Source organism: Mammaliicoccus sp. G-M28 (genome assembly GCF_022386595.1).
GTDB lineage: Bacteria > Bacillota > Bacilli > Staphylococcales > Staphylococcaceae > Mammaliicoccus > Mammaliicoccus fleurettii.
In genome coordinates, this window is sequence record NZ_JAJNIF010000010.1 from 1 (window position 1) to 85,075 (window position 85,075).

Annotated in this window: 84 protein-coding genes, 2 pseudogenes and 1 riboswitch; of the genes and pseudogenes, 55 read left to right on the top strand and 31 right to left on the bottom strand. The window is 31.8% G+C overall.

What is annotated here, in order from left to right; translation table 11 throughout:
* Nucleotides 1–449: 449 nt before the first annotated feature.
* Nucleotides 450–1,592, bottom strand: coding sequence for an aminotransferase class I/II-fold pyridoxal phosphate-dependent enzyme (locus tag LQ609_RS09260; protein WP_239734629.1), 1,143 nt, complete (start codon nucleotides 1,590–1,592; stop codon nucleotides 450–452).
* A gap of 1 nt (nucleotide 1,593) precedes the next feature.
* Complete coding sequence (locus LQ609_RS09265; protein ID WP_239734630.1) at nucleotides 1,594–2,490, bottom strand: PLP-dependent cysteine synthase family protein; 897 nt, start codon at nucleotides 2,488–2,490, stop codon at nucleotides 1,594–1,596.
* Nucleotides 2,491–3,306: 816 nt separating this feature from the next.
* On the opposite strand from LQ609_RS09265, the gene LQ609_RS09270 reads away from it, so the two are divergent.
* The 4 genes from LQ609_RS09270 (at nucleotide 3,307) to mhqD (ending at nucleotide 6,025) form a co-directional block, all read left to right on the top strand.
* Nucleotides 3,307–3,738 (top strand): MarR family winged helix-turn-helix transcriptional regulator, encoded by a 432-nt coding sequence (locus LQ609_RS09270; RefSeq protein WP_078358527.1) that lies wholly within the window; start codon nucleotides 3,307–3,309, stop codon nucleotides 3,736–3,738.
* An 84-nt stretch (nucleotides 3,739–3,822) separates the two neighbouring features.
* Entirely contained in the window at nucleotides 3,823–4,782 is a 960-nt protein-coding gene (mhqE, locus tag LQ609_RS09275) for a ring-cleaving dioxygenase MhqE (RefSeq protein ID WP_239734631.1), read from the top strand.
* A gap of 26 nt (nucleotides 4,783–4,808) precedes the next feature.
* Nucleotides 4,809–5,417, top strand: coding sequence for a flavin reductase family protein (locus LQ609_RS09280; protein ID WP_239734632.1), 609 nt, complete (start codon nucleotides 4,809–4,811; stop codon nucleotides 5,415–5,417).
* A 17-nt stretch (nucleotides 5,418–5,434) separates the two neighbouring features.
* The gene (gene mhqD, locus LQ609_RS09285) at nucleotides 5,435–6,025 is read left to right on the top strand and encodes a methylhydroquinone degradation carboxylesterase MhqD (RefSeq protein WP_078358530.1); all 591 of its coding nucleotides are present in this window, start codon (nucleotides 5,435–5,437) and stop codon (nucleotides 6,023–6,025) included.
* A 117-nt stretch (nucleotides 6,026–6,142) separates the two neighbouring features.
* Here the strand turns inward: mhqD and LQ609_RS09290 are convergent, their stop codons facing one another.
* A complete protein-coding gene (locus LQ609_RS09290; protein WP_239734633.1) occupies nucleotides 6,143–7,426 on the bottom strand; it encodes a YhgE/Pip domain-containing protein in 1,284 nt (427 codons plus the stop codon).
* A 156-nt stretch (nucleotides 7,427–7,582) separates the two neighbouring features.
* Here LQ609_RS09290 and LQ609_RS09295 point away from each other — a divergent pair, with 156 nt between their 5' ends.
* Nucleotides 7,583–8,200, top strand: a complete 618-nt coding sequence (locus tag LQ609_RS09295; protein ID WP_208144119.1) for a TetR/AcrR family transcriptional regulator — start codon at nucleotides 7,583–7,585, stop codon at nucleotides 8,198–8,200.
* 305 nt (nucleotides 8,201–8,505) lie between these two features.
* Here LQ609_RS09295 and merA read toward each other — a convergent pair whose 3' ends face one another.
* A complete protein-coding gene (merA, locus tag LQ609_RS09300; RefSeq protein ID WP_239734634.1) occupies nucleotides 8,506–9,828 on the bottom strand; it encodes a hypothiocyanous acid reductase MerA in 1,323 nt (440 codons plus the stop codon).
* Between the two features lie 283 nt (nucleotides 9,829–10,111).
* Here merA and LQ609_RS09305 point away from each other — a divergent pair, with 283 nt between their 5' ends.
* Nucleotides 10,112–11,530 carry an MFS transporter gene (locus tag LQ609_RS09305; protein WP_078358534.1) on the top strand — a complete coding sequence of 473 codons (1,419 nt, stop codon included), beginning with the start codon at nucleotides 10,112–10,114 and terminating at the stop codon, nucleotides 11,528–11,530.
* Nucleotides 11,531–12,211: 681 nt separating this feature from the next.
* Here LQ609_RS09305 and LQ609_RS09310 read toward each other — a convergent pair.
* Nucleotides 12,212–13,621, bottom strand: coding sequence for a DHA2 family efflux MFS transporter permease subunit (locus LQ609_RS09310; RefSeq protein WP_239734635.1), 1,410 nt, complete (start codon nucleotides 13,619–13,621; stop codon nucleotides 12,212–12,214).
* A gap of 382 nt (nucleotides 13,622–14,003) precedes the next feature.
* Here LQ609_RS09310 and LQ609_RS09315 point away from each other — a divergent pair, with 382 nt between their 5' ends.
* Entirely contained in the window at nucleotides 14,004–14,573 is a 570-nt protein-coding gene (locus tag LQ609_RS09315; protein WP_239734636.1) for a TetR/AcrR family transcriptional regulator, read from the top strand.
* A gap of 93 nt (nucleotides 14,574–14,666) precedes the next feature.
* Nucleotides 14,667–16,088, top strand: coding sequence for an aldehyde dehydrogenase (locus LQ609_RS09320; RefSeq protein ID WP_239734637.1), 1,422 nt, complete (start codon nucleotides 14,667–14,669; stop codon nucleotides 16,086–16,088).
* Nucleotides 16,089–16,211: 123 nt separating this feature from the next.
* On the opposite strand, the gene LQ609_RS09325 is transcribed toward LQ609_RS09320, so the two are convergent.
* Nucleotides 16,212–16,655, bottom strand: a complete 444-nt coding sequence (locus tag LQ609_RS09325) for a MarR family winged helix-turn-helix transcriptional regulator (protein ID WP_239734638.1) — start codon at nucleotides 16,653–16,655, stop codon at nucleotides 16,212–16,214.
* Between the two features lie 9 nt (nucleotides 16,656–16,664).
* Nucleotides 16,665–17,450 (bottom strand): arylamine N-acetyltransferase family protein, encoded by a 786-nt coding sequence (locus LQ609_RS09330; protein ID WP_239734639.1) that lies wholly within the window; start codon nucleotides 17,448–17,450, stop codon nucleotides 16,665–16,667.
* A gap of 111 nt (nucleotides 17,451–17,561) precedes the next feature.
* Here LQ609_RS09330 and LQ609_RS09335 point away from each other — a divergent pair, with 111 nt between their 5' ends.
* The 4 genes from LQ609_RS09335 (at nucleotide 17,562) to LQ609_RS09350 (ending at nucleotide 20,841) form a co-directional block, all read left to right on the top strand.
* Nucleotides 17,562–18,377 carry a metallophosphoesterase gene (locus LQ609_RS09335; RefSeq protein ID WP_078358437.1) on the top strand — a complete coding sequence of 272 codons (816 nt, stop codon included), beginning with the start codon at nucleotides 17,562–17,564 and terminating at the stop codon, nucleotides 18,375–18,377.
* Between the two features lie 22 nt (nucleotides 18,378–18,399).
* Nucleotides 18,400–18,870 (top strand): DUF3995 domain-containing protein, encoded by a 471-nt coding sequence (locus tag LQ609_RS09340; protein ID WP_239734640.1) that lies wholly within the window; start codon nucleotides 18,400–18,402, stop codon nucleotides 18,868–18,870.
* 246 nt (nucleotides 18,871–19,116) lie between these two features.
* Complete coding sequence (locus LQ609_RS09345; protein WP_239734641.1) at nucleotides 19,117–20,166, top strand: ABC transporter permease; 1,050 nt, start codon at nucleotides 19,117–19,119, stop codon at nucleotides 20,164–20,166.
* 12 nt (nucleotides 20,167–20,178) lie between these two features.
* A complete protein-coding gene (locus tag LQ609_RS09350; RefSeq protein WP_078358426.1) occupies nucleotides 20,179–20,841 on the top strand; it encodes an ABC transporter ATP-binding protein in 663 nt (220 codons plus the stop codon).
* Between the two features lie 68 nt (nucleotides 20,842–20,909).
* On the opposite strand, the gene LQ609_RS09355 is transcribed toward LQ609_RS09350, so the two are convergent.
* Nucleotides 20,910–21,851 carry a nucleoside hydrolase gene (locus LQ609_RS09355; protein ID WP_078358427.1) on the bottom strand — a complete coding sequence of 314 codons (942 nt, stop codon included), beginning with the start codon at nucleotides 21,849–21,851 and terminating at the stop codon, nucleotides 20,910–20,912.
* Between the two features lie 180 nt (nucleotides 21,852–22,031).
* Here LQ609_RS09355 and adcA point away from each other — a divergent pair, with 180 nt between their 5' ends.
* Nucleotides 22,032–23,573 carry a zinc ABC transporter substrate-binding lipoprotein AdcA gene (gene adcA / locus LQ609_RS09360; protein ID WP_239734642.1) on the top strand — a complete coding sequence of 514 codons (1,542 nt, stop codon included), beginning with the start codon at nucleotides 22,032–22,034 and terminating at the stop codon, nucleotides 23,571–23,573.
* 120 nt (nucleotides 23,574–23,693) lie between these two features.
* Here the strand turns inward: adcA and LQ609_RS09365 are convergent, their stop codons facing one another.
* Nucleotides 23,694–24,623: an ABC transporter substrate-binding protein gene (locus LQ609_RS09365; protein WP_239734643.1), complete on the bottom strand. Its 930-nt coding sequence runs from the start codon at nucleotides 24,621–24,623 to the stop codon at nucleotides 23,694–23,696.
* Between the two features lie 154 nt (nucleotides 24,624–24,777).
* On the opposite strand from LQ609_RS09365, the gene LQ609_RS09370 reads away from it, so the two are divergent.
* The 7 genes from LQ609_RS09370 (at nucleotide 24,778) to celB (ending at nucleotide 32,127) form a co-directional block, all read left to right on the top strand.
* A complete protein-coding gene (locus LQ609_RS09370) occupies nucleotides 24,778–25,692 on the top strand; it encodes a DUF7916 family protein (protein ID WP_078358430.1) in 915 nt (304 codons plus the stop codon).
* A 410-nt stretch (nucleotides 25,693–26,102) separates the two neighbouring features.
* Nucleotides 26,103–27,533: a 6-phospho-beta-glucosidase gene (locus tag LQ609_RS09375; protein WP_239734644.1), complete on the top strand. Its 1,431-nt coding sequence runs from the start codon at nucleotides 26,103–26,105 to the stop codon at nucleotides 27,531–27,533.
* 18 nt (nucleotides 27,534–27,551) lie between these two features.
* Nucleotides 27,552–27,878, top strand: a complete 327-nt coding sequence (locus LQ609_RS09380) for a PTS cellobiose transporter subunit IIB (protein WP_115337762.1) — start codon at nucleotides 27,552–27,554, stop codon at nucleotides 27,876–27,878.
* 27 nt (nucleotides 27,879–27,905) lie between these two features.
* Nucleotides 27,906–29,894, top strand: a complete 1,989-nt coding sequence (locus tag LQ609_RS09385; RefSeq protein ID WP_239734645.1) for a BglG family transcription antiterminator — start codon at nucleotides 27,906–27,908, stop codon at nucleotides 29,892–29,894.
* A gap of 13 nt (nucleotides 29,895–29,907) precedes the next feature.
* Entirely contained in the window at nucleotides 29,908–30,231 is a 324-nt protein-coding gene (locus LQ609_RS09390; protein WP_115337761.1) for a PTS cellobiose transporter subunit IIA, read from the top strand.
* Nucleotides 30,232–30,245: 14 nt separating this feature from the next.
* Nucleotides 30,246–30,749: a hypothetical protein gene (locus LQ609_RS09395; RefSeq protein ID WP_078358435.1), complete on the top strand. Its 504-nt coding sequence runs from the start codon at nucleotides 30,246–30,248 to the stop codon at nucleotides 30,747–30,749.
* Between the two features lie 22 nt (nucleotides 30,750–30,771).
* Entirely contained in the window at nucleotides 30,772–32,127 is a 1,356-nt protein-coding gene (celB, locus tag LQ609_RS09400; protein WP_239734646.1) for a PTS cellobiose transporter subunit IIC, read from the top strand.
* A gap of 167 nt (nucleotides 32,128–32,294) precedes the next feature.
* Here the strand turns inward: celB and phnE (LQ609_RS09405) are convergent, their stop codons facing one another.
* The 4 genes from phnE (LQ609_RS09405) to LQ609_RS09420 form a co-directional block, all read right to left on the bottom strand.
* Nucleotides 32,295–33,104, bottom strand: a complete 810-nt coding sequence (gene phnE / locus LQ609_RS09405; RefSeq protein ID WP_078357255.1) for a phosphonate ABC transporter, permease protein PhnE — start codon at nucleotides 33,102–33,104, stop codon at nucleotides 32,295–32,297.
* Entirely contained in the window at nucleotides 33,101–33,892 is a 792-nt protein-coding gene (phnE, locus tag LQ609_RS09410) for a phosphonate ABC transporter, permease protein PhnE (RefSeq protein ID WP_239734647.1), read from the bottom strand. Before phnE (LQ609_RS09410) ends, phnE (LQ609_RS09405) begins: the two co-directional genes overlap by 4 nt.
* Nucleotides 33,893–34,666: a phosphonate ABC transporter ATP-binding protein gene (gene phnC, locus LQ609_RS09415; RefSeq protein WP_239734648.1), complete on the bottom strand. Its 774-nt coding sequence runs from the start codon at nucleotides 34,664–34,666 to the stop codon at nucleotides 33,893–33,895. It abuts the gene before it with no gap.
* An 84-nt stretch (nucleotides 34,667–34,750) separates the two neighbouring features.
* Nucleotides 34,751–35,707, bottom strand: a complete 957-nt coding sequence (locus LQ609_RS09420; RefSeq protein WP_107510148.1) for a phosphate/phosphite/phosphonate ABC transporter substrate-binding protein — start codon at nucleotides 35,705–35,707, stop codon at nucleotides 34,751–34,753.
* A 221-nt stretch (nucleotides 35,708–35,928) separates the two neighbouring features.
* Here LQ609_RS09420 and LQ609_RS09425 point away from each other — a divergent pair, with 221 nt between their 5' ends.
* Entirely contained in the window at nucleotides 35,929–37,461 is a 1,533-nt protein-coding gene (locus LQ609_RS09425; RefSeq protein WP_239734649.1) for a DNA-binding protein, read from the top strand.
* Nucleotides 37,462–37,585: 124 nt separating this feature from the next.
* Here LQ609_RS09425 and LQ609_RS09430 read toward each other — a convergent pair whose 3' ends face one another.
* Nucleotides 37,586–39,124 carry a bifunctional metallophosphatase/5'-nucleotidase gene (locus LQ609_RS09430; protein ID WP_239734650.1) on the bottom strand — a complete coding sequence of 513 codons (1,539 nt, stop codon included), beginning with the start codon at nucleotides 39,122–39,124 and terminating at the stop codon, nucleotides 37,586–37,588.
* Between the two features lie 205 nt (nucleotides 39,125–39,329).
* Between LQ609_RS09430 and LQ609_RS09435 the strand changes: the two genes are divergently transcribed.
* Both LQ609_RS09435 and LQ609_RS09440 read left to right on the top strand, forming a co-directional pair.
* Nucleotides 39,330–39,710 carry an RrF2 family transcriptional regulator gene (locus LQ609_RS09435; RefSeq protein ID WP_078357261.1) on the top strand — a complete coding sequence of 127 codons (381 nt, stop codon included), beginning with the start codon at nucleotides 39,330–39,332 and terminating at the stop codon, nucleotides 39,708–39,710.
* Nucleotides 39,711–39,782: 72 nt separating this feature from the next.
* Complete coding sequence (locus tag LQ609_RS09440; RefSeq protein WP_239734651.1) at nucleotides 39,783–40,676, top strand: NAD(P)/FAD-dependent oxidoreductase; 894 nt, start codon at nucleotides 39,783–39,785, stop codon at nucleotides 40,674–40,676.
* Between the two features lie 72 nt (nucleotides 40,677–40,748).
* On the opposite strand, the gene LQ609_RS09445 is transcribed toward LQ609_RS09440, so the two are convergent.
* Entirely contained in the window at nucleotides 40,749–40,964 is a 216-nt protein-coding gene (locus tag LQ609_RS09445; RefSeq protein WP_078357263.1) for a hypothetical protein, read from the bottom strand.
* A 74-nt stretch (nucleotides 40,965–41,038) separates the two neighbouring features.
* A riboswitch (SAM riboswitch) is annotated at nucleotides 41,039–41,138 on the bottom strand.
* A gap of 128 nt (nucleotides 41,139–41,266) precedes the next feature.
* Between LQ609_RS09445 and LQ609_RS09450 the strand changes: the two genes are divergently transcribed.
* The 4 genes from LQ609_RS09450 to LQ609_RS09465 all read left to right on the top strand — a co-directional run bounded on the left by LQ609_RS09450 (nucleotide 41,267) and on the right by LQ609_RS09465 (nucleotide 45,911).
* Nucleotides 41,267–41,887 (top strand): PepSY domain-containing protein, encoded by a 621-nt coding sequence (locus tag LQ609_RS09450; RefSeq protein WP_203153841.1) that lies wholly within the window; start codon nucleotides 41,267–41,269, stop codon nucleotides 41,885–41,887.
* A gap of 252 nt (nucleotides 41,888–42,139) precedes the next feature.
* Nucleotides 42,140–42,991, top strand: coding sequence for an iron uptake system protein EfeO (gene efeO / locus LQ609_RS09455; protein ID WP_239734652.1), 852 nt, complete (start codon nucleotides 42,140–42,142; stop codon nucleotides 42,989–42,991).
* Nucleotides 42,992–42,997: 6 nt separating this feature from the next.
* On the top strand, nucleotides 42,998–44,236 hold the full coding sequence (gene efeB, locus LQ609_RS09460) for an iron uptake transporter deferrochelatase/peroxidase subunit (RefSeq protein WP_078357266.1): 1,239 nt from the start codon (nucleotides 42,998–43,000) through the stop codon (nucleotides 44,234–44,236).
* Nucleotides 44,211–45,911, top strand: coding sequence for an FTR1 family iron permease (locus LQ609_RS09465; protein WP_239734653.1), 1,701 nt, complete (start codon nucleotides 44,211–44,213; stop codon nucleotides 45,909–45,911). The genes efeB and LQ609_RS09465 overlap by 26 nt, the downstream gene beginning before the upstream one ends.
* A 45-nt stretch (nucleotides 45,912–45,956) precedes the next feature.
* Here the strand turns inward: LQ609_RS09465 and LQ609_RS09470 are convergent, their stop codons facing one another.
* The gene (locus LQ609_RS09470) at nucleotides 45,957–46,838 is read right to left on the bottom strand and encodes a hypothetical protein (protein WP_208144107.1); all 882 of its coding nucleotides are present in this window, start codon (nucleotides 46,836–46,838) and stop codon (nucleotides 45,957–45,959) included.
* 738 nt (nucleotides 46,839–47,576) lie between these two features.
* Nucleotides 47,577–48,221, bottom strand: a complete 645-nt coding sequence (locus tag LQ609_RS09475; RefSeq protein ID WP_078357269.1) for a FusB/FusC family EF-G-binding protein — start codon at nucleotides 48,219–48,221, stop codon at nucleotides 47,577–47,579.
* 226 nt (nucleotides 48,222–48,447) lie between these two features.
* Here LQ609_RS09475 and LQ609_RS09480 point away from each other — a divergent pair, with 226 nt between their 5' ends.
* Nucleotides 48,448–49,473, top strand: a complete 1,026-nt coding sequence (locus tag LQ609_RS09480; protein WP_208144106.1) for a hemolysin family protein — start codon at nucleotides 48,448–48,450, stop codon at nucleotides 49,471–49,473.
* Between the two features lie 81 nt (nucleotides 49,474–49,554).
* Here the strand turns inward: LQ609_RS09480 and LQ609_RS09485 are convergent.
* Nucleotides 49,555–49,985: pseudogene (locus tag LQ609_RS09485) on the bottom strand (hypothetical protein); the annotation flags it as partial.
* Nucleotides 49,986–50,147: 162 nt separating this feature from the next.
* Here LQ609_RS09485 and glpT point away from each other — a divergent pair.
* Together glpT and LQ609_RS12720 are read left to right on the top strand one after the other, a co-directional pair.
* Entirely contained in the window at nucleotides 50,148–51,509 is a 1,362-nt protein-coding gene (gene glpT, locus LQ609_RS09490) for a glycerol-3-phosphate transporter (protein ID WP_078357271.1), read from the top strand.
* Between the two features lie 241 nt (nucleotides 51,510–51,750).
* A complete protein-coding gene (locus LQ609_RS12720; RefSeq protein WP_239734654.1) occupies nucleotides 51,751–52,572 on the top strand; it encodes a helix-turn-helix transcriptional regulator in 822 nt (273 codons plus the stop codon).
* Between the two features lie 145 nt (nucleotides 52,573–52,717).
* Here the strand turns inward: LQ609_RS12720 and LQ609_RS09500 are convergent, their stop codons facing one another.
* The 4 genes from LQ609_RS09500 to LQ609_RS09515 all read right to left on the bottom strand — a co-directional run bounded on the left by LQ609_RS09500 (nucleotide 52,718) and on the right by LQ609_RS09515 (nucleotide 56,408).
* Complete coding sequence (locus LQ609_RS09500; RefSeq protein ID WP_239734655.1) at nucleotides 52,718–53,935, bottom strand: tyrosine-type recombinase/integrase; 1,218 nt, start codon at nucleotides 53,933–53,935, stop codon at nucleotides 52,718–52,720.
* A gap of 21 nt (nucleotides 53,936–53,956) precedes the next feature.
* Nucleotides 53,957–54,913, bottom strand: a complete 957-nt coding sequence (locus tag LQ609_RS09505) for an Abi family protein (protein WP_239734656.1) — start codon at nucleotides 54,911–54,913, stop codon at nucleotides 53,957–53,959.
* 313 nt (nucleotides 54,914–55,226) lie between these two features.
* On the bottom strand, nucleotides 55,227–55,481 hold the full coding sequence (locus LQ609_RS09510; protein WP_239734657.1) for a hypothetical protein: 255 nt from the start codon (nucleotides 55,479–55,481) through the stop codon (nucleotides 55,227–55,229).
* Between the two features lie 18 nt (nucleotides 55,482–55,499).
* Nucleotides 55,500–56,408: a helix-turn-helix domain-containing protein gene (locus tag LQ609_RS09515; protein ID WP_239734658.1), complete on the bottom strand. Its 909-nt coding sequence runs from the start codon at nucleotides 56,406–56,408 to the stop codon at nucleotides 55,500–55,502.
* A 138-nt stretch (nucleotides 56,409–56,546) separates the two neighbouring features.
* Here LQ609_RS09515 and LQ609_RS09520 point away from each other — a divergent pair, with 138 nt between their 5' ends.
* From LQ609_RS09520 to LQ609_RS09600, 17 genes and pseudogenes are all read left to right on the top strand, one after another.
* Nucleotides 56,547–56,780: a helix-turn-helix transcriptional regulator gene (locus LQ609_RS09520; protein WP_239734659.1), complete on the top strand. Its 234-nt coding sequence runs from the start codon at nucleotides 56,547–56,549 to the stop codon at nucleotides 56,778–56,780.
* Between the two features lie 3 nt (nucleotides 56,781–56,783).
* Nucleotides 56,784–57,050 (top strand): helix-turn-helix domain-containing protein, encoded by a 267-nt coding sequence (locus LQ609_RS09525; RefSeq protein ID WP_239734660.1) that lies wholly within the window; start codon nucleotides 56,784–56,786, stop codon nucleotides 57,048–57,050.
* A 10-nt stretch (nucleotides 57,051–57,060) separates the two neighbouring features.
* Nucleotides 57,061–57,432 carry a hypothetical protein gene (locus LQ609_RS09530; RefSeq protein ID WP_239734661.1) on the top strand — a complete coding sequence of 124 codons (372 nt, stop codon included), beginning with the start codon at nucleotides 57,061–57,063 and terminating at the stop codon, nucleotides 57,430–57,432.
* The gene (locus LQ609_RS09535; protein WP_239734662.1) at nucleotides 57,433–57,624 is read left to right on the top strand and encodes a hypothetical protein; all 192 of its coding nucleotides are present in this window, start codon (nucleotides 57,433–57,435) and stop codon (nucleotides 57,622–57,624) included.
* A complete protein-coding gene (locus tag LQ609_RS09540; RefSeq protein WP_239734663.1) occupies nucleotides 57,617–57,811 on the top strand; it encodes a hypothetical protein in 195 nt (64 codons plus the stop codon). The genes LQ609_RS09535 and LQ609_RS09540 overlap by 8 nt, the downstream gene beginning before the upstream one ends.
* A 78-nt stretch (nucleotides 57,812–57,889) precedes the next feature.
* Nucleotides 57,890–58,714, top strand: a complete 825-nt coding sequence (locus tag LQ609_RS09545) for a DnaD domain-containing protein (protein WP_239734664.1) — start codon at nucleotides 57,890–57,892, stop codon at nucleotides 58,712–58,714.
* A gap of 14 nt (nucleotides 58,715–58,728) precedes the next feature.
* Nucleotides 58,729–59,595, top strand: a complete 867-nt coding sequence (locus LQ609_RS09550; protein WP_239734665.1) for an ATP-binding protein — start codon at nucleotides 58,729–58,731, stop codon at nucleotides 59,593–59,595.
* 144 nt (nucleotides 59,596–59,739) lie between these two features.
* On the top strand, nucleotides 59,740–59,940 hold the full coding sequence (locus tag LQ609_RS09555; protein WP_239734666.1) for a hypothetical protein: 201 nt from the start codon (nucleotides 59,740–59,742) through the stop codon (nucleotides 59,938–59,940).
* A 148-nt stretch (nucleotides 59,941–60,088) separates the two neighbouring features.
* Nucleotides 60,089–60,334: a hypothetical protein gene (locus LQ609_RS09560; protein WP_239734667.1), complete on the top strand. Its 246-nt coding sequence runs from the start codon at nucleotides 60,089–60,091 to the stop codon at nucleotides 60,332–60,334.
* Between the two features lie 674 nt (nucleotides 60,335–61,008).
* Complete coding sequence (locus tag LQ609_RS09565; protein WP_239734668.1) at nucleotides 61,009–61,443, top strand: hypothetical protein; 435 nt, start codon at nucleotides 61,009–61,011, stop codon at nucleotides 61,441–61,443.
* 48 nt (nucleotides 61,444–61,491) lie between these two features.
* Complete coding sequence (locus LQ609_RS09570) at nucleotides 61,492–61,965, top strand: hypothetical protein (protein ID WP_239734669.1); 474 nt, start codon at nucleotides 61,492–61,494, stop codon at nucleotides 61,963–61,965.
* 115 nt (nucleotides 61,966–62,080) lie between these two features.
* Nucleotides 62,081–62,554, top strand: a complete 474-nt coding sequence (locus LQ609_RS09575) for a hypothetical protein (RefSeq protein WP_239734670.1) — start codon at nucleotides 62,081–62,083, stop codon at nucleotides 62,552–62,554.
* Complete coding sequence (locus tag LQ609_RS09580; RefSeq protein ID WP_239734671.1) at nucleotides 62,554–63,009, top strand: hypothetical protein; 456 nt, start codon at nucleotides 62,554–62,556, stop codon at nucleotides 63,007–63,009. Before LQ609_RS09575 ends, LQ609_RS09580 begins: the two co-directional genes overlap by 1 nt.
* Nucleotides 63,010–63,057: 48 nt before the next feature.
* Nucleotides 63,058–67,542, top strand: a complete 4,485-nt coding sequence (locus tag LQ609_RS09585) for a tape measure protein (protein WP_239734672.1) — start codon at nucleotides 63,058–63,060, stop codon at nucleotides 67,540–67,542.
* Between the two features lie 65 nt (nucleotides 67,543–67,607).
* Nucleotides 67,608–67,772: a hypothetical protein gene (locus tag LQ609_RS09590; protein ID WP_239734673.1), complete on the top strand. Its 165-nt coding sequence runs from the start codon at nucleotides 67,608–67,610 to the stop codon at nucleotides 67,770–67,772.
* A gap of 48 nt (nucleotides 67,773–67,820) precedes the next feature.
* Nucleotides 67,821–68,042: pseudogene (locus LQ609_RS12770) on the top strand (phage scaffolding protein); the annotation flags it as partial.
* 772 nt (nucleotides 68,043–68,814) lie between these two features.
* On the top strand, nucleotides 68,815–69,795 hold the full coding sequence (locus LQ609_RS09600; protein WP_239734675.1) for a DUF6731 family protein: 981 nt from the start codon (nucleotides 68,815–68,817) through the stop codon (nucleotides 69,793–69,795).
* 401 nt (nucleotides 69,796–70,196) lie between these two features.
* Here the strand turns inward: LQ609_RS09600 and LQ609_RS09605 are convergent, their stop codons facing one another.
* The 4 genes from LQ609_RS09605 to LQ609_RS09620 form a co-directional block, all read right to left on the bottom strand.
* Nucleotides 70,197–70,697 carry a P-loop nucleotide/nucleoside kinase family protein gene (locus tag LQ609_RS09605; protein WP_239734676.1) on the bottom strand — a complete coding sequence of 167 codons (501 nt, stop codon included), beginning with the start codon at nucleotides 70,695–70,697 and terminating at the stop codon, nucleotides 70,197–70,199.
* Nucleotides 70,698–71,264: 567 nt separating this feature from the next.
* Complete coding sequence (locus LQ609_RS09610; RefSeq protein WP_107510128.1) at nucleotides 71,265–72,305, bottom strand: NAD(P)/FAD-dependent oxidoreductase; 1,041 nt, start codon at nucleotides 72,303–72,305, stop codon at nucleotides 71,265–71,267.
* Nucleotides 72,306–72,475: 170 nt separating this feature from the next.
* Entirely contained in the window at nucleotides 72,476–73,408 is a 933-nt protein-coding gene (locus LQ609_RS09615) for an aldo/keto reductase (RefSeq protein WP_078357273.1), read from the bottom strand.
* Nucleotides 73,409–73,422: 14 nt separating this feature from the next.
* A complete protein-coding gene (locus tag LQ609_RS09620) occupies nucleotides 73,423–74,253 on the bottom strand; it encodes an aldo/keto reductase (RefSeq protein ID WP_239734677.1) in 831 nt (276 codons plus the stop codon).
* A gap of 233 nt (nucleotides 74,254–74,486) precedes the next feature.
* Here LQ609_RS09620 and LQ609_RS09625 point away from each other — a divergent pair, with 233 nt between their 5' ends.
* The 4 genes from LQ609_RS09625 (at nucleotide 74,487) to LQ609_RS09640 (ending at nucleotide 77,405) form a co-directional block, all read left to right on the top strand.
* On the top strand, nucleotides 74,487–74,696 hold the full coding sequence (locus LQ609_RS09625; protein WP_239734678.1) for a hypothetical protein: 210 nt from the start codon (nucleotides 74,487–74,489) through the stop codon (nucleotides 74,694–74,696).
* Nucleotides 74,697–75,056: 360 nt separating this feature from the next.
* Nucleotides 75,057–76,271 carry a NupC/NupG family nucleoside CNT transporter gene (locus LQ609_RS09630; RefSeq protein ID WP_078357276.1) on the top strand — a complete coding sequence of 405 codons (1,215 nt, stop codon included), beginning with the start codon at nucleotides 75,057–75,059 and terminating at the stop codon, nucleotides 76,269–76,271.
* Between the two features lie 85 nt (nucleotides 76,272–76,356).
* Nucleotides 76,357–76,845 carry a DUF1648 domain-containing protein gene (locus LQ609_RS09635; protein ID WP_078357277.1) on the top strand — a complete coding sequence of 163 codons (489 nt, stop codon included), beginning with the start codon at nucleotides 76,357–76,359 and terminating at the stop codon, nucleotides 76,843–76,845.
* A gap of 2 nt (nucleotides 76,846–76,847) precedes the next feature.
* Nucleotides 76,848–77,405 carry a DNA-3-methyladenine glycosylase I gene (locus LQ609_RS09640; RefSeq protein WP_078357278.1) on the top strand — a complete coding sequence of 186 codons (558 nt, stop codon included), beginning with the start codon at nucleotides 76,848–76,850 and terminating at the stop codon, nucleotides 77,403–77,405.
* A gap of 619 nt (nucleotides 77,406–78,024) precedes the next feature.
* On the opposite strand, the gene LQ609_RS09645 is transcribed toward LQ609_RS09640, so the two are convergent.
* On the bottom strand, nucleotides 78,025–78,465 hold the full coding sequence (locus LQ609_RS09645) for a MarR family winged helix-turn-helix transcriptional regulator (protein ID WP_078357279.1): 441 nt from the start codon (nucleotides 78,463–78,465) through the stop codon (nucleotides 78,025–78,027).
* A 226-nt stretch (nucleotides 78,466–78,691) separates the two neighbouring features.
* Here LQ609_RS09645 and LQ609_RS09650 point away from each other — a divergent pair, with 226 nt between their 5' ends.
* Both LQ609_RS09650 and LQ609_RS09655 read left to right on the top strand, forming a co-directional pair.
* A complete protein-coding gene (locus tag LQ609_RS09650; RefSeq protein WP_078357280.1) occupies nucleotides 78,692–79,450 on the top strand; it encodes a threonine/serine exporter family protein in 759 nt (252 codons plus the stop codon).
* Nucleotides 79,451–79,460: 10 nt separating this feature from the next.
* Nucleotides 79,461–79,925 carry a threonine/serine exporter family protein gene (locus LQ609_RS09655; protein WP_078357281.1) on the top strand — a complete coding sequence of 155 codons (465 nt, stop codon included), beginning with the start codon at nucleotides 79,461–79,463 and terminating at the stop codon, nucleotides 79,923–79,925.
* Between the two features lie 71 nt (nucleotides 79,926–79,996).
* On the opposite strand, the gene LQ609_RS09660 is transcribed toward LQ609_RS09655, so the two are convergent.
* From LQ609_RS09660 to LQ609_RS09670, 3 genes are read right to left on the bottom strand one after another with little or no spacing between them, the layout of a single operon-like run.
* The gene (locus tag LQ609_RS09660; protein ID WP_078357282.1) at nucleotides 79,997–80,440 is read right to left on the bottom strand and encodes a YtoQ family protein; all 444 of its coding nucleotides are present in this window, start codon (nucleotides 80,438–80,440) and stop codon (nucleotides 79,997–79,999) included.
* Nucleotides 80,441–80,472: 32 nt separating this feature from the next.
* Nucleotides 80,473–81,696, bottom strand: coding sequence for an Nramp family divalent metal transporter (locus LQ609_RS09665; RefSeq protein ID WP_239734679.1), 1,224 nt, complete (start codon nucleotides 81,694–81,696; stop codon nucleotides 80,473–80,475).
* A gap of 28 nt (nucleotides 81,697–81,724) precedes the next feature.
* Nucleotides 81,725–82,666: an agmatinase family protein gene (locus LQ609_RS09670; RefSeq protein WP_078357284.1), complete on the bottom strand. Its 942-nt coding sequence runs from the start codon at nucleotides 82,664–82,666 to the stop codon at nucleotides 81,725–81,727.
* 153 nt (nucleotides 82,667–82,819) lie between these two features.
* Here LQ609_RS09670 and LQ609_RS09675 point away from each other — a divergent pair, with 153 nt between their 5' ends.
* Complete coding sequence (locus tag LQ609_RS09675; RefSeq protein ID WP_078357285.1) at nucleotides 82,820–83,662, top strand: hypothetical protein; 843 nt, start codon at nucleotides 82,820–82,822, stop codon at nucleotides 83,660–83,662.
* 79 nt (nucleotides 83,663–83,741) lie between these two features.
* On the top strand, nucleotides 83,742–84,071 hold the full coding sequence (locus LQ609_RS09680; protein ID WP_078357286.1) for a hypothetical protein: 330 nt from the start codon (nucleotides 83,742–83,744) through the stop codon (nucleotides 84,069–84,071).
* A 68-nt stretch (nucleotides 84,072–84,139) separates the two neighbouring features.
* Here the strand turns inward: LQ609_RS09680 and LQ609_RS09685 are convergent, their stop codons facing one another.
* Nucleotides 84,140–84,697, bottom strand: a complete 558-nt coding sequence (locus LQ609_RS09685; RefSeq protein WP_078357287.1) for a TetR/AcrR family transcriptional regulator — start codon at nucleotides 84,695–84,697, stop codon at nucleotides 84,140–84,142.
* Nucleotides 84,698–85,075 lie beyond the last annotated feature (378 nt).

Below are 85,075 nucleotides of genomic sequence, written 5' to 3' on the forward strand. Positions count from 1 at the left end.
TTGCAAGACGTGGCAAACATGATAAATAGGATGGCTGAATATTGCAAGACTGGTCCAACATGATAAATAGAGTCCGTGAATTTATCAAGACTGGCACAACATGATAAATAGAGAGGCTGAATATTGCAAGACAGGGTCGACTAGCAACATAGAGAGGCTGAATATTGCAAGACAGGTCCAACATGATAAATAGAGCCCGTGAATTTATCAAGACTGGCACAACATGATAAATAGAGCCCTTGAATTTATCAAGACAGGTCCAACATGATAAATAGAGCCCGTGAATTTATCAAGACAGGTCCAACATGATAAATAGAGCTCGTGAACTTATCAAGACAAGCACAACATGATAAATAGCACGCCAATTGATACCGATTATTCCATTATAATTCCTACAAAAAAACCCTAGAACGCGTATCTTATCTATACGCGTCCTAGGGTTATACATTTTATATTTGATTTAATGCGTTATTTAAGTCTGCTACTAAGTCTTCTGTATCTTCTATTCCTATAGATAGTCTGATCATACCGTCTGCGATGCCTTCTTTATGTCTAATTTCAGCTGGTATGGATGCATGTGTCATTAAACTTGGTACTGAAATCAAGCTTTCTACTGCACCTAAACTTTCTGCTAAAGTGAATAGTTTAGTATATTTTATAACTTCTTTTGCTTTTTCTACGTCTGCTACTTCAAAAGAAATGATACCTGGATATCCTGATGCTTGTTCAAAATGTACATCACGGTTAACATGGTCTTCGTTTAATGGGTGGATAGTTTTAACAACGTTGTCGTGATTTTTCAATAATTCAACAACTTCTTTAACGTTACGGTTAATTTGTTCTAGTCTTAAACCTAGTGTTTTAATACCTCGTGTTAATAAGTAGCTATCTTGTGGTCCAAGTATACCTCCAGTAGAGTTCTGGATGAATCCAATTCTTTCTCCAAGACTTTCATTTGCAGTAACAACGAGTCCTGAAACAACATCACTATGACCACCTAAATATTTTGTTGCAGAATGAAGTACGATATCTGCTCCTAAATCTAAAGGATTTTGATAATAAGGTGTCATAAATGTATTATCAACAACAGTTAAGATGTGATGCTTTTTAGCAACATTGCTTGCTGCTTTAATATCCGTAACTTGTAATAAAGGATTTGAAGGTGTTTCTACGAATAACATTTTAGTTTCTTCTTTAATAGAAGATTCGATATTTTCGATGTTAGTTGTATTGATAAAATCAAAAGTAATGCCAAAGCGTGTGAACACTTTAGTTAAGGCACGGTAAGTACCACCGTAAACATCTGAGTTTATTAAAATGTGGTCACCTTTATCTAATAACATAATAACAGCAGATATAGCTGCCATTCCTGAGCCAAATGCATAACCATTTGTACCATGTTCTAAATCAGCAATTAAAGTTTCTAATGCAGTACGAGTAGGGTTAGCAGTTCTAGAATATTCATATCCTTGTCTCAATTCACCAATAGCATCTTGTTCGTATGTACTCGTTTGATATATTGGTGTTGTTACAGCTCCAGTATATGCGTCAGTTGTTTTTCCACCATGTATAAGTAAAGTTTTTTTATTCATTTTATATTCCTCCGTAGTCAAATATATTTTTAGACATATAACGATCGCTACTATCTGGGAAGACAACAACGATATGTCCTTGTTCTATTTCTTTGGAAACTTGTATTGCTGCTTCCAGTGCTGCACCAGATGAGCTACCAGCAAGAATACCTTCATTTAATGCAAGTCCAGACACATTGTTAAATGCATCTTGATCACTAATGACTTTAATGTCATGAATTAAAGAACGATCTAGAAAAATCGGCCACTTTTCAACACCAATGCCTTCAGTATCATGAGAATGTTCTGCTCCACCAACTAGAATGCTGCCTTCAGGTTCTACAATGATATTACGGACATCATGTTGTTTCATTACTGAAGCGGTTCCTGCAAAAGTACCTCCTGAACCAGCACCAGCAACAAAGTAATTGATGTCAGGACATTGTTCAAGTATTTCTGATGCTAATGTATTTACATAAGCTTGTGGATTTTCTTTGTTTCCAAATTGATTAATGTAATAAGCATTATGATCTTGAGCGAATTTCTTAGCATATTGTTGAGCACCAATCATGCCTTCAGAACGAGGTGTTCTTCTAACATCAGCACCTAAAGTTTTCATTATACTCATTTTTTCTTCAGAAAATCCTTCAGGTGCATAGATAACACAGTTGATATTGTAATGATTAGCTACAATAGAAAGTCCAATACCAGTATTACCAGCAGTAGCTTCTACTATTGTATCCCCAGATTTAAGTTCACCTTGAGCAATTGCTTGTTCAATTAAATGCTTAGCCAATCTATCTTTGATGCTTCCGCCTATGTTATAACTTTCTAGTTTGGCATATATTTTTACTTTGTCAGTACTGTAATGCTCTAATAGTACGAGCGGTGTATTTCCAATTAAATCAAAAGCCTTCATCCCATTACCCCAATATTAATTATTATAAAACATAGTATTTCAATAAGGATTATATGTTATTAGTTTTTAAAAAGCAAATAAATTAAATTTATTAGAATATTGAAAAAATAGAACGCCCGAACTTATCAAGACAGGTCCAACATGATAAATAGGACGGCTGAACTTATCAAGACAGGTCCAACATGATAAATAGGACGGCTGAACTTATCAAGACAGGTCCAACATGATAAATAGGACGGCTGAATATTGCAAGACAGGGCCGACTAGCAACATAGAGTGGCTGAACATTGCAAGACAGGTCCGACTAGCAACATAGAGCGTCTGAACATTGCAAGACAGGGCCGACTAGCAACATAGAGCGTCTGAACATTGCAAGACAGTGTCGACTAGCAACATAGAACGTCTGAATATTGCAAGACTGGTCCAACATGATAAATAGAGCCCGTGAATTTATCAAGACTGGCACAACATGATAAATAGAGTCCGAGAATTTATCAAGACAGGTCCAACATGATAAATAGGACGGCTGAATATTGCAAGACAGGGCCGACTAGCAACATAGAACGGCTGAATATTGCAAGACAGGGCCGACTAGCAACATAGAGTGGCTGAACATTGCAAGACAGAGTCGACTAGCAACATAGAATGTCTGAATATTGCAAGACTGGTCCAACAAGATAAATAGAGCCCCCAAAATATCCCGATATCACCATATTTTCAAATTAGTATAATTTTTATACTCAAAACTGTTGACTTTTATTTTTAGCCACGTTATAATTATCTCGAAATCGAAATAATATACAGATAGGTGATGACATGGACCGAACAGAGGAATCATTAAAAGCTTTAGTAGGTATAAAGCGTACGAATGACACGTTAGACCGTATTGTGAAGCAAGATATGAAGAACTATGGTTTGAATATTACTGAATTTGCTGTGATGGAACTTTTGTATCATAAAGGTGATCAGCCTATTCAAAAGGTTAAACAACGTATTCTAATAGCAAGTAGTAGTACAACTTATGTCATTGACCAATTAGTTAAGAAAGCTTATGTAACACGTCGACAAGATACTGAAGATAAACGTATTACGTATGCTGTACTTACTGAAAAAGGGCATGCGCTCATGGAACAGATTTTTCCACAACATGCTGAAACGATAGAGAAAGCATTCTCTATATTAGATGACGAAGAACTTGCTATATTTCGCAGAGCACTCAAAAAGATAAGCGCATTTTCTACTGAGTAGGATTGGCGCATAATTTTTTACATCAAATTATTTCGAAATCGAAATAAAATCAAATATAAAAATAAAAGAGAGAAGGAATTTATAATGAATAACAATGAACTTTTAGGAATCCACCACGTAACAGCAATGACAAATGATGCAGAAAGAAACTATAAATTTTTCACAGAAATTTTAGGTATGCGTTTAGTTAAGAAAACAGTAAACCAAGATGATATTTATACGTATCATACATTTTTCGCAGATGATCAAGGTTCACCAGGAACAGACATGACATTCTTTGATTTTCCAAACAACCCTCAAGGTAGCAGAGGTACAAACTCAATTAGCCGTGCAGCATTCAGAGTACCTAATGATGCAGCCCTAGAATATTACTTGAATCGTTTTGAAGAATTTGGCGTAAAACATGACGGTACACAAGATTTATTTGGTAAAAAAGTATTACCTTTTGAAGAAGAAGATGGTCAAAGATACCAATTAATTTCTGACGAATTAAATAAAGGTGTTAAACCAGGTATTCCTTGGAAAAATGGTCCAGTACCTGAAGATAAAGCAATCTATGGTTTAGGCCCAATTGAAATTACAGTAAGTTATTATGATGACTTTAAATCTGTAATGAAACAAGTCTTCGGTATGACACCAATTATGGAAGAAGATGATGTAACACTTCTTGAAGTTGGAGAAGGCGGTAACGGTGGTCAAGTGATTTTAAGAAAAGATGACCAAAGTACAGAAGCAAGACAAGGTTACGGAGAAGTTCACCACGTATCATTCAGATTGAAAGACCATGATGCAATTAAAGCATGGGAAGAAAAATATAATGAATTACGTATTGGTAACTCAGGTAATGTTGATCGTTTCTATTTTGAAGCTTTATATGCAAGAATTGGACATATATTAATAGAAGTTTCTACAGATGGACCAGGATTTATGGGAGACGAACCTTATGAAACATTAGGTGAAAGCCTAGCATTACCACCATTCTTAGAAGCAAAACGTGACTTCATTGAATCTGAAGTTAAACCATTTGATACTAGCAGAAAATAATAATGACATTAAAAGGAGAGGTTCTAATGAAGAAGTTACGACCTGAAGAACTCACACAAAAAGAAAATTATAAATTATTAATTGGTTCTGTCATTCCACGACCGATAGCACTTGTTACAACACAATCTGACAGTGGATTGTTGAATATAGCACCATTTAGCTTTTTCAACATTGTATCTTCGAACCCTCCAATATTGTCTATAGCAGTACAAAGAGTGAACGGTGAACCGAAAGATACAGCACGTAATATTTTACAGAATAAAGAAGCGGTTGTGCATATCGTTGATACAGATAATGTAGAAGATGCGAATCAAACGGCAGCGTTATTAGGTCCGGATGAAAGTGAAATGGATCGCACTGAATTTGAAACTGTAAATTCTGTTGAAGTTTCAGTTCTAGGTTTAAAACAAAGTAAAGTACGATTTGAAGCAGTGTTAAAAGAAGATATCGTCATTAAAAATGGTGATCAACCTGTATCAGACTTACTACTTTTAGAAATAAAATATTATCATTTCGATGAAGCGATTTATGATAATGGCTATATTATTAAAGATGAATTAGGCGCAGTAAGCAGACTTGCAGGCAATGATTATGCTGAAATCGGTAAAACATTTACAATCGAAAGACCACAATAAGGATGGAGATGAAAAGAATGAATCATATATTTAAACAAGGTGACCAAGGTAAGCCAGTATTCTTGTTATTACACGGTACAGGTGGAGACGAAAGAGATTTGTTACCATTAGCAGAAATGTTAGACCCTACTTATAGTGTATTAAGTGTTAAAGGTGAAGTATCTGAAAACGGTATGGCAAGATATTTTAGAAGATTAGCTGAAGGTGAATATGACGTAGAAGATTTAGAATATAGAGGGAAAGAACTATATCAATTTATAGAAGAATCTGCAAAAGAATATGAATTTAACTTAGAAGACGTTATACCAGTAGGCTTTTCAAACGGATCGAATATCGCAATCAACATTATTTTAAGAGAAGAAACACCTTTCAAAAAAGCATTACTATTCGCACCATTATATCCAGTAGATTTACAAAATAACAATAAAGATCTATCAGACTTTAATGTCTTTTTATCAATGGGTGAAAGAGACCCAATCGTAACAAAAGAACAAAGCGAACGCGTAATACAAATATTTAAAGAACGTAACGCAACAGTGAGTGAAACGTGGGTAAATAGCCATGAACTTACTCAAGAAGCGGTATTAGCAGCACGCGAAATATTATAGTTAGGAAATTGTAAGACTAACCCTAAGACCTCCCCCTTTAATAAACGATGCAAAATAAAAAAGACCCGCCCATCCGAAAGTAAGTTTATCGGATTGGGAGAGGTCTTTTTATTTTTATTAAGATGGTACTTCCGTTCTTTTTGGATTGTGCTTTCTTATGATTGCTGCCGAGATTGTGGATATGCCTCCGAAGATAATAAATCCGATGTACATCCACATTGTGCTATTAAGTTCTATACTATGATTTAAATACAATAGTTCTCTTAGAGTGTCAGCGTAATGTCTAAATGGATTCCAGCCTATCATATAATCTTGATAGAACTGAGGTAACATTTGTTTTGGTAGCATGATGAGTTGCATACTAAAGAATAACAACACCATAAATAATGGTACTACTTTTATACCTAGCCATGTCATAAATCCAAGTATTAAACTAATGAATGACAATATTGCTATGGATATATATAGTGCGATTCGATTAGGATGATCAATTGTTACGTCTAGTATACCGGTTAAGAAATAAATATATCCGAATCCACCAACTAATGCTGTGGCAATGGCAACGCCTAATTGTCCTAATGAAGCAATTATGCGATTTTTCACTGTAATACTATTACTCGTTCTAAATGAGAAGAATAGTAACACAGATCCAACTAATGATGCTAGCCAAACTGGTGTGAACATGAGGAATGGCATATTTCCATTTCCTTGATGTGATTTTACTTTGTTTATATTATTTTTATCAACTTTTACAGGATTTGTTATCTCTTGAATGTCAGAAGGTGCAACGTCTACGCTCATTTTTTCTAAAGTTTGTATGCTTTGTTTTGAGATTTGCATGTTAAGCTGGTCACCAATTGTTGTAAGCATAGTTGTAGCTAATTGTGATCCTTGCATACTTGCACCTTCGTTCACAATGATTTCAACTTGCCCTTGCTTAACTTTTACAGGCTCAACTTTGTTTTGACTTTGCATTTTTTTAGCTTGTTCTGGTGGGATTTCACCACTTTTGATTTTGTCTGTCATTTCTTTCATTTTTGCATCTTGAACAGTTTTTTGTACTTTACTCATTGAATCTTTTGAAAAATTCTTATCTAAAATTAATGCGCCGTAATATTTATTGTCTTTAAAACCTTGTTCTAAATCTTTTTTATTATCGACTGTTATCCATTTCACTTTTTCAGAAAGATCTTTATTGTCTTTAATTTTTTCAGAAAAAGATTCTCCGATATTCAATTTCTTATCTTGCATGGTTGTCCCTTTATCTTGATTTACAATCGCAATTGGTATGGATTTAGGTTCTGGATTGTATGCTGGAATAAATGCGATTGCTAAAAGTATAAGAATCGTGATTGCAATAATAGGTGTTAGCCAAAATAATTTCTTTTTAAAAATATTCATAATTTATCTCCTTTTAATGAACATGGTGTTGATTATTAATAACATTGTTTATTATAATGGAATTCAACATATACACAATGGTCAATTAAGAACAATACGTCTATTAATGAACAAAACTTTAATATATGTTCATTAAAAAAAGGAGATTTTAAAATTATGGCAGAAGATCGACGAGTTAGAAAAAGTAAAAAAGCTATTAAAAATGCATTTATACAGTTATTAAAAGAAAAAAATATTGAATATATTACAATACAACAAATTTCAGATTTAGCTGATGTAAATAGAGGAACATTTTACTTAAATTATGAAGATAAATATGCGTTGCTTGAAGAAATGGAAGACGAACAAATTGAAAAAATAAAGAGCTTTGTAGATTTTAGAAAATTAGATATAAATAATCAAAATGCTGAAACCTTTATCGAAGACTTTTCAGAAAAAATTATAAAAAATGTCATTAGGCATATAAGTGAAAATCTAGAATTTTATCAAATTATATTTAATTTAGAGAGAAAAAGTAAGATTGAAGAACAAATAGCGGACATAGTGAGAAGTAACTTAATGCATTTAATAGGAAATAAAGAAGATGTCTTTGGTATACCAGTCAATTATTATTTAAGTTATGTAATTGGGTCTATGATGTCGATGATAAAATATTGGGTCTCAGACCATGAACAAGTCTCGATAGATGAATTTGTACAATATATTTCAACAATTGCTTCAACCGGACCATTATCCATAATGAAGCGATTAGTAGATGAAAAAAGGGAGAACTAGAGCGTCTGAATATTGCAAGACAGGTCCGACTAGCAACATAGAGCGGTTGAATATTGCAAGTGGAGGCAGACAAGCAACATAGAACGTCTGAATTTATCAAGACAGGTCCAACATGATAAATAGGGCCCGTGAATTTATCAAGACAGGTCCAACATGATAAATAGGACATCTGAATATTGCAAGACTGGCCTAACATGATAAATAGAGCCCGAACTTATCAAGACTTGCCCAACAACCAACATAGACTTCCAACAAATAAGAAGCTGAGACAAATTAATTTGTCCCAGCCTCTTCTTTCCAATATTCTATATATTAAATAAATCGTTAAATGATTCTACCATTGTAGGGTGTGTGTATATATTATCTCTTAATGTTGTATATGGTACTTCTTGGTCCATCGCAAGTTTAATCAAATTAATAATTTCTTCTGATTCTTTACCATATAAACTAGCACCTAATATCAGATTAGTATCTGCGTCTACTACTACTTTAAATAATCCTCTATCGTCATTATTCACTTTATGGCGTGGAATATTTTTAACTTCAAGTTGTCCTTCTTTAATATTATAGCCTTCTTTTTTAGCTTTACTTGCAGTATATCCAATACGTGAAAGTGGTGGGTCTAAAAATACTGTGTATGGAACGTGTCCTCTATTTTCAGCAGTACGTTGTTTGTCACCTGTTAAATGATCTTTTACAATTCGGTAATCATCTAATGAAATATAAGTGAACTGTGCGCCGCCTTTAACATCACCAACTGCATATATATGGTCTACTGTAGTTTGTAAGTATTTATTTACTTTAATTTCGCCATGATCTCCAAGCTCTATATCAGTATTTTCTAAAGCAAGGTCTGTATTTGGAACACGACCAGTAGCAAGTAATACTGCATCTCCTACAACTTTACCTTGAGATGTGTGCACAACTGGACGATTATCTTCAGTTGAAAATTCTGTAACCTCAGCTTCGTCTATAAATTCAATGCCACTATTTATAAACTCTTCATATATTTTAGATGCTACATCTTTATCTTCAGTAACTAATACGTGTTTATTGTTATTAATCACTTTTACTTTACTACCTAGATTTGTAAAAATAGTCGCGAACTCTAAGGCAATATACCCAGCTCCAACTATTACAAGTTCTTCTGGTAAGTTATCTAGTGACATTATGCCTTTAGAATCATAAATATTTTCAGTAGATTTAATTCCTTTAATGTCTGGTATATTTGAACGATTACCAGTATTAATTATAATATTAGTCGCTTGAATAGTTTCAACAGTTTTATCATTTTTATCTATAAGAATGACTGTTTCATTGTCTTTGAACTGAGCTTTATACGTATATACATCAATGTTGTCACCTGAATCAAGATTATTGAAATTCTTCTTGTTTAAAGCAGATACAACATCTTTTTTACGATTCATCGCTTCTGAAAATGAATGATGCTCAGTACCTTCATGTAATAAAGTTTTACTAGGTATACAACCTACGTTAATACAAGTACCTCCGTACATATTAGAATCTTGTTCAACAACTGCAATTTGTTGACCTTTTCCCGCTAAAAATTTAGCAAGTGTTTTACCAGCTTTCCCAAAACCAATGATTAAAGTATCATAATGTTTCATGAATTTAACCTCCATTTATAGATAAATTGTTATTACCATTATAATCCAATTTTAAGCGTCTGACTATTTTCTTGCACTGTCTGTTGAGGGGAATTTTTTCGAAAAATTCAAGAAAAAAGAGAAATTTTACAAAATTGGTTGACCACTTATGAGACTAATAAGCTTGTATGTTTGTGGTACTTTTCACAAGTGATAACCTTTTACAAAAGTGTATTATTACAGTTGTTTTAATTTTTCAATCTGTTAATATACATAACTATATTGAAAGGGAGTTTACTAACACATGAAATTCAACAAAAATAAAATCAATGTTGTAGATATGAAGCAAACTAAGAAAAGTGTTTATGCAACAGGTATTGGTAATGCTATGGAATGGTTTGACTTTGGTCTTTATTCTTATTTAGCAATTATCATCAGTAAAAATTTCTTCACATCTGTTGAAAATGATGAATTGAAATTAGTATTTACTTTCGCTACATTTGCGATTGCATTTCTAATGAGACCACTCGGTGGTATTATATTTGGTCGAATTGGGGACAAACTCGGTAGAAAAACAGTCCTCACTACAACGATCGTATTAATGGCAGCTTCAACTTTATTAATTGGTCTATTACCAACATACGACCAAATTGGTATTTGGGCGCCAGTACTATTATTAATCGCTAGAATTATTCAAGGCTTCTCAACAGGTGGAGAGTACGCTGGCGCAATGGTATATATTGCTGAATCTTCTCCAGATAACAGAAGAAGCGTTTTAGGTAGTGGCTTAGAAATAGGTACTTTAGCAGGATACATACTCGCATCATTATTAGCTAGTGGTTTATTTATTGGATTATCAGATGCACAAATGCAAGCATGGGGCTGGAGAATTCCATTTATTTTAGGAGCACCACTTGGTTTAGTAGGTTTATACTTAAGAAAAAACTTAGACGAAACACCAATTTTTGAAAATGAAATATCAGATAATGAAGAAAAACCAGAATCATTCGGTTCAATTATTCAAAATCATAAAAAAGATATTTTCGTATGCTTTATCACAGTAGCATTCTTTAATATTACAAATTATATGCTACTTTCATATATGCCATCATATTTAGATGAAGTAATTGGTATTTCTTCTACAGTGAGTACAGTATTAATTACAAGCGTAATGGTCGTAATGGTACCACTAGCATTCTTCTTCGGACGCTTAAGTGACAAAGTAGGCAACAAAAAAGTCGTACTACTCGGTACATTTGGTTTAACAGCATTTTCATTATTGTCATTCTATTTAATGGGACTTAACCAATTAATGTTCGTATCATTAGGTATATTCATACTTGGATTCTTCTTATCAACATATGAAGGCGCAATGCCAAGTTTATTACCAAGCATATTCTATACAGACGTTCGTTACCGTACATTAGCCGTTACATTTAATGTGTCTGTTTCAATATTTGGTGGTACAACACCGTTAGTTTCAACATGGTTAGTACACGCAACACAAAATCCATTAGCACCAGCATATTATTTAACAGCTGTAAGTATAATAGGATTTTTAACAATACTAGTACTATTTGAGACAACTTCAGGAAAAGCATTAAAAGGATCATATCCGACAGTATCATCAGAAAAAGAATTTGACCATGCCGTGAAAAATCCAAAAGATGCATTATGGTGGAACGAGCAAGAATTACAAGACAATAAAGTAAAAGTAGACTAAGATATAGAAGGTCATATATAGAAATAGAACACCAATCCGTTAATTACGATTAACAGATTGGTGTTTTTTAGTGTGGGGATAGAGGAGGTAAGAGATTTATGTAGTGTGATGGTGCTAAGTTGGAAGGGGTGTGTAAGGTGCTAAGGGACATAATTCCGAAAAATGTCCGTAAGAGGTGCTGTAAGGGACAAAATTCTGAGAAATGTCCGTAAGAGGTAGTGTAAGGGACATAATTCTGAGAAATGTCCGTAAGAGGTAGTGTAAGGGACAAAATTCTGAGAAATGTCCGTAAGAGGTGTTGTTAGGGACAAAATTCTGAGAAATGTCCGTAAGAACTAGTATCTAAGGAGCATAATTCGGAATTCTGCCAGTTAGCGCATTCTAAGGAGCACAATTCGGAATTCTGCCAGTAAGAGCTTTCTAAGGAGCATAATTCAGAATTCTGCCAGTAAGAACAATCTAAGGAGCACAATTCAGAATTCTGCCAGTAAGAACAATCTAAGGAGCATAATCCAGAATTCTGCCAGTTAGCGCATGACCTACGCTGACCAAGCCCCGAACCCAACCACCAGCCCAACCCCGAATCCACACCAGCACCCGAACCCAGCACCTAACACCCACCTCCACTTCCTCCATACAAAAAAAGAGCTGGGACAATTTATCTGTCCCAGCTCTTAACCCTTATTTACTGAAATCTGGCTTTTTCACAAATAATGATGTGATAAGTCCTAATGCACCTACGACACTTATAAAGAAAAATACAAATTTTATTCCGTGTGCGATGATTTCTCGTTCGCCTAAATCACTAGATCCTCCAGTGACTTGTTGTTGGCCGATTGTGTATAGTGTAATTGCTAATGCTGTACCGGCTGAACCTGCTACTTGCATTAATGTGTTCATTGCTGCTGATCCATCTGCATATAACTGAGGTGGAAGTTGATTTAAGCCGTTTGTTTGTGCTGGCATCATAACCATTGTTACGCCTATAAATAATACGATGAATAAACATAGAATGATCCAAACGGGTGTTGTTGCTGAAATGACGATTGTAAATCCTACACTTGCAATTAGTATTGCTAAAAATCCAGCTATACCAAAGTATTTTGCACCGTATTTATCGAATAGTGATCCTATTACTGGTGATAATGCGAAGTTTGTAGCATTACCTGGTAATAACACTAGACCTGCTAATGCTGCTGATAATAGTAAACTTCCTTTTAAATAAATAGGTAATAAAATGGCAGTTGATAAAATAACAAGCATTAATAAGAAAATCATAATAATACCTAATGTAAACATCGGGTGTTTAAATACTGTTAAATTTATCATTGGTTCTTTCATTTTCGTTTGTCGTGTACTGAACAGAATTAAAGCTATTATAGCTATAAGTAATGGTAACCATACAATTGGAGAAGTGATAGATATTTCTGCCATTGTACTTAAAGCATATATTAAACCTGCGAAACTGATTGTTGATAAAGCGATTGAGATAAAGTCAATTTTTGGTTTCGTGATTTCCGATACATTGCTTATGTTAATGAATGCAATGATTGCTAAAATAACATAAAATATTGCGCTAAACCAAAAAATGAAATGCCAACTTAATGTTGTAATAATAATACCTGATAAAGTTGGACCAATAGCTGGTGCTAAAGTAATGACTAATCCCATAATTCCCATAACAACACCACGTTTGTTTATTGGAAAAATGTTAAGCATAACTGTCATCATAACAGGTAAGATAATACCCGTTCCTACAGCTTGTATCACACGACCAAGCATTAATACAGCAAATATTGGTGAAAATGCTGCAAATAATGTACCAATAAATGAAATAATAAATCCACCTAATACAAGTTGTCTCGTTGTAAACCAACGTGTTAAATAGGCTGAGATTGGTACGAGTATAGCAAGGACTAATAAATAACCAGTCGTTAACCATTGAGCAGTTGGTGCATTTATATCAAAATCTTGCATTACGTTCGTTAAACCCATGTTTAATGCTGTTTCTCCAAATAAACCAATAAAAGCACCTAACATTAATATTAGGGCCATCGTTTTTGGATTTTTGACTTGTACTTCTGCTATCATAATAAAATCTTTAATCTCCTTTTACTAGTGAATACACAATTGTTGTGTATTAATATTTTGCTGAGAGCATATGCAACTAGCAAAAGCATAGTGATATTAGTATTTGTATATATTTCTGTAACACTTGTTTTCAAAAATAACAACTTACTTACTTTAGCAGAATAACGCGTATATTGTCAACCAAGTTTACGAAAATGAAATACGTTAACAAAATAGGTGAATAATTATTTTTTTGCTTTAATTAATGTAAAATGTAACTTCTCTATAATATCAACAAATTTCAATCTATAACAAGTGTTTTCAACACTAGTTTAAAAAATTATTTAGATTCTGCAATTTTAAATGTTTGACTTTAACTAAATGATTGTTTAGTATTGTGGACATGAAACATAAAGACATAGCCAAAAAGAATAGAATTACTCAAGCAGTATTGAATATTGTAAATGAAGAAGGGATTACATCTTTATCTTTTGGGAAAATCGCTAAACAAGCAAAAGTGAGTTCAGGTACTCCTTATATTTACTATAAAGATAAGACCGATATGCTTTCAAATATTTATGTAGAAATTAAAAAATTGATGGATGATGGTCTAGCTAAAAAGATAGAAAATGTAAGTTCAACTGAAGATAAGTTATTTGAAGCAGTTAAACATTTTGCTGAGAATTTCAAAAAGTATCCAAAAGAAAGACAATTTATGTTTTCGTTACAAAATAATCACCGCTTAATTTCTGAAAGTGCTCGTGCGTTAGGTATGGAATTAGCTAAACCTTTATTTGATTTATATTCTGTTGCAATTGAACAAAATATATTAAAAACCAATGAAGTAGAGATTATTAATGTAATGTTATTTGCTCCAGTAAAATGGTTGATAGAAGATAATCCTGATGTTTCAAATGAAAAAATTCAAGAAGTTATAGTGTATTCTATAAATTCAATTATAAAAGACCGATAAATCCGGTTTTTTATTTACCCTTTAACTAAATAAATATTTAGTTAAAGGGATGGTGATTAATAATTAGACTAAAAAATAAAAAGGAGTTTTAATATGAAAAATTATGAAAAATTATTTATAGGTGGAGAATGGAAAAAACCTACAACAGATAAAAAAATAAAAGTATACTCTCCTCATGATCAATCTTTAACAGGTGTTGCTCCAGAAGCTACAAATGATGATATAGATATTGCGATTAGAGAAGCTAAACAATCATTTGATAGTGGAGCGTGGTCAAATAAATCACCTGAAGAAAGGATTCAAGTCATCAAAAAGTTTAATGAGTTACATTCTGAAAAAGCGAATGAATTTGCAGAGCTTATAACGTCTGAAAATGGTAGTCCTATATGGTTTACTAAAGGTTTACAACAATCATTGAAAGAGCAAACGAATGCTTATATTAGAGCAGCTCAAAATTATAAATGGGAAGACAAAGTAAATGATTATCAAATTATTTTTTCTGAACCAGTTGGTGTTGTAGCAGCTGTAATACCCTGGAATGCTCGACATCAATCTGCATTAGTAAAAATAATTCCTGCATTATTGGCAGGTAATAGCGTTATATTGAAACTTTCACCTGAAACAGCGCTAGATGGTTTAGCTTTGGCAGACTTATTTGTAGAAGCTGGGCTACCTCGTGGTGTATTAAGCATTATCCCGGCTCATCGTGAAGCAAGTGAACATCTAGTATTGCATAAAGATGTAGACAAAATAGCATTTACTGGGTCATCAAATGCAGGTAAAAGCATAGCATCAAATGCTGCTAAACAGATGAAGAGATTTAGTTTAGAACTAGGTGGTAAATCCGCTTCTATTATTTTGGAAAATGCTGATTTTTCTTCAGTAGTACAATCATTAAAATTTCAATCTTATGGAAACAATGCAGAAGCATGTATTGGATTAACACGTATACTAGTTCCGAAAAGTAGATATAGTGAGTTTGAAGCTGAAATGGCAAAAATGGTTAAAGCTATTAGTGTAGGTAATCCAAAAGATGAAAATCATTTTATTGGACCTATGATTCACAAGGACCAATTGGAGAAAGTAAAATCTTATATTAAATTAGGCGAAGAAGAAGGTGCAACATTAGTTGTTGGAGGCTTGGATCCAATAGAAGGTTTAGAACAAGGTAACTATGTAAGACCAACATTGTTTGGAAATGTAAGTAACAACATGAAAATAGCACGTGAAGAAATTTTTGGTCCAGTAATTGTTTTAATTCCATACGATACTGTTGAAGATGCAATTAATATTGCAAATGATTCCGATTACGGTCTTTCTGGTGGCGTTTGGGCTAAATCTCAAGAAGAAGCTATTGAAGTTGCTAGAAAAATCCGCACTGGTATGGTTAATATTAATGAAGCAAGTGCAGGATTTGATGCACCATTTGGCGGTGTTAAAGAAAGTGGTGTAGGAAGAGAATTTGGAAGTATCGGTTTATCTCAATACATTGAGTATAAAACGATTAATATATAAGCAAATTGCTTTTCTCACAATCATTGCTTTAGGATTAATAAACAAAAAATAACCATCTCATCATATAAACTTTAGTTAGTTTAATGAGGTGGTTATTTTTTAAATTTCTGCTTATCTCTAATATTACAGTGTCTCTATATCCCAATCCATCTTCAATATGTCTCTTAATTTATCTACGTTTTCTTTGCCAATTGCTGTGTTGAGCTGCTCTTCTATTATTTTTTTGTGTTGTTTACTTTCTAAGAAGCATGATTCACCGAGCGCTGTTAGTTGGATGGATTTTTCTTTTTTATTACCGTCTACGTCTTGAATATCGATGAGTCCTTTTTGGTTTAATTGTTTCACGAATTTGTGTACGGCTTGTCTTGATATTGTTACATGTTGAGTGATGTAAGCTATGTTTCGTTTATGTTTATATATTTTAGCCATAATATACCATTCTGAACTAGAGATGTGTATGTCGTGTGTGTCATTCCACATTTTTTCGATATGTGTACGGACTATGCCATGGCGTTCACTCAATACATCAAATAAATCTAAGTCTTGTAATTCATTATTAGATATCAAATTTGTTCCTCAACTTTCTAATATAGTGATCTTCTCATCTATTCCAAAATATTTTTTTAATAGAAATTTATAATTATCATGTGTGACGACTTCTTTTTGTTTATCATTTTGGGTTGTGATTGTTAAATGTTCGTTAGACATACTTACTCTACCATATTGTTTAGGAATTGTAATAATTAACTTTTGAACAAATATCGAATTTGGATTATGTTCGTTAAAGTCTAAATGCTCAATGAAAAAGTCCCATTCTCTAGGTATATCATTTGTCTTGTATGAAGTACGCCAATGGTTTTGAGCTATTTGTTTTTGAAGATGTATAACCCCTGAATCATCTAAAATGGCACAATAATTTCCGTTAGTGTCATTAATAATATGCACGTCATCTTGACTTGAAACAGGGATAGCTTCAGTTGGTAAATCTCCAAACCCGACATCTGCTATATAAGCTTTATCTAAATGAACGAGTGTAGTCATATGTGAACCATCTCTACTCCAATTATCGTCTGGTGTATGGACTGTACCTGATATTCGATCTAATTCAAAGCCTTTTTCTGTTAAATAATGTTGAAATAGGGTGTTCATTTCATAACAAAAGCCACCACGATGTTGATGGACAATTTTGTTGAATAAATTATCAATATCTACAGAAATAGGTGTTTCATTCTGTACGCTTATATTTTCAAAGGGCACAGTGTACATAAATCTTTTAATATAATGGTTTAAACTTTCGAGATTTATTTTATTAAACTTATTAGTATCTATTTTTAAATAATTTTCAAATTGTTGAATGTCCAAAGTAGTACCTCCATTAAATTTGTCAATTCTATTATAAAGGATATATGCATAGAATATGTTAATATAAAATTGATATTATACGGTTACATTATAGAAAGCTAGGTAATGCATATGAGAATTGGTGCTATTTCAGATTTGCATATAGATAGAAGTAAAGATTATTATCCGCAAGATTTTGAATACATTTTAACGAACGAAATTAAACGTCTGAATTTGGATATGTTACTCATTGCGGGAGATGTTTCAAATCATTATTTACAAACGGTTCAATTTGTTCAAAATGTAAAACACCATTCAAATATAGATGTCTTGTTTATCCCTGGTAATCATGATTATTGGAAAAGTGAACAAGATGATAAATCTTCTTATGAAATTTTTGAACATTATAAGTCGCAACCTGAGAGTATTATTGGTAATCCATATATTATCAATGATGATTGGGCAATTGTAGGCCATAGTGGTTGGTACGATTATAGCTTTGCAGACCATGAAAAGTTTAGTCTAGAAAGATTAGAACGAAGAAAATATTATGGCTCAACGTGGTTAGATAAAGAACATATAGATTGGGGAAAATCTGATCTAGAAATGTCTAAGTTAGCAGCAACCTCTGTTAAAAATGATTTAGAACAAGTAAAAGATAAAAATATTATTTTGATGACACATATCGTTACACATAAAAGATTTGCAGTACCAATGCCACATAGAATATTTGATTATTTTAATGCGTTTATAGGCACTTCTGACTTTGACCAATTTTATGAAACATATCCAATCAAGTATAGTATTATGGGGCACGTTCATTTTCGAAGTATAATAGAAGAAAGTGGCGTTCAGTATATATGTCCATGTTTAGGATATCAAAGAGAGTGGAGAACACAAGATTTGGAAACAGAGATGAAGCATACTATACAAATTATTGAAATATAAAAACATACTTCAAAGAATTTAAATGATTAAAATAGGTGATAAGATGAAAAAGTATATATCATTATTTGTCATAGCAGGAATTGTACATTCACTGTTCTCGTTATATTGGGGATTTGGTGGAGAAGCAGGGTTAACAACAGTAGGTACTTGGGTATTTACATTAAGTGCAAATTACGGAATTTGGATAAATATAGCGTTATTAATCGTTGCAGTAGTTAAATTTTTAGCAACAATCATGCCACTGACCTTAACAAATCATTTCGATAAAAGAATATATTACGTATCTTTAGTCGGTAGTGTAGTACTTATATTGTATGGCGGTTTAAATACATTAATAGGTTGGCTAAAAATGTTTAAAATAATAGAAATTCATAACTATTACACAGCATTTGGACAAGCATTCGTCTGGGACCCATTGTTCTTATTATGGGGAATAGGGTTGTTTGGATATGTGAAGATGCTAAAAAAGAGCAAAGAGAATAATGTTGTATGAAGCGGTTAGTCAAATAGTTTGAATCAGGAACATATTGGCAAATACTTAGATTAAACGCACGAAGACTTTCGAGATATCGTGCGATTCGGCTCGTAAAACAGCAAACTACAATATCTCAATTATACTTAATAGCACCCTCAATCTGGATTTTTTCGGATTGAGGGTGTTTTATTTATTTTTTTTATAGTGCTATAATTAGCAAGACTAAAATCAGTTGATTATTGTCTTATAGAAAGGAATGGATATATGTTCTTAGCTTGGAATGAAATGAGAAGAAATAAGATAAAGTTCGGGCTTATTATTGGCGTCCTGATTATGATTAGCTACTTGCTGTTCTTATTATCAGGGCTGGCAAATGGCTTGATGAATATGAATAGGGAAGCGATTGATATTTGGAAGGCAGATGCAATTGTCTTAAATAAAGATGCCAATCAAACGGTTGCGCAATCTTCTGTTAATACTGACGATATCAATGGAAAATTCGATAAAAGTGAAGGTTTAAAACAAACAGCTGCTATTGCAACTGATGGGAAATTAAAAGAAAATGCTACTGTATTTGGAATTGATGCGAAAGGTTTCCTTATGCCTAAGCTAGAAGATGGAAAACTTTTCAAGAAAAATAATGAAGTAGTAGCAGATCATACTTTGAAGACAAAAGGTTTCAAAATAGGAGATGAATTATCACTTTCGAATAGTGATGAGAAATTAAAAATAGTAGGATTCTCAGAAAGTTCTAAATTTAATGCATCACCTGTATTGTTTACGAATGATGAAACAATTAGCAAATTAAATCCCATGTTTAAAGGGGATAAAATCAATGCACTTGTAGTTAAAGATAAAAATTGGAAAGATGCGCAATTAAATAAAGATTTAGAAGTGATTGAAATAGAAGATTTTGTTACTAAATTACCTGGTTATCAAGCTCAGAATTTAACGTTAACATTTATGATTGTCTTTCTATTTGCTATATCCGCAATGGTTATAGGTATTTTCTTGTACATAATTACATTACAAAAGAGAAACTTATTTGGCGTATTAAAAGCACAAGGATTAACGAATGGCTTCTTAGCAAAATCGGTTATGAGTCAAACAATTATTATTGCTTTAATAGGTACATTGATAGGCTTTGGCTTAACAGTTTTAACGGGTGCCTTTTTACCTGAAGCAGTGCCGATTAAATTTGATTATTTAACGATGTCTATATACGGAATTGTATTAATATTAGTAGCAATTTTAGGAAGTTTATTCTCGGTATTAAGTATTAGAAAAGTAGAACCACTGAAGGTAATAGGTTAGGAGGAGCTTGTCATGTTAACATTTGAAAATGTAAGTAAATCATTTAAAGACGGTAATAGAACAATTGAAGCTGTAAAAGCGACAAATTTTAATTTAGAAAAAGGCGAGCTCGTAGCTATTATTGGGCCATCAGGTTCTGGAAAGAGTACACTTTTAACGATGGCTGGCGCATTACAATTACCATCAGAAGGCATGATATCGTTAAATGGACAAGAAATTAATCAATTTAATGAAAAACAACTTTCTAAACTGAGATTAAAAGAAATCGGTTTTATATTACAAACTAGCAATTTAATCCCTTTTCTAACTGTACAACAACAATTTGAGTTACTTAAAAAAGTAAAAAAAGATGTGATGAATAAAGAAGAGCATTCAAGGCTATTAAAACAACTTGGACTAGATAACATATTAACGCAATTACCAAATGAAATATCAGGTGGACAAAAACAAAGAGTAGCCATTGCAAAAGCGTTATATACCAATCCTTCAATTATACTCGCAGACGAACCAACAGCTTCATTAGATACGGAAAATGCAATAGAAGTAATGGAAATATTAAAAAAAGAAACTAAAGAACTTAATAAATTATGTATTATTGTGACACATGATCAAAGATTAACAACATATTGTGATAAAGTCTTTAAAATGGTCGATGGAGAATTAAAAGAACAATAATAAAAGCAGTAGAAGAATGTTGGACAAGTTTGTTGTCTTTGCATCTTCTACTGCTTTTAATTTTATGATTATTGATAGCTTCGTAATGCTTGTTCCATAATGTCCCATGCTAAATCAACATCTACTTCTGTAGCGAATTTTGCATTAGGTTCTTTTTGATACGTATTATTCAAATCGACTGACATTGTTCCATATGTTAACGCACTATCTGTTTCGATTTGGATATATGTGTTTTGTAATGTAAATATTTCTGGATTTAATAAATATAATATTGTACAAGCGTCATGAATAGGACCGCCATCCATATCGAATTGTTCTTTATACGTTGATTTGAAGAATTTCAATAATTCCACGACAAAATCTGATACTTTATTATCTATTTTGTTAAAGCGATTGATTACAGCATCGTCTGCTAATAACTGGTGCGTTACATCTAAACCAAAGACTACAACTGGAATGCCACTTTTAAATACTTTTTTAGCGGATTCTGCATCTACCCAAATATTAAATTCTGCAGTTGGTGTCCAATTTCCGAATGTACCACCACCCATAATAACAATTTCTTGTATATTGTCTGCTATTTTAGGTTCTTGAATCAGTGCCATTGCAATATTTGTTAGTGGACCTGTTGCTACTAAAGTAATAGGTTCATTACTTTGCAATACTTGATCAATTATAACGTTTACGCCATGCTCGTTTGTTTCTTTTAAATTTGGCACTTTTGGTAATTGAGGACCATCTAAACCACTTTCTCCATGAATACTTTCTGCAAATGCTGCTTCCTTGATTAAAGGTCTATCAGCTCCTGTTGAAACAGGTATATCTCCTCGATTCATAATATCTAACACATTTAATGCATTTCTTGTATTTTTATCAACTGATTGATTTCCTGCAACAGTTGTAACAGCTAATATATCTAATGAGCTTGACTTGGCACCAGCTATTATTAATGCAATCGCATCGTCGTGACCTGGATCACAATCCATGATGATTTTTCTATTTTGTACCATTCAACCACGTCCTTTTTTAATAATTTCATCTTATTCATTATACTAAAGCGGTTTCATGTTAACAAAATAAACGCGTTATAGAATAATGTAGGCTAATTAAAAATAAGTCTTGTCTTTTAATAAATTAGAGTATATAATTTTAAATCGTAACAGTTACTATTTATAAAAGGAGTGTACAAGATGAAAAAATGGACAGGAATACTATCAATTGTCTTTGTTCTTACAATGGTGTTGGCCGCGTGTAGCCAAACTGGCAACAAAGATAATGATTCAGATAAATTAAAGGTTAAAACGACAGTTTACCCACTAAAATCTTTCATAGAACAGATTGGTGGCAAACACGTAGAAGTTGAATCAATTTATCCAGCAGGTACAGATTTACATAGTTATGAACCAACTCAAAAAGATATTTTAAATGCGAGTAAAGCGGATTTATTTGTATATACTGGTGACGATTTAGATGCTGTAGCTAAGAAAATAGCATCAACTATTAAAAAAGATGATAAAAAACTATCTCTTCAAAATAGTATCGATCAATCAGCATTATTAACTGATCAACATGAACACGGTGATGAAAAAGAACACGACCATGATCACGAACATGAAGGGCATCATCACGGTGGATATGACCCACACGTTTGGTTAGACCCTAAACTTAACCAAGAAATGATTAAAGGTATTAAAGATGAATTAGTTAAAAAAGACCCTGATAATAAAAAATATTATGAGAAAAACTTTAAGAAATTAAATAAAGATTTAACTGATATTGATAAAGAAATGAAAGATATTACGAAAGGTCACCAAGGTCATACAGTATTTATTTCACATGAGTCTATTGGATATTTAGCGAATCGTTATGGATTTGTTCAAAAAGGTGTCCAAAGTATGAATGCAGAAGATCCTTCTCAAAAAGAATTAACTAAAATCGTAAAAGAAATTAAAGATACAGATGCAAAATATATTCTTTATGAAAACAATATTTCATCTAAAATAACTGACACGATTAGAAAAGAAACAGATGCTAAGCCACTTTCATTTAGCAATATGGAATCATTAACGAAAGAACAATTAAATGAAAAAGATCTTTCTTATCAGAAACTGATGAAAGAAAATATTAAAAGCATCGAAAAATCATTAAACGATAAAATTAAAACTAACGATGATAAAAAAGATTCAGCACATGATAAAGCAAGTGAACAAGGTTATTTTAAAGACAAGCAAGTTAAAGACCGTAAACTTTCAGATTATGAAGGAGACTGGCAATCCGTTTATCCATATTTAAAAGACGGCACACTTGATGAAGTATTTGAACATAAAGCTGAAGATGGTGACATGTCAGCAAAAGAATTTAAAGAATATTACGATAAAGGTTATAAAACAGATATAGAAAACATAAAAATAGCAGACAACAAGATCAGTTTCACTAAAAATGGCCATACAACAACTGGAGAATACGAATATGATGGACATGACATTCTAAAGTATGAAAAAGGTAATAGAGGCGTGAGATATAGCTTTAAATTAAAAGGCGAATCAAGCGAGGATTTACCAAAATATGTACAATTTAGCGATCATAACATTTATCCTAAAAAAGCAGTTCATTTCCATATATTTGCAGGCGATGACAAAGATAAAGTACTTAAAGAGCTAGACAACTGGCCGACATATTACCCTTCAAAACTTTCTAAGGATGAAGTAAAAGAAGAAATGTTGGCACATTAAATAAAGAAGAACCTAGACATTAATTTGTCTCAGGTTCTTTTTTAGCATTTATTTCATTTTTTATAATTGATATATTTTCAGCATTTATTTCATTTTTTATAATTGATATATTTTCAGCATTTATTTCATTTTTTTTAATTGTTTCAATATTACTTCTCTTTGTTTTTCAAGAGAAATTGGATCATTATATTGAGTTTGTTGTAAGTCTAATTTTATGACATGATTATTCTTGACTGCATCAAGGTTTTTCCAGTTAGTTGTTTGAGTAAATTGTGGAGTTTCACCCATTGTTGCTAGGATAATGTAATCGCCTGTATAATCAGAAAGTACTTCTTCAGATAATGTTGTCATATAAGCATTTTTAGTTTCTTTTTCTAATTTTTTAGGTTGAGTCATACCATAACCACCGTAAACAATTTCTGTTCCGCGTCCATAGTTTTTACCGAAAGCTGTAAGACCTTTTGGCGTTGATTGAAGGACTGTAATTGTTTTTTCGTCTACTTTATAGCCTAATGTTTTTTTATCTTCTTCTAGTTTATTTTCCCATTCTTTAATCCATTTTTTCGCTTTATCTTGTTCATTCACAATTTCTCCAAGCTCTTTAGTAGCAGATTTGTAATCTGATTTCATTGCGTCCATCTGTTCAGTTGGCGCAATTTTTTTTAATTTATTGATGTTTTTATCTTCTTTAGTTGTGATGATCAAATCTGGCTTTGTTTTAGCAACATCTTCTACATTATTTTGGCCTAACATTTTAGCCCCTTTAGTCGCTTCAGCTAAAGTTTGATTTTGTTTAACAAAATCAATAACTCCTACTGGTTTATGACCAAACTCAACTAAAGCACCGATGTAGGTAGGGTGTAATACAACGATTCTTTTTGGATTTTTAGGTATATTAATTTTTTCACCATCATCTTGTTTAAATACTTTTGTTTTTGATGATGAATCTGATTTTGTTTCTGCTTCTGGCGATTTTTCTTTAGTATCTATACTGTTACAAGCAGCCAAGAATAATAATAAACATAAACAAAATGTTATCAATCTTTTCATAATATAAACCTCCTATTTAATTGATAATGATAATTAATATCAATTAAATTATATCAAGCAATCTTCAAAATTCAATACCTTATTTATATATATTTGACTTTGATTCGATATATCTATATCTTTACCTTGTATATAAATAAAAGGGGTGAAGAATTTGGTTAAACGATTAATTAGTGCAAATGCTTCAGATATTTCGGGATTTTCTACAGAAGAATTAAAACAAAGTATTAAAGCGAGTGAAGGTAGAACAGTATTGAGTGAAAATGTTGTTGTACATATGCCAGCTTTAGTACAAGATATAACAAATGCAGAAATGGCATCTGCTTTCGGAGCAGATATGATACTGTTGAATGCTTTAGATGTTATAGAACCAGATATACAAGGGTTATATAATGAAGAATATAAAGGGACTGGAAATGCTGTTCAAGATTTGAAACATCTTGTAGGTAGACCAATCGGGGTTAACTTGGAACCAGTTGACGATAAAGCAAAAATGGCCGAAGTGAAACTAGATATATCTTCTGGTAGAAAAGCGACAAAAGAAACTTTTGAACAAGCTAAAAAATTAGGCTTTGATTTTGTATGTTTAACTGGTAATCCAGCAACTGGTGTAACAAACGAACATATTTTAGAAGCGGTTAAAATTGGGAAAACACATTTTGATGGATTAATTATTGCAGGAAAAATGCATGGTTCAGGTGTAGATGAGCCAGTTGTTAATTTAGAGGCAATTAAACAATTTGTGGAAGCTGGTGCAGACATTATATTAGTACCTGCTGTAGGAACTGTCTGGGGTGTAAGTGAAGACGAAGTGCGTGAGGCAGTTCAAGTAGCACATCGTAGTGGAGCCCTCGTAATGAGCGCAATCGGAACATCACAAGAAGGATCAGATGAAGCTACAATAAGAGAAATCGCAATTAAAAATAAAACACTCGGTGTGGATATACAACATATCGGTGATGCCGGTTATGGCGGCTTAGCACCAGTAGAAAATATATATGCAATGAGTAAAGCCATAAGAGGTCAGCGACATACAGTATCTAGAATATCAAGATCTATAAATAGATAATATGAAAAATCCAACTGCAGAGGCAGTTGGATTTTTTTCATTTATTGAAAGATATGTATTTTCTGGACCGATAAAAAAAATTACCGGTCCAGAAACGAGAAATGCGGACCGATAAAAATAATTAGCGGTCCAGAAACGAGAAATACGGACCGATAAAAAAATTTAGCGACCCGAAAACGCAAAATACAGGCCGATAAAAAGAATTAGCGACCCGAAAACACGAAATACAGGCCGATAAATAAAATTAGCGACCCGAAAACCCCATAAACCAATATCCAAATTCAAAACAGTTCTACTTAAATATCATGCATTTCCGTAATACTACGGAACTTTTCAAGATGCTACTCTATAATGGAAGCGTTTACAATAAAAGTGTATTAAGAAAAGTTTGGTTAAAGGAGGAATATTGAATGTCAAAACTACCGAATGATTTTCTATGGGGAGGCGCTGTTGCAGCACACCAACTTGAAGGGGCATGGCAAGAAGATGGTAAAGGTATAAGTGTTGCTGATGTAATGACAGCAGCATCTCATGGGAAACATAGAGAAATAACGGATGGGGTTATAGAAGGTAAAAATTATCCGAACCATGAAGCGATTGATTTTTATCATCGATACAATGAAGATATTAAGCTTTTTCATGAGATGGGCTTTAAATGTTTCCGAACTTCAATTGCTTGGTCAAGAATATTTCCAAATGGAGATGATCAAGAACCAAATGAAAAAGGGCTGAAATTCTATGATGACTTATTTGATGAATGTCTTAAATATGGAATTGAACCAGTCGTAACATTGTCACACTTTGAATTACCATATCACTTAGTAACTGAATATGGAGGATTTCGTAATAGAAAGGTCGTTGATTTCTTTGTTCGATTTGCGACTGTCTGTTTTGAAAGATATCAAGACAAAGTAAAGTATTGGATGACTTTTAACGAAATTAACAATCAAGCAAATTATGATGAAGATTTCGCACCATTTACAAATTCAGGTGTGAAATACGAAGCCGGTGAAAATAGAGAACAAATTATGTATCAAGCTGCACACTATGAACTTGTAGCAAGTGCTCAAGCTACTAAAATTGGTCATCAAATTAATTCAAACTTTGAAATTGGTTGCATGATTGCGATGTGTCCAATTTATCCTGCAACTTGTAATCCTAAAGATGTGCTCATGGCTCAAAAAGCGATGCAAAAAAGATATTATTTCACAGATGTTCATGTTCACGGTGAATATCCTGGATATATGAAAAAATACTTTAAGTCTAAAAGTTTTGATTTAGATATTACGGATCAAGATGTAGAAGATTTAAAAAATGGCACAGTTGATTATATAGGATTTAGTTATTATATGTCATTTGCTATTTCACATGATAAATCCAATGAACAATATGATTATGTTGAGACACGTGATTTAGTAAAAAATGATTTTGTAAAAGCTTCTGATTGGGGATGGCAAATCGACCCTGAAGGCTTACGATATGCAATGAATTGGTTTACAGATATGTATCATCTGCCTTTGTTTATTGTTGAAAATGGATTTGGTGCAATTGATGAATTAGGAAAAGATGGTATTGTTCACGATGATTATAGAATCGAATATTTAAAAACACATATCGAACAATTTATAAAAGCAGTTGATGAAGATGGCGTTCAATTAATGGGTTATACACCTTGGGGATGCATTGATTTAGTATCTGCTGGTACAGGTGAAATGAAGAAAAGATACGGATTTATATATGTGGATAAAGATAATGAAGGCAATGGAACGCTTGATCGATCTAAAAAAGATTCATTCCATTGGTATAAAAATGTCATTGCTACTAATGGCGAAAAATTATAAAACACGGAGGTTTTTATTATGAAAAAAGCTTTAATTATATGTGCAGCAGGGATGTCATCATCTTTAATGGCTAAAAAAACAACAAATTATTTAAAAGAACAAGGACATGATATTGAAGTAGATGCAATTTCAGCAAATGAAGGTGCAAGAATGATTGAAAAACAATCTTTCGATTTATATTTAGTTAGTCCACAAACAAAAATGTATTTCAAAAAATTAAAAGAAGCTGGTGATAAAGTGAATAAACCAGTCGTTAATATACCACCACAAGCTTATGTTCCGATTCCAATGGGCATTGAAAAATTGGCGAGTGTAATTTTGCAAGGGATGGAAGAAACGGTATAATACTCTCTATGAAATGAGGGGAAGCTTATGCTAAGTCAAAGAGAAATAGAGATACTCAGTTATTTATCACAACGACGCAACGAATTTGTTAAAAGTTCAGAAATTGCGACTATGCTACAACTCTCAGATAGAACGATTAGAAAATATGTCAAAACATTAAAGCCTGAAGTAGAAAAAAATGGTGCAACGCTCATTGCTAAGCAAGGGTATGGATACCAACTCAAAATAGACTTAATGATAGAATTTGAAAATTTTTTAAAACGTTATTTATCTAAAAATGGTCCAGAGCAAGAAAATATCAATGATTCTAAAGATAGACAGTATTACATTTTAAACTTGTTACTTTTTAATAAGGTAAGTATTACGATTGAGCAACTAAGTGAGCAATTATATATTTCAAGGTCTACAGTTTCTCAAGATATTGCATCTATTAAAAATATTATTGCTCAGTATAATCTAGGGATTGTGAGCAAGCAACAGCATGGTATAGCGATTGAAGGGGATGAAAGAGATAAACGTCATTTTATAATGGATTATTTCTTAGGAAATCATTTCTTTCATTCTATTAATAAATATTTTCAAGAAACACCACTTTTACTACAAATCAATATGGAAGAATTGGTGATCATTGTAGTTGATGAGACGAGAGAATCTAAAGTATACCTTTCAGATTATATACTTCAAAATCTAGTGTTACATCTTGGGCTCATGATTAGACGATTATTAGATGGTTATAGTTTGAAGACAATCACTTCAAATGAAGAAGTGCTAACTGAAAATGAATTATCAGTTGCAAGAAAAATTCTAAATCGTGTTGAACGAATTTATAAAATATCATTTCCAGAAGAAGAAGCTAAATACATCAGCTTGCACATTATGACTAAGGGTTCTCAACTTCAAAATCAAGATGCTCAGAGTGACTTATCACAGAGAGTGTCAAAAATATTAAATAAAATAGAAAAAGATTTAGGGTTTCCGATGTCGTCTGATAGTCAACTTTTATATGGTTTAGTTACACATTTAGAACCATTAATAAAGCGCATTCAGAATAAATTTCATTTAGAAAATCCAATATTACATGATATTAAAGCGCAAAATGAATCATCACTTACTATGACTAAGACATATTTTGGAGAGTTAGAAGAACTGAAAAATCAAGAAGTGAGCGATGGAGAATGGGCATACTTAACTTTACATTTACTAGCAGCAATTGAAAAATATTACCAGCGTGAAAAGTTAAATGTGCTAGTGATTTGTGCGACAGGCTATGGAAGTGCTCAAATGCTCAAAGTCAGAGCTGAAAGAGAATTTAGTTTACAAATGAATATAGTCGATGTAATTAGCTACTATGAAATAACCGATGAAAAATTAGAACATATTGATTTAATTATTTCATCTATTGATCTATCTACAATTGTGTTTAAAGTACCAGTTATTCAAGTGAATGTGTTACTTAACGAACAAGATATTAAAAAAATAAATACATTTATTCATCATCATGATAATAAATTTTCATATAATGATGCATTAGAAGAAAATGTTGCAACAGAACAATATAGCTTGTTCTTTAACCAATATTGTAATGAAAGTTCATTTAATTATATTGAAGAGGCGATAACGAAAGAGGCGCTTTTTGACCTTTTAATTAAACAATTGAGTTTAAAAGAAGAGCAAGATTTTGAAGATAAATTGCGAAGGCAACTCAATTTTAGAGAAGAATTGAGTACGGTTGTATTTAGTGATGATGTAGCTGTTCCTCATACTGCACAACCAGTAGGCGATTATTCAAGCATAGCTGTAGCGCTCGTACCTAATGGTGTGTATTGGGACGAACAACATCAACAAATCAAACTTGTCATTATGTTATCCCCTTCAAAATATAATGACAATGAGCTCAAAACGATTATTGATATTATCGTTAATTTAATTGATTCTGATGAAAAAATAGCAGAAATCATGAATTGCAAAGATTATAACAGCTTTAAAAATTATATGGTCGGTCAATATCATAAATAAAGGGGTTTAGCTTATGGAACAAGAAGAAATTCAAGTTGTTGCGTTTGAAATTATTTTACATAGTGGTACTGCGCGTACAAATATACATGATGCTTTTAAAAATATGCGCGAGGATAACTATGAGCTAGCTGAGCAAATATTAGATGAAGCAAATCAAGAAATAACTTTAGCGCATCAATCTCAAACTGATTTATTACAAAAATATGCATCAGGTGAATCCATTAATATGGAAATTATTATGGTTCATGCTCAGGATCATCTTATGACTACAATGACTTTAAGAGAGGTAGCTATCGAGATGCTTCACTTATATAAAAAAGTAAATGATGCACTTTAAAAGAGGGATAAAAAATGGATAAAAAAACAAAAGTGGAATTTGAAAAAAATAGAAAAGAAACAAGTCTTAAAGCAATGTACTTTAATCGATTTTTATTAATCAGATATATGTCAGCTTTGTTCTTTTTCTCAAATCTATATTGGTTTTTTACACTTGTGATGAGTCGCTCATTAACTTTGGTCATACCACTTGTACTAATGATCATCATTTTAATAAGTGTTGCAGAGCAAGTGCGAATGTATGGTAATCATTCGAACAATGTTAAATATACACAGTCTTGCTTTTTAAGTTTATTCGCGGTCAATGTAGCATTAATACCAATAATATTATTAACACCTTTATTTCAATATTTATATCCATTTATAGTCGACCAAACGAGTTCAAGGTTAATTGTAGCTGGTGTACTTGTCGGAGGATTAGCCGTTAGTGGTTTCATTTTGTTTAGATTATATAATATTCGACATAACAAAGATTGGCATTATAAACGATTACAAAGGTTTGAAAATGCAATGAACTAAACAAAGAAAAGGGGTCTAGGTTATGGAATCAGAAAATAAAGTTTTTGCTTTTTTAGAGAAGTATTTAATGGGTCCAATGGGGAAAATAGCTTCATTTAGAATTGTAAGAGCAATCATGGCTGCTGGTATGGCTTGTATACCATTTACAATTGTTGGTTCGATGTTTTTAGTATTAAATGTTATACCGCAAACCTTTACGTTTTTAGAAGGATTTTGGAATAGTACCTTTTTAAAAATTGGTGACTTATACATGTTAGCCAATAAGGCAACAATGGGCATATTAGCATTGTATTTCTGTTTAGTTATCGGTTATGAATACACAAAAATTTATGCTGATGAAGAAGATTTAGAAGTTAATCCGCTTAACGGTGCATTATTATCTATGTTTGCATTTTTCATGGCAATACCACAATTAATAATGGAAGACGGTAAGATGGTTCTTGTGAACATCATGAAAAAAGATGTCAACATATTTAATGGCTGGGAGATGTCAGGGGATGGTGTAAGTAGGCTTGGCACGACTGGGATATTTACAGCTATTATAATGTCCATCATCGCTGTAAAATTATATAGATTATGTGTGAAACGCCAATGGATTATTAAGATGCCAGAAGCAGTTCCTGAAGGTGTTTCCAGATCCTTCACAGCTTTAATACCAGCATTCTTAGTTGCTTTTGTCATACTAACTTTCACAGGTATTTTAGTAGCATTTAATACGGATATCTTTAAAATAATTGCAGTACCATTTGGATTTGTAGTGTACTTGACGAGTAGTTGGTTAGGAATTTTAGTTATATACTTCTTAATACATGCACTTTGGATAGTAGGTATTCACGGCGCAAATATCATCAGTGCATTTATTACACCAATCGTACTTACAAATATGCAGCTAAATATAGAAGGCGCAAACATCCCATTTGCAGGAGAATTCCAAAATTCATTCGTTGTAATGGGAGGTTCAGGTGCAACATTAGGGTTATGTATCTTTATAGCTTTCTTAGCTAAATCAGAACAATTAAAAGTATTAGGTAAAGCTTCATTAGTACCAGGTTTATTCAATATCAATGAACCACTCGTATTCGGTTTGCCAATCGTTTATAATCCATTCTTAGCAATACCATTCTTCTTAGCACCAATGGTATCAGCTTCAATAGGTTACTGGACAATCAAATTAGAACTTGTACAACCAATCATCGCACAAGTACCATGGCCATCACCTATAGGATTTGGCGCATTTATTGGTACAGCAGGTAGTCTAATGGCCGTATTAGTATCACTTATTTGTGGATTTGTAGCATTCTTAATATGGTTCCCATTCATTAAAATATATGATAAAAAACTAGTAGAACAAGAAAAAGGTAATGACGCTTTAATATAAGGGGAAATAAATGGCTGAGACAAATTTGTCTCAGCCATTTTGTATTTGATGTGGTATTTCGGGTTTCTGGACCGATAAAATAAATTAGCGGTCCAGAAATGAGAAATACAGGCCGATAAAAATAAATATCGACCCGAAAACCAAGAATTTTCGGGTCGCTTCCACTGTTAAACTAATTTTTTTCTAATTTTACCTGAGATGATGTCTATCACAGCTACCATAATGATTAATCCAATAAGTATGATACCAACACGATCCCATGTTCTTGTTTGTAGTGCAAATATTAATGGTGTTCCGATTCCGCCTGCACCTATTAATCCTAAAATTGATGCTGATCGTAAATTGAGTTCAAATCTATATAATACTAATGAGATGTACGATGGTAATATTTGTGGTACTACTGCAAACATTAAAGTCTTAATGGAGTTTGCACCACTTGCTACTAATGATTCTGTTGGACTTAAATCTAAATTTTCTAGATCTTCAGCAAACAGCTTACCCATCATGCCTATTGAATGGATACCTAAGGCTAGTACACCTGAAAATGATCCTGGTCCGACTGCTTTTATAAATATAATGGCCATAACGATCTCTGGAAATACACGTATAACACTTAAAATAAACTTACTGACACTTGATACGGGTTTGAATTTAACCATATTTTTTGCTGCTATAAAAGCGAATGGTATACAGAATATAGCGGATAAAAATGTACTAATTACAGCGATTGCAAATGTTTCTAAAAGTCCGCGTAATAAATCTTCTCCTTCAGGTATGTATACGTAAGACCAATCTGGATGGATTAATCCGTCTAAAATTGAACGCATAATTGTTCCTGATTGTTCTTTTATTTCAAATGCTGGGACACCTACGAATGCCCAAATTAATAAAATCACAACGACGATAGTTGAAATCCATCGATATAATAAATTTTTCTGTTGAGTAGGGGAATGAAGTTGCTCTGTTTTGTTTGTCATACGAGTTTCTCCCTCACTTTCGTGCTAATGAAATCTATAATCACAACGATAACAAGTGTCACGAGAATGATTGTTAATGTCTTTGGATATTGGAATAAGCCTAATGTTTGATCGTAATACAATCCGATACCACCTGCACCGACTAATCCAAGAACGGCAGCTGCACGAATATTGATTTCAAATGCGTATAATACATAAGACATATAAGGTGCAGTGGCTTGTGGAATAACAGCATATGTAATCCATTTTAATTTGTTAGCACCAACGGCTGTCATTGCTTCTAAAGGTCCATCATCAATACTTTCTAACGATTCATACATTAGTTTAGAAATGATGCTGATTGATAAAATAATAATGGCTAAAATACCTGGAATTTGTCCTATTCCAAAAATAGCTACAAACACCGCTGCAAGTAATAAATCAGGTATTGTTCTAACAATGTTTAAAAGAAATCTACACGGAATAGAAATCCAATTTGATTTGATAACATTGCTCGCACATAACATTGAAATAGGTATGGATAATATTGCACCAATGAAAGTACCTACAACTGCCATACGAATTGTATCTAACATGGGCTTGGTAATATTTGATAAATAATTTAAATCTGGTGGAAACATGCTTTTAAACAGTTCCATCATTTGAGGAATACCATACATTAAATCGCCTAAACTAAATTTCGTATACAAAAAACTCCAAATAACTAGGGCAGCTACTACTAATATTGAAAATATTTGTTTTAATGATGATTTTCGCTCTAGATAAGGTGCTAAATGATCATTGTCCATTTATTTCACTCCTAACTTTTCATCACTTTTAATATGACGTCCGTATATTTCTGCAAATGTATCATCATCTGCTTCTGAAGTAGGACCATCAAATACTAATTCTCCGGCACGTAAGCCAATAATGCGTGAGCCATATTCTCTAGCTAAATCTACAAAATGCAAATTGATAATAATTGTAATTCCGAGCTCTTCATTAATGCGTTTTAAATCATCCATGACTTGTTTAGTAGTGAGGGGATCTAAAGAAGCTACTGGTTCATCTGCAAGTATGATTGATGGTTCTTGGCAAAGGGCACGTGCTATAGAGATTCTTTGTTGCTGACCTCCAGATAATTCATCTGAACGGCTATATGCTTTTTCTAAAATATTAACTCTATCTAATGCTTCTAATGCTTTAAGTTTATCTTCTTTAGGAAACATGCCGAGTACCATTTTCCATGTAGGGTGATAGCCTACGCGTCCACTTAGGACATTTCTAATAACTGAAGAACGTTTTACTAAATTAAAATGCTGAAAAATCATACCAATATTACGTCTCATTGCTAATAAATTTTTACCAGAAGCTTTAGATATAGATTTTCCTTCAATAACGATTTCTCCTTCACTGATATCGTGAAGACGATTGATTGAACGGAGTAGTGTGGATTTACCAGCACCAGACAAACCAACGATGACAGCAAAATCACCTTTTTCTATATTTAAATTGATATTATCGAGACCTTTATGTCCATTTTTATATACTTTAGTGACATTGTTGAATTCTATTTGACTCATATGGAATCACCTTTCGTGTAAATAAAGAGCCCAGCTCGCTAAATAGGAGCTGAGCCTTTATATTAGAATATTTATGCTTAAATCTTATTTTTCGTTTTCGTTAACTTTTTTACCGTATTCACGTACAACATCAAACTTAGAGTCTTTACTGTCTACATAACCTTCATGGCTATAAACTTCACTTACAATATCATGACCTTTTTTAGTTTTAGCGATATCTTTAAACGCTTTTTTCAATTTATCGCGCCATTTATTATCCATATCACTACGAACTGAAATTGTGTCATTTGGAATAGGTTCTGTTAATTTTACAATTTCAGTATCTTTGAATACGTTAGGTTGGTCTTTTTTGACAATGTTACGAGCATCTTGGAACGTAACTGCAACGTCAACATCTCCATTTAATAAAGCGATAATTGCTTGGTCGTGACCTTTCACATTCGTAATATCCATATCGTTCATTGGATCGATTCCTGCATCTAATAGTTCTGCTACAGGATATGTGTAACCAGCAGTTGATGAAACATCTTGTAGTGCGATTTTCTTACCTTTCATATCTTTTAAAGATTTAATATCTGAACCTTTTTTAACAATAAATTGTGATTTATATTCATCGACTAATTCATCACTATTTGAACCGTCCTCTTTAACACCGTAACGTTGTGCTTGTAATAGAACATCAGCTGCTTTTTGATCATGTGCTAATGTGTATGCTGTAGGAGGTAAGAAACCAACATCAACTTTTTTTGATTTCATTGCTTCTACAATAGTATTGTAATTTGTTGACACTGATACTTTGACTGGAATATCTAATTCATCTGATAGTAGCTTTTCTAAAGGTTTTGCTTTTGCTTCCAATGTGTCTGCATTTTGAGAAGGAACGAATTGAATCGTTAACTCTTCAGGTTTATAATCTCCACTTTTTTTATTATCCGACTCTTTCGATTGGATACTAGATTCCCCGTTGCCACATGCTGCTAATACTAAAATTGCGCCTAATAAAAAGATGAATAGACGACTAAAATATTTCTTTTCCCTCATAATTTTACGCCTCCGAATATGTATTCTAATGCCCTACATATGAAATCCTATCACACTGAAAATACATATTTTGTTTGAAATTGGTAAACTATGTAAAAGTTTCATTATGTGTGTTAAGTACAATAGAGTTATGTATATTTTTATATAATATATGGTTAATATTCATTTATTTAAATTTTTATAAACTAAAATGAATACATAAAAGATAAAGGAGTGTCACAATGTCTTATTTTAAAAAGTTAGTATTAACAGGTATGGTATCAATTTCAACATTATCAACTGGAGCGGTATATGCAGATGAAGCACCAGTTATAGGTAGCGATAGTGGTAAAGGACAAGTACTAGTAGATAATACGCATGGACAAACAGCTGGTGCTGCTGATTGGGTGATAGATGGCGCATTCTCAGATTATGCAAATTCAATCGCTGAACAAGGTTACCAAGTTAAAGAATTACGAGATAAGACGGGCATTACGACTGAGCGTTTAAATGGTGTTTCGATACTTGTAATACCTGAAGCAAACATTCCATTTAAATCAACTGAACAACAAGCCATTTTAAATTATGTTAAAAATGGTGGCAGTGTCATATTTGTTTCTGATCATTATAATGCTGACCGAAACTATAATAGAATTGATTCTTCAGAAGTGATGAATGGATATCGAAGAGGCGCATATGATGATATGACTAAAAATATGACTGAAGCTGAAAAGAATTCTGAAGCTATGCAAGGTGTTACAAGTTCTGACTGGTTATCAGAGAATTTTGGCGTAAGATTTAGATATAATGCATTAAACAACCTCAATGCAACTGATGTTGTTCAAGGTGAGGAAGGACTTGGTCTTGGAAATGGCATACAGTCTGTATCCATGCATGCAGGTTCAACAATTGCAGTGACAAATCCTAAAATTGCAAAAGGTATAGTATACGTTCCCGATAAATTGAGCGAAGCGGATAAATGGGGTCATGCTGTAGATCAAGGTGTCTACAATGGCGGAGGTAGAGAAGAAGGTGCATACATAGCCGTATCTAAAGTAGGTAAAGGTAAAGCTGCATTTATAGGAGATTCTTCCATGGTTGAAGATATTACACCTAAATACAAAAGAGAAGATGATGGAAATACAAAGAAAACATATGATGGATTTAAAGAAGAAGATAACGGCAAGATGCTGAATAATTTAACAACATGGTTAGGTGAAAAAGAAGACTATACAACATTTGAAGAATTAGGAATTAAATTAGATCAAACAACGCAACTACTAGATTCAGAAAATCCAGAGAACAGTAAAGAAACACAAGCAGAACCTTGGTCACAACCAAAAGCAGGTTACGAATGGTTTAATAGTGAAACATTTGCACCAGGAAGTTATGGCGGTTCAGAAGGTTCTGGTGGGAATGATAACCCAGGAAATACTCAAGGAACAGCTACATTAGAATTTCCTGATTCAGTAACAAACGGTGAAACTTTTACAGTAACAACATCATTAAGTGGATATGCTGCAAATAGTACAATTAAAGATTTGAAGTTAGGTATGTATACTGAAGGTGGTAATCAAATAGGCAAAATAAGCAAAGAAGGCGAGCAAGCTAGTGACTTTGGTTATAGTAAGCCTATTACCGTAAATACAGATAGTAAAGGAAATGCTAAAGTATCATATACAGTCGAAGTGAAATCTGGTGTATCTGGAACAGCTAACTTAAGATTGAAACAAGGTAGTAAAAATATAATTACAAAGCCTGTAAATATTCAATAGAAACGATAGGGTAGAAATAAGAAAGGCTGGGACAAATTAATTTGTCCCAGCCTTTTATTGTTTGGTGTTGAAGTCCGACTCTTAGATTAACTCCAGACTTAATCTACAAGTCATCATTAAATCATCAATAAACTACTTCAAAGTCCATAATGGATGGTAATGTTTCAATCGAATGGTTTTGTAAATATTGAATGATAAGCTCTGCACCTTCTAATTGTATTTCTTTTACTATTTGATTGGCATTAAACATATGGTAGCCACCTCCGCCAACTGATCTATAATTGTTAACGACTATTTTGTACGTTGTGTCTAAGTTCAATGGTTCGTCTTTAATATAAATATCTTGAGCGCGTTCTCCTATAGGGTGTCTTATGTTTAATTTATATGATAATCCACCAAACATATCATAGTTGAAGTGTTGTGGCTTTGGTTCTAAAAATTCAGGATTAATGGTTAATTCGTTATCAATAATTGCAAAGTATGAAGCGGATCGTTCTAATGCTAACTTTAAGGTAGAGCCAGTTACTTCTAATACATTAAAAGTATTTGGAAAGGGATAATTATTAATAACATCTCTCATTGTGACATCTGTTCCAAATCCAGTAGCAGAATCAAATAATGCTGTTGCTGAAATATCTGCACCGCTAGCTTCCATCTGAGCATAATTTAATAAATTAATTAAGGGATGTGGCTTTATTCTTGCGGTAAAAGCATCTTCAATGTACATTGGTTCTGATAAATGCGTTATTTTTTGGTCTAACCATTGATTAACTTCTTCGTTTATTTTTCTCTTAGTACCTTCATCATTAATAGTTGGATTGGCGTCTTTTACATATAAAATTTCACTCTGAGATGAAATGATTTGTTGGGATGTTTCGTCAATATTTAAAGTGATTTTCCCTAAGCAATCTCCCTTTGAACCAGCTTGAATTACTTGAGTATTATTGATCTTTTCAGCAATTTCTCGATGCTGGTGACCAGTAATTAAAACGTCAATTCCATCTACTTCATTGAGTAAATCATAGCCTTCATTCTCTCCAGTTATTAATTCTGTTGGTTCACCAGTTTGAAGGTCTTTCTCAAATCCGCCGTGGTAACATACGACGACAATATCTGATTGCTCACGAACATCTTCAATTAACTTAGCAGCAGTTTCTTTAGCAGAGTAAAAAGACAAATCTTTGATTGTTTCTGGCTGCTCCCAATTAGGTATGTATTGAGTTGTTAATCCAATGATGCCTATTTTTGTATCGTTTTTATCAATATAAATGACGTCGTGACCTGTAAAAGGCTTGTTATGTTTAAAAATATTTGCTGATAGTACAGGGAAATTAAAAGATTTAAGCGTTTCATACAAATAAGGCAAGCCGTAATTAAATTCATGATTACCAATTACTGCAAAATCGAAACCAATTTCATTATATATATCACTTAAATATTTACTAGAATGTAATTGTGAATGTAAATATGAACAAAAAGGCGATCCTTGTAAAAAGTCTCCATTGTCCATCAAAATGACATGTTCATGTTGCGATTTTATATCTGATATCATGGATTTTATTTTTAATAGTCCTTTAGGTAAATCTTGATGACTTGTTTGATAATCAGTCGGGAAAATATAACCATGAATATCACTGACAGTTAATATAACGATTTCATTCATATTTTAAAGCCTCCAATTTTGGATATTACATCAATTATATCGATTAAATGTCATAGCATTGTGAAAATAATAATAAGAAAACGTAAAATACTGGCTGAAAAAATAATCAGTACTACCAAATATCAAATCATAAAAACAAAAGAATAGACAAATTTTAAATAAGTGCTATTATAGAGTTGTAATATCTATGATTAAGAGGTGTGTTATGAAAATTTCAAAAGGAACAGATTATGGTTTGCATGCATTAGCATATTTAATTGCTAAAAAAGAGCAACAACCTATTAATGTTAAACGTTTATCTGAAGTATTAAATATATCTATAACATATTTATCTAAAATTTTAACTCAATTAGTAAAAGCGGGTGTTATTAAATCAGCTTCTGGTGCTAAAGGTGGTTATTATTTAGTGAATAATTGGGAACAAATTTCTGTATATGACATTATAACAGCGATTGATGGACATCAAAGTACATTAGAAGATAGCTTTAATCATGGACCAGAATGTAAAATTCAAGCAATTTTATTATCTGCAGAAGATGAAATGACTAAAGCTTTAAAAAATAAAACTTTAAAAGATTTAATGTGAGTTAAATCTTTTTATTTGGACTAATCATAGATATTAGCACTCTATAATAGATGAGAAAAGGCGGCGTATAAAATGTTTGATTGTATCGTAATAGGTGGAGGACCAGCAGGATTGGCTAGTGCTTTAACTTTAGGTAGAGCTTTGAAGAAAACTTTAGTAATAGATAATAATAATGCAAGAAATAAAGTGACTCGAAAATCACATGCATTTTTAACACAAGATGGTGTAACACCAGAAGAACTGAGAGCTAAAGCAGAACATGATGTAGATCAATATAAAGATGTTTCTCGTGTAAATGACACTGTTGTTAAATTGATAAAAGAAAATGATCATTTCATTGTTGAAACAAAACAACAAAAGTATACTACGAAAAAAGTGATGATATGTACTGGATTGAGAGAAACTTTGCCGGACATTAAAGGTTTAAAAGAAAGCTATGGTAAATCTATATTTTACTGTCCTTGGTGTGATGGTTATGAATTAAAAAATAAATCTTTGCTCATTTCTGTACAACCAGAACAAGTAAAGCATATGGCATTACTTTTAAGTAACTGGTCAGAAGATATAGTTATAAGCAGTAAAGATTTTTCTGTATTAACAGCAGAGGATAAAGCTTTCATGGATAAGAAAAAAATAAAATTAATAGAAAGTGAAGTAACTGAATTTAAACATAGTGATGGAAACATTAATGAAGTTGTCTTTGAAAATGGAGAAAGGATACCTAGAAGTGGTGCGTTAATTGGTGTTAAATGGGATACGGGTTTTGAATTTTTAAATGGTTTAAATATTGAAAGAGAAGAAAATGGAAAAATTAAAATTGAACAATTTGGAGAAACATCAGTTCCAGGATTGTTTGTAGCAGGAGAAAGTAAAGATACAATGGCATCTCAGTTAATCGATGCAGCAGCAAATGGTAATCAAATTGCTAAATTTGTAGCAATGCAGATTATTATGGAATCTAATTAATAAAAGGATATGAAATTATTTACTTAAAAAACGCCTTATCAGCTTAATATAGCCGATAAGGCGTTTTTTTGATTATTTTCTAGTGATACTAATATTAATTTCTAAGTCATCAAATGATAATTTACGATTGTTTGATTCGCTAGAATATTGTTCTTCTGTTTCAATTCTTACAAGTTCTGAAATTAATTCGTTCTTTTTAGCCGTTTTTGCAATTGATCCTGAAAAGCTCTTTGGTGGGTTTGCCTTCAACTCTGCTAATTCTGCTAAAATATCTTCTCTTGTTCTCATTTATATTGCCTCCTAAAGTTTTAGTTACAATAAAACAGCTCATCTTAAGATTAAGAAGAGCTGTTTAGAGAATCTTCTTATCTTTCAAGTTAAACTTGTTGGATTTAGCACAGTACTTACGCCTGTTGCTGAGGTTTCGCAGGGCCAATTCCCTCCACCTACTCTTAATAAGACTACGAGCTATTTTATTGTTTCTTTATCATAACGAATAATATAAATTTTGTCTAATTTTAAAATTATATGTTTGGAAAATTTAGGAAGGTCTATATATAAAGTAAAGAAATATTAAGGAGGAATTAAGTATGAAGTTTAAAATGATTTCACTATTATTAGCGTCAGGCATCGTTTTAGCAGCATGTGGAAATGATAAAAGCGATGATCAAAAAGATGATCAAAAAGAAGAGAAAACTGAACAAACAACTGAACAAACAACAAAGGATGAAAGCAAAGATGATGAAGATACAAATAAAACAACTCAAAATACTATAAAATGGGATGATGTTAAAGTCTCCCCTGAAGATGCTGTTAAGACAGCCCAGAAAGAATCTGAAGGTGAGTTGAAAGATTTATCTTTTGAAAAAGAAACAGGCGATTGGAACTACAAAGTAGAATTAGTAGATGGTCAAAATGAAAACAAAGTATTAGTTAATGCTGATGATAAATCTGTTGCTAATGTTGAGAAAGAAACAGATGACGATGACGATGATAATGAACAAACATTTAAATTATCCGACGTAGCAAAATTTGATGATGTATTAAAAGTTGCTCAAGATGAAGCAAAAGGTGACTTAAAAGAATGGTCATTAAGTGAAGATGATGGCCAACTTGTATATTCTATTGATCTTAAAGAAGGTAATAATGATTCAACAGAATTTAAAATAGATGCTAAATCAAAAGAAATTCTTGAGCAAGAACAAGATTAAATCAAAAAGCATATCATTAAAAACCAACAAAGTTATAAAACTTTGTTGGTTTTTTATATTTAATTAATGATTATCATTCTCAATTATAAATGACGATTATTTTTAATAGAGTTTCTACATTTAAAATCACTTTAGTTAAGGGGTTAAATTTGTATTTTTAATGAATTATATAAAATTTTTATTGACTATTTCACTTTATAGGAATAAATTAAAGATGATAATGATAATCAATTAGATGGGAAGTGTAGAATTATGAAGAAGTTAGCTACAACATTTTTAGCGAGTGCCTTAATTTTAACGGCATGTAGTAATGATGAAGAGAAAAAGACATCTGAGAACAAAAAAGAGACGAAAGAAACAGCCAAAGTTGATTTTTCTAAAGAAACTAAAGCTTATAAAGACTTTACCACTGAGCAATTAGATCATTTTTTAGCGGATACTGAGAAATTTGTTGAAGCAGTAAAAGCTGATGATATGGAAAAAGCTAAAGAAATATATCCTAAAGCACGTATGTATTATGAAAGATCAGAACCAGTGGCCGAGAGCTTTGGAGAATTAGATCCAAAGATTGATGCACGTTTAGCGGATATGAAAGAAGAAAATAAAGAAGACGAGTGGTCAGGTTATCATAAAATTGAAAAAGCATTATGGGAAGACAATACAACGAAAGATATGGGACCTGTTGCTGATCAATTGTTAAAAGATACTAAAGAATTAAGAGCTAAAGTTGATACTGTTGATGTGACGCCTAAATTGATGTTACAAGGCTCAATTGATTTATTGAATGAAGTTTCAAGTTCTAAAATAACAGGTGAAGAAGAAATTTATTCTCATACAGATTTATATGATTTTAAAGCAAATATTGAAGGCGCAGAAAAAATATTCGAAATCTTTAAAGATAAAGTTACGAGCAAAGATAAGAAACTTGCCGATACCACTCAAGAAAGATTTGAAAATGTAAATAAATTATTAGCTCAATATGAAACTGACAATGGTGGATATGAAGATTATACAAAACTTTCTAAAGAAGAAACGAAAAAACTTTCAGAAGCTGTTGATAAATTAGGTGAATCATTAAGTCAAATGGCAGTAATTACGGAGTGATAAAGGATGTCTAATGAGGAGAACTATATAGCTAGAAGAGACTTTCTTAAGCTTGCCGGAGTTGGAGGAGCAGGATTATTAATAGGTTCTACTGGAGTTGGAGGAAGCATACTGGCTTCTCAATACTTCGCAAAAGATAAAAAGAATGTTAAAAATAAAATTAATTTTTATGGTAAATATCAATCTGGTATCACTACTGATGCACAGAAACATATTTATTTTGTAGTTTTAACTATTAACAAAATGTCCGTTTCTGATGTTAAAAAAATGTTTAAACTGTGGACGAATTATAGCGTGCATTTGATGAATGGTGAATTTGTAAAAGAACTTGGAGATAATAAAATGTTGCCGAGTCCTGATACTGGAGAAACAATTGGTTTGGATGCTAATAGACTCTCTCTTACTTTTGGAATTAGTCCTTCATTTTTTGAAAAAGTGGGATTAAATAAACATAAACCAGAGTTATTAAAAGACTTACCTCATTTTCCTAAAGACCAATTAGACGATGCTTATACAGGTGGGGACATTTGTATTCAAGCATGCTCAGATGACCCTCAAGTTAATTTTCATGCAATTAGAAACTTAATTAGAGTTGCTAAGGGTGAAGTTTCAATGAAGTGGAGTCAGGCAGGATTTAATTCATATAAAGAAAAAGATGGAAAAATAGAAACGCCTAGGAATTTATTTTCATTTAAAGATGGAACAGGTAATCCTTCCTTACATAAGCAATCCGAATTAGATAAGTATATCTTTATTCAAGATGGATGGGCTAAAAACGGCTCTTACTTAGTGGCGAGAAGAATTCAAATGTTACTGGAAACTTGGGATCGAACAGCTTTAGAAGAACAAGAAGCAACATTTGGAAGATATCGTCATTCTGGGGCACCAATAGGAAAAGAAAAAGAATTTGATACATTTGATCCGAATGTAAAAGATAAAAATGGTGAGAATTTAATTGAAAAAGAATCACACGTTAGCTTAGCAAAAGCATCAAAGACCAATTTATTAAGAAGATCTTATTCCTATTCAGATGGTATTAATTCACAAACTGGAACATTCGATGCAGGGTTATTATTTTTATCATTTCAAAAGTCACCTGAACAGTTCATTAAAATACAAAATAAAATGGGTGCAGTAGATAAATTAAATGAATACATTACACATAGAGGCTCAGGTATTTTCTTATGTTTACCTGGTGTCCAAGAAGGAGAATATCTAGGTGAAACGCTATTTAATCGTTTTTAGTATAGCAACTTTAATTTGTTTAATTGCACCCTTAACGATAAAAGCAGAAACAAGTTTAAGTGATATTTATATTAGTGTGACTGACGCGAAGTCAGCATTACAAGATAAAGATAACCATGCATTTGATAAACATTTTAAAGAAATTAATGATAACTGGCAAAAAACAAATAAAAAAGAGCATAAACTCGTTCAAAAAATTAATGACGATATAGAAAAAGTTAAAAAAAGTAAGTCATCAAAAGAAAAAGAACAATCGTTAAATGCACTTACTTCAGATTTAATTGATTACGAAAAAGTATTGAATCCTGTCGATAAACAAAAGAAAAGAAATCAATTGCAGAATGAGATGCAGCCACTCATTAAAAATATATCAAAAGCAATATCTGATAAAGACTTTGAAAAAGCAAAGTCTATCAATAATCAATTAAATGCTACTTGGACGAAAAATGAAAAAATTGTACGTGAGGAAGATATAGGAAGATATGGCCAAATTGAAACTGCACTGATGTTTACTAGAATTGAGTTAACTAAAGATAAAGTTGATGCGACAAGTGCACAAATGCAAGTTGATCAGTTAAAAAAAGAGTTAGATGAATATCATGCAGGTAATAAATCAGGTGCTAAATCAGCCAATCAAGATGCAACTATATTAAATAAGCATTTAGATCAAGCTATTAGTAATATCAAAGATGATGATTTAGCTAAAGCTAAACAAGATTTACAACAGTTTATTATTGTATGGCCAAATGTAGAAAGTGAAATTAGCACTAAAAATGGGGCGTTATATACAAAAATAGAACAAAAAATCCCACAATACGTAGGGCAACTTGATCAAGACAATAAAGATGAAATTCAAACTAACTTAGAAACAATTAATCAAGAAGTTAAATCTACCATATCTAAGACGAGCTATACATTTTGGGATGCCACGCTAATACTGTTACGAGAAGGGATAGAAGCATTACTTATTATTATGGCTTTATTAACTGTTACAAGTAAATCAAAACAAACAAAAGCATCAAATTGGATTGTTATAGGTAGTATAGTTGGAATTATGATAAGTATCGCTTTAGCATTTATATTTAAATCTGTATTCGACAACTTAGGATCAACAAGAGAGTTAACTGAAGGTATCGTCGGTATCGCTTCAGTCGTATTAATGATTGTCGTAGGAATTTGGTTGCACTCTAAATCAAGCTTAGCATCATGGCAGAACTTCATTAATAAGAATATAGATAAAGCCATGTCTACAGGTAGTATCATAACATTTGGATTAGTCGCTTTCTTATCAGTATTTAGAGAAGGCGCTGAGACAATTATATTCTACTTAGGAATAGTAGGGAAAATATCAACATGGTCACTTATATTAGGTATTATAGTAGCATTGATAATATTGGCAATCATTGCGACATTCTTTAACCAAATAACAAAATGGATTCCAATACATCGCTTATTCTTAATCATGTCATTATTTATTTTTATATTGGCATTTAAAATATTAGGCGTGAGTATCCATACATTACAAATATTAAACATTGTGCCACAACATACGATAAACAAATTACCATTTATCGATTTAATAGGATTCTATCCAACATATGAAACACTCATACCACAACTTGTACTTGTTATGATTGTCGTGATTTATTATGCGATGCGTAAAAAAATAGCATAATATATAAATGAGCGCTAAGACAAAACTTTGTCTTAGCGTTCATTTTTAGTCGCCAATGTAATTAAGGTAATAAACATGATCTATAAATTTTTGGGTAAGTTTATCTTCATATTTATTTGCTATTTTCTCAAGAGTATTTTCATCTAAAGATATATTGTTACTTATATAATCTTGATAATGTCCAATTTCATGCGCTAATATTCTTAGAGTGTTTAAGTCACTATCAAAAAGTGACATTTCTTTTTTTAATTGTGCATATCTATATGTAGAAACGACAATTTTTGGATAAGTGAATAAAGAAGTTGGATGTTGAAAATAACCTTGAGCATCTTCGAGTTCACTAGATGTAATATGAATATTAACTTTTAAAGGAAAATTCAATTCTTTTTTAATAAAATCTCTAAATTGTAAAAAAGCGTGCTTTAAATGATTATTTATTCCTGAATCGAATTTCATCGTAAGTCCATCTTTATAGGATATAGAACACTTATTATGATTAAATAAATATTTAAATGTTAAATAATTGCTGATGCGCATAATGTTATCTTCATAACAATCAAAATGACTAATTAGATCTTTATATGTAATATGTTCAAAACTTAAAATGTAGAAATGCGCTATATGATAATTTAAATCAAATATAATTTCAGATAATGCATATTCTAAGTCATTTACAATAATGTTATTTCGTTTCTTAGTAACAAGATATTCTTCTATATTATACAAAGAATAGTATATATTTCGATTATCAAAATCTATTTGGCAATCAGATAGTTGACCGTATGAATATACGGGTGAATCATGGATAATAATTTTAATATTTTGGTCTAATAATTTTTTATTACTATTAATCCATTCAATATAACTTGTAATGCTTTTAACTAAATTTACGTAATTACTTTGATTAACTATTATAATTTTATTCATCTCTTTTTCTTATTTGATCCTTTAGTTTTTTTACCAAAGTTTCCATATTACACTCCCTCCTTTTATATTTTATTATCTTTAAATTACAAATATTGTCAAATGAAATTCGGAATAATCATGACATTTTTCGCATCGCACTTGTAACACTTTGTAGTTGTATAATATATGTTAAGTAGTAGAAAGTTAATTTACAGCCGATAAAAGTAATTACCGGTCCAAAAATGAGATGAGTTGTAGATTAATTCGGTAGTTAAGCGAAGAGATAGTCTAAGTTGTAGATTAATTCGGAAGTTAATCGAAGAGATCGACCAAGTTGTAGATTAATTCGGAAGTTAATCGAAGAGATAGTCTAAGTTGTAGATTAATTCGGAAGTTAATCGAAGAGATTGTCTAAGTTGTAGATTAAGTCAGGAGTTAATCGAAGAGATCGGGTAAGTTGTAGATTAAGTCTGAAGTTAATCGAAGAGAATGACCAAGTTGTAGATTAATTCGGTAGTTAATCGAAGAGATCGACTAAGTTGTAGATTAATTCGGTAGTTAATCGAAGAGAATGACCAAGTTGTAGATTAAGTCTGGAGTTAATCGAAGAGATCGACTAAGTTGTAGATTAATTCGGGAGTTAATCGAAGAGATTGTCTAAGTTGTAGATTAATTCGGGAGTTAATCTACGACATCCTAAAATATCAACAATATACAATAAGAGGCAGGGACAAATTAATTTGTCCCTGCCTCTTATTATTATTTTGTTTTTACTGTGTGTATAAATTCATACAATCCGTCAAGTTGATCGAGTTGTTGGTTACATCTTTCGCTATCATGACAAATATAGTTGCCGTTTTTCGTATATGTTCCATCACCTTTTGATTTAGTCGTAGATAAGAACATAGAAACATTTGATTCTTTCTTACATATGCTACAAATTCCAGGTTTAATGGTAGGTGATAATTCTCCTGACACGCCTGTCAATTTATCATTTTCATACATAATAATAAATTTCTTTTGTTTTCCTGAATCATTCCATCCTATATAAGATGACTCTTTCAAATCAATGTTATCCCAGTCTGGTTGTTTTAACTTCTTAGTTTTTATAAAAAGTTTTTCCAATTGTTTACTTGATGGTTGTTCAAATGGGATGACATAGTTTTTAAGTCCGAATAACAATTTCTCAATTTGAGCTCGAGAAATTCTTTTATTCATGATTATATTTGTGAATTCTTCTATTTCAGTATGCTTTTCACTAAAAAGTTGTGAAATATGGTCATACGTAATTGCTTGGAAAGTATCGATTGTTTTGAAATCATTGACTGATTTATAGACATTAAATAATTGTTCTGATTTTTCTTTTATACTTACGAATTGATATGGTTTTATATAATTATTCATAAAAAATCCCTTCTTTAGTTAATTTGCTCGATGGGTATGAATAATTGTAGAGAACATGACACATTTAGTAGCATCTTAAGATCCCTCCTTATCAAAAACTAGTATAGTCCTTTATCTCAATTATTTCAAATGTGTAATATTATAAAATTTATTCGAAATAGTGTAAAATTTAAAGACAACCAAATATGGTTGTAATTTTTTATTATATGGAGGAATTAAATAATAATTGGGAACTACAATTAGTTTAATCACGTTTATTGTATTACTCGCTTTAACTGGATTCTTTGTTGCGACTGAATTTGCAATTGTAAAGGTTAGGTCATCTAGAATTAACTATTTAGCAGAACAGAATTATAAGAACGCTCAACAAGCTAAAAAGGTAGTTGACCATCTTGATGAATATTTAGCGGCATGTCAGCTAGGTATTACCATTACAGCACTTGGAATTGGTATGGTTGGTGAATCAACATTTGAGTTTATTCTGCATCCACTATATAGTAGCTTTGGATTATCAGAAACTGTTATTCATGTCTTAACATTAGTCAGCGCTTTTATTATCGCAACATATTTACATGTTGTAGTAGGTGAAATGGCGCCAAAGACTATCGCAATTCAAAAAGCTGAACAAGTTACATTGTTCTTTGCAAGACCGATTATACTGTTTTACAAATTATTATATCCTTTTATTTTTATTTTAAATGGGTCTGCAAGAATGATATTGAGCTTATTTGGTATGAAACCTGCGAAAGAGTCTGAATTATATCACTCTGAAGAAGAACTGAAGATGCTGATTAAAGAAAGTCATCAAGGTGGAGAAATTTCATCAACAGAACTAGAACAAATTAATAAAGTATTTATTTATGATGAACTTGTTGTCAAAGATTGTATGATTTCCAAAGAAAATGTGACAATGATCAATAGTAATTCTAGTCAGCAAGAAGCTATTCAATTTGTGAAAAATGGATATTATACGAGATATCCAGTGTATCAAAATCACAAAGCGAACATTATTGGTTATTTACATGCGAAAGACTTATTGAAAGACAACATACAAGATATAACTGAATTGATTCATGAAATTATATTTGTCAAAGAGGCAGACGCCATTCAAAACGTATTAGATAAAATGAAAAAACAACGTGCGCATATCTCAATAGTTCACAATGATTATGGTGAATTAGTAGGTATGATTACAATGGAAGACATACTTGAAAATATTGTCGGCAATATTGAAGATGAACATGATAAATAAACGTAAAGAAGAGGCAGAGGCAAATTAATTGTCCCTGCCTCTTATCATTGTATTGGCAGTAGATGACTGGATTGAAAGTACGCTTATATCATGAATTAAATAAATGATTAAATGTAGAATACCTATCCCTATAATGTAAGAGAGTAAATGTTTGATCCAACTTTTCGCATATAGTTTAGCATTGCGAATCCACTGGGTTTCTCAGGTTTGCTACCTTCTTTCATAGCATAATATTTGAACCTATCATCTGCACACTTTATCATACTTTTTCCAAATACAAGGGATACAGAAATATAGACTGCTGCAATTGCATGTGGCGTTTCAGCTGTTGCACCATTCATTAAATCTACACTTGTTGTTATAAGTAAAATTAAATCTATAACAGGTGTAAGTGCTAGACAGAATAATCCGAGTGCTTTCTGCTTTAATATATATCTACTGACTAAGCCGAGTAATATAACTACCCAAAAAGCTACTTCACAAAATATAATAAGCCATATTATAAAATTCATGATTGTTCCTCCTGTTTAAGTTAGCTTAATTATCCTTTATTTTGTAAAATGTTACAAATTTCATTGACTTTAATGTATACAATATCTATGATGAAAATACAATTAATAAATTTACAAAAAGTTTACAATCCTTACAAATAATTAACATTAGGAGGGGTAACTATGGCAAATTTCTTGAAACCAGCCAAGCATATTGATCCACTACCAGAAGAACAGGTGGATGATACATACAAGAAATTAAGACTACAAGTCTTTATAGGGATATTTCTTGGTTATGCTGGTTATTATTTATTAAGAAAGAACTTTTCACTTGCTATGCCTGCTTTAATTGATGAAGGCTTCACTAAGACAGAATTAGGGTTTGCTTTATCAGCAATTTCAATAGCATACGGATTCAGTAAATTTATCATGGGTACAGTGAGCGATAGGAGTAATGCAAGAATATTTTTAACGTTAGGTTTAGTATTAACCGCTATCGTTAATTTATTAATGGGGTTTATTCCTGTATTAACTTCAAGTGTATTTATTATGTTTATCATGCTGTTCTTAAATGGGTGGTTCCAAGGTATGGGATGGCCGCCATCAGGAAGAGTACTCGTACATTGGTATAGTGTAAGTGAACGTGGTGGCAAAACAGCTATATGGAACGTTGCGCATAATGTTGGTGGAGGATTAATGGCACCAATCGCATTGCTCGGTATTTCTATAACTGGAACACTATCGTTTGGTTATTTAAAAGGATTTGAAGGTGCATTTATTTATCCAGCTATTATCGCATTAATTATTGCAGTAGTGTCATACATTCTTGTTAGAGACACACCTCAATCAATGGGTTTACCACCTATAGAGGAGTATAGAAATGATTATCCTAATAAATCACAACAAACATTAGAAGTTGAACTTACAACGAAGGATATTCTGTTTAAATACGTATTAAATAATAAATGGGTTTGGATGATTGCAATTGCCAATATTTTTGTTTATTTCGTACGTTACGGTGTACTTGACTGGGCACCAACTTATTTAAATGAAGAAAAAGGGTTCGATTTAAATGCTTCCGGTTGGGCATACTTCTTATATGAATGGGCTGGTATTCCTGGTACTTTATTATGTGGATATATATCAGATAAAGTGTTTAAAGGTAGAAGGGGACCAGCAGGATTTATCTTTATGCTAGGTGTCACAATAGCAGTTATCATATATTGGTTAAACCCTCCTGGAAATCCGTTAGTTGATAATATTGCATTAATTGCTATTGGATTCTTAATTTACGGTCCAGTTATGCTTATTGGATTACAAGCTCTGGATTATGTCCCTAAAAAAGCAGCAGGAACAGCTGCAGGATTAACGGGATTATTTGGTTATCTAGGTGGAGCAGTAATGGCTAATATTATTATGGGGTTAATAGTTGATAAATTAGGATGGGATTCAGGATTCTTATTATTAACGATTGTTAGTATACTAGCTATGTTGAGTTTCATATTTACTTGGAATAAACGTGGACAAGAAGTAGTTAAATCTTAAAAAAATATATAGCACGCCCTAAAAGGTAGACTTTATGGTCTATCTTTTAGGGCGTTTTTATTATGTGTATATCGTCATACAATATATAAAATTAAAAATCTGATAATTTTGGTTTTATATATTTACTCATTAAAGTTTTCCAATTATAATATTATTGTTGTAATTAAATATTTTGTATTATATTTTGCCATGAATGATTTTCAAATGTACAAAAAGATTAAAATTAATTAGGAGATTTGTTGTGAGAAATATATATGAAATCAAATACCTAAAGCGTTCTGCCACTAAATACCGTAATCATGTTGGGGTTTCTTTTTTTGTAGTGCTGAAAGGAAAAGCTATGATTACAGTCAAAGATGTGAGCACTTTTTATGAGGAAGGTGACACATTTATTGTAAAGCATAATGAGTGTTACAAACTTGATGTAAGGGAAGGGAATATCGTCGTACAAATACATTTTTACAAATCATTAATTGAAACGATGGTTCCTGAATTATTATGTAATCATAGTCATGTGACAACACAATCAGAAATGATACCGTTAAGAAATCAACTTATATATCTTTGTTCTTTATATTTAACACAAGAAAATGACCGGAATTTTAAAGTTATGAAGCAAATCATTGCTATATTAGAAATTTATAAAGGACAATTGCATATAGATAACGAAGATAGTTCGAATATGTATAAAGATGTTAATCCGATTATTGAAGAAATTAGAAATTATATTCATGAACATTATAATGAGCGTATTACAATTAATACATTTACAAACAAATATCGTTTGTCTGAATCTTACTTTTCTAAAATGTTTAAAGAACAATTGGGTGTTAATTTTAAAGACTATTTAACAGATATTAGATTACTAAATAGCATATATGATTTAATTCATACTTGTGAAAAGATCATAGATATATCTGAAAAGCACGGTTTCTATAATGTGTCCGCATATATTCACGCTTTTAAATTATATTACGGTGTCACTCCAAAGAAATATAGAAATATGATACAAAATAAACATGCACAATTTGAGAGGCAAAATTTCTTTAATGAAGTGGATTAAGAAAAATAAAGTGATAAACGTTATTATATCAATGCTTTGAAAGATGTTTGTATCTATATTTTTAATAAAAAAGGGCAGAAAAAGGGCAACATGTGAGAAAGTTAATATTTTAGGCATAAAAAATAGAGCCGATATTTCGACCCTACTAACTATTAACCGCTTCTAATTTATTCATCATATCTTTATCCATTTGTTCAGTAACATGACTGTATATCTGTAACGTTGTTTTATGATCTGTATGTCCTACACGCTGCATTATTGCTTTTAAAGAAACGCCTAATTGAGATAGTAACGATATGTGTGTATGTCTCATGGTGTGCGTTGTAACATGTTTATCTATTCCAATATCACTACATGCAGATTGTATAAGTCTGTTTATACATGGTATTGATAAAGGGCTACCTTTAAAGTTAGTGAATACAAATCCTCTCTCAATATAGTCGTCTCCCCATTTTAAAGACTTTTTATTTTCTAACATAACCTTTTTCAGTATCTCGCAACTTCTTGTAGTTAATGAAATAGTCCTATATGATGCTTCTGTCTTTGTTGTATCTTTGATACCAATATGACCTTTTTTATCTCTAATCCATTGAATAGTACCGTCTATCGTAAGTGTTTTGTTATCGAAATCAATATCTTGTGGCTGTATAGCTAATAATTCGCCTATTCGCATACCATTTAAGGCTTGAAATTCCATGATATAAGCAGAAATTAAGTAAGTTCGTTTAATATGTTCTGAAACCTTTTGTTTAGCAACCTCATTTAATCTATTAGTTACTTCTTTAACTTGATCCATTTCTAAATAGTTCTCACGTTTAGCCTTTATTTCGTCTCTTGTTTTTGCTTGTTTAGGTAAATCGACATCATCAATAAAGGATATATCTTTTATTTTATACTTTTTCTGTAAGTACTTCATAACATGCCTTACTAATCTAATTGTATCTTTAATATATTTATGACTTATACCGTCCTCATCAACACTCTTTACTAAATCATTGAGTATATTCACATTAATCTTATTGGCTAGAACATCAGCAGCTATATGTTTCTTTGCTAATTTAACCCTACTTGCTATCGATGTGATCGATGACTGCTTACTTCCCGAAACAGTTTTATAGTGTTCAAACCACTCATCACATGCCTGATGAAACGTTAACGTCTTTAAGGTGCTGGGCGTCTTATCGTTCAACTTCACTTCAATACGCTCATTTAACCGCTTCTGTGCTTCTTTCTGTGATTGCTTACCATTCTTATTCATAACTATGCTTACACGCTTCCATTTGTCCGTTAATGGATCTTTATACTTCTCATAGAAGCGGTACTGTACAACGTCATGTTTATTAGTAAACTCTTCATACCACATATTTATTCACATCCTAAAATTTTATTTTTGAGGAATTTTCGAAACTTTTTTATGCCATGATAATGGAAAGCCATATGATTCTAGTACCAAATTCATACTATTATCATTTAATTTTTTGCTCATATTAATTGTTCTTTTTAATATTGAATTATGTAATAAAGCATAATCCTCAGTCGGTAAAAAACACTTAAGCGCAATAAATACATGAAAAGGTGTTTGTCTAGAAGATTTAGAATCTATTTGTAAAGAACCATACAAAGCTGGTATGAATTTTATATTATTATTACACTTATATTTTAGGAGTTTGTTGTTATGAGCAACACAATTACGAACATTTAATACATTGTCTAATATTTTGTCTAAGTAGTTGGGTTCTAAGTTTATTTTTTGATGAATGTTAGTATCCAATATATCGGATAATTCTTTCGCTATTTCATTTCTTGTTTTATTATCGATAAATTTATAAAGCCTTATAATGTTACCTAAAGTTAAATCATTTACTATGACCCAAATAGGAACATCTTTATGATTAGCAAAATGATGTTTAACGGAATTTTCTTTTTTAGATCTAATTTGTTCATTAACTTTTTTTGAAATATAAGATAATGTTTGTGTTAGTGCAAGTGGATTGCTATTAGAGTAATTTGATGTATCAAGATATGCAAAAGGCTTATTGTGATATTTTTTTGCGAAATGATAGGCGAATATCGATTTAAAATGTTTTTCTGCAATAATTATATATTTCATTAATAAGTTTTTAATCTCAGTATCAAAAATATGTAAAGCTTTAATTTCCTCAAAAGTTGTCCCTTTAATATAAAGGTTTTCTTTTTCTTGAAATAACTTGCTATACATATTTACAACATTATAATAATTATTATGAATTAAATATCGCTTAGCCTTATTGTAATCTTCGATAAGTAGTCCTCTATCTATTAGTATATTTATTTGTTCATCAATATTTTTAAATGGTCTCATCTTTTAATTTCTCCCTATATATAACAAAAACGCCCCTTATTACTACAAAGTAGTAGAATAAGAGGCGTTTTGCGCAAATAAGTCCTCCCAACTAAAAGTTGAGTCAGATACTTATTGCTTAACTTGATTCTTATTCTATAACTACAATAATTAAAAGTCAATTAAGAACTTTGTAATTTGTATAGTTCTTGTTTCCCAAAATTGATTTTGTATTGACATTCCTCATACCACATAGGCTAGTCCTCCTTTATTAGTTAATGATTATTGGTTACTCTTTTTTTCGGAAACCAATATATAAGATATGAATTAAATGTTATTCGTTATTAATCCATTTCAATAAATTCACATATGAATATTTACCACGAGTGTATCTCACTTTTACAAATTTGAAATCTTCTCTGTTAATAATCTCTGAAAATTTCACACTTCCTACTTTCAAGATTTCCATAGCTTGGTGTCTATCAATGACTGATGGATATTTATTATCATACAAACCTGCTTGATAAGCAGATTTAAATAATTCTATTAAATGGTTTCTTAAATTATTTTCTAAGTCTTCTAGTGACATTCGAATTCCTCGTTTGCTTTAATTTCTTAATTCTCTTTCGATCAATAATGATGCCATTTCATCAATTTGATTAAATATTTTTTCTTTTGTTTCATCATCTAAATCGTTCCAACCGTTGAATTTATTAAAGTTAAGTTTGTAATTTATACCTTCAAACTCCTCAATCATTATGTCACTAATATAATTTATAGTGTTTTTGGTCATCTTATACATATTATGTTTAAAATGCCCATTTAAGAGGGCGTTAAAAAACTCAATCATATCTTTTTTTAAAATTTCATGAACTTTTTCGTCGTATTTTAAATTTTCATCATTATACAACTGATCCACCTTATCATTTAAATAGATTGGCAAAGTGGCTTCGCTTTTTTTGAATTGTATTTGAAGTATTTCAGATAAGTTCTTAAATTTCTTTAAATCATAACTACCTTCATCTGAAGAATAAATATAATCCAACCTATTCAAATATGTTTTTAGCCCACCAGCTATCTCATCATACAAGACTTGATCGGTCATGTTTTTTAATTCCCATGTTGATACGGTCAGTTCATTATTACTATTTGTATATTCAGTACTAATCTCATGGAAAATCTGCGCTTTTTTATAATTATATTTGGAAATATGAAATTGTATTATTTCTTCTTTATCTATAAAATCTAAACTCGAATGATTTTTAAAATATAAATTTATCATATCTGAAATTAATTCATCATATGTTCCAAATAATAAATATGATATTGAACAACCGCCTTTTTCTGCAATTTCTTTTAATCTCTGGTTATTAGGACGTTGTCTGCCATTTTCCCATTTAGATACATTACTTTTACTTACTCCAAATATATTTCCGAACTCTTCTAAATTCATTCCGTTATTTTGGCGAATGCTTTTAATCCTTTTACCAACCGATTCAATGTTATAACTGTTCATAATAACCACCTCTTATTCTACATAATACAACACTTGAAAGAATTTTTAAATCACAAATTGACAAATGTGTAGTTTTTATATTGTTTTTAAATTATTGTTATGATATATTTAATTCATCTAGTTGAGAGGAGTGTAGTAATGAATAAAATTTTAATCTATCGAAAAATGCTTAACAAATCACAGAGTGAGATTGCAGATTTAATGGCAATATCAACTCAAGCATATTCTAATAAAGAAAACGGAAAGACAGAATTCAGAGATAGTGAAAAAATTATTTTTAAAAATCTACTTAAATCAATTTATCCAAATATAACTATTGATGAAATTTTTTTTGATGATAAGTTGAGTTTTGTTGAGTTAAAGGAGGTGTAAACAATGAAAAATGTAACGGAAATACCAACACGTCAGAACACGATAACAAGAGATGAACAGATAGTAGTTCAACCTATCTACGCAAAAGTTCCTCAATTGGCAAAACTATGTGGATTTTCTAAGTCTACGGTATATAGAATACTAGACCGTTGGGAAGATGAACCGAATGGAATCGATGACATGTTTGTTAGTATTTCAGCAACTCTTAAGGTAGTTGAAATAGAAAAATTTAAAACTTATTTAAGAATAATTAATAAAAAATGGATGTAGGAGGTTTGTTATGAACAAGTTAGACGGAGTAAACAACATCAAACAATCAATCTATGAACTCGAAAAATCTTTAAATGATAATCGTGATGTGTATCTAGTAAATTTTGAAGGTAAGACTAATGTGTTATCCAGAGAAGCACATTATGAATATGTAATGCTGAATGCTCACGGTCGTGTGTTGAATGATTCATTAGATCATTTTAAACCAACTTCACAAGTTGTTATAGGTAGTGCCTGCGCAATTTTAAAAGAAGCAACAGAATTCGAAGATAGGTCTATATATTTCGGGACTTCCCAAATGAGTAAATTGGCTATGTTAAGAATGGCTAGTGTTTTTGCAGTATTTGAAATGAAAAAAATATTAAAAGCGGAGGGATATTAAATGAATATACAAGTGAAGATAATTAAGACAGCGATAGGGTGGTTTAATGTTAGGTCGAGTGAAGCAGATGAGTTATTGCTCAATGCACCATTAGAAACGATACAAAAATTGATACCTACTTTCAGTACAGAAACAACGCTTGCTGCTGCTGAATTAAATTTAAGCATGATAGAGGAGGTACAACATGGTTAGGTTAATTGAAAAACATGATGGCTTATATATCGAAGCTGAAACAAAAGAAGAACAACTGTTTTTTAAAGAAAATTCATCAGATTTAATTGATTATTTAAGCTATCACTACAAAAGGATAGTTAAAGAAACGCATAAAAAGAACCTTACACACCGTAGCGACCAAACTCCATGTGTGCAAGGTACTTAGAACATAGATGAAATCATTCGATTAAAAATTTCATCTACTCAAATTATAGCATGAATTGAGAAAGTGAGGGAGTGATGCATGAGTGAAAACTTAGGTTGGATAAGCTTGCATAGGTCTATCCAAAATCACTGGTTATTTCAAGAAGATAGAAAGTTTTCAAAGTTTGAAGCATGGATTGATTTAATCCTAATAGCAAATCACAAAGATGGAAAAGTTATGCACGATGGTCAATTGATTGATGTGAAGCGTGGGCAAAAATTAACTTCATTAAGAAAGTTAGGTAATCAATGGAATTGGTCAATTACTAAAGTAGATAAGTTTTTAAATATACTCCATGAAGATGGAATGATAGTTCTAAAAAAAGACACCAAAAAAACACTTGTAACCATTGTAAACTATGATGTTTATCAAAATATAGATTTAGAAAAAAGACAGAGAAGTAACACAGAAAAGAAACAGAAAGAAATCAGAAAAGAATCAGAAAAGAAACAGAAAGAAACAAACAATAATGCTAATAACGATAATAATGTTAATAATCATCAGAGCGTGAGCGATGAAGATTTTAAAAAGATAGCTGATTATTACAACAAAACAATCCAAGCGTTAAATGGAAGTGATTATGTTCATTTAGGAGAAGACGTCGATAAGTTTGGTAAAGAATTAGTTTGTAAAGCTATTCAAGAAGCTGCACGTAATAGTGCCCAAAAATATTCATATATAAATAGAGTACTTATTGATTGGTCTAAGAATGGTGTTAAGACTAAAGAAGATGCTGAACAGTATTTGCTAAAAAGGCAACATAGCTTCAATAACAAAAATAAACGGCAAAAGGAAGATGGACATCATTCTCCTTATCAGGAAATGGAATTTGCCGAGATTCCAGATGATTCACTTCCTTTCTGATTGGAGGTTAAACGATGATACAAATGAAATATAGAGAAGCTGAAAAAGGATCACCAGTAACATATGAATCTGAATCGTATATATGTTCTGGATGTGGTCGGATAGTAAGCGATTTGGAACATGAAAACGGGTATAAGTGGCGATATAACTGTCATTGTAATTTAAACGAATTAGCTAAAAGCAATATTAAACAATCTGAAAAAATTAATAGAGATAGATATTTCAATAAATCACTCTCTTTTATCCCTAAAAAATTCCAGAATGTTCATTTTGATGAATATGAACCAGAAAATGAAATGAATGCTAGGGCAATGAGAATATGCAAAAGGTATTCAGACAACTTTGATTTATATAATCCTCAATCATTATTTATCTACGGTGATTATGGAACAGGTAAGTCAATGTTAGCAGCTTCAATTATGAATGACGCCAAAAAGAGTTTCAGAGTTATGTATTTAGATATTAATTTGCTTTTAAATAATATAAAAACAAGTTGGAATCCCAATACACTACTAGCGAAACAAAACTATCAAGAAACAATGCTATATCTAATTCGAACCGCTGATTTAGTTATATTCGATGATGTTGGTGCTTCTTCTAACTACAAAGCAGACATGTCAATACTACTAATAATTATTCAATCCAGACTGGGTAAACACAATGTTTATACGACCAACCTTACTCAAAAAGAACTATCAAGTGACAAAGATTGGGAACGCATATTCTCAAGAATGATGGAAAATACAACACCAATCGAAATGAGAGGTACTGATAGAAGGAGAAAAGGTAAATTTAAGAACACATCAAATGAAGAAAAAAAGATAGCTGAAAAAAAGAATGATAATAATTTGCCTTATGATATCAGTGATCCACCGTTTTAAGAGTAAAAGTATTAAATTTGATTAAAATTATAGGCTATTTGGGACGATAACATGTTGAGTAATACTAATTATCATAAATTGGCAAATGTTCCAAATATAGCCTTTAAAACGCAAATAACCATATTTGAGATTGGAGGTTAATTAATGAGCTATTACGAAGATAAATTCAAAAAGCTTAACAAAGAGTTACAGGAACTTCAAAGATATTTAAATGAAAAGATAGGTCATGCAAAACATGATGATGCTGATCCAAATTATATAAGAGAACTTGAAGCGGAAAGTTACGCATTACATGTTATTTGGGTGAGAACGAACGAGACTATTTTATATGAACCTAATAATTAAATGCTGGGATATGTTGGTATAAAAACCTATTAAGACAATTGTTGGAAAATGTGAGTATAAAACATTGATATATAAAGGTTAGAAGTTGTTCACGAGAATGAAATAGATACTAATTAAAAAGCAAATAAGCGATATGGAGTGAGAGGGCATGTCTGAAGAAAGAAAGGAATACATGAAGCAATACAATAAACTCAATAAAGAACGTATTAGCGAACGTAACAGACGTAATTATTTAAAGCGTAAAAAGAGATTGAAAAAGCAAAATGAATCAGATAGACATTTATTATCATGGATAGAACAACAAAAACAAGCACGCATTAATAACATGTCGCCAACTAGATTAAGAAGACGGGAACAAGTTCAAAAATCAATATTTGATGAGATTTTATGTTAGGTTTTCTAAGGTTTCTGCCGTAACGATTCGTGACGTCAGTTAAAGGGGGGAACGATTCGTTCCGTCATTTGTGCTGAATGGGTAATTTGCCTAGTCATCTCAAAGGGAGTCGTGAAACACGAGGTCATAATCTGCGTAGTCAAATTGACCACGAAGTCCTTGAATGGGATTACATCTCACTACTCAAATATGCACCGTGATAAATAGAAAAGATTTTAATGACTCCAAATGTGGACGCGTTAGAACAATAACTAAGTTCTGAAAACGCAAAATCACGTTCTCAAAACTCAAAAGTGAGTTCTCAAAATCCAAAATTGGATTCTGCAGATTTCACTGTCCAGATTTGGACACATTGATTCAGCCAACGCAAAATTGCGTTCGTTAATATCCCCAAAAGTGAGGATATTAAAAGCCGCTTCATTATAAATTGACAAAATTGACACATTAAAAAGTACGTGGTCAAAAAAGATCGCATACTATTGCTCAAAAATGAGTAATAGCTTAGTCAAAAAAGTACGTAACTAAAACTAAAGGAGAAATTAAAAAGGAAAACAGATAAATATTATAAAGAATACTTAGAGGCAAATAAAAAGATAGATTCAGAACTAAAGGCGTTAGAACAAACAAGAAGTGAATTAGTCACTGAATTAACAGAAGTAGAACAAGTATACGGTTTGGCTACTAATAACGGTGAGTTTGAAAAGGCACAAGAATCATATAAAGAAGTTTTAAAAGCTAAAGAAAAATTAAAAGAACATGATGACTTAATTAAAATTAAGAAAGATACTGTACCAGCAATTAAACGAAAGAATCTATTTGAGTTATTGAACAAAGTAAATGACTTAAGATCATATTATCAAGAAGAAGCGGAGGATATACAAGTAAGACTGAATAATGCTATAGAGGAATATAACGCCATTATAGAAGAATTTAGAGATTTAAATACGCTTTATAACCATGACTTGATTGAGTACGATAACATACATCACTTTTTATCTGTTCAAGATAAAGATTTGTTTAAAAAGCAATATGGTACATGGAAAGCTAAAACGAGAAATATGATTAATCATAAAGGCGAACTAGATAAAGTTGAAATCAGTAAAAATTAATAAAGTGGGGTCGTGCTTTACGACCTCATAACTTTAAAGGAGGTAACTATGACCAGTATTAACAGCAACTTTAAAGAGCATTTTAAAGAGCAATATAAAGACGCAATACAAGAGTTTAGTGATGAGGGATTGCGCTGGGAACTACATCGACATGAGTGTTTTAATACTGATCCTAACGAGTGGTATAAAAATACTATGTTAGAAGTGTTACTAGAAGTGTTTGAAGAACGAGACCTATCACGTATAACAAAAGATGAAGTGATTGCTCAATATTATACAAAGCTTCGGTTTTGCGAGTATCTAATATCAACAAAACGTAAAGACTACAAAATGTGGATTTACGCATTAGAAGATATGAAAAATCACCCTCATATGCCCGACGATTATTTAAAGTGGATAGATGAATTAATGAATGTAATTGTAGAAAAAACTAAAGATGAACAAAGTGAAAAGATTGATAATATACCAGACATTGAAACGGAAAAAGAACGTAAAGCAATAGATTTTACTAACTTTCTGTGAGGTGTTTTAAGTGACATATTCCGTTACTGATAGGGCGTTATTAACTAAATACAACAGACTGTATCAACGAGCATATATTAAGCATAGACAAGAGGAAATAGAAGAACTGTACCATATGAATTGCTCGACAATGGGCATTGATGAAGCAATGGGTTTAAGAACTAAAGTGTTTAATATATGCGATTTATCAATTCATATCATTGAGTGTAAAGAACGATTACAACGGAAAATAGACGTGTTTAATCAAGCTAACGATGATGTTGAAAATGCTTTTATAGAAGCTAATGATTATAACACTGTTAGAGCGGTTAGATACTTTCAAAAGTATGGCGTGAGAAGAAATCGGAACGACCAATACCCGATAAACAAGTTCAAAAAAGCGTTAGCAAAGATACACGATGAAAGAATACATGATGATCCAATTGAACAAGAAGCGGTCAACGTATTAAGTGATGAGATACAAAGTTATATTGATTATGAATTTAAAGTCGAACCAGTTGTAATTAATTGGGTAGAAATCTTTAATCATTTGAAAGGTAAGCATTTAGCTGAACATAATGATTTTAAACGACGAAAGGAGGTGATGTGATGGTGAGGGTATCGTATAAAGATTGGTTAACTGAAGAGGGATTAACGAAGATTGAGGGTTGGGCTAGAGACGGCTTAATTGATGAACAGATAGCGCATAACATAGGCTGTAGCGTTAAGACATTATACAACTGGAAGAAGGCTCATTTACCTATTTTACAAGCCTTAAAAAGAGGTAAGGAAGTTGTAGATAGAGAGGTTGAAAGTTCTCTACACAAACGAGCATTAGGCTACTATGTTGAAGAAGTAACATACGAACAAGGTATTGAAGTAAAGAGAGTTCGAAAGCATGTTGCACCAGATACAACGGCGATTATATTTTGGCTTAAAAATAGAAAAGTCGAATGGAGTGATAAGCACTCTATCGAACATACAGGCGACATTACATTTATTGAAGACATCATGACAGATATGACAGAAGAAGAACTGCGTAATTTAGCAAAATTAAATGACTAGGAGAAGATAAAATGATTATAAATGCTCACCAAAGAGGGGAGTGTTTATATGGCAACTATTAAAGAATTGCAAGCCAAGTTTACTTCCGATGCTAAGGGAATGGAATCAGCATTTAATGCTATTACCAATAGACTTGATGATATAGAGAAAGCATCTAATCGTGCAGCATCGTCAATGGAAAAGAACATGTCACGTGGTATGAATCGAGTATTTAAAACGGGTCAAGGTTTTGAAAGAGTTAGTAGTACCCTTGATACGATTTCTAAAAAGTCGGTTGAAATGGGAAGTAGCTTAACAAGTAAAATAACGAAACCAGCAATGATAGCAGGTAGTGCATTAGCAGGTATCACAATCGGTAAAGGTTTTGGGCGTTTAGTAGAAATCGATAACGCAGAAGCCAAACTATCTGCTTTAGGTAATAGTGGAAAAAACGTTGAAGAAATAATGACGAATGCTAATAAAGCTGTTAAAGGTACATCGTTCGGTATGGGTGAAGCTGCAACTACTGCTGCGAATGCTGTTGCTGCTGGCATTAAACCAGGTAAAGAATTAGTTCAATATTTAACTAATACTGGAGATGCAGCAGCTGTAGCTGGTGTTGGTATGGACGAAATGGGAAGGATCTTAAACAAAGTTCAAACATCCAACAAAGCATACAATGGAGAATTACAAGAACTATCTGATAGAGGTCTACCTATTTACCAATGGTTAGCAAAAGAAGCGAATGTTGCAGCATCTGAAGTTTCAGATATGGCAGCAGATGGAAAAATATCAAGTGAAATGTTACAAAATGCTATTGAAAATAACATTGGTGGAGCAGCTAAAACGATGGGTGAAAAATCATTCACGGCATCATTAGCTAATATGTGGGCTGCAGTTGGACGTATCGGCGCTTCATTTCTTGATGCTGGTGGCAAAGGTGGAGGTTTCTTCAGTAAAATGAAACCTTTAATGAATGATCTAACTGGTATGTTCGATAGTATGGAAGGTTCGGCTGCTAAATGGGGAGAATCGCTAGGAGTAGCTTTTGATAAAGTTATTAATGGTATTAAAGGTATTGTTGGTTGGTACAACAGTCTTGATACTGGAACGCAAAAACTCATTAACAGTGTTATGAAATGGAGTGCGCTAACACTTATTGCAGTTGGTCCTATATTAACCATATTCGGGAAACTGACTGGTGTGATAGCAATGATATTTGGTCCATTCGGTAAGTTTCTACAGTTCATTGCTAAATTTAGTGCTGCTTCTAAAAGTGCTGAAGGTGCAATAGTTGGAATCACTAAAGTATTTCCTAAACTAGGTGCTGCACTCGGAGTGATGACTGGACCTATTGGTTGGATTACATTAGGTATTGTTGCTTTAGGTACTGCATTTGTAATTGCCTATAAGAAATCAGAAACATTTAGAAATGTAGTTAATAACGTAATTGAAAATGTAAAAGTGGCATTCGGAAAGCTTAAAGACCTAGTCACGGGAGTATTTAATTTATTCAAAGGTAATGATGGTCGTGGCATGAGTATGCTATCGAGAGTTATGCCTGCTGAACAAGTTCATAAATTAATGGGTGTAGTAAGTAAAATTAAGCAAGTGTTCTTCCAAGTTGTTAATGCAGTTAAAAGTTTTGGCATGCAAATAGGACAACAACTTTCTACATTTTGGCAACAAAACGGTACGCAAATAATGAGTGCAGTTAGCAATATTGCTTCTGGAATAGGAACTGCATTTAGATTTATTTGGGGTAATATCATCAAACCAATTATGACTTTGATTTGGAACTTGATGAAATTTATCTGGCCAGCTATTAGAATGTTGATCGTTTCAGTTTGGAACAATATTAAAGGCGTTATTCAAGGCGCACTAAATATTATACTAGGTACTATTAAAGTATTTTCTGCTTTATTCACAGGAAATTGGCGTGGCGTGTGGCAAGGTATTGTTCAAATATTAAAAGGTGCAGTAATGCTAGCGTGGAATTTAGTGCAATTATGGTTCGTTGGCAAGATGTTAAAGACTGTGGCATTAGGATTGAACTTGGTACGAGGTGTAATCACTAGAGGTTGGACGTTTATTAAGAATTTCATAGGTAGAATGGCACAAGGTATCTGGACAACTGTTAGAAATAAGTTTATAGGACTATTTAAAAGTATCAAGTCTATTTATACAAGTATTCGTAATTTCTTAGTCAATACCTGGACATTCATCAAGAATAAAATAGTTAGTTTTGCTCAATCAATATGGACTCAAGTTAAAAACAAATTCTTGGGATTATGGAATAGCACGAAATCAATCTTTAATGGATTAAAAACATTTGTAATTAATTTATGGTTAGGATTGAAGAATAAGGTTGTATCTATTGCACAAACGCTATGGACATTGGTAAAAAATAAAATTCAGGGACTCTTTAATTCTGTACGTAGTATTTTCAATAGATTAAAAACATTTGCCATTAATTTGTGGAACTCATTAAAAAACAAAGTAACTTCAATCGCTCAAACTTTATGGAATAACATAAAGGGAAAATTTAATGGCATGTTAAAAAGTATAAAAGGAATTCTAAATAAAGTTTTAGACTTTTCTAAAAACACTTGGACAACTATTAAAGATAAAGCGACTGGAATGGCAAACACGATGAAAGATGCAGTTGTCGGTATCTTTGGAAAAATGAAAGATGGCATTAAAGGTTTTGTTAATGGCATTAAAGATATGGTCATTGGTATGAAAGATAGTGTTGTTGAAAACGCTAAAAAATTAGCGTCTGGAATTAAGAAACATGCAATTGGTGGACTTAATCTCATGATTGATGGCGTTAATAAAGTAGGCGACAAATTAGGTATGGGTAAAGAAATGATTAAGCCTATCAAACTATCTACTGGTACAAGAAATGGTGCTATTGCACAAGACACAATGGCTGTCGTTGGTGATAAAGGACGTGGCAATGGTCCTGGTGGATTTAGACACGAAACGATTCGTTATCCTAATGGCAAGACTGTAATTACACCAGACACTGATACACTTGCTTACTTACCTAAAGGTACTGTGGTCGACAATGGAACACAAACATATGCAGATATGAATGGATTACCAAGATATTCAAAAGGGACTGTATTTGGTAAGTTTTCTGGAAATATAGGTGACGGACTAGGAACTTTAATGGGTAAAAATCCTGATAAAGTTGAAAAAGTTTCAGAGGGCGTTGAAGGTGTCAAAAGTGCTGGAAAAGCAGTGAAAGATAAATTTGATTCTGTAGTTGGCGATGTATTTGATTATATCGAAAACCCTGGAAAACTTGTCAATAAAGTAATGGATATGATGGGTGTAGATTTTTCTGGTATTAAAGGTGTACCTGGAGATATGATGGGCGCAATGTATAAAAAGCTTACTTCTGGAGTTAAGAATCTATTCGCAAAGTGGTTTGAAGAAACAAGTGGTGGAGATATTGACGGTTCTGGTATTTTAAGCAAAGGAATTACATTTGGATATAGTCCGAATAGTCCTTTACCAGGTTATCCTGCATCTATCAATGGTGGACGACATTTTGGTATTGATACTCCTCATGTTTTCGAGAAAATTCAAGCACCAATGAATGGCAAAGCCACTGCACAACACGACTTTGGTGGTGGTAATGTTTTACGCCTTGCAGCCGGTAAAATTGCAATGTACTTTGTTCACTTAAGCAAAATATTAAAAGAAGGTATGGTGAAAAAAGGTGAAGACATTGCAATAACAGGTAATAGTGGACATTTCACTAAGGGCGCTCACTTGCATACACAAGTCGAAGAAGTACCAACACCTTATCTAACGAATAAAAACACATTAGACCCAGTTAAAGTCTTGAAAGGTATGGGTGGTAGTAGTGGTGGAAAAGGTGGTAATTATAGAAGTCTGATTATAAGGGCTTTAAGAACTGCTGGTTTACCTATAACATCAGCTTATATCAACGCATGGTCTAAGCAAATTATGACTGAATCTGGTGGTAATGCTAGAGCAATGGGTGGTAATGATGGCTTAGCAGATGGAAACGCCATGGGACTTGTACAAGTTAAACCAGGAACTTTTGCAGCAAACAAAGGTAAAGGAATGGGCAATATTTGGAATCCACTTCATAACCTTGTAGCAGGTATGAATTATGCTAAAAACACTTATGGTTCTGGACTATTAGGATATATAGGTCAAGGTCACGGTTATGCTAAAGGTGGCATTATTAATTCTCCAGAAATCGCTTGGCTTGCTGAAGGTGGATTTAGTGAATCAGTTATAAGTCATGATCCATCTATGAGAGCGAGAAGTAAAGTATTGCATGACAAAACTGGAGAGATGCTTGGGTTTAATGAAGAAGCAGAAATTCTTAAAGATGTCTTAGCAACACTTAAACAAAGCAAAAACATTCAAGATGCTAGCAGAAGAACACAAGAGCAAATCGCAAGAAAAGACACGAGCGTATATTTAGATAGTAAAGAAATTACCAAAAAAGTTAATCACAGACAAGGTCAGTTATATCGAAGTGGTATGTATTCAAGAGGATTGAGTTAAGCCTCAAACAATTTGTATAGGGAAGTTAGAAATAACTTCCTTATATATTAATGGAGGAGGACAGAATGAACAGGCAACAGTTAAGAGATATAAAGTTATCGGCTGAACAAATAAAGCGTGTAATGGCTTTATATGGCCAATCTATTAAACAACAGTCTAACAAGATTAAAGAAATAGAAGCGGATAACGAAATGCTATCTAATAAAATTAAAGATATAGATAATCAATGATCAGATGATGATAATAGAGTATTAGAATTAGAAAGTGAACGTGATTATTTAAAACAAGAGTTAGAACGTCATAAAGATTTAATCAATGCTTATGAGTTAGATAAAGCTATTTTAAAGAACGTTTCACGTGATATGCACGATCCAGATGATATATTCAAAGTGTTGGATAAAGACCTCTTCCAAATCAATATAGAGACAGGCGAAGTCATTAATCTTGATGAGGTGCTAGAAGAAGTGAGGAAAGAAAAAAGTTATTTATTCAAAGCATAAAAAAGAAGCCTTGTACAATTAAGTACAGGGCTTCTTTTTATAAAAGAAAGTGATAACGATGATTGATAACCAAACTGAAAATAGAATAAAACCAAGCATTAGTATTTCATCAATAAATATGTGGATTTATATTTTATAAATTTATTATAACCCGTTTGAAAATTGGTGAATCTTTCAATAAAAAAACCTGCACAAATTTGTGCAGGCATAATTTTGGGTAAAATTAATATTGGTTTGATTCAGAAGTATGGATGCAATACTATATACTACAAGTTGTCTATTAAAAGCCCCCAACTGCATCATAAGTTGGGGGTGCTTTTTCAAAAAAAATATAAACGAAGGGATTCGTCTATATGACAACTAAATAAATTGTAGCATCATAGATATGTTAGTGACTAGCGTTATAGGTCATAATTAATTAAAGGATTTAAATTTATCGTACAATATACATATTAAGAGTGAAAAATTCCTTCGCTTATTAGTTTATAAGAACTAGATGTAATCGATTTTTCTAAAACCTCTGAAACCTTTGTAGTAGTTCCTTTGCTATAACTATATCTCCTAGCTTACGGAAATAGGCTAGGATGTTTTTTTATGTCATTAATTAGCATCTGATAATAGTAGTTAGTCTTATTATATGGTATAATATAAGTGTGTATTAGCAACTAATATCTTCCCCGATGTTAGTTGCGTTTTTTATAAATTAACTCTTTCAACTTTATTGTGTAAAATGTATAATATTGTTAAATACACACTGAAAGAGGTAAGGGGAATGGCTAAGAATAAAATTGTGCGTTTTAACTTTTTGAGACCAATCAAAGAAGAATTTGATAGGGATGATGTTGAATATGAGTTAACGAATTTATTTACTACTATTGAAAATCAATATAAAGAATGTAAATCTAAGGTTATAAAAGCGAAAGAAGAAAAGAAACCCAAAGATTATCTAAGTAATATTTCAAATTATTTTTATACTTATGAACATTCGGGTGTTAAAATAAAGTTAAGTTATGTGTATCATGATCTAGATAATAAGTATTTTCACTTAGTTTTTGAAAAGTTTGACTATCAATTATACGAACTTAGTAAAGAAAGTGGAGAATCACGAATTATAGACGCTGAAGATGATGAATATATTGGGTATAAAATAAGTTGTTTATACGATCCCGCAAATGCTTGTTTAATAATCCAAAGGGGTGTTAATGCTGTAGGTATAAAAGCTATCGAAGGTTTTATAAATAAGTTAGTCTATTTAGTTTTAAATATTGAAATGAAATTAAGGTTAGACGCAATTTTAGAAAAGAATACTACTAGTAAAGCGCTAAGACAAAGTGTGTATAGAAGCATTGGGATTCAAGTATCTAGGGAGCAGGCTCAAAATGTTCTTCGCGAGTTATTTAAGAAAGAAATAAATGGAGTATACTCAGTTGAAATAACTTTAAAGACCGAGAATAGAAAAACAGCTGAAATAAATAGTGAAGATATGAGAGAAATTATAAACAAATATACAAATATGATTACAGAGGATACTTATCAAAATTATAGTGAATCTGAAGTAGAAAAACTAATTGTTCGTGCTAGAGAGGAAGAAGATAGTAGTGTACAATCAATTGACTTAATAAGTAATAAAATACAAGCAATTATCGATGTAGATATTAGTGAAGAGCGTATTATATCACAAAGTGGCATTTATGGTAGAATGGTAAGTTTTTATCGATTGCAAGATAAACCTTTTAATAGATTAGTGAGATGATAATGTGGATAACATTTTAGATTATACTTCATTCTTTAATAATGTAATAATTTTTTCTAGCATTACATTAGGCTTGTTTGGGACATTTGTTGCTTCGATATTCTCGATGAAAGAAGATAAATTGTTTAAATGGATATTTATATCTGTCAGCTATAGAAAGCAACTAAGATGGTTTTTATATATTTTGACAGTAATAAGCATTTTATTGATATTATTTTCAATGATAATTGTTTCTGTAAATATAAATTATATTCATGGTAATTGGAAGATATTATATGAGTTCTTGAGATGTTTTTTAATTGGACTTTTTATAATTCATATAGTTACAATATTAATATTTTTTATAACAAGTATCAGGGCATTTACAAAATAACCAAACCCACCTTAATTGGTGGGCTTTTTTATTTATCTTTGCTATTTATTTCTATAATATTTATTCCTTCTGATTCGTTGGGTTCCTCGAAGAATGAAGTGAGATAATTGAAAGTAGATTCAGTATCAAAATTATTCCTTTCTGGTTCCTCTAGTTGTCTTATCTTTAGGTGTTCTATACATTTTTGGTTATCAACATTTATATATATAAGTTTATGATAGGCATTTATTTCATTAGCTATATTTAATAAATATCTTCTTTGATTTTTAGTGTTTCCTGGAAAGTCCATAACTACATCTGTCCCAACACACAATATATTCTGTATATGTTTTTTTATCAAAGGTTTTATTTGTTTTGATAAATTTTGATAATCTTCTAACGTCTTAATTTTATTTGGATACAGACTTTCAAGCCATTCGTCTTCTGATAATAAAACTGCATTTTTTTCTTTCGTTAAGTGTTTTGACATTGTTGTTTTTCCAGCACCCATTTTACCTGTGAAAAAATATAAAGTTCCTAAATTGTTCATGTTGAATCTACTCCTAAAAGTTTTTGGATTATAATTATTTATGCTTTAATATAATATACACTTTACCATAAATGTATTGTAAATATGGTGTTTTTTACTCTATCTCCACAATACAATCCATATGAATGTTTTAAAATGATGTTTTGTGAAATTTATTTTCTTTTGTATTCTGCAGGTGTATCAACTAACATTAAATTACCATCATCATGATACATATTAATCCCTCCTTTAATACTATAAACGCATTGGATTAATGAATTTACTTTTATGACCTTATAAATTTTTTAAGGGCAGAAAAAGGGCAAGTAAATGATAAAAAGGGCAAGCGTCTGAAACAACTCAAACAATCCTAACACTAATAAGTGTTGTAAAATCAATGTTTTGGGGAACTAGGAATATGGTGTAAATAAATTATATGAATGAAGTGGATAATGAAAGAAACCTTACTTTAGAAGAAATTAAATTTTATTTAAGAAAATTTAAACAAAAGTATACAAAAACGCTCTGCATATATGCTTAATATAAAAAAGGGCTGAGACACAAATTGTCTCCGCCCGTAGTTTGAACTTATGATTGTGCGATATAATTTTTGATTATGTCTTTGTTCTTTTCTTTAAATACATCATTATGACTTGAAACACGACCGCCTTCTTGTGCTTCAGGATCGATATAACTTTTTGCTAAGTTTGCTGCATTAGCTGCATCTGTAAAGCAAGCTGCTATTAAATGTACTTTTGCTTCGTGTTTAAGGATGTCTCCAGCTCCAAATATACCTGGAACAGAAGTTTTGCTGCTTCCTAAGCCTTCTATAAAGAAATCATTTACTAAGTTAATTTTCGTTTGTGCATTGTGGAGTAATTCTGACTCATAATCAAATCCGTGACTAATAATTACTTCATCAACTGGTAAGATTTCTTGTTCTTTTGTTTCAACATGTTCTAATACAACTTCTGAAATAATAGGCTTGTCTGGGTGACTGTTAAGTTGTTTAATTGTCATACTCGGCTTTTTAGTAATGTTGAGTTTATCTAATAATTCACGCATATGCTCATGACCGGAAATTTCATCTTTTCTATAACAAATCGTGACACTTTTCGCATATTCAGATAAATCACATGCCCAGTCTAGTGCTGAATTTCCAGCTCCAGAAATAAGAATATGTTTATCTTTAAATTTTTGAATAGATTGGACTACGTAATTCAAATTCGAAAGTTCAAAGCGCTCAGCACCTTCAATATCTAGCGTAAGTGGTTTGATTATCCCGCCACCAACAGCAATAATAATAGATTTTGAATGGTATTCATTCCCTTTTTCTGTATATAAAATAAAATGTTGTTCTTCAACTTTTTTTATATCGATAACTTTTTCTTCTAAGCAAACTTCAGGTCCAAAATGAGTACCTTGTTTCACTAAATCTTCTATGACTTCATAGCATGGTTTTGGAGCTATCGCGCCAATATCCCAAATGATTTTTTCAGGGTATACATGCATTTTGCCACCTAGTTTATCTTGAAAATCTAGAATTCTGACGCTCATTCCCCTTAACCCGGAATAGAAACTCGCGAATAAACCAGCAGGACCTCCGCCAATAATCGTAACGTCTGTCATATTCATAAGTCATGATTCCTCCTATACTTCTACTTGGTTTCATTATCCTACATTTGCAAATGATAATCAATATCAATAGAAGAAATGTTTTGTTATTTTAATTAAACACATTTGTGAGATAAAAGAAAAAGCTGAGACAATTATTTTGTCTCAGCTTTGAATGGTGTGAATTATGAAATTGGGAATAAAGATTCTATTTGTTTAATGTTGTCTTCAGTTAACTGAACATCCAATGTTTTTAGGTTATCTATTACTTGCTCATTTCTTTTAGCACCAGGAATAATAACATCTAATGAAGGTTTAGTTAAATAATAGGCAAGTACAATATGTGCAACATCGACGTTGTGTTCTTTAGCAATATCTCTTAGTTTATTAACTTTTTTAAGATTTTCTTTGAACTGTTCACCTTGGAAATCAGGTTTACTCGCTCTTAAATCATCGAATGTTGTATTTTCGTCATACTTACCAGCAAGTAACCCTGCAGCTAATGGGAAGTATGGTATAAATGTAATGTTATGTTCAGCTGTATATTCTAAAATATGTTCATTTTCACGATTTAATAAGTTATATTCATGTTGAATTACGTCAACATTTCCATTTTTATTCGCTTCTTTTAATTGATCCAAAGTAAAGTTAGAAACACCAATTGCTTTAATTTTGCCTGCTTCTTTCAATTCTTGTAATGCAGCAACAGCTTTATCTTTCGGTGTTTCTTCATCTGGAAAGTGAATATAATATAAATCTATATAGTCAGTTTGTAATCTTTTAAGGCTATTCTCAACTTGTTCTTTAATGAATTCTGGGTCATTAGAAAGTTTCGTGTCGTCTCCTTCGAAATAATGAGCACCTTTAGTAGCGATAACAACATCTTTTCTATCGTATTCTTTAACAACTTCACCTACAAGTTCCTCTGATCTGCCTGGACCATAAATAAAAGCTGTATCTAGTAAAGTGACACCATTATCAATAGCAGCTCTGACAACATCTTTACCTTGTTCTTCATTGAGGTTAGGGTATAAATTATGTCCTCCTACTGCATTCGTTCCTAAACCAATCGGATTGACTTCAATATTTGATTTACCTAATTTTGCTAGTTTTGCCATTTGAATCGCTCCTTTTAAAATTCTTCGTGAGTTGCTGGGTCTTGGCCTTTAAGACGTCCATCTTTCTTTGTTAATGAATCAATTTCAGCTAAGTCTTCTGATTCTAAATAGAAATCAAAGATATCTTTGTTCTGTATTTGTCTGGCGATTGATGTAGATTTAGGAATTGGTACTACACCGTTTTGTACATGCCATTTCAAGATAATTTGTGGAATCTTTTTATTATATTTCTTAGCAATTTCTCCAATTTTCTCGTCGTTTATTACTTCTGATGCACGACCTAATGGACTCCATGCTTCTATTATAATGCCTTTTTCTTTGTGATATTCTAGTACATCTTTTTGATTAAAGTAAGGATGTAACTCTATTTGATTAACTGCTGGTAATACGCCTGTTTCTTTTTCTAGTGTTTCAATGTGTTCTTCTAAGAAATTACATACACCAATAGATTTAATGAGTCCAAGTTTTTGAGCATCAATGAGTGCTTTCCATGCTTCGACATACTTACCTTGTTTAGGATTTGGCCAATGTATTAAATATAAGTCTAGATACTCAACACCAAGTCGATATATTGACTCTTGGATAGCAGTGATTGCTTGATCATAACTATGATAACGTCCTGGTAATTTAGAAGTTACAATAATTTGATCTCGATCTACGTGACTTTCTTCTATTGCTTTTCCAACTGTACCTTCATTCTCATAATTATATGCAGTATCAAGAATTCGATAGCCATTGTTCAAGGCATTTACAATTGCACGTACTCCAGTTGATCCATTCAGTTTATATGTACCAAATCCAACTTGTGGTAATACTTGTCCGTCATTTAAATGATAATTTTCCATGAAAAATGCCTCCTATTTAAAATGTAAAGTCTCTACATTTGTAAACTATATCATATCCTTTATAACGTACTTTAGTAATCAGCTTACTTCAAAAATTTCAAATCAAAAATTTCTTTTTTAAAATTTTAGTAAAACGTATTGAATTCATAGAATGAATGTAGTAATATGAGTCTCATTGCGAAAGACAAGTAGCTAATAGCTAGAGTCATATTATGGAGTAAAGAAGGGTTAGAATGGAGCGCGTATGTGTTATTTTATTAAGCATTGTAGATGCGATAATGATACTCATGTTGTTGCTGTTTAATACAATGATAATATCTAATATTTATGTGTTAACAGTTTATGCTTTAATCATGGTACTGGTTTCTGGTTATATAGTGTATTTAGCTATAAGTATGAAATGTGATCAATCTATTAATCAATTTGATCAATATTCAAATTAATAATAATTAACGAGTATATGATAATAAATGATAAGAGGTAAGGACAATTTAATTGTCTTTGCCTCCTATTTTTTATGAAAATTATTTATGTCCCATGATTTTTTCATTGTATGGAGTTGATTTTGAGAATGTCTTAGATTAATTAGGAAGTTAATCTACAACTTGCTCAAACTCTTCGATTAACACCTGACTTAATCTACAGCTTATTTCATTTTTTCAAAAAACTTATTTATCTCTTTGCCTCTTATTTTTATTTATTATAAAAAATTGTAAAAGTGACTTTAAAATGTAGTAACATACTTTTAATTTGCATGTTATAATAATGTTGATTTTAATAATAAAAAAGGGTGGACAAAAACAATGTTTCTAATCATCAATATAATTGGTTTGTTGATATTCATTGGTGTCGCTTTTCTTTTTTCTAGGGATAAGAAGAATATTGATTGGAAATCTGTTTCAATACTAATCGTAATTAACTTAGTATTAGCATGGTTCTTCACTCAATTTTCATTTGGAGCAAAATTCGTTAAAGGTGCGGCTGATGGTGTGTCGTGGCTTTTAGAATCTGCTTTTTCGGGAATAGGATTTGCATTTGGTAGCTTTACAGCACCAGGACCAGGGAATATGGATATGGCAGTTTCAGCGTTGCTACCAATTCTACTAGTTGTACCAGTATTTGATATTTTAATGTATTTAGGAATTTTACCGAAATTTATTTCAATTTTAGGTTGGGTTATTTCAAAAGTAACAAGACAACCTAAGTTCGAGTCATTCTTCTCGATTGAAATGATGTTTTTAGGAAATACAGAAGCTTTAGCAGTATCATCTAAACAGTTAACTTCTATGAATAAAGTTAGAGTACTGACAGTTGCAATGATGTCTATGAGTTCAGTTTCAGGTGCAATTGTTGGTGCATATGTCACAATGATACCGGGGGAATATGTATTAACTGCTATACCATTAAACATAATTAATGCAATTATTGTAACAACTATTTTAAATCCATTTGATTTAGATCCAGAAGAAGATGTTGTAGCTGAGATAGACGAAGGGGAAAGACAACCATTCTTCTCATTTTTAGGGGATTCAGTAATCAATGCAGGTAAACTTGTATTAATCATTATCGCGTTTGTTATCGCTTTTGTTGCAATCGCAGACTTGATTAATAAATTATTAGGTATTATGGATCCTATTCCATATTTACCAAACATAAGATTAGAGTACATACTCGGTATCTTTATGTTCCCATTTGCAATTTTACTCGGTATGCCAGTTGGCGAAGCTTGGGTAGTTGCTCAACAAATGGCACTTAAAATTGTAACAAATGAATTTGTTGTGATGAGTACAATCAGTAAAGAGATAAGTGAATATTCAACACATAGAGCGGCAGTAATTAGTACTTTCTTAGTATCATTTGCTAACTTCTCTACAATTGGTATGATAATAGGAACACTCAAGGGCATTGTCAAAGACGATGTATCTAATTTTGTATCTAAATATGTACCAATGATGCTGCTTTCAGGTATTTTAGTATCACTGTTAACAGCTGCATTCGTTGGATTATTTGCTTGGTAAGCTTAATAAATACTTATATAGATTAAATTTAAAAGCAACAAGCACATTTAATGTACTTGTTGCTTTTTTATAAGGGGGAGATATCATGCTCAGACGTGTGCTAGATATTTCAAGTATTGTTATGTGGTTATTTTCTATAATATTAATTATAATTAATTTTGACGTATTGCCCGATAATATACCAAGTCATTATGATTTTGCAGGTAATCCAGATGCATGGGCAACAAAAGCATTTATCTTTTTTATGCCAGCATTAGGAATATTTATCTGGTTAATATTACATACTATTGTAAGTAGACCTGAATTAGATCAATACATACATGTTCCATCACTTTATGGTAAGCCAAACGAAGAACAAATAGAAAATGCTAAATTACTTATTTATTTTATAAAATTTGAAATTATGGCGTTATTTACATTTATCGTAGTTAAAGATTTATATACAGCATTGGGGATGCCTTTTAAATTAGGCGTTTGGGAGGCAATTTTAATATTAAGCGTATTTGGAATTACAATTATAATATTTATGATTCGAAATCATAAGTTAGATAAAAAATATGGAATGAGTGATTAAGCATGACTGAATGCACGTGGCCAAGTAGTGATTTAATGAAAGTATATCATGAAAAAGAATGGTGTAGAATAAATAAAGATGATCAATATATATTTGAAATGCTTTCTTTAGAAGGCGCTCAAGCAGGTTTGTCTTGGGAAACTGTTATACAAAAACGTCATGCATATCAAGAAGCATTTAAACAATTTGATATCGAAAAATGTGCACAATTAACAGACGATGAATTAGAGGAAATTAGAACAGAATATAACGTTATAAAACATAAAGGAAAAATCAAATCCGTAAGAAACAATGCATTATTAGTGCAAAACATTCAGCAACAATATGGAAGTTTAGCAAACTTTTTATGGTCTTATGTAGAGGGCAAACCTATAATCAACGAATGGCATAATACAACAGACATACCAGCTGAAACAGAACTTTCAATTAAATTAAGTAAAGACTTAAAAAAAATTGGATTTAATTTTGTCGGTCCAAAGATTGTCTATTCATTTTTACAAAGTATAGGTATTATTGACGATCACATTATCACATGCCCATATCATAGTTATAATAGGTAAGAGAGTGTGAGTGGTAGTGCAAGGGACTAAGGGACAAAATTCTGAGAAATGTCCGTAAGAGGTGTTGTTAGAGACATAATTCTGAGAAATGTCCGTAAGAAGTGTTGTAAGGGACAAAATTCTGAGAAATGTCCGTAAGAGGTGTCGTTAGAGACATAATTCTGAGAAATGTCCGTAAGAGTGGTTGTAAGGGACATAATTCTGAGAAATGTCCGTAAGGTGTAGTGTAAGGGACATAATTCTGAGAAATGTCTGTAAGAGGTGTTGTAAGGGACATAATTCCGAGAAAAGTCCGTAAGGGGTAGTATCTAAGGAGCACAATTCAGAATTCTGCCAGTAAGAACAATCTAAGGAGCACAATTCGGAATTCTGCCAGTAAGCGCAATCTAAGGAGCACAATTCAGAATTCTGCCAGTAAGCGCAATCTAAGGAGCATAATTCAGAATTCTGCTAGTAAGCACAGTCTAAGGAGCACAATTCAGAATTCTGCCAGTAAGCACAATCTAAGCACACTCTAATCAGCATTATTAGAAAAAGCAGTAGAAATTCAATGTTTACAATGAATTTCTACTGCTTATTAAATATTAAAAGACATTATACAATGAGGTAGTTAATTAATTTATTCTGATATGTCTTTGTTAAGAGTTGTTTGTATGAATTTTTCTATAGAATCTCTTAATTCTAAAGAATTCTCAGAGCCTACTTCTAATCCTTGAAATACTTTTACGATTTCTTCTGAGATTTCAGATTGTGTTTCAATGCCTTGTTCAGTTAGTGAAACGCGTAAATTTCTTTCATCATTAATCGCTCTTTCACGGTTAATGAATCCTTTTTCTTCTAGTTTTTTTAATAATGGTGTTAATGTTCCAGAATCTAAATATAGTCTGTCGCCTAAAGTTTTAATATTGATGACTTCGTTTTTATCTATAGCTACAAGAACGATATAACCTGTATAAGTTAAGTTATATTTCTTCAATATCGGTGTATATTTTTTAATAAGCTCTTTTGACGCAACATATAATAAGAAACCAAGTTGTTTGTTGATTGGTGGTGTTTCCATTTTATTTTCCTCCTTACGTCAAAATTAAGCCTATTATGAAATTAATGTAAAGTCAAGTTGTATCGTAAATGTTCATAAAATAGAAAAATTTAGCATATTAAATGTAGTTTTTGAAAAATATTTTGAAATCCCAAATTTTTTTATTTTTATTACTTTTAAAGTTAAAATGTAATGTTATATTTGATATTCTTATATAGATGTAACTAAGAAACGAGGTGTGTATAGTATGAATCAAAAAAAGCATTCAAAAGAATTAGTTCAAGAAATAGTGATGAATGCGGGTCTAGTTCTTTTAGAAGCGGGTTCAGAGGCATTTCGTGTTGAGGATACGATGTTTAGAATGGCTAAACGTCTAGGATATCCTAATAATCAATGTTATGTAAGTTCAACTTTTATAAATTTTGCTTTAGATATAGATGATAATATAAGAGTTTATAGAGTGAAAAAGAGAGATACTAATTTAGGCAATATTCATCGTGTAAATAATGTATCGAGAATGTTAGAAAAAGAACAAATATCGGCAGAAGAGGCTTTAAAGAGAATACTTACTATACATAATTCACCATATCCATATTCTTTACCATTTAAAATGGTTGCTGCAGGGCTTATATCAGTATTTTTCCTATATTTATTTAGTGGAATTAAAGAAGATATCATCGCAACTTTCATTGCCGGCGCAATAGGGTATTGTATCGTAGAGTTATTACATTCATGGACGAATGTGAAGTTTATAGCAGAAATAGTTGCTGCTAGTGTAATTGCTTTAATAGCTATATGGAATCAAATCATAACTGGTGGGAATACAGTAAATATTTCAATAATATCTGCAGTCATGCCTATTGTACCAGGGGTATTAATAACAAATGCGATACAAGATTTATTTCTTGGACAATTGTTAGTTGGTATTTCTAAAGGTTTAGAAGCAACATTTACTTCAATAGCGATAGGAGTAGGTGTAGGCGTTGTATTATTAATTTTCTCTTGAGAGGTGAGTTATGATAATAACAATAATATTAAATATTGTATTTAGTTTTGGAGCATCTTTATTATTTGGCGTATTATTTAATTCACCTAAATACTTGTTAGTACCTGCAGGAATAGTTGGTGCAATAGGATGGATGGCATTTCAATCAAGTCTATTATTTAATGATTCAGATGTACAATCTTCATTTATAGGTGGTTTCTTTATTGGAATCATGAGTCACTTTATGAGTAAGCGATTCTTTTCGCCAATTATTTTGTTTATCATTCCTGGAATTATTCCACTTGTACCAGGAGGAACCGCTTATGAAGCAATTAAAAATTTAGTGCTCAATGACTATCATGAAGCTTTGATAACAATGATTAAAGTAGCTTTAATATCAAGTTCTATTGCACTTGGGTTGCTCATAGCAGATTTATTATCAAAAGTTTATTTTAAATATAAGAAACAAATGAAAATGAAAATGAAATTGAAATGATGAATAAAAAGGAGTGGAACAGAAATCTATTTTTTAAAACTAGATTTCTGTTCCACTCCTTTTTAAAATTTTTACTCATAAATGTACTTAATAACATCTAATGCTTGATCGACTGTTTCTACAGTGACATTAGCTTTGTTGGATAGTTCTTTTAATGGATGGATTAAGTCTGTTGGACGTACAAGAATCAATGGTTTGTTGAGTGCAACTGCAGTTGATGCATCCATAGCTGTATTCCATTGTTTATATTTTTCTCCAAATAAAGCAATTACGATGTCTGCTTTGTTCATCAATACTTGTGTACGCAAATTATTAATGTCTGATGCTGCGTTATCTTTATAATAATTGTTTGGCTGTTCTCCTAATATGGCTTCACCTACATTATCAGAACGATCATGATTTGTTTGAGGCCCAACAAAAGTTAATGGTAAATTACTTTCTTGTGCTTTTTGGGTGATTTCTTCTCTCCAATTATCATGTATTTGTCCTGCTAGATAGACTGTTAATTTTGTCATAAAATATTTCATCCCCTATAAATTCTTGATAATTAACTCATGAAACTTTGAATAGCATCTATTAAACTATAAATACCTAAGAACGAAACGACTAAAACAACGAATATTCCAATGATATTAAGCACGATGCCATTTGCAAATTTGCCCATCATATTTTTCTTGTTCAAGATAATAAAAATTAATACTGCAATAAGCGGTAATATAATACCATTTAATGCTTGAGCAATTAATAATACTTCTAATGGTTCAAATCCAAGAGAAGAAGTAATTATGCCGATAAATATCACGATAGCAAAGACTAGTCGATATTTTTTACTCTTTACGCCACCTTTCCAGCGAAGACAACTACTTATAGTAGCTGCAGCACCCATAGGAGAGGCAATGGCAGATGATAAACCTGCAGAGAATAAACCGATACTCATAAATAATGGAGCAAAATCACCAAGTATTGGTTTAAGCGGTTCAGATAATTCAACTAAACTCTTAACTTCTCTGCCTTCTATTAATGTACCTGCAGTTATTAGAATGGCAGCTGAAATCAGACCGCCTAGCCCAATAGCTAGAATTGTATCTGTTCTAACGATTTTTAAATCTTTAACACCATTAAAACGTTCGTGAATAGACGTCGCATGTATGAAAAAGTTATACGGAACGACTGTTGTACCAATTAACGCAATCACTGTTAGAAGTGATCCATTAGGTATGCTTGGTACGAATGCCCCTTTAAGAACAGCACCAAAATCTGGTTGAATAACAATTACAGTTGTTATAAAAATAACACCCATAATAAGAACGAGCACGGTCATGACTTTTTCTATTAAATCATAACTTCCTTTTAATCCTATTAATAAGATGATAATACCGATTACTGGTGCGATGATATGTTCAGGTATATCAAGTAAGTAGGCAGCACCTAAAGAAGTACCTAGTAAATCACCAGATATATAAGCGGCACAACCTACTGCGACAGCAACCATACTAAACCAAACAGTGATGATTTTTAGGAGGTGATGATTAAAAATATCACGTATGGCTTCACCTAAACCTTCATTTGTAACGAGTGCTAATCGAGCAACCATCTCTTGTAATGCAATTGTAGCAATAATTGAGAATAACACTGCCCAAAGTAGACTATAACCAAACCCGGCTCCACCTTGAGTCATAGTCGTAACTGTCCCTGGTCCCACAAATGAAGCGGTTATAATCATGCCAGGACCAAATATGCTGAACTTACTTCTTTCTCTCTGTTCTGCCATATGAATCCATCCCTTCGTATGTCAGGCATTAAATTTTATTTAAGTATTTAATGTGTCCGGCTAATACATAAAGCACAGCTGTTGATACAAAGTGAGATGAATTTTGGTTAGCATCTTGCATAGGATAGACTTCAACAAAGTCCATACCTACAAGGCCTAATTTACCAAATTCGTATATCATAGTAAGTAATTCGTAACTTGTCAGTCCGTTACCATCAACTGGACCACCTGGATTAAATGCGAAATCTAATACATCACTGCAAATTGTTAAGTAAACAACATCTACATCTTTACTAGCTTGTGCATAGATATCTCTTGCAAATTTTCTTAAATCTGACGTTTCTTTGATTTCGTTAATCGTGATCGTGACAGCACCATTTTCTTTAGCGAATTTACCAGTTTCAGGCTGATTTCGAGGTCCGTGTATACCAGTATGAATTAAACTTTCATTACGAATGCCTTCAGTTTCATACAACCTCATAAATGGTGTGTTTCGTGCAAATCGTTCGTTTTCATAGTGTGGCATATTATCGTAATGTGCGTCTAAGTGAATAATACCTACTTTTTTTCCGGTATTTGTTAAACCTTTTAAAATTGGATATGTAATACCATGGTCTCCGCCTAATCCAACTAAAAATTTATTAGAGCGCCATAAATCTTCTGCAAATGTCTCAATATTATTTACTGTTTGTTCAACATCATGAGGTACAGTTGAAACATCTCCAACGTCACCGATTGATAAATGTTGATTAACATCTATATGATCTAATTCAGGGAGATAGCCACTATATCTAGCAGATGATAATCTGATTTGTTTAGGGCCTAATTCACACCCCGTATAGTCACCCCATGTGCATGGGCCTTCGAAAGGTACACCATATACGAGAACATCTGTCGAATAATCTTTTTCTTTAGTTAAATTTTTACCACCTAAAAAGCAAGGCGTATTTCCATAAATTCGTTCAGTCATTGTAAAAGGACTCCTTTCAACTAGTTAATGACCATTATATAAAAGTAAACAAACGTTTTCAAATTTTTCTGAATATTATCTTTGAAATAGGGAATAATAATTTTAATAAATTTAGTATTATTTATTTAATTGAGTTAGGAGGGATTTATATTAATGAAATATAAATTTTTATTCATCATTGCGACGATACTACTTTTATCGGGATGTAGTATTACTATAGGAGATCCACCAAATAAAAATAATCATAATAAATCATCTCAATCAAAAAATAATAACAGTAATAAGAGTGAATCAGCTCCGAAAATTGATATTTTGTCACAAGATTTTTCAGATCATTATATGAATGAAAATCATGTAACGGGGTATAAAGGTATGATGAAAACGATGAATAAAGAGAATATAGAATCAAAGTTTGGGCAGGAAGAAGATGTGCGTAACTTCTTAGGTAGAGAAGGGCATGTATATGGAAATTTCATGGTCATGTACTATTTGAGTGAAGGTAGACCAGTAGAACAATTTAGTATTGTTCCTACAGACCATGTAACATATAAAGAATTTATAGACTTTCATGGTGAGCCAGCTCAAGATTTAAGAACGGGACAAGGCCATTCATTTGTTATTTATAATAATACGCCGAACAATGGATATCAAATTGCAGTATATACAAACGGGAATGATGATAATGATAACATTCAATATATTATGCAATATCCTGATGACTTTGAATTTGTAAATTCTAGTGAAAATCAAGATACTGTCATAACGAGAGATAACGTGTTTGATGCTGTAGAAGCATTTGAAGGTATAGATAAAGTGGATACAGATGAAACAGTTTGGAAAGAACCAGAGAAACATGGAGATAAATTTGGTTTTTCATATACGAGTAAAGATGGGGAATTATTAGGATCATATAATGTGAGCGAAGATGGTTATGTAGAATCATTTGATGAAGAAGGCAAAAAAATTAGAGCAGGTTACATTAATTTAAATAATTGATAGAACGTCAATCATAATATTTGTTTCATACTCTATTTATTTCGTACAATAGAGAGAGTAATGAATGGAGGTTTCAAGCATGAAATTAAATGAAATTGATGAAAATGAATTATATCCCACTGAAAAAGTTGGACCAAGCGTATTAGGTACAATCATATATAAAGTAGGAGAACAAACACAGTTTAAAGGTGCATACATTACAACAAACGAACGTGTCATTATGAGTGTTGATATGAATGGCGAACCTTATAAAAGAGTATTTAGTTATCAAGATATTAAAGCCGTAACAATAGAAGACAAAGGCGTATTATTTATTGAATTCCCTCAAGGTAAAGTTGCCATGATAGATATAGAAGAAGGTAACAAAGAAGAATTCAAAGATTATGTAAATAATTTAGTCCAAAAATAAAACAGTGGGATAGAATTCCACTGCCAATATAATGATAAAAGGCTGAGACAATTAATTGTCTCGGCCTTTTAATTTCCTTCATTTAAACTAATGATATTAATTTCATTAAATATTTCGTCTAGCTTTGAGTAGTCTAAGTCGCCTTGTAATGAATCAGACCAATGTATGATGGCTGATAAATTTGAACCATAAATATATGGAAGTAGAGATTGTGGTATATGGGTTGGGGTTGCGACTTTATCAATATTATTTTTGAAATCTTTACTAAATACTTCTATGAAATACTTAATAAGTTCATCCATAAATTCTTTATCATTATTCATTTGTTTTTCAAATACATCATTTAATTTATTTACGAAAGATTTTTCCATAGATTGAAATGGTTTGTGAAGTCGATCATAAATATCTAATATGAAGAACTCCTTAGTATTTTCTTTTAATGCATATTGTAATAAATCAATTTTATCCATAAAATGTTTATAAAAAGTTGTACGATGAATGAGAGATTTATTGCATATTTCATTAACAGTGATATCAGAAAAATTTTTAATAGTTAATATTTCGAGTAATGTGTCATTGAGCGCTTTTTTAGTTTTGATGACACGTAAATCAGTTTGTTTGGCCAAGATAAATCCCACTCCTTTTTTATACAGTGTATGCATAAATGTTTAAAAATGCAAAAAATAAATAGATGAATTATAATTATAGGTAATGTTGTATAGGAGCGTGAAGCTCTGAATCGAAAACGCACGAAGACTCAGAAGATATCGTGCGATTCAGGGGAAATCTGGTTAAAACGCGAATATGTCCATATAATTGTGTAATAAAATAAGAGCCATATATAGCTCACTTTAGTACAATGTAATCGACGAAGAAAAAATTGTAGAGGTGACTATATATGACTCAATTAAACATTAACGTAGACTTTGAAGAATTGGCAAGTGCTATATTTGAAAGTAACTTAAATACAGCTATGAAAAGTATTGCTGTATCTGTCTTAAATG

Bases quoted from the DNA above. Each gene is read 5' to 3' on its own strand.
- LQ609_RS09260 (WP_239734629.1), bottom strand. From the start codon at position 1,592: ATGAATAAAAAAACTTTACTTATACATGGTGGAAAAACAACTGACGCA.
- LQ609_RS09265 (WP_239734630.1), bottom strand. From the start codon at position 2,490: ATGAAGGCTTTTGATTTAATTGGAAATACACCGCTCGTACTATTAGAG.
- LQ609_RS09270 (WP_078358527.1), top strand. From the start codon at position 3,307: ATGGACCGAACAGAGGAATCATTAAAAGCTTTAGTAGGTATAAAGCGT.
- mhqE (WP_239734631.1), top strand. From the start codon at position 3,823: ATGAATAACAATGAACTTTTAGGAATCCACCACGTAACAGCAATGACA.
- LQ609_RS09280 (WP_239734632.1), top strand. From the start codon at position 4,809: ATGAAGAAGTTACGACCTGAAGAACTCACACAAAAAGAAAATTATAAA.
- mhqD (WP_078358530.1), top strand. From the start codon at position 5,435: ATGAATCATATATTTAAACAAGGTGACCAAGGTAAGCCAGTATTCTTG.
- LQ609_RS09290 (WP_239734633.1), bottom strand. From the start codon at position 7,426: ATGAATATTTTTAAAAAGAAATTATTTTGGCTAACACCTATTATTGCA.
- LQ609_RS09295 (WP_208144119.1), top strand. From the start codon at position 7,583: ATGGCAGAAGATCGACGAGTTAGAAAAAGTAAAAAAGCTATTAAAAAT.
- merA (WP_239734634.1), bottom strand. From the start codon at position 9,828: ATGAAACATTATGATACTTTAATCATTGGTTTTGGGAAAGCTGGTAAA.
- LQ609_RS09305 (WP_078358534.1), top strand. From the start codon at position 10,112: ATGAAATTCAACAAAAATAAAATCAATGTTGTAGATATGAAGCAAACT.
- LQ609_RS09310 (WP_239734635.1), bottom strand. From the start codon at position 13,621: ATGATAGCAGAAGTACAAGTCAAAAATCCAAAAACGATGGCCCTAATA.
- LQ609_RS09315 (WP_239734636.1), top strand. From the start codon at position 14,004: ATGAAACATAAAGACATAGCCAAAAAGAATAGAATTACTCAAGCAGTA.
- LQ609_RS09320 (WP_239734637.1), top strand. From the start codon at position 14,667: ATGAAAAATTATGAAAAATTATTTATAGGTGGAGAATGGAAAAAACCT.
- LQ609_RS09335 (WP_078358437.1), top strand. From the start codon at position 17,562: ATGAGAATTGGTGCTATTTCAGATTTGCATATAGATAGAAGTAAAGAT.
- LQ609_RS09340 (WP_239734640.1), top strand. From the start codon at position 18,400: ATGATTAAAATAGGTGATAAGATGAAAAAGTATATATCATTATTTGTC.
- LQ609_RS09345 (WP_239734641.1), top strand. From the start codon at position 19,117: ATGTTCTTAGCTTGGAATGAAATGAGAAGAAATAAGATAAAGTTCGGG.
- LQ609_RS09350 (WP_078358426.1), top strand. From the start codon at position 20,179: ATGTTAACATTTGAAAATGTAAGTAAATCATTTAAAGACGGTAATAGA.
- LQ609_RS09355 (WP_078358427.1), bottom strand. From the start codon at position 21,851: ATGGTACAAAATAGAAAAATCATCATGGATTGTGATCCAGGTCACGAC.
- adcA (WP_239734642.1), top strand. From the start codon at position 22,032: ATGAAAAAATGGACAGGAATACTATCAATTGTCTTTGTTCTTACAATG.
- LQ609_RS09365 (WP_239734643.1), bottom strand. From the start codon at position 24,623: ATGAAAAGATTGATAACATTTTGTTTATGTTTATTATTATTCTTGGCT.
- LQ609_RS09375 (WP_239734644.1), top strand. From the start codon at position 26,103: ATGTCAAAACTACCGAATGATTTTCTATGGGGAGGCGCTGTTGCAGCA.
- LQ609_RS09380 (WP_115337762.1), top strand. From the start codon at position 27,552: ATGAAAAAAGCTTTAATTATATGTGCAGCAGGGATGTCATCATCTTTA.
- LQ609_RS09385 (WP_239734645.1), top strand. From the start codon at position 27,906: ATGCTAAGTCAAAGAGAAATAGAGATACTCAGTTATTTATCACAACGA.
- LQ609_RS09390 (WP_115337761.1), top strand. From the start codon at position 29,908: ATGGAACAAGAAGAAATTCAAGTTGTTGCGTTTGAAATTATTTTACAT.
- LQ609_RS09395 (WP_078358435.1), top strand. From the start codon at position 30,246: ATGGATAAAAAAACAAAAGTGGAATTTGAAAAAAATAGAAAAGAAACA.
- celB (WP_239734646.1), top strand. From the start codon at position 30,772: ATGGAATCAGAAAATAAAGTTTTTGCTTTTTTAGAGAAGTATTTAATG.
- phnE (WP_078357255.1), bottom strand. From the start codon at position 33,104: ATGACAAACAAAACAGAGCAACTTCATTCCCCTACTCAACAGAAAAAT.
- phnE (WP_239734647.1), bottom strand. From the start codon at position 33,892: ATGGACAATGATCATTTAGCACCTTATCTAGAGCGAAAATCATCATTA.
- phnC (WP_239734648.1), bottom strand. From the start codon at position 34,666: ATGAGTCAAATAGAATTCAACAATGTCACTAAAGTATATAAAAATGGA.
- LQ609_RS09420 (WP_107510148.1), bottom strand. From the start codon at position 35,707: ATGAGGGAAAAGAAATATTTTAGTCGTCTATTCATCTTTTTATTAGGC.
- LQ609_RS09425 (WP_239734649.1), top strand. From the start codon at position 35,929: ATGTCTTATTTTAAAAAGTTAGTATTAACAGGTATGGTATCAATTTCA.
- LQ609_RS09430 (WP_239734650.1), bottom strand. From the start codon at position 39,124: ATGAATGAAATCGTTATATTAACTGTCAGTGATATTCATGGTTATATT.
- LQ609_RS09435 (WP_078357261.1), top strand. From the start codon at position 39,330: ATGAAAATTTCAAAAGGAACAGATTATGGTTTGCATGCATTAGCATAT.
- LQ609_RS09440 (WP_239734651.1), top strand. From the start codon at position 39,783: ATGTTTGATTGTATCGTAATAGGTGGAGGACCAGCAGGATTGGCTAGT.
- LQ609_RS09445 (WP_078357263.1), bottom strand. From the start codon at position 40,964: ATGAGAACAAGAGAAGATATTTTAGCAGAATTAGCAGAGTTGAAGGCA.
- LQ609_RS09450 (WP_203153841.1), top strand. From the start codon at position 41,267: ATGAAGTTTAAAATGATTTCACTATTATTAGCGTCAGGCATCGTTTTA.
- efeO (WP_239734652.1), top strand. From the start codon at position 42,140: ATGAAGAAGTTAGCTACAACATTTTTAGCGAGTGCCTTAATTTTAACG.
- efeB (WP_078357266.1), top strand. From the start codon at position 42,998: ATGTCTAATGAGGAGAACTATATAGCTAGAAGAGACTTTCTTAAGCTT.
- LQ609_RS09470 (WP_208144107.1), bottom strand. From the start codon at position 46,838: ATGAATAAAATTATAATAGTTAATCAAAGTAATTACGTAAATTTAGTT.
- LQ609_RS09475 (WP_078357269.1), bottom strand. From the start codon at position 48,221: ATGAATAATTATATAAAACCATATCAATTCGTAAGTATAAAAGAAAAA.
- glpT (WP_078357271.1), top strand. From the start codon at position 50,148: ATGGCAAATTTCTTGAAACCAGCCAAGCATATTGATCCACTACCAGAA.
- LQ609_RS09500 (WP_239734655.1), bottom strand. From the start codon at position 53,935: ATGTGGTATGAAGAGTTTACTAATAAACATGACGTTGTACAGTACCGC.
- LQ609_RS09505 (WP_239734656.1), bottom strand. From the start codon at position 54,913: ATGAGACCATTTAAAAATATTGATGAACAAATAAATATACTAATAGAT.
- LQ609_RS09510 (WP_239734657.1), bottom strand. From the start codon at position 55,481: ATGTCACTAGAAGACTTAGAAAATAATTTAAGAAACCATTTAATAGAA.
- LQ609_RS09515 (WP_239734658.1), bottom strand. From the start codon at position 56,408: ATGAACAGTTATAACATTGAATCGGTTGGTAAAAGGATTAAAAGCATT.
- LQ609_RS09520 (WP_239734659.1), top strand. From the start codon at position 56,547: ATGAATAAAATTTTAATCTATCGAAAAATGCTTAACAAATCACAGAGT.
- LQ609_RS09525 (WP_239734660.1), top strand. From the start codon at position 56,784: ATGAAAAATGTAACGGAAATACCAACACGTCAGAACACGATAACAAGA.
- LQ609_RS09530 (WP_239734661.1), top strand. From the start codon at position 57,061: ATGAACAAGTTAGACGGAGTAAACAACATCAAACAATCAATCTATGAA.
- LQ609_RS09535 (WP_239734662.1), top strand. From the start codon at position 57,433: ATGAATATACAAGTGAAGATAATTAAGACAGCGATAGGGTGGTTTAAT.
- LQ609_RS09540 (WP_239734663.1), top strand. From the start codon at position 57,617: ATGGTTAGGTTAATTGAAAAACATGATGGCTTATATATCGAAGCTGAA.
- LQ609_RS09545 (WP_239734664.1), top strand. From the start codon at position 57,890: ATGAGTGAAAACTTAGGTTGGATAAGCTTGCATAGGTCTATCCAAAAT.
- LQ609_RS09550 (WP_239734665.1), top strand. From the start codon at position 58,729: ATGATACAAATGAAATATAGAGAAGCTGAAAAAGGATCACCAGTAACA.
- LQ609_RS09555 (WP_239734666.1), top strand. From the start codon at position 59,740: ATGAGCTATTACGAAGATAAATTCAAAAAGCTTAACAAAGAGTTACAG.
- LQ609_RS09560 (WP_239734667.1), top strand. From the start codon at position 60,089: ATGTCTGAAGAAAGAAAGGAATACATGAAGCAATACAATAAACTCAAT.
- LQ609_RS09570 (WP_239734669.1), top strand. From the start codon at position 61,492: ATGACCAGTATTAACAGCAACTTTAAAGAGCATTTTAAAGAGCAATAT.
- LQ609_RS09575 (WP_239734670.1), top strand. From the start codon at position 62,081: ATGAATTGCTCGACAATGGGCATTGATGAAGCAATGGGTTTAAGAACT.
- LQ609_RS09580 (WP_239734671.1), top strand. From the start codon at position 62,554: ATGGTGAGGGTATCGTATAAAGATTGGTTAACTGAAGAGGGATTAACG.
- LQ609_RS09585 (WP_239734672.1), top strand. From the start codon at position 63,058: ATGGCAACTATTAAAGAATTGCAAGCCAAGTTTACTTCCGATGCTAAG.
- LQ609_RS09590 (WP_239734673.1), top strand. From the start codon at position 67,608: ATGAACAGGCAACAGTTAAGAGATATAAAGTTATCGGCTGAACAAATA.
- LQ609_RS09600 (WP_239734675.1), top strand. From the start codon at position 68,815: ATGGCTAAGAATAAAATTGTGCGTTTTAACTTTTTGAGACCAATCAAA.
- LQ609_RS09605 (WP_239734676.1), bottom strand. From the start codon at position 70,697: ATGAACAATTTAGGAACTTTATATTTTTTCACAGGTAAAATGGGTGCT.
- LQ609_RS09610 (WP_107510128.1), bottom strand. From the start codon at position 72,305: ATGACAGACGTTACGATTATTGGCGGAGGTCCTGCTGGTTTATTCGCG.
- LQ609_RS09615 (WP_078357273.1), bottom strand. From the start codon at position 73,408: ATGGCAAAACTAGCAAAATTAGGTAAATCAAATATTGAAGTCAATCCG.
- LQ609_RS09620 (WP_239734677.1), bottom strand. From the start codon at position 74,253: ATGGAAAATTATCATTTAAATGACGGACAAGTATTACCACAAGTTGGA.
- LQ609_RS09625 (WP_239734678.1), top strand. From the start codon at position 74,487: ATGGAGCGCGTATGTGTTATTTTATTAAGCATTGTAGATGCGATAATG.
- LQ609_RS09630 (WP_078357276.1), top strand. From the start codon at position 75,057: ATGTTTCTAATCATCAATATAATTGGTTTGTTGATATTCATTGGTGTC.
- LQ609_RS09635 (WP_078357277.1), top strand. From the start codon at position 76,357: ATGCTCAGACGTGTGCTAGATATTTCAAGTATTGTTATGTGGTTATTT.
- LQ609_RS09640 (WP_078357278.1), top strand. From the start codon at position 76,848: ATGACTGAATGCACGTGGCCAAGTAGTGATTTAATGAAAGTATATCAT.
- LQ609_RS09645 (WP_078357279.1), bottom strand. From the start codon at position 78,465: ATGGAAACACCACCAATCAACAAACAACTTGGTTTCTTATTATATGTT.
- LQ609_RS09650 (WP_078357280.1), top strand. From the start codon at position 78,692: ATGAATCAAAAAAAGCATTCAAAAGAATTAGTTCAAGAAATAGTGATG.
- LQ609_RS09655 (WP_078357281.1), top strand. From the start codon at position 79,461: ATGATAATAACAATAATATTAAATATTGTATTTAGTTTTGGAGCATCT.
- LQ609_RS09660 (WP_078357282.1), bottom strand. From the start codon at position 80,440: ATGACAAAATTAACAGTCTATCTAGCAGGACAAATACATGATAATTGG.
- LQ609_RS09665 (WP_239734679.1), bottom strand. From the start codon at position 81,696: ATGGCAGAACAGAGAGAAAGAAGTAAGTTCAGCATATTTGGTCCTGGC.
- LQ609_RS09670 (WP_078357284.1), bottom strand. From the start codon at position 82,666: ATGACTGAACGAATTTATGGAAATACGCCTTGCTTTTTAGGTGGTAAA.
- LQ609_RS09675 (WP_078357285.1), top strand. From the start codon at position 82,820: ATGAAATATAAATTTTTATTCATCATTGCGACGATACTACTTTTATCG.
- LQ609_RS09680 (WP_078357286.1), top strand. From the start codon at position 83,742: ATGAAATTAAATGAAATTGATGAAAATGAATTATATCCCACTGAAAAA.